Source organism: Serratia plymuthica, assembly GCF_018336935.1.
GTDB classification, from domain to species: Bacteria; Pseudomonadota; Gammaproteobacteria; order Enterobacterales; family Enterobacteriaceae; genus Serratia; species Serratia plymuthica_B.
This window is the reverse complement of record NZ_CP068771.1, coordinates 4,719,294-4,834,636: the sequence shown is the minus strand read 5'-3', so window position 1 is coordinate 4,834,636 and position 115,343 is coordinate 4,719,294. Positions and strand designations below refer to the sequence as shown.

Below are 115,343 nucleotides of genomic sequence, written 5' to 3'. Positions count from 1 at the left end.
TCCCTACGCTGGCATAATCCAGATCAGGTAATACGGGTAAAATCTCAGCCCCTTGGGGCACCCCGAGTCAGGAGGCCATTATTGGGGTTGCCGCCGGCGAGGTCAATTGCGCTATAGTGTCAAAAAAATAAAAAGGAGATGCCATGCAAACAAGACCCTACCGAGAAGCCGTTCCTGCGCACCCTTTATCCCGTAGAATCATTCTATTAGCCTATACGGTTCCGGATGAAAAAATATAGTACTAAATACTTTTCTGATAACTATGCAACAAAATAAAGCAAAAAAATTGCTAATAAGGCCGTCCATCGAGCGGCCTTATCGGCACTAACGTTTGTAATTACCCTTGCTCGCAATCTTGGTACATAGATGACTCTGTTAGCTATTGGCCGCCATAAACTTTATTGCCCATCTACAATACGAGCAGGAACACCTGCGACGGTTTTACCCTCAAGTACGCATTCTAGAACAACTGATCCCGCAGCTACCTTGGCATTATCCCCAATATTAATGTTACCCAATATTTTGGCGCCAGCACCAATGGTAACGTTATCACCAATTTTAGGATGACGATCCCCCTGTTCTTTTCCCGTACCACCCAATGTTATACTGTGAAATAGTGAAACATTATTTCCAATAACAGCCGTCTCACCAATAACAAGACAATGCGCGTGGTCAAACATAATACCCGAGCCAATTTTTGCCGCAGGATGGATATCAATTGATAAAACTTCAGAAATTCGACTCTGAATAAAAAGCGCTGTTTCTTTTTTTCCCTGGAAATATAACTCATGAGCTACGCGATAGCATTGCAAGGCGATAAACCCCTTAAAAAAAAGCATTATCTGCAGGTATCCGTAGCAAGCAGGATCTCTTTCTCTGAAAGCATGTAGATCAGACAGTGCCTGATTAATAATTTCGGGGTTATTATTATAAATTTCAATGACAATTAAATACCAGTCTCTAAACCGATCTTCATCCTTATTCAGTTTATCTACTACGCACCACGCAAGAGACGCATTAAAATCCGAGTGTACAAGAATAGACTTATACAAAACCTGGTTGATAAGTGGATTTTTTACAAGAGCCTGATGAGCCTCTTGCTTCAGCATATTAAACATATAGGTAGATTCACCTACTTCAAGATATTCATCATTTTTAAAAAAACGCATGTATATGCTCACCTTAAAGTAAATTAAATTGTAGCCAAACCCACGCAGGACGCCAGCTCATCAATAGCAGAAAAAAGCGTTTCTATTTCTGACAGTTCATTGTAAACACCGGCAGAAATACGAATAACTTCACCCTGTGCTTTTTCAGTTACAAAGGGTTGCGCGCAAAGATAGCCACTGCGACACATGATACCCCATGAATCACTCAGCAAACGAGTCAACTCCCCTACGGGGATACTGCTGTCAAACTTCACGGAAAATATCGCATGCCGGTCCTTTGCATCGCGCGGTCCAAGTAACGACAGGAATGGGCGTTCTGCAATAGATTTCAACATCGCCTCTGACAATGCCCTGTCATGAGCACTTCTCAGGCTTTCATCACACTGCAACAAGTAACGCACAGCGGCTCCAGTGCCTAATACAGAAGCGATAGCGGGTGTACCGGCTTCAAGATGGTATGGTGCGCGTCTATTTATCTGCTTTTTCGCATCAACCCAATCGACAGTTCCACCGCCGTATTGCAACGGTTTCAATTTTTCCAGCAAGGCATATTTCCCATATAGAAGACCTACTCCTGTTGGACCATACATTTTATGGGCGGAAAATGCCGCAAAGTCGACATCAAGCTGGTGAAAATCAATGCGCTCATGCGGCAATGACTGAGCTGCGTCCAGGACGATAACAGCGTTAGAGGACGCCCTGATTAACCCCACCATCAGCCCGACAGGATGCACAACCCCCGTGACGTTTGAACAGTGAGTTAATGCCACAACGCTTGGTTTTAGCAGCAATAACTCACGAAAATGGTCCAGATCGAGCCGCCCTTCCGCAGTAGTGCGAATAAAGCGCACATCCGCTGTTTGCCGCCAGGGAAGAATATTTGAATGGTGGGCATCCGCATTGACCAGGACAATATCTTGCTTGCTTAGCTGCAGCCCATGCGCAACGATATTCAGAGAATGCGTAGTATTTCCGGTAAAGACCAATTCATTGGCTTGCGCGCCAATATAGTTAGAAACATCCAACCTTGCATGTTCATAATCATTCGATGCTTCATCGGAAAGTCGATGCTTACCGCGATGTATATTAGCTCCATTAAAGGTATAAAAATCACTGACCGCCTTAATAACCGCGCGAGGCTTTAGAGTAGTGGCGGCATTATCTAGATAAATAATACTATTACCGTCAATCTCTTGCTGCAGGGCTGGGAAATCAGATTTACAGACCGGGGAATGGCTCATGGCTTTACCTCATGAAACTGAGAAACACAGGACTGGAATTTCCCACTACGCTCACAGGGGATATAATCTACCGATAGATATTCAATATCATCGTGGCCAATCAACGTACCGACGACATCCTTTATTCGAGCCAGGGTTAACGCATTAAACTGCTCATTAGCGATAAAGCGGAAGGTAAGTTTCCCTGCCTGGTTTTGCTCCATTTTGTAGAGGTCGATCCCCGGAGCATCGCCCACAGCAACATCCAAATCAGTCGGCGAAATACTCCTATTCCCCACCTGCAGATTCTGCGTTACTCGCCCCTCGATCACCACGCGGGGTAAGGTACTACCGCAGGTACAGGAACCTGCGACGAAGCGATAAAGATCGCCAGTAGCATAGCGAATACGCGGGATGAGTCCATCATCGATAGTTGAAATGATCAATTCTCCAGGCTGGTTCTCCTGCACGTCCTCCCCATTTGCCAGCAGCTCAACGAAATAATCCTGATTGTTAAGATGCAGACTCCCGTGGTGGCATTCAAAGCCCAGATAACCCAACTCTGACATGCCCAGCATGTTGCCCACCGGCACATCGTCACCGAAGAACTGCGTGATTTGCCGCCGCGCCACGTGGGTCAACTGCGTGTAACCGCAGATGATGTGCAATTTGTTACTGCTGCTAATAGTTCTACCCAGCTTCGTGGCCTGACGCGTCAAAAATGCCAGATGCGTGGGGTCCACCACCAGAATATCCGGATTGTAAAGCACGATTTCATCCAGTGCTTGATTGATCATCCGCAGAGGGGTTGCCAACAGATCATGCGCCACCGGCAGGACCAATGTGCCATCTGCTAACGTACGTTCCTCCATTGTACTCAAGCCAATACCGCACTCGACATCTGAACAGTTAGGCGGCGCATAACGGCACAGCTTGAGCTTTTTTCCGGGCAGCCAGAGCGAATTGAACTTCTCATTTACGCTCAGGCTGGTAGCCTGCCGACGCGCCAGATCAAAGGAGAAAATCGCGCTGTTCAACCGCTCGCCCGACGTCCCCGAACTTTGAAAACGCATGACGTGTGGTGAGTTCAGGGTGTAACCCGCCGCCAATACGCCAAACGGATAATTTTTTCGATAATGCATCTTACGCGTGACGGGCAGGCGCTTAAACGCCTGTACAGAGTCAATGGCATCGGGCACGATGCCCGATTCATCGATATGGTTACGGAAAAAACGCGCATGCTGATACGCATATTCAATCTCGCGTTTTACATCCTCAAAATTGCCTGAATCGATCATGTCATTGCCACCATAATGGAACGTGGAGTTTTGAAAGGTCGCCGCCCATGTGACATCACCTCGTTATCAACGATCAGAATGTCCCCCTTTTCCCAGTCGAAGACTAACTCCTCCTGCTGGTAGGTCGCCCGAATGGTGGCCAAATCCGCTGCTGGGATCGGAGTACCGTCACCAAACAACGTGTTACGCGGCAGATCAATTTCAGAAAACTCAAGACGTAATTCCTGCTCCGTCTCCGGAGGGAGGCTACTGACATGAAATAGATGAGCCTGGTTAAACCAGATCCCCTCACCGCTGTGTTTATCGCGTATCGTAGCCTGGCAAACCTGACGCGTACGAAGCCTTCCCTCGCTTAACCACTCAAACTGGATGCCGTTTTCCGTGCAATAGCGCTCAACTTCGCTGACTTCCTCCGTCTGGAAGACATCCTGCCAGCTCAAATCAAGCCCTAGGCCATAGTTACGCACATACATAACGCCATGCCGGTCAAAGCGTTCGATCAGATCTGCCGGTAAGCATTGGTACATTCTTTTACTGTCCGCTAAAGGGGTTTGTCCCTCTTCACCCGGTTTAACCGCGCAGTAGAAAAATAGACGCGTGGGCCAGTTCAGCGTGTAGGACATCTCGTTGTGCTGAGGAATATGCTGATCCGCCGGATATTCGGTTGAGCTGTAAATCCCCGCACTGATGCTTTTCCGTGGCGTTGACCGGTGGGTGTAGTTCAGCAACGTGCCCCGTGTCGCCTCAACCACCTGACGGAAAGCGTCGGTATCGGTTACGTTAAATCCTCGTAACAGCAGTGCGCCATGCGCGTTCAGCCATTCGGTCATCTGCTCCAGGTGTTCCAGTACCCAAGCGTGCGCAGAAACGTCTTTACGATCAGGTATGACCATTTTTCCCCGCCGTGTTTCATCCACCAACGGCACCAGTGTTACGTCTTGATGCCGTGAGACTTTCACTACCTGGCGACGACCGCCAAATCGCGCTTCGGTTAACATCATTTTGCCTCCTGCTTTTGTGCCAGCGCCGTATCGATCTGCACACTCAGTCCACTGACAGTGGCATCCATAAAGACAGAGCGCAGGTTAAAAGGGATCGTGAACTGCTGACGGATCGCAGCCACCAGCCTTGTTGCAACCAGTGAATGACCACCGATATCAAAAAAATCATCTTGCTGGCCGACTGAGGTGACCTGAAGCAACGATTCGAATATTCCGGCAACAGTTTTCTCTGTGTCACTTTTCGGAGCCACGTAATGGCTGTTATCGCCGGAATATAGCGATTCGGGATGAGGAAGGAGTGAAATATCAATTTTCCCGTTATGGTTGAGCGGGAAACGAGGCAACGCAACGACGTACGACGGCAACATAAAGTCCGGCAATTGCGCACTGAGGTAATCGCGCAGCGCCGATTGCAAACCAACCGAGCCGTCCTGCAACACCACATAAGCCACCAGATGTGCGCTGGCAGACTCACCCTGTTCAATGACGCAGCTATCCAGTACTTCTGCATGACGGCGCAGAATCGCTTCGATCTCGGCAGGCTCCACCCGAAATCCACGGATTTTCAACTGTCGATCTATGCGCCCCAAGAACTCAAGACGTCCGTTTGGCAAGCGGCGGACCTTATCTCCGGTGCGGTATACGCAGCCTTCATGCCAGGGATCCGCAATAAAACGCGCGACATCCCGCTCTTCCGCGAACACATAACCGGTGCTGACGCTTTCCCCCCCGATATATAATTCACCAACCGCGCCATCCGGCAACAAATGGCCATACGCATCAACAATGTAAGCACGCACATGGTCTAATGGCTGCCCCAACGGAACGGTAGATGCTAGTGCCGCATCCACGTCAGTTTCGACAACACCAGCAATCACCCCCACGCAGGTTTCTGTCGGGCCATAATGGTTGAAAATATTGCAACCGTGGCTGAAGGAATTGAACAAACGCCACATCCCCCAGCTCAGCATTTCCCCGCCCAGCACCAGCGTTTTTTCTGGCATCACGCGAGCGGGTTCCTGACACAGAGCAAACAGCGAGGCTAAATGCGAAGGCGTGATCTTCAGAACATCAAATTGCGTTATTTCCATAAACGCGATTTGTTCCTGGGCTTCTTCCGCTTTAGAGTGCGGAGACATGACGATGCAACCACCGCTGGTTAACGCCGGGAAAATCGTCGTGTTACCTAAATCCGTGGTCAATGGGCCGACAGAAAGATAGACCAACGGATCTTTAATGCCAATACGTGTCTGAACACCATCAATGTAACGCGCGAGCGCGCGGTGCGTTACTTTCACCCCTTTAGGGTTACCCGTGGTGCCCGAGGTGTAAAGGATGTAAGCAAGCGCATCGGGATGGATCGTCACCTCCGGCCCGCTCGACGGATACGCTGTCGCGGCTTCCAGCACTGTGGACAGAGAAAGTGTAGCCTGTTCGCCAATAACATCGATGTCACTGCCGTCATCCTGAATCAATAACACTGGCGCGGTTTGCTGGAGCAAAGTTGCAACACGCTGTTCAGGCATAATGATATCTAACGGCAGATAGGCTGCCCCCGCTTTATTAACGGCGATAATCAGTGCTAAAAGGTAATCACTGCGTTCCAGCCGTAAAGCCACCGTGGAACCGGGAACAACCCCTTTAGCGACCAGCATATTGGCAATCTGGTTGGTCAGCGCATCCAGTGAACCATAACTCCAGGCACGATCGTTAAAACGTAAAGCAGGCGCATCGGGCCTTTCCTGCACTTGCCGAGCAAAAACCTGCGTCCAGGGTTCAAAGGCAGCCAGAGCCACAGGACCAACCGTATTCTGCAAAAGCTGTTGCTGTTGAGCCGTGTTCAGCAGGGCGAAATGCCCGAGAGGTTGTTGCGCATTCGCCAACAGTGCATTGACTGATGCATTAAAGGCTTGAGAAATCGCCTGTATGCCAGCATCGGGAATAGTGCCATTGCGCACATTCAGCGTGCAGCGCAATACCTCTCCGACCTGTACCTGCAACATCAGATCGGTATCAAAATCAACGCGCGGCTGCGACTGGTTACACCAGCTCAGTTCTGCCAAGCTGATTGCCGTTGCTGCTTCATCAAAATCAAAAGCAACATTTACTTTCTTGCTAATCTGATGAAGACCACTGGAGCGTACCTGTACCAGCGGTTCATAACGTGATAAAGCGTCCTGACATTGCGTCAATAATTGTGAAAAAGCATGGGTTGGTAACGGAGCCAGATTGAGCGTGACCGGCGCGCTATAACGGCCAAGTGAATGCTGCAATTCAGCAAAAGGCCTTCCGAGCATGTTCACGCGGATGCTGACAGCATCAGGAGAGCCACAAAGTCGCCACAGCCCCGCCGTCCAGCAGGCTAGAAGCACCGCTTTTTGCCCCACCCCCAGCCGATCAGCAACCGCCATCAGGCCCGACTGTTGCTCCACGCTCAGCGACAGTAGGTGACGGTTAAAATCTGTTTTCTCTGATTTCATCTCCAACGGCAGGTTCAATGCAGTGGCATTCGCCAACTGTGTCTGCGCGTAGGTATCACCGTTATTAACGTGGTTTTTCTGATCTTCTTCCCGCTGCCACTGGGCAAAATCCACATACTGCACAACATGGTTTTCACCCACGGCCATTTGCTGGATCAACGCATGATATTCAGCCGCAACCTGCTGCATCAGCAAATTCCCGGATAGCCAATCAAAGCCGATCGCAGGCACCTCGAGCAGCAATGTGTGATAATCTCCCCGGGAGAGTAAGCTCGCATTAATCACATCATCACGATTTACAACCTCACCATTTTCTAGCGCAGCCATTTCGCTTGCAATCACTGACTGTCTTTCGGCTTCCGATAATAAATCTATATCATCGAGATGCAGTAAGGCAGTCTCACTGATTACCATCAGTGGGTTTTTACTCTGATTTTGCAGAGTTCGATAGTGGGTACGAAGGATTTCATTTTTCTCAACAATGTTATTTAGCGCATTATTAAGAACAATCTTATCAATCACACCTTTAATATCGAATCGCAAACACAGAGTACGGATCTTTTCGTTTACGCGCTCAGCACAAAATTCTTCCTGTTGGAAAGATAATGGAAATCCTTCCCATGTATTATCGGGCATTAACGTCATTTTATTTTCTCCAAAGAATTTGAGTTAGCTGACTATCTCATTCCAGACACGTATCTTATTTCCACCAAAATACTCCGCGACCACTTCCCAGAATGCGCCGTATTGGGCAGGAATATTGGTGCAAGTATGATTTTTATGCGTTGGGGCATGCGCAAGCACATCCGCTAATTTTAAGGTCAGCAGTTTTTCGAAATATTCACGAGTCACCGTAATGGCTTCGCCGCTACGGCGATCTTTTAATACGGGTACACCATCGGCTTTCAACAGGTTGCGAAAGCTTTTACTGAGCGACTCATAGCTCATCACCGAAAAATGATAAACCAGGCTTTCAACCTGAGTACCCGCGCAATTACGCACTATCTGGCGCTGGGCTTCGGGGATATCGCCGATTTCATCCGTATGCAGGCCCTGTGTGCCATAAGAGCCGTGAAAAAGACCGGCCAGGCACACGGACTCCTCACACGACATCCGGCACAATATTTCGTAAGTACGGATCAGATGATTCATCAGGGGTTCATCCAGATGAGCAACCTTGTGTACGCCAAGCGCAACAAAATCATTCTGATAACGTTCAACGAACATAGCTGTTTCCGTCATAAGATCCTCGAACAGTTTGGTTATCGATTAATGTTTTTACGATTCTTTTGGAGTTGCACAACGCGTTGCCTGGCTGACAGATTTTTATCTGTCGGCACGAGCTGAGTTGCAGCTTGTTTTTCTGAGTGTCCTTTTAACCACTGAGCTAACGAACGAATTGTGGTGTACTGAAATAAACTCATTACTGGGAAGTTAAACCCTATTTCATCCTGTAATGCCCGATGCATTCTGATAAGCCTGGCAGAGTCTCCCCCTGCATCAAAAAAGTTATCCGTAAGACTAATTTCATTTCTATTTAAAATAACTCGCCAGACGCTTTTTATTTTTTCCTCAATACCCATTCCTTTTTCCGGTACCATCGCGGTATCTTTTACATTCAACTGAGGTTCCGGTAATTTACTTTTATCAAGTTTCCCATTTACCGTTACCGGCATTTCATCGATCGTAATAAACAGAGAGGGGATCATATATTCAGGCAAGCACTGACTTAACGTTCCTTTAATCAGCGTAATATCTGGCTGAGTCATTGCCTGACCGACAATGTAGGCACAAAGCCAGTAATGATGTCGTTCACCTTTTCTTGATACGTGAGCCGCCACAATGCCTTCACATCTCAGGAGCGCCGCTTCGATTTCATCGGTTTCGATGCGATAACCATTGATTTTGACCTGGGAGTCCTGCCGCCCAAGGAACTCAATATTACCGTCGTCAAAGAACCGCGCCCGATCTCCAGTGAAATACATCCTGGCTGAAGGGGAGGCGACAAAAGGATCGCGACAGAATTTCTCCGCTGTGCGATGTACATCACCGTAGTAACCCTCGGCCAGCACATCACCACCAATATACAAGTCGCCTTCAACCCCGACCGGTACCGGCAACTGATGCGGGTCCAGAATGTAGTAGCGCGCATTCTGAATTGGCTTGCCGTAGGGAATGCTACTCAGCTCTCTTTGACTGCCGGATGCCGGGAAAAAATTGGACCAAATAACGGCTTCTGTGGCGCCCCCCAGCGAAATCAGCTCTGCTTGAGGGCATTTTTCCGTCAGCCGGGTCGGCAGCGACACCGGGATCCAGTCACCGGATACAAATGCCAGCCGGAGATGCGGGTTACCTGTTACATCCAGATAAGGGATAAGTTGATCGAGGATCACCGGCGCCGAATTCCAGAAGGTTATCGCTTCCCGGCTGACAATCTGGCTCAGCAGTTCAGGGTTACGAATTTCTTCCCGACTAGCTACGCGCAGCGTCGCACCCGCTGCCAACGTGCCTAACATGTCATAAACGGAAAGGTCGAATGCGATCGACGTGACAAACAGAAGTTTATCCGCGGGAGAAACCGCAAACGTGCGATTAACCCAGTCAATCAGGTTGACCGCCGGTCGGTGTTTCACCGCGACGGCTTTTGGTATTCCCGTGGTACCAGAGGTAAAAATAATATAGGCACGATCGTCCGCCCCAGTTGGATTGTCCGGCGGCGTATCGCGCTGCATGCGATGTGCATCAGAGTCCGCCCGGATCAACTTCAGTGGTACTTCAGCCTGAACGCTCAGCGCTTTATTATGCAAAGCCTCATCACTGATCAGGCAAGAAAAATCGGCAACAGTGGTCATAAGCCGACAGCGTTCTGCGGGTGTCGACGGGTCGATCGGCACATAGGCACATCCCGCCTTCAGCACTGCCAGTACGGCAATAACCATTGCAGCACCGCGTTCACATAAAATCCCTACATGAGACCCCACCGGCACACCAGCATCACGCAGGCTCCAGGCCAGCTGGTTCGCACTCTGATCGAGCTGCTGGTAGCTCAACACATCTTGACCCGCAATCAGGGCGATGTGGTCGGGTTGTTCGATAACACGTTGCGAGAAAAGCATGTCGATGCGCCCTTCAAACGCCACAGCCGTTTTCGTGTTGTTCCAATCCTCCACAATTTTCTGATGAGACGCCTCAGATAACAGACCGACCTGCGACAGTGGTGCTCCGCTATTTGCCGTTAGATTCGCGCAAAATCCGGCCCAGGTCTGCGACAAATTCCTCGCCATAGCATCGCTAAACCGCTGCGTATCGTATTCCAGATTCAGCACCAGCCCGGTGTTGTCGTAACGGAAAAACAGGCCGAGGTCAAAACGGCTGGTGCCAAGATCTACAGGCAAAAAGGTTGTCTGACAGCCCTCCAGTTCCAGAAGTGCCGGAGATACCAACAGCGACAGCATGACATTCACGGACGGTACGCCTTCAGCGGAACGTAACCCTTTCACCGCATTCAATACCGACTCAAAAGGCACATTTGCATGCCGCAATAGCTGAAGGGTGTTCTCTTTCGCGGCCTGTAGTAACTGTTCAAAGGTCATGGCGGCATGTGGCCGTCCGCGCGCAATAGCAGTATTAACAAAATTTCCGACCGTTCTGGTGTATTCCGCTGGACGGGTATGTACTGGCAAAGCCAGCAACACATCGTCACTTTCTGACAGTTTGCCCAGAAATGCCCAGGTAACGGCCAGCAGACCGTGGAACAATGACACCTGATGCTGCTGACACAGCTTCATCAAAGAGCGTACCGTCTCCTGCTCCACCGTGATACCCAGCAGTTTCCCAACACCGGTCGTGCTTCGTTTAGCCGGTTTGTCGAAAGGTAAGCGTAAAAACTCTGGTGGATTCGCGAGCGCCATTTGCCACCATTGCAGCGACTTTTCCTGATCCATTTTCAACGACGGAGTCAGCAAATATTGGGCGTAGTCATTATACGATCGGCAGCTCTGTATGAGGGCGTGCGGGCGGTTATAACGGAACGAGATCTCCTCCACTAGCAGCTCTATCGATCCATCAGCCGCAATGTGATGGGTTTTGATATCCACCAAATGCAAGGTGGGAGCAACAGTGATAATTTGCACACTAAAGGGGACACTGCTACTGAGTTCAAACGGCTGTCGCTGGAAAGCACTGGACAACGTTTTTGCCTGCTCCAGTGCCTGAACCAGCGGCATCTGGCTCAAATTTTTCTGCAATATGCTTATGTGATGATCGGCCAGTTGCACAGGTTGCAGGCCACGGTCGGACTCATCATATACCGTGTGCAGCATGGCATGGTGTGCCGCCGTTGCGGTCAGCGCCGCAATCAGCCGTTGGTTATCCAGCTCGCCCTGCAGCTGGAAGGTGTTTGCAATATTGTAACGCGGCGATCCTGGTAGCAACTTTTCCAAGGTCCACATTCTGCGCTGGGAAGGTGTGCAGGACAACTCTTCGCTGCTTCCTGCGTGATCGTCTACCGCGTCGGATTGATCTATCAATTTGGCTTGTTCAGCCAATGTGGACGCTGACATCAACGCTGTCAGCTCAATGCTGACCGAGAAGGTTTCACGGATGTGATACTGCAAACGGGTGAACAACAGGGAATGTCCACCCAGAGCAAAAAAGCTGTCATGCCGGCCAATCGTCGGCTGCTCTAACAAATGACGCCAGCACTGTGCCAGAGTTTCTTCAGTCTGCCCCACCGGATGCTGATCGTCGGTTAAGTGTGCTCTGACAGTTGCGGCTTTGCGCAGGTAAGCCCGATCAATTTTGCCGTTTGGCAATCGCGGAAGCTTGTCAAAAACCTGCCACTCCGAGGGGATCATAAACGCCGGCAAGCGTGCACTCGCCCACGCGGCGATATCGGCTTGGTTTGTACTGTCCCGCAGTTCGAGCGCACAGCGCAGAAACTTTCCGCGTGCGGGTGAATCGACCACCACCACCGAAACCTCTGCCACCGCGGGGTGCTGTCGCATTGTTGCGTCCACCTCACCAATTTCAACGCGATGACCACGAATTTTCACCTGATCGTCACGTCGCCCCAGACACAAGATCCGCCCGTCTGCAAGCTGGCGACCAAAATCACCGGTACGGTACATGCGATAGCTGTCGGGTTGCCGTTTATCCGGCATAAATACGCTCTCAAGGTCGGGACGCCCGTAATATCCGCGTGCAACACCCGGCCCGGCCACGTAGATCTCTCCAACCTCTCCGTGCGCGACCTCATCACCACTTTCATTCAGCAAATAGCAGTGACGTCCCAGCATTGCAAGGCCAATAGTAGGCTGGTCATCACTTGCTAAAACCTCGCTTACGGTGGAGTAGGTCGTATCTTCCGAAGGTCCATATAAGTTGAAAATCTGCGCATCGGGGCACTGTGCGCGTAATACCCACACTAAGCTTGCAGGCAGCGGTTCACCGGCTAGGTTAATCACCGAAAGCTGCTGCGGTAAATGCCCCAACTTCGCCACTTCATTGAGCACAGAAGGCACGGTATTCAACAGCGTCAGCTCGTCGCGCCACTTCCAGTCAAGCAGCGATAAGCCATTTTCCAGGATGTGAATCATTCCCCCCGCGCTCAGCGGCACAAAGATTTCAAACACCGAGAGATCAAAGGTGATCGAAGTAGTAAATGCGACACTTGCCAACTGTGATGATGAATAAAAATGGTGCGCCCAGTAAAGGAGTGACAGTGCATTGCCATGCTCAATCATCACTCCCTTTGGTACCCCCGTTGAACCCGAAGTAAAGATAAAGTAAGCCAGTGAGTTCGACTGCGCAGGGTCGTTATTCAGAACATAGTCCAGATCGGCCAGCACAATATCTTCAATGCAAATGGCCGTGATATCATCAGGCAATGTCTCCGCCAGCAATCGCGTGGTAATGACACACTGAACCTGACCTATCGTGATTAACTGCTCAATGCGCTGCTGCGGGTAACGTGGGTCGAGCGGTAAATAGGCACAGCCGACGGCCATGATGCCGATCAATGCAGCGGGTAAATTGCGATCGCGGGGTAAATACACTCCGACCGCCGTTTCCGGCATCAGTTCATGACGGCGCAAAGAGGAGGCGATAGCACAGGCTTGCATCCGTAACTCGGAGTAGGTCACCACACCGTCATCATCGCGAAGAGCAATTGCCGCTGGCGTGCGTATTGCCTGGTGAAAAAACGCATTGTGTAAGCTGTATCCATAATCCGACGGACAGAAATGCCCGGCAACGCTTTGAGGGTTATTCATCACAGTTCCTTCACTCGACGACGATTATTAGAGAAACTCCATGACGGGAGAGCGTCAGTAGGGTGCTGCTGGTGTTTCAGTCGCGCTTTTTCAGTGTCCAACCACTGCATTAGCTGACAGAGGGGCGTTTCCGCGTTAGTTACAATCCGAGCTACTAAACCGACGAAACAATCACACAGCATCCCGGGCTCTTCCTGAGCCAAAAGGCCGTTACGATAGTCAAGCCCACCCTCTACTACTCCCACACCATTACTGACGAGTGACAGCTTGATGTCATGGACGTCCAGTAGGAATTCAGCATCCAACAGGCGAGACGCGATCCCATCAATATCCCACTGAGGAACCGGTACATCGTGCAAAACAAACCAGGAACGATAAATAGGTGACGATTCCGCATCGGAACGACGCGGACGGAGAATACTGACCACCTGATCAAAGGGGATGTCCTGATTGATGTAAGCATCGAGGCAGGTAAGACGTACTTGCTGCGCCAACTGAGTAAAGGACTGCTCACGATCAAGATGAGTGCGGATCGCCAGGCTGTTCACCATGAAACCAATAACATTGGTCAATGCCGGATCCGCGCGGTGGCCCGCAGGCGTACCGACAATAATGTCATCCTGATGGCACCACCACCCCAGAACCAGCTGCCAAACCGACATGTACCCCATGAAAGGCGTAATACTCAGCGCAGAACACAGTTCAGTGAATGCCGCGGCAACCGGTGTTGTGATATGGAAGACATGGCGCTGTCCCCCCGTCGCCGGCTCACCCGTAGCGATCGGTAATGCCAGAACAGGTAGCTCACCACCCAGTTGCTTCAACCAATATTCACGCTGTGCGGCAAACGCATCGGCCGCAATCTGGCTTTGTTCCCAGCAGCAAACGTCAAAAAAATTGAGCGCGTCAGCCGGCAGGTGCAGCGGTTGGCCATTGAGCAAGGCGCGATAACGTTGACTCACCTCTTTGATCATAATGGCAGTAGACCAGCCATCCCAAATGATATGGTGTGCAACCACAATCAACACATGTTCACACGGAGAAAAACGCAGCAGGTGTAATTTGAACAACTCGCCCGCATTAGCATTAAGCGGGGTGTTCGCTTCGCGCTGAATATGCTGCCCGATAAAGTAATGGCGCTTGTTTTCTGCAACGTCGCTACAGTCGCTCACGCGGATAAGTGGTTGAGCGTCCGGGCGTAACACCATATACGGCTCAGCGACATCATCAGAGATCGCGCTGGTCAACACCGGATGCTGCTGAACAAACCCGGTCAGCGCCAGGGTGAACAACTCCACATCCACTCTCCCCTCCAAGGCAAAAGGCTCCACCAAGTTATAGGTGGTATTACCTGGATAGCATTGATCGTGGAACCATAAGCGCAGCTGCGCTGAAGACAGCGGATAGCTATCACGACGCTCTGCCTTTTGCACACCGGATTGACTTGTCTCATCGGAGCAAGCTGCAGGCTGATACTCTTCAACTACCTGGCTGATAGCGCGCACGTTCGCGCGTTCGAACGCGGCCCGTAGTGGGAACAGTGGGCACATCTTATGCCGGATGTGTGTAACCAACTCAGTCAATCGGCGAGAATCCATGCCTAACGTAAACAGATCCTGCTCAACACTGAACGTCGTGCATTGCATGATGGCTTGCACCAGCCCCGCCACCTGCGCTTCAGTCTCATTTTTCGCTGCAATCTGCTGTGGTGCCAAGTCAAGCAGAACAGGGGAAGGTAGCTGCTTAACATCGACTTTTCCATTTGCGGTTAATGCAAAACCCGGAACAACCGTGATCAATTTCGGCACCATGTATTCGGGCAGTCTTTCGGCCAGATGCTGCCGCAGCCGTGCAACGCCACTCGGGCAATCTTTATTCAGGGTGACCCAGGCCACCAACAGCTTCGCTCCTTGGTGCTGATGAGCACCGACGATGCAGCCTGTCACGCCATCGCATTTCAGCGCAATCGACTCAATCTCACCCGTCTCGACCCTGAAACCATTTATTTTGAGCTGATTATCCAGTCTGCCCAGAAATTCGATGCTGCCATCAGCCATCCAGCGCCCCATATCCCCGGTACGGTAGAGTTTCTCTCCGGTATGAGGGTGGCTGATAAAGCGTTTCGCCGTTTCTGCCGGATTGCCAAGATAGCCCAGCGAAAGGCCGTCACCACCAATGTACAACTCTCCTGCAACGCCTATTGGACGGATGCGCATTTGCTGGTCAAGGACATAGAACGTCTGGTTAGCCAGCGCTTTGCCGTACGGAATACTGACCCGCTGACGATCCTCACGCACAATGGGGTGGAAGATTGACCAAATCGACGCTTCCGTCGCACCGCCAAGGCTGATTTGCAATGCCTCTGGCAGCGTTTTTTCAATACGCGCAGGCAATGAAACCGGTATCCAGTCGCCACTCATCATGATCAGTCGCACAGAGGGTAGTGTTTTCCGATGAGATTCAAGCGCTGACACCAGCAGCTCCATCAGTGCAGGAACGCTATTCCATAGCGTGACTTGATACCACTCAATGCGGCTGATCCAATGCTCCGGATCTTTACTCAACCGGGCATCCGGTATAACCACAGCACCACCGACGCTGAGAGGTCCAAAAATGTCGTATACCGACAGGTCAAAAGTCGCTGAGGAAAGGGCTAATACCCGGTCATTACAATTTAGCTGATAACGGCTGTTGATATCTGACACCGTGTTATGCGCAGCGGCATGGCTGATCATCACTCCCTTCGGGGTTCCGGTGGTCCCGGAGGTAAAGATGATATAGGCCAATGCATCCGGTGACATCGCCACCTCCGCACAGGTCGCCGTGTGATGGTATAAGGCATCAGGCAACACAATCCGCTGCAGCCCGCCAGGCCATTCGGTGGCCTCTGCACACTCCTCGGTAACCACGGCAATATGGATATCCGCCATGTTAAGTAAGGTATGCAGGCGTTCTTTTGGAAGCGAGGGATCTAACGGCACATAAGCGCAGCCCGCGCGCAAGATTGCAAGGATGCCTGCAACCTGTTGCCAGCTCTTCTCCGCCACAATCGCCACCGCCGATGACGGAAGGGCGCCCGCGCGCTGGATCTGTTCCGCCACTGCGGAGGTGAATCGAGCCAGTTCACCATAGCTGATGGTGCGATTCCCAATGAGTGCGGGCGCTTCTGGCGTCATGTCTGCCCAGCTCAGGAAAGCCTGATGCAATAAAGCAGGAACGACCTCGCATGCGGTCTGGTTCGATGCAGCCACCACGCCTCGGTTAAAGCGCTCTGCCCATTGCTCACGCCAACTATTGTCTTGCCAGAACGCCGGGCGGTGCGCCATTTTCAGCAACAGCGTACGGTAATCAGCGAACATATTTACCAACATTGCGGGATCAAAAATACCGTCTAATACATCCCAGTTAATCAGCAGATCACCGCCTGCTTCGTACACCTGACAATCCAGCCAGACATGTGGCGTCTGTGAGATGCCGTCGATCAGCTTGCCAAGACGGCTAATGATCGGTTTATCCTGTGCAGAAGGGAAAATCAAGCTGGTAAAGACATAGGGCATCAGCACCCGCTGCTCGCGCTGTTCTGAAATGTCCCGCAGCACTTTAATTCCGTTATATTGCAGCGCTGCCAGATCATCCCACAGCCTTTTTTGCATTGAGCGCGCGCGGTCAATGAATGTTGATTCTTCACGTAGATCGGCTTCAAACAGCAGTACCGAAGTAAAGTCTCCCATCACGTTATAAATACCGGGATCAACCTCTAGCCGGTTAAATGCCGGAAGATTCAGGCAAAAGTGCGGCGATTCAGCCCAGACGGCCAGCACTTCCGAATAGGCAGTGAGCAACAGGGTTGATGCCGTAACGCCATGGCAACTGGCACTCTTTTTGATCTGCAGCCATACATCAGCTGGCAGGCGTGTTTCTCTGCGAACAAAACGATGCTGCTCTAACGCATCGGGATCGGCAATTAAGGGTAAAGCCGGGGCGGAAGGAAACCCCGCTATCCGCGACTGCCAGTAAGCTTTTGCCGTGGCAAATGCACCACTGGCTTCCAAACGCTGTTCAGCCAGAACGTAATCACGAAATTCAACATCACAACGCTCTGGCTGGTAGCTGACATCCTGATAGCAGGCTTCCAGTTCACTCCAGAACAACGTGATACTCCACGCATCCAGAATCAATAAGTCGAAGCTGATATGCAGGCGCGATGTGCTATCCGGCATATGCGAGACTGATAAATCAAACAGTGGCCATTGACGATAATCCATCACCTGATGGGATTTACCCTCACGCCACGCACTGAGGAAATCCGTGGCCTCCTGGTGGGATAAGCTGCTGTAATCGTTGATAGTAATACGGTATGGCGGTACTTCAGGCAGCGTCCGCTGCATGCCATTATCATCGAACACCGTGCGCAGCATACTGTGCCGCTTGAGCATTGCGTTTAGCGCCATCTCCAGGCGCTCTGCATCGAGTTGATAGCATTCGAACTCCTCGTAAGCATGAGCAGCCATGCATCTTTCCGGGTTCCCTGTATTGCGGGCAATCCAGTAGGCGTACTGAATGTCCGTCAGCGGAAACGGCTCGAACGCGTCTTGCGGGGCCTTTAGCAAGGCGGTCGCTATTGCGGCAGCTTCATTATCTTCAACCAACGCTGATGTACCATCAACGTTCTCAGGAATGCTTTGGTCTACCTCGCTAACGAAGGCGTCGAATATAGGGAAATCTAAAATCATGCCCGGCGGGAAGGCACAGCCATACGCTTTAGCGCGGCTGGCGATCTGGATACTCAAAATCGAGTCCCCCCCGAGTAAGAAGAAATTATCGGTAGGATCCAGCGTTTCGATACCCAACGCATCGCACCACAGCTGCTGTAACCGCTCTGCTCTTGTTGCGGGTTCCACACGAGAGCCGGGTATACTGTTCCCATCACTCACGGTTTCGCTTTGATCCTCCAGTGGAGTCGCTTCAACCCAATGGCGCATGCGATCAAACTGATACCCTGGTAATGAAAGTAGCTGACCGTCGGTGGTCAGAACGTCTGAAAATTCCTCACAGCCGCAACACCACAGCCCTGCCTTCAGACTCAACAGGGTTTCATCCGGGTTCCGCATTACCCACGCGGCAGGCAGAACAGAAATGACATTGACTCCCTCCCGCTGCTCAGCACGCGTGATTTCCTTTATTGCGCCGTTAAGAGATGTACCAGGTCCACATTCAATAAAGTGATAAGAGGGATTGAGAAGGAGTGTCCTTATCCCATCAGCAAAACGTACGGTTTCCCGTAGATGCTGCACCCAGTATTCAGGATCCGCGGCCTGTGCCGCCGTAATCCACGTACCGGTTAAGTTAGAGATGAAGGCCTGTTGAGGCGCAGCTAACGTGATATCTGCCAGTACGTCGCGATAAGCCTCCAGACATGGCTCCATCATCGATGAGTGAAACGCATGCGAGGTTTCCAGCATACGGCAACTGATATCGTCATTTTCGAGCTGCTGACGCAGTTTTGCGACCGATTCCTGCGGCCCGGAGACTACACAGAGTGACGGCCGATTAATTGCGGCCAGCGAGATATCTGCTGGCAGGCACGGGATCAGCTGCTGTTCATCCAGCGACACTGCCATCATATCGCCCGGCTCCATTGCCTGCATCAGACGCCCGCGGGCCGCAACCAGCCTGACAACTTCAGGCAACGACATAACGCCGGACAGCGTCGCGCAAATATACTCGCCAATACTGTGACCAATAAAGGTCTCGGGCTGAACGCCCATCGCCATGAGCTGCTTTGCCATCGCATAGGCGACAGAGAACAACGCCGGTTGTGCGATGGCAGTCTGTTCCAGCAGTTCAGTCCCATTATCACCAAAGACCACAGTCCGCAGATCGAACTGAAGATGATCGTTAAACAACTCAGCGAGCTGGTCGAACATTTCAGCAAATACGCTGCCAGGCTGATAAAAATTACGCCCCATACCAGCAAAATGCGTCCCCTGACCGGGGAACATCAATACCCAACTGACAGGCTTCTCACTGCATATCGCCATCTGTTTCGTACGCTGCGGATCGTCCCCCAATCGTTTGCTGGCTTCCTCCAGCGTCTGTGCCATAACCACTTGCCGGTAGGGGAAGTCCTGATAGCGACGCCGCAAGGTATAGGCAACATCGCGCAGGGGCAGATCAGGATGGGATTCGAGGTAATCGGCTAATTGCCGAGATAAAGATTGCAGTGCCGTTTTGCTCTGCGCTGCTAAAGGTAAAACCAGATAATCGCCTTGATGCGTGTTTTGCCCATCGAATACTACGGGCGGTTGTTCAAGAACAACGTGCACATTGGAACCACCAATACCGAATGCGCTAACCCCCGCACGCCGCACGCCAGGTCGATACCAGGGCTGAGACACATTGACGACGCGAAAAGGCGTTTGAGAAAAATCGATACCGGGATTTGGGCGTTCAAAATGGAGTGTCGACGGAACGAAACCCTGCTGTACAATCTTGGCGGTTTTGATTAGCCCTGCAATCCCAGCCCCCGCATCCAAGTGGCCTATATTGGACTTCACCGCGCCCAACAAACAACTGTCGGCCTCAATATGCGGATAGAAAGCCTGACTAAGCGCAGCGATTTCAATAGGATCACCCATCGAGGTGCCCGTACCGTGGGTTTCTACATAACCAATCGAGTCAGGTGTCACATCAGCTGCGGCATGCGCCATGCGGATAACCTGCGCCTGCCCATCGACACTTGGTGCCGCGTATCCAACCTTTTGCGCACCATCGTTATTGGTGGCCGATCCACGGATAATCGCGTAAATCCTGTCTCCATCAGTCATTGCATCTTCCAGGCGTTTCAGCAAGACCACTCCCCCACCATTGCCTCTCACCGTGCCTGAGGCCCGATCGCTAAAAGGCCGGCAATGGCCATCACGCGAGAGAATGCTGCCTTCCTGATGGATATAGCCTTGCGAGAGTGGAAACTCCAGCGAAAACCCACCGGCCAAAGCCATATCACACTCTCCCGCCAGAAGGCTTTGCGCTGCCTGATGTACTGCCAGCAAAGACCCTGAACAGGCTGACTGAACCACCACGCTAGGCCCTTTCAGATTGAGTTTGTAGGAGATACGGCTAGCCGCGTAGTCTTTGTCATTGCCAATCAGCAACTGCATCTGGCCGGTCTGAGACTTGATTTGTCGATTCGCTAACACTTGCTGGGTCAGATAGTTGGCAGGACCGCAGGCAACATAGACCCCGACCAGGCAAGGCGAGTCATAACCGGCGTACCCGCCATCTTCGAGTGCATGCCAGGCACACTCTAATAACAAGCGTTGTTGTGGATCGGTAATATCAGCTTCACGCGCTGATATTGAAAAAAACTTCGCATCGAAGGCATCTACATCATCGATCAAAAATGCGGAAGGAATGAAGTTATCTTCATTTTCAAAGCATATATTTTCGTTTTTTTCGAACCATGTGACAGACTCTTTTGAATTACATAAATTCTCCCAGAACTCATTAATATCTTTCGCACCCGGGAACTTTCCCGCCATTCCAATTATTGCTATTTCGGTGCCAGCATAAAACGTGGCTGCTGCCGAATTTAATTCAGACATGTTCACTTGCCTCATTAATCAGAATGTTCAGAGATAATTAGCGCGCATAACCTTCGCAACATCACTTAACCAAACATCCCGATCATTATCCATCAGGAAATGGCCAGTATTATGCTCAGTCACATCAATAGATGTATGACTCATCGTCACCCAAGAATCAATATAATGTCGGGATATCACTGGATCTAAATTTCCGTAACTAATATAAATTGGCGCGTGTAGAGCTCTGGGGTGTGCTGGTTGGAAATTGTCACTAGCACATAAATCACGCCTTATTGTATCTGCAAAAATAGAGAAATATTCATCATCTGCAAATCCAGCATTACCTCTGTCACTAAGACTAGTTAAAGCATCCACTAATGCTTTATCAGACATACTTTCCCAGTCGATAATCTCTTTGCATACATAGGGTGCTCGTTGACTTGCAATAAAAACGCCATCAACAACTATGCCCTGTTTTTCGAAACGATTAGCCAGTTCGTATGCCAACAGTGCACCATAACTCACGCCGCACACATAAAGTTTTTCAGCTGAAACTGGACTGATCCTCGCATAAATATCATCAATAACAGATTCGACGCTGTTCATTGCCCGTTCAGGAAAACGCTCTTCCCGGCCCGCAATAACCGGGGCATAAACATTGGCGTATTTCCCAACCTCACTCCCCCAGCGATGGTAGCGCCCTGTTCCACCTCCAGCATGCGGAAAGCAGATTAGGTTATGCCGATTTTCAGGCGAGTAATGGCACTCACGAATAAACTGAGTTTTCATAATTATCACCTATTTACTTATGAAATAAAGACTCTGGCTTTGACCCTTTCAGTGCCAGTATGAAGGCAATCACCGCAAGACATGCTACCGACCCCATCAAGATATGCGGCGATCCATCATTCACTTCTGCAGCAAACTGCGTCGCAATACTGGCCAAAATCATGCTAATAAACATGCAAAGTCCGGCTGCTGTGCCCGCTAATTCACGGTTAGCGCCAATTGCGCTGGTCTGCGCAACAGGTGCCGTTACACCGAAAAAGAAGCAAAATAGCATCGCAGGAATAACAAGCACATAAAGTGAAAGAGGCGAAATCAGTGTGAGAACCAAACCCGAAAAGCTAAATATAGCGCCAAGTAGACTGCCCCATTTCAGGCGCTGCACCAGCAGAACAGAGTCTGGCAAACGGCCCGACAGAAGATTGCCAGCGATGACGCTGAGCGAGCAAATCAACAGCACAATACTGGATTCCGCTGCAGTAAAGCCAAATGTTGTCGTCAACACAATGGGTGAGGTAGCCAGTATTATCATAAATGCAGACTGGGACAGTCCAAACTGGAATACATTTCCTGAGAAAACATGATTGCTAATTAATTGTTTATAGGCTTGCAGTAAGCTGAATCTAGCATTATTTTCGGTGGTATTTTTGACAGCAGGTACCATAAGCACTACGCAAACCAGTGCGACACAGGCAAATAAACCGATAAAGGTAAAATTAGATCGCCATCCGTAGTTATCCGTCAACACCCCCCCCAATGGCACTCCAATTAGAGGGGCTGTCATCATGGCAGCAACTAGACGTGACATTATTTTAGCTGCTTTCTCTCCTTGATATAAACGCATAATCATTGCACGTGCTGCAACGACACCTGCAGCCCCACCCGCTGGTTGAATAACTCTGCCTAATATAACCATTTCGATATTATGCGAAAAATACCCAATAATGCTCCCAACAATCAGCACAAACATGCCAATAATCAGTAGTTTTTTATTTTCAAATCTGTCAGCCATTCTTCCGTAAAAGAGCGAAAAAAATGCAAAACTCAACATTGATAGCGAAATTGTCAGATTTGCCACTCCTGGCGTGGACGATAAATCTTTAATAATATTAGGTACAGAAGGCAAAAAAATCTGAAATGAAGCCGGCCCTAAAGCAGAAAGTAATACCAGCGTAAAAATAGCAGTTCGTTCTTTGTATCTGCTCGTTTGATCCTTCACCATTCCAGGTTCAACCTTAGAATTATCACTCATGAACGCTCCCTATGTTGCTATTACAGCCGTCATGTAAATAAGATTCAGCCAATCTTCAGTTTTTGTAAGTTTGATTAGTAAATCTGTATTGATAGACCTTGTCAATCACATGGCATTAACTTTCCACCCACCTTTTTAACTTACAAAAAGTAACAAACGGCACGGAACCCATAAAAAATGCGGCCTGCGAAGGAAACGGTTGCAGTTTCTTGCTTAAAAATAAGAAAGAATAAATAACTTACAACAAATAAAAATAAAAAATATAAAACAAATTAAATTAAAAAATACAGAATTTAACACCAAATAAATTAATAAAAACAGCAATTTAATCCGTACTATTTTTTCCAATTAAAGCTATGCCGCAACAATCTTATTCAAATTAAATGATTAAAAACGCATAAGTTGCATTTTATATTTGATGGAAAATGTTAGATTTAGCTCTAACTCCGCCAAACACATATCTTTAATTGACTATACTTATCAACAATAAAAATACAACCAACTATAAGAAAAACAATTAACAGCACAAACAACTAATCAGGTAATTGGAGTACAAGTTTAGTAATACCGAATAATCTGTAAAAGTGTCGATTAAATGGACTAGGATAATTCACATTTTCTAATGATTTTGAGTAGAGAGTATTTGACATTAGGAATATCAATGATTTGACCAATTTCACGTTAACGCCATAAGTTTTCGGTCAGGTAATTCTGTTGGATTATTTTTTACTAGCTTGAGAGGGGAATAACTATTTATCGGAATTGAGACGCAGAACATTTAGGAATTTGATAGCCTGAGTAGATAACTGAACGTAACGCTCTCCCCCAGTATTGGTTTCTCGCAGATGGATGGCACCACCAATATCATCCCAAGCCATGCTGCAGACCCCACCTGTTCGACAGCCAGTCCAGATCATCAACTGCAGCACATGTTTGATCGTTGGCCTATAAGCAAGACTTGGTAACTATTATAAAAATTGCGCCAATTCCTTCCCAAGGAGAATTCTCATTTCACACTTACTGCTCGATCTGGCGGAGGTTAAATGTCACCTGTAACGCAGAGTTTGACCCATGGAATCTGTGTACCCAGCCTCAGGCTCCAGAATTGCTCATCGAATGGCTTAAAATCGCTCTGGGTATGCAGAATAGTACATGATATCTGAAACAGCCATTTCTATCGAGGAGAGCATAATCCAGATCAGGTAATACGGGTACAATCTCAGCCCCTTGGGGCATCCCGAGTCAAGGAGGCCATTATTGGGGTTGCCGCCGGCGAGGTCAATTGCGCTATAGTGTCAAAAAAATAAAAAGGAGCTGCCATGCAAACAAGACCCTACCGAGAAGCCGATCGTCCGTTCCTGCGCACCCTTTATCTGGCTGCGCGCAAGGCGGCGTTCACGTGGCGCGATACCGAAGATTACCGGCTGGAGGATTTCGACCGCTCGACGCTGGGCGAGGATATCTGGGTGGCGGAAGATCAGGGAAAACTGCTGGGGTTCGTGTCGATTTATCGCCAGGATAACTTTATTCACAACCTGTATGTCGATCCTCACTTGCCGCCACGCGGCGTCGGCACGGCCCTGCTGCACGCGGCGGAGCGAACCTTTACCGCGACAGGTTCGTTGAAATGCCTGGTGAAAAACGAGAAGGCGCTGGCGTTTTACCATAAGCATGGCTGGCAAAAGATAACCACCGGCAACGACGGCGGAGAAGAATACTACCTGCTGCACTCGCCTAAAAAATAGCGTCATCCGCTGTAAGCCAAACAAGAAAAGGCCTGACATCGTCAGGCCTCTAAAACGGCTCAGGCTACAAACCTCAGGTTACCCTTGCAAAACGATATCCTGCATCGCCGGGATAGTTGCTGTGCGACGCACTGATTTCCCTACGGTTATTGTTCTACCGCCGCGCCTGAGGCCGGCATGCCACGCAGCGTCAGCCACCAGAACAGCAAGGCGACCAGGCTAACGCCAGCCCCCAGCCCACACACGCCGGGCCAACCCGCCACGGCGTATACGTGGGTGCCGGCAAAGGCGCCCAGCCCGCTGCCCACCGCGTAAAACAGCATATAACAACCCACCAACCGGCTGTGGGCCTGCGGGTGCGCGCTAAAAATCATGCTCTGGTTCAGCACGTGAATCGCCTGCCCGGCCAGATCGAGCAGCACGATACCGGCCACCAGCCACGCCAGACCGTGCCCCAGCATGCCAAGCGGCAACCAGGCCAGCACCAGCAACAGCAGGCAGACACCGCTCGCCACTTGCCCTAACCCACGATCCGCCAGATGCCCGGCGCGCACCGCCGCCAGAGCGCCAACCGCCCCGACCAAACCGAAGGCGCCAATCACCGAATGTGAAAAATTGAACGGCGCCTGGCTGAGCGGCAGCACCAGCGCGCTCCAGAAGATGCTGAACGCGCCAAACATCAGCAGTGCCAGCATGCCGCGAATTTGCAGCGTGCGATCGCGCAGCAATAAAGCCAGCATTGAGTGCAGCAAGGCCGGATAACTGAGCGTCGACGGCGGCGTGCGCAGCGTTGGCAACAGGCGCGACAACACCGGCAGCAGGATCAACGTCACCGCAGCCGAGAAAAAATAGACCGCCCGCCAGCCGCCGATATCCGCCAGTGAGCCGGACAGCGTGCGTGCCAACAACAGGCCCAGCACCACCCCGCCTTGCGCTGCGCCCACCACCCGCCCGCGCTCATGCGGCGCCGCCAGCGTGGCGGCAAAGGCGATCAATCCCTGAGTCATGGCGGTGCCAAGCAACCCCACCAGCAGCATGCCCGCCAGCAATAGCGCGCTGCTGTTCGCCCACCCCACCACGCACAGCGCGGCCATCAACAACAGTTGCTGCACCGCCAGCAGCCGGTGGCGATTAATCAAATCCCCCAGCGGCACCACCAGCAACAGAGCCAGCGCGCAACCAAGCTGGGTGGCGGTGATCACTATCCCCACCGACGCCAGGCTGATATTGAAATCATGAGCGATCGCATCCAGCAGCGGCTGAGCGTAATACACGTTAGCCACGCTAAAAGCGCTGGCCCCGGCCAGCAGCAGCACCAGCGAAACCGGCAGCCGGCTGAGCGCGCGGCTTTGCGGCGTACAGATCGGATCCAGCGTTTTGTCACTCATCGTTCGCCCTTAAAGTAGTTTCATTATTAAACCCAATGAACTTTACGCGTAGAGGTTTTATAATGCAACCAGATATCATGAATGGAACTGAGCCATGAAACGCAAAAGCCTGGAAGATGCACAGTGTCCGGTGGCACGTACGCTGGATGTGATCGGCGATTGGTGGTCGCTGCTGATCGTGCGCGACGCCTTTGACGGCGTACGCCGTTTCAGCGAGTTTCAAAAAGGGTTGGGGATGGCGAAGAACATTCTCTCCACCCGCCTGCGCACGCTGGTGGCGCACGGCATTTTGGAAATAGCGCCCGCTTCGGACGGCAGCGCCTATCAGGAATATATTCTTACCGACAAGGGCCGCGCGCTGTTCCCGGTGATCGTCGGCCTGCGCCAATGGGGGGAAGATCATCTGTTTGCGCAGGGCGAGGCGCACTCGCATCTGGTGGAAAGCGACAGCGGCCAACCTATCCCGCGCATGACGCCGACCGGCCACGACGGGCAGACTCTTACGCCGCTGAATACCAGAGTGGTGAAGGTGGAATAGCATCGGCGTCGCAATGGCTCCCACAGTCGGGAAAACCTATCGCGGAGGGTCATAATTGAACCTTGTACGCCTGAAATCAGAGTACCGGCATGCATAAAAGACCATAAAGGGTCAGATATGACACTTTATGGTTTCCGGCAGAACAACGTGAAGCCGTGCTCAATTACGTGGCAAGGAGAATAACCTTGCTTAAAACGACGTGAACGCGCCCCGACCTTGCAACGCCCCCTGCGTAAGGTATAGTCCGCGTTTTACGGGGAAACCATGCTGACTCAATCATCCATTCGCCTCAACAAATACATTAGCGACAGCGGCATCTGTTCCCGTCGCCATGCCGATCGTCACATCAAACTGGGCAACGTTTTTATCAACGACAGGCTGGCCGCCGTGGGCGCACAGGTATTTTCAGGGGACAGAGTGAGAGTTAACGATCGGCAGATCGCGCCGCGGGATGCGGAAGATCTGGTGCTTATCGCGCTCAATAAGCCGGTTGGTATCCTCACCAGCATGGGCAAGCACGAGCGGGATAACATCGGCGATTTCGTTAACCACGACAAACGCACCTTCCCTGTCGGCCGCCTGGATAAAAACTCTCAGGGGCTGATCTTTCTGACCAATCAGGGTGAACTGGTCAACAAGATCCTTCGCGCCGGCAATAATCACGAAAAAGAATACATAGTCACCGTCAACAAGCCGCTGACCGATGCGTTTATTCAGGGTATGGGCGCGGGTGTGCCGATATTGGGTAAAGTGACCCATCCATGCCAGGTGGAGAAAGAAGCCTCGCAGGTATTTCGCATCACGCTGGTTCAGGGGCTTAACCGCCAGATTCGCCGCATGTGCAAATACTTCGGTTATGAGGTCACCAAACTCGAGCGCGTGCGCATCATGAACGTCGAGCTCACCGGGCTGGCGCTGGGCGAGTGGCGGGATTTCACCGATGACGAGCGGATCGAATTATTTAAGCTGATAGAACACTCGTCGTCCGAAGAGCCTTGCCTTGCGGCACAATAGCGCCGAAGTCGAGATGTCGCCAGGCAACCCCCCGTTGCCCAGCGACCTCTCGATACCACAGAAACCTAACTCCTCAGCACATCAGAATGACCATTTGATGTTGGCATTGACCGCATTGACCTGAGTATCAGAACCGTATTGCCCCTGATAACCGACGGCCAGCGTGGTGGATCGCGACAGCTTCACGCTCACCCCGACATCGGCCACCATCAGGTTGTCATCAACCGCCTGCCCCTGGGTGACAAAAGCGTCACTGCCGGCAAATGCCATGCGCGATGACGTGTTTTTATCGCCGTAGGCATGCTGCCAACCTAGCGAGCCGTAAAGACTGACGTCTTTCGGCAGCTCTTTGGTACCGCGTACGCCCAATGTCGAATAGAAGGTATTCATCGTTTCATTGCGGACGCTCAGCGCGGCGGCGCCGCCCTTTTCCTGGAAGTTATCGGTGTGCAGACGGATGTAGCTCAGATTGATAAATGGCTCGACGTTCGCTTCCGGCTGACCAAAACGGTAGCTCGCTTCGGTGAACGCCAGCAGCGAGTCAGCGTCATAGTCCGCCTTGAGCCGATCGGAAAAATTACCGAAATCAACGTTGCGCTCATTCTCAAGCCGATGCCAGGTGTAACCCAGCGCACCGCGCAAGGAGAAGGCATCCTGCTGCCCTGCGGCATACAGACCCAGGTGGTAATTGTCGCTGTCGGACTTGGAGCGGCGGCTATCGATATCGTAATCGCCGCGGCTATAGCCAAAATATCCCCCAACGCGAACACTGTGGTCGGTGAGCTTACGATCGGCACCGATCAGGAAACCGCTGGTGTTGCCCTCCAGTTTCCCCACGTTGTCGTTACCGCTGTTTCTTGTCCAGGAGCCGAAGGTCTGCCCCCATACGCCGTTATTTTCAGCTTGGCCAGGCTGAACCAGCGTCATCGCCAGCGGTGGCACGGGCAACGCATCATTATCGAACGCGCGCAGCATGCGTTGATTCAGAACATTGAACAGCTGCGTGCTGCCGGCGATCAGGTTTGACTGAATGGAGGGATAGACTTCACCGGACAGTTGATTGAATGCGTCGCGGGCTTCCGGCGCGTTCAACAACAGCAAGGAATTGTATAAGGCCAATGAAGGGCCGCTCTGCGCCAACGTCGAAAGGGCGCCGGCGGTATTCCACTGGTTGCCGGTTTGCGCCACCGTTTGGAAAATACCGGGCTTGTTGCCGCCTTCGCCTGGGTTGCCACCCTCGCCCGGGTTGCCGCCTTCGCCTGGGTTACCGCCCTCGCCTGGGTTGCCGCCCTCACCCGGATTACCGCCCTCGCCTGGATTACCGCCCTCACCTGGATTACCGCCCTCGCCTGGGTTACCGCCCTCGCCTGGGTTACCGCCCTCGCCCGGATTGCCGCCTTTTTGCGCAATCGTCAGATCCACGGCATTCGCACCCTGATTGAGCGCCACGTCCAAAAATGCCGATTTTGAGATAGCCTCGGCGAACCGGCCGTCAATCCCGCCCTCCGAAGTTAAAATGCGATAGCTTTGTCCTGTCTGATAGCTGGTTTGCGGATCCAGCGCGGTAACCTGCACTTTGGCCTGCTCGCTGATGGTGGTTTTACCCGCCACGACCAGTTTGTCGCTGCTGCCGTCGCCGGCGATATCGACGTCGTAGAAAGATTCACCGAGGAAATTCAGATAGCGCTTCAGCGTGAGCGTGCCGATGTTGCCGTCGCCGGGGGAAATATGGCCGCCAGACTGGATCTCGGTCTGGCCCAAGGTGCCGTTGCCGCCCAGCGTACCGCCGGATTTGATCGACGCGGCGCTGCTGTAACCCAGGCCATTGCTGACGTCAGAACCGGCCGTGGCGTTGAGGATCAAGGTACCGCCGTTCTCGGCGCTCAGCGTCTGCACGTCGAAAGGGCTGTCTTCTGGCTGCGTATTGATATCGCCGGCGATGATGATTTTGCCGCCCCGCGCGGTCACATTCGCCTTGAGCTGGGTCAAATCGCCGCTCAGGGTCGTGCGCCCGGCGGTATTGATAACCTCGCCTTCCCCCATCATCTTGTTGCGGAAGTCGTAGTTGTCGGAAGTATGGTTAAAGTACACATAGCTGCCGAACAAGCCGCCCCGCAGGTTGACCGCCGTCTGGGCATCGATAGTGCCCGCGCCACCCGCCGCGCCTAGCGTGGGTTCGGTCAATCCGGTGCCGGTATCCATATTGCCGCGGCTGCCGATGATCAGCGCGCCTCTGTTCGAGCCGGAGCCGGTATCGCCCAACCGCAATTCGTTTGCGCCGGCGGAAAATTCGCCGCCGTCAACGACCGACAGCACGCCGTTGCCGTAATCCCCCACGCTGACATGGCTCCCGCTGGTGAAGCGCGAGCCATTGCCGGCTATATACAGCTCGGCAGTTTTCCTCGCGCCTGAGACGCCCGCCACCTCGATGCTGCCGACATTGACCGCACCGCCGTTCAACACATCAAGATCGCCGTAAAGCGTGAGCGCGCGGCCGACATGCCACTGCGAATTCGCCCCCGTAACCGTAGCTTTCGGGCTTAGCTTATCGGGCTCGCCGGGCCCGGAACCGTTGCCGATGCGCGCATCGAACGTGGTGTTCAGCACCGCGCCGTCTTCAATCGACAGCGTGGATCGGGCCCCCAGATCGGTGCCGACGCTGAGAAAATTGCTGACGACTCTGGAACCGGCGCCCGTAGCGACAAGATGGCTGTCGTAGCCGCGGTTGGCGCCGACCACGATCTCTTTCGCGCTGGCCAGCGCCCCTTCTTCAACCCGCAACGTACCCAGGCCCAGATTTAAACCGCCGCGCAGAACATATTGATCGTTGACGGCGCTCAATACGGCATTAGGCCCCCTGACCGTCACCAGGCTTTCATAAATCAGACCGTCATGACGAGTGCCGATATTGATGTTATAGGCGTTGACTTCACCGTTATCGATCAACAGGTTCCCGCCTTGATTACGACCGACGTAAACATTGCCCGCGTAACTCAACGGTTGCGTAATACGGGAGTCGCCATCAAAAATAGCGTCATCGGCGCGCGCCATATCGGCGGGCCCGATCAATATCAACGGCGCGGAAAAAAGTGCGAGGTAAATTTTGGAAAGCGGCTTTCTTACCGCTAAGTGATGCGATGTTTGATCTTTCATGTTATCTCTCCGGCTCAATTATCTTGATGCCATCAACGTTATTATTTATATGAAAAACTCAATGCGTTAGAGAATGCGCGGCGCGTTATTTGCGAGCACAGAGGGCGAGCACAGAAGGATTGTCATCGAGACGCCAGCTTATTGCCCCCCAGCGCTAATGCCCCGATGCCAAAATTAGTGGGATTGCGGATTTCTCCTGATTGCCAACTCCGGCTCGCGCCTGAGGCGAATTATTTATGCGTGACGACAGGAGTACAGCTCGGTGCGCTCAGCGAGGGCGCCGAACCTAAAATACCCGGCATCATCAGCGAGGAACAATCGAAGATACGGCCTTTCTCGGTGGTGGCGCGATAAGAAAGTTTTTGCCCGCCCAGGGCATCGGGCTGAGCGCCATTGACATTGGTCACAGTTATTTCATCCGATGATCCCAGGCCCAGCATTTTAGCCGTTTCCGCCTGCAACAAGGGTATTGCCTGATCGGTTTTCAACGTTGAACAGCCGGCTACCAGTAAAGTAACGGCTAAAGCGATAAGTGGTTTTTTCATAAATTATCCTTTGTAACCAAACAGATCCAATCGCTGAATGGTTTTATGTTTTACCTTATCCAAATCCCCGAATAATATATTTCCCTTTCTTAAGTTAAAAAACCCTCCTAAAGTAGGGAGGGTTGATAATAAAAAGTCATCGGAGCCAATCTGGTACGTTTACACGAAAGGAGATATCTTTGGAGCAGGATTATGCACTGGTTGTCGATGACCATCCGCTGGTGGCAAGCGGCATCGCCAATTACCTGAATACGCATTGTCGTTTTAAACATGCCTATGTGGTAACCAACGAAGCTGATTGTTATCGCCATATTCTGGAAAATGGCGCTCCGCGCTTAATGGTCATCGATTTTTGGTTGTCCGAGGGTACGGCGTTGAAGTTACTCAAAGAGCTAAAAAACCAGTATTCGAAGATTCGTTTTCTGGTGGTCAGCGGCGATGAGAACAATGAAATATGGCAAAAAGTGCGCGATGCCGGCGGGCAGGGTTTCGTACTTAAAAATAAACCGCCTGAATTATTCGCCGAAGCCGTTTCCGCTCTGATGGAAAATAAACAATGGTTCCCTCTAGAGCACGAAGAATGTGTAACCAACGCTCACGGCCACCTGCAAAAATTCAATTTAACTCCGCGACAAACAGACGTATTAATCATGATGATGCGCGGTTTCCCCAATAAGAGAATAGCTTCGCAGTTGTCTATTTCCGAACCCACGGTTAAAGAGCACATTAGCAACATTCTCAAGAAAATAGGCGTAAACAGCCGGGTGGAGGCCATCACCCTGCTGCATGGCAGGCAGGATCATTCGCAATGAAATTACTTCAATCATTACAAAATGATGAGATCTCCCCACACGCACAAATCCGCCTGCTGGACAATACCTTCATGCGGCTGGTCTTCAGCTTTACCGCCGTGCCCTTTGTCGGTATTCCTTTCGCCATTTGGCTCTATTTATTGGGGAAGGAACTCACGCCAATTATTGTCTGGATACTGATATATTTTCTCTGCGCATTGGCCATCAGATTATGGCATCGTCGCTATCGCCGTGATACCCAGGAAAATAATGCCGGCACAGTGATTGGCCGTTGGTTGCCGCGCATAAATAACGTCGCCTTCGTGCATGGTTTGGGGATTTCATCCTTATATTTAATCACCCCGGAAAAAAACAGCTTCGATTTTTTCCTGTTATTAAACATCAGTATCGCAGCCATCGTCGCAGCCAATGCAACCCATCTGACGCCGGTCATCAGCACCTTTACACGCTTTTTCTTCGCCTCTTGGGGCGTGCTTAATCTTGGCATTATCTGGCGATTAGACGACGTCATGCCGATCGTGTTGATGCTCAATTTGCTTTATGGCTTCGCCATTTACCGGCACGCATTAACCTCGCATGCCTTCTTTATTCAGCAAGCGCTGCTCGAAGAGAAAAGCTCGCGCCTTGCGGAACAATTTCGGCAGGCCAAAGAAGAGGCGGAACAAGCCTTGCTGGATAAAAATCAATTTTTGACTACCGCCAGCCATGATTTGCGCCAGCCGGTACACGCGATGGGCTTTCTGATCGAGGCCATAATCCATAAGAATCGCGACGCCACGCTGATCCCTCAGCTGTTGGATCTGCAACAAAGCGTGCGGTCCGTGCATCTGATGTTCAACTCCTTGCTCGACCTCAGCAAAATCGAGTCCGGCAACGTCAGTACGGCGACCACCCATGTGGACATTGGAAAGCTGCTGGATTCCGTGATTACGCTGTTTCGCGAAGAAGCCAACAGCCGGGCACTATCATTGCGCACATGGCGGCCCAAACGGCGAATTTGCGTGATGGGCGATCAATTGCTCATCAGGCAATCGCTGATCAACCTGATACAAAATGCGCTGCGCTATACGCAAGAAGGCGGCGTATTGATAGCGATCCGCCCACGGGGCGAGGAATGCCTGATCGAAGTGTGGGACACCGGCGTCGGTATCGCCGACGAAGAGAAAGGTAAAATCTTTTCCCCCTATTATCGGCCCGAACTGGCGTGGAAAATCGACAGCGCCGGCCATGGATTGGGGCTGGCGGTGGTGGCGCGCTGTGCCAAACTGATGAAGGTGAAATACGGCATGCGCTCCATCGAAGGCAAAGGATCGCGTTTCTGGATGCGCTTTGCCCTGTATGCCGGCGAAGAGCACCCGCCGGAAAGCGTTAATGCCTACGCCGCCGCCGCTGCCCCAACCCGCTATGAGTCACTGCGCGGCGCCTGCCTGGTGGTGGACGATGACCCGCTGGTGACCTCCGCCTGGTCGAGCCTGATGAGTACCTGGGGCATCACCGTGCGCTGTGCGGCTTCAGCAGAGGAAGCTTTTGCGATTATCGACGAAGGCTTCACGCCTTTCGCCGTGCTGTGCGATCAACGGCTCCGCTCCGGCGAGAGCGGCTTCGATATCTTGAAAGCGCTGTTTGAGCGCCTGCCGGACACCAGCGGCGCCATGGTCAGCGGGGAATTCAACTCGCCGGTTCTGCAAGAGGCCGAGCAGGAAGGTTATCTGGTATTGAGAAAACCGCTGGAGCCGGCGAAATTGCATGCGCTGTTGAGCCAGTGGGCGGGATGTTAGCGATCTGTCTGGAGTGACAGGGCTTCCGGCCCTGTCGCCAAAATGCCTTAAACGCCAGGCTCGCGCAGCAGGCCCTCGAGGTTGCGCTCCCCCTCTTTAGTCTGGGCGCCGGCCTTAAGCCCACCGCGAATCAGTTGCTCCGCTGCCGGGCGGGCAAACAAACCCGCCCAGGCTGCGTGCTCGCGCTGAAAGCCCGCCCGCAGGTCCGGCGCGGGCATCGCCTGCTTGGCCGCCGCGATAACCCCCGCAGGCAATGCCGCGATGTTGCGCGCCAGCCGATCGACGAACCCATCAAGCTCGGCGGCGGGCAATGCGCGATTAATCCAGCCGTAGCGCTCTGCGGTCGCCGCGTCGATAAGATCGGCGCCAAGGACCACTTCAAGCGCACGGCCGCGCGTCATGCGGCTTGTCAGATATTGGGTCGCGCCGCCGCCGGGCGTAATCCCCATCAGGGCTTCGCACTGGGCAAGCCCCGCCCGCCCTTCCGCGGCGAAGGCCATGTCGGCCGCCGCAACGAATTCTGCGCCGCCGCCGCGCGCCAGCCCGGCCAACTTAACGAGGGTGACCTGCGGTTGGCTGCGCATCAGTTCGCCAAAGGCCTGGAACGGATTAAGCCCCTCCGGCGCGTTGCGCGCCAGTTTATCGAAGGCGTGCGGCTCATCGATCAGCGTCATATCAACATGCGCAATGAAGAACTCGGGATCCGCGCTCTGGAAAACCAGCACGCGCGTGTCCGGATCGTCGCGCACGGCATGCAGTAAACGGCTAATTTCCGACATCAAAGCCACATCAAGCACGTTTACCGGCGGGTTATCGATAGCGATCGTCAATACGCCGTGCGCATGCGACAGCCTGAGCTTGCTGAAATCTGTATCTGTCATGTCAATGTCCTGTTTGCCTGGGGATAGCGGTGCTGGATTTTCGCGCCGTTTGTCGAATGGTATACTTTGCATACCTGGCGTCAATTACGCACCTTAAGCATCCCAGGGATGCTGGAGAATACCTATGGACAAGACTGACCCGATATACCGCGCAGACTGCCCGAGCCGTATCGTTCTCGATCAGATCGCCGACAAATGGTCAATGATGGTGCTGGAGGTACTGCGTGAGCCGCAGCGCTTTAACGCCATCAAGCGGCGCCTGGATGGCGTCACCCAACGCGTACTGACCCAAACGCTGCGCAAGCTGGAACGCAACGGCATGGTGAAACGCAAGGTGTTGGATGGGCGGGTGCTTGGCGTCGAGTATTCGCTGACACCGCTTGGCGAATCCTTGCAGGGGCCGTTCTCGATACTGTTCAACTGGACGCTGGGGAATATAGCGACGATTCAGGACTGCCAGCGCAGGTATGATGAGCAGAGTAACCAGATTGAAAGTTGAGGCCGGCTATTGATAAGGCATACCCTGCGATCCCTTGAAGGCAAAAATCGTATTTGGGAATGGCCCATTTTATATCTTCGGCGCCCCGTGCCGGGCGCTTTCCTTGTCGCCGCGGCCGAGCGCCGTGCCCCTACCGGTTGGAAATACCCTGTTCATCAGTCGAATTTGACCAGGTCCTTAAAGATCAGCCGACCCCATTCGTCTCCGCGTGCCTGTACCAGCAGGCCACCTTCAGAAAGCCCGCCAAGCTTGATCGGCGCAAAACCGAGATTTTCCGCGAGACCGCCAATCTCCGCAGCGGCGTCTTCGTCGTCGCTCGCCAGGAACACGACTCTCCTGCCACCCTGTACGGCCGGATCTTGGTCAAGAACGGCGGCGACCAAATGGTTGAAGCCCTTGACCAGTCTTGCACCAGAGAAGGCCTGCGCGACGAACCTGGAAGAAGGCTGTCCGCCCAGTCTCTCTGGGGAAACGCCGTAGGCATTGGTCACATCGACAATGGTCCTCCCTTGCCAGCTGGGAAGCACTTTCGCAACATCCGGGTGCGACTCGAAACGGACAGCCAGGAAAATAATGTCCGCCTTGACGGCGTCCGCCAATGTCGTGGGGATGACTTCGGCGCCGATCGCGGCCGCTTCGGACGCAAAGCTTTTCGGGTCACGCGTGGTGGCCACTGATACTTCAATGCCCTTGCGGACAAACGCCTTGGCAAGAGCCTGGCCGAGTTTGCCAAAACCGATAATTGCGTAGCTCATATATTTTCCTTGGGTTGACCGAGCCCAAACCGGCTCCGGATATCGAATGGAGCGACCGGCAGGGCACGGTGTATCAGAGTTGTGCGAGGCCGCCGTCGACGGCGACTTCGCTGGCGGTCATGAAGCTACTGTCCGATGACGCGAGAAAGGCGGCCACGGCCCCAATCTCCGCCGGTTCGGCCATGCGCAGGAGCGGAGTCATCGCGGCGAAGAGCTGCTGGCCCTCTTCGCCTAGCGCCTCCTTCGCGAGTTCGGTTGCGGTCGCGCCGGGCGACAGCACGTTTACCCGGATGCCGGTTCCCTTCAGGTCCTCCGCCCAAGTCCGTGCAAGATTGCGCACTGCCGCCTTGCTTGCGCTGTAAGCGCTCATTGCCGGGGCGCCCGTGGTGCCGGCGCTCGATCCGGTCAGGATGATCGAACCGCCCTGTCCCATCAGCGGCAGCGCCTTTTGGACCGTGAAGATCGTACCTTTCACATTGGTGTCGAAGGTTTCATCAATGTGCTCGGCGGTGATCTTGCCAAGCGGAAGCTGGCTTCCCGCCCCAGCATTAGCGAAGACGATGTCGAGGGTTCCGCGCTCGGCCTTCACCGCCGCATAGAGACGGTCGAGGTCGGCCTCATCCGAGACCGACCCCTTCACCGCACGGGCATTGGGCCCGAGGTTGGCGACAGCGGCGTCGAGCGCTTCCTGTCGGCGGCCGAAGATGAATACGAAGGCACCCTCCTCGATGAAACGCTTTGCTGCGGCGCGGCCGATGCCGGTAGCGCCCCCCGTGATGACTGCAACCTTACCTTCAAGCTTTCCCATGACTTTCTCCTTCGTTATGTCGGACAGCATGTCTGCCCCATGGCAGAAATGTGCGGTGTCTTGCCATTCACTGATTCAGGAATCCTGACTTGCGTTATTCGGATCAGTGATCCGAATATATGGATCACTGATCCGATTGTCAAGCTAGTGGGAACCGGCGGGCCTCGGTTCCCATTTCTGCAAGGGTGCTGTATCTTATGGACCACTGATCCATTTGAAAGTGGTAACCCATGCGAGCCGACGCCAGAAAAAATTACAATCACCTACTTGCAGTCGCGCGCGACGTCGTCGCCGAGCATGGTGCCGATGCGTCCATGCGGGATATCGCCCGCCGGGCCGAGGTCGGGTTGGCCACGTTGCTTCGCCATTTCCCGACGCGGGAAACCTTGTTCGAAGCGTTGTTGCGCATGAATCTGGAGGCACTGACTCAGAAGGCCGTCGAACTCGAAAAGTCGAGCCCACCTGACGAAGCGCTCGTGTCCTGGTTTCGCGAAGGGGTAGCATTCACTCATAGCTACAGCGGGGTTGTCGCCTTGATGGCAAGCGCCCACGCGGACCCGGAGTCCGCGCTTTACGCCACATGCGCAGCGGTGCACTCGGCGGGTGCGCGCTTATTGCTTCGTGCCCAGTCCGAGGGAACGGCGCGCGCCGATATGGATGGGACCGACCTGTTCGCCCTGATGTCGGCGCTCGCCTGGCTCGACGGCCAACCCGGATTCGCGCCGCGGGCCGATCATCTCTTTAGCATGATCACGAACGCCATTCTGACAAATCGGCCAGGCAACGCTGCCAATAAGGCGACGTAACAGAGTTGGTACGTTGCGCAAGATGGCACCCGCAGGCTACATAAGTATTCGTCCCGTTGACTGGAGCCCCCCTCCCTCCGAAAGCCCGCCAAGCGTTACCCGATACAAAAACAAAAAACCCGCAATTACGCGGGTTTAGTTATTTTTGGTGCCTGTCAGTGCCCGCCATTGCCAGCCGCAGGATCATGAGTGTCATACAGGCTCTGCCGACCCATCCCCATCGCACCGATCAACATGCTCGCTGAATCCTCTGTATCGCAATGTATCTGCTCCTGAACAGATTACACCCTGATGCAATAAGCCTGCTTTATGCAAACAAACCCTATACATAGCCGTGTTCTCCTATAAGCGTTGTCTTGCCATCCCTTTAAAGGAGATACCGCCATGCTACGTAAATTACTGCTGATCCCTCTGCTTATTTTTACCTCTGCAACCTGCGCTTGGTCGGAAGGCCTGACCGGGCGCAGTGCTGCCGACGTTGTCGGCCTCGCGGCCGTCGCCCCGCTCGAACACCCCCAACCGCCGGCAAAGCTGATTGTCGACGCGCCGCTGGCCGGCCCGCTGCGCAAGGGAGCCGTTTTTATTCAATACCGGGCGGAGAACCTGCGCATCGAACCGGTTTTCGGGCCTGAAGCGCTCAAGGTTACACCGCGTATCGGCCATATTCACGTCGTCCTGGATGACAATCCTTGGCACTGGGCGGATGCCAGCGGCGAGCCGGTGATTCTGGTTGGGCTGCCCGCAGGCAAACATAAAGTGACGATCATCCTTGCCGACCCTAGGCACCAACCTCTCGACAGCAAAACCGTGGAATTTACCGTGCCGCCCCATGCGGCCGCTCCGCATGCCATGCATTAAGCGACGCGCAGACATTAACGCTCAGGTGAAATATGAAAAAGTTACCTAACGATTTACCCGATGAATCACGCCGCCGTTTACTGATTGCGTCGGCCGCAGGCATAGCAGCGATGGGCCTGCTCGATAACGCGATGGCCGCGCCGAACACAGCGGCAAACATCGCCGATGACGGCAAAATTCATCCGTTTACCATCGCCATTGCGGACAGCGAACTGATCGACCTTAAGTTCCGCCTGTCGCGCACCCGCTGGCCGGATAAGGAAACCGTCGGCGACGATTCACAGGGATTGCAGCGGCAAAAACTTCGCCCCCTGGTGGAGTATTGGACAAACGGCTACAACTGGCGCAACGTGGAAAGCCGGCTGAATAGCCTGCCACAGTACCTGACTCGCATCGACGGCCTGGCCGTGCATTTCATCCACGTGCGTTCGCGCCACCGCAACGCCATGCCGCTGATGTTGACTCACGGCTGGCCGGGGTCAGTGCTGGAATTTCTGAAGGCCATTGGGCCTCTGACCGACCCTACGGCACATGGCGGCAATGCCGAAGACGCATTCGACGTGGTCATTCCCTCCATTCCCGGTTACGGCTTTTCGGAACGCCCCAAGGATACCGGCTGGCAACCGGCGCGCGTTGCCCGGATGTGGGACCGGTTGATGAAGCGCCTCGGCTATGCGGGCTACGTTTCGCAGGGCGGCGATCACGGTTCGGTCATTTCCAACGTGATGGGCCGCCAGGCGCCGGCTGGGTTGCTCGGTATCCATCTGACCATGCCCGCCACTGTCCCGGATGCGCTTATCCCTGCGATTAATGCGGGGCTGCCTTCCCCGCTGGCGTTGGCCCCTGAGGAGCAGCGCGCGTTCGATAAGCTGAGTCGCTTCTTCACCCGCAACGCGGCATATGGCGCGATGATGGTGACGCGTCCCCAAACGATTGGCTATGCGCTGAATGATTCACCGGTCGGGCTGGCGGCCTGGTCTTACGACAAGATTGCCCAATGGACAGACAGCCACGGCGAGCCGGAACGCGTACTGACGCGCGACGAAATTCTTGACGACCTCTCTCTGTATTGGCTGACCAATACTTCCGCTTCGGCGGCGCGTTTCTATTGGGAAAATAACAACAATAACTTCAGTTCCGCCGCGCAACAAACGCGGGAGGTCAAGGTTCCCGTGGCGATTTCCGTGTTCCCGGGAGAGATCTACCAGGCCCCGAAAAGCTGGTCAGAAAAGGCGTTTCCGACCTTGTTCTATTATCAGATTGCGCCGCGCGGCGGACATTTTGCCGCTTGGGAGCAGCCCGACATCTTCGCCACCGAACTGCGCAATGCCTTCCGGCCGCTGCGCGACAAACTCCGATCTCGCTCGAATTGATTAAGGAACAAAAAATGAAATATTTTATTGGAAAATCAATGCTGGCAGCGCTGGTTCTGACCACGGCCGGCAACGCTGCGGCAACCACGTCGACGGTGGATAATTATGCGGCGGCGTTTAAAGATATTCATCACATTAACGCCGGCGTGCTGAATGTCGGCTACGTCGACATTGGCCCACGCGAGGGCGAGGCGATCATCCTGCTGCACGGCTGGCCTTACGATATCAACAGTTATGCCGGCGTGGCTCCGCAATTGGCGGCAAAAGGCTATCGCGTCATCGTGCCTTACCTGCGCGGTTACGGCAGCACGCGATTTATTTCGGCCAGTACGCCGCGCAATGGCCAGCCTTCGGCGATGGCCGAAGACACGGTGGCGCTGATGAACGCATTGGGCATCAAGCAGGCCGTCTTCGCCGGTTTTGACTGGGGAGCACGCACGGCAGATATTGTGGCGGCGCTATGGCCGGAGCGGGTGAAATCGCTGGTGTCGGTCAGCGGCTATTTGATTGGCAGCCAGGAAATCGGCAAGAAACCGCTACCGCCGCAGGCTGAGCTACAGTGGTGGTATCAGTTCTATTTCGCCACCGAGCGCGGCCGCGAAGGTTATGCGAAAAATACCCATGACTTTGCAAAACTGATCTGGCAGCAGGCATCGCCAGGCTGGAAATTCAGTGACGCGACGTTCGAGCAAAGTGCCAAAGCGCTGGATAATCCCGATCACGTCGCGATCACCGTCAGCAATTATCGTTGGCGGCTGGGGTTGGAAAAGGGTGAACACAGATATGATGCTTATGAGAAAAAATTAGCTGCGCTGCCGGTAATAAGTACACCGACAATCACGATTGAAGGTGATGACAACGGCGCGCCGCACCCCGCTCCGGAAGCTTATCGGGCGAAATTCAGCGGTAAGTACGAGCACCGCACCTTTACCGGCAACATCGGACATAATCCGCCGGAAGAAGCGCCGAACGATTTTGTCAAAGCCGTGGTGGATGCCGCAGGAATGTAGGCGCGGAGGTAAAACAAAGTCTATTTTCATAGACCGGGCTGTCGCAGCCGGTCTTTTTGGGTTTGGATGACGACCCCTTCGCACATTGCCAATCAGGAGTTTCATTTGGAGCATATTGATAACATTCTCGTCGTGGATGACGACCGCGATATCCGCGAACTCGTCACCGACTACCTGATTAAGTCGGGTTATCGCGCTACCGGTGCGGCCAACGGCCGTGAAATGCGGGCCGTACTCGCGAACAGCCACATTGATCTGGTGGTGCTGGATATCATGATGCCGGGCGATGACGGCCTCACGTTGTGCCGCCAGTTGCGTAACGACACGCAACGCAATTTGCCGGTACTGATGCTCACGGCGCGCAGCGAAGATACCGATCGTATTCTCGGGCTGGAGATGGGGGCAGACGACTATCTGGTGAAGCCCTTTGTCGCCCGCGAATTGCTGGCACGGATCAAGGCGATCCTGCGCCGCACCCGCGCCCTGCCGCCTAACCTGCAAGTCACTGACGTGGGAAGAATTATTGCCTTCGGCGACTGGCAGCTGGATACTTCCGGACGCCATCTTCTGGACAACGAAGGCACCATAGTGGCCCTGAGCGGTGCCGAGTACCGGTTGCTGCGCGTGTTTCTCGATCATCCGCAGCGGGTATTGTCGCGCGATCAGTTGCTCAACCTGACGCAGGGCCGCGATGCCGAACTGTTCGAACGCTCCATCGATCTGCTGGTCAGCCGGCTGCGCCAGCGATTGCGCGAAGACGCACGCGAACCCGCCTACATCAAAACGGTGCGCAGCGAAGGTTATGTGCTCGCCGCACCGGTGATCATTAAAGAGGTTAATCCATGAGGCTGTGGCCGCGCTCCTTGCTGTCACGTCTGCTGCTGATCGTGCTGCTTGGCCTATTGCTGGCGAATGGCATGACGCTGGTCAGCCTGATGATCGAGCGGATGAGCAGTGCAAAAAGCGTGATGCTGGGTAACCTGGAGTACGACGTGGCGACCAGTGTCGCGATCCTCGATCGTCTGCCGGCCGCCGAGCGGGCACAGTGGCTACCGAAGCTGGCTCGCGGCAACTATCGTTATGCGCTTTCAGCAGGGCTGCCAGGCCCTTATCCCACCAGTTGGCGCTCGCAAGGCGCGGTACGCTCATTGCAGGAAACCCTTGGCGGCCGATATCAAATGAGCATCAGCGCCATTCCCGGCCCGCGCGAGCACATTCAGGTACACCTCACGCTGCACGACGGCACGCCCTTAACGCTCGATCTCTGGCCGCGCATGCCGGCCATCGCACGCTGGTTGCCGGCGGTGCTGTTCGGCCAGCTGCTGTTGCTGCTGGGCTGCGCCTGGCTGGCCGTGCGCCAGGTGGTGCGGCCGTTTATCCGCTTTACCCAGGCCGTAGACGCATTGAAACCGACCTCGAGCGCCACGCACACCCTGCCAGAAAGCGGGCCGGTGGAAGTCCGGCAGGCGGCACGGGCCTTTAATGCCATGCAGACGCGCATTCAGGATCATCTGAAAGAGAGAGCGCAGATCCTCGCCGCCATCTCACACGATCTGCAAACGCCGATCACCCGCATGAAACTGCGGGTGGAGATGTCGGAACAGCCGGAGTTGCGCGACAAGCTGCTGAGCGATCTGGACGAAATGAGCCGGCTGGTGCGTGAGGGAATTGCCTTTGCGCGTTCGGCGGACGTGCTGGAGGAAAAACGCCAGATCGTTAGCCTGAACGCTTTTCTCGACAGCATGGCCTGCGATTATCAGGACATCGGTAAAGCGGTCACCTTCTTGCCTTGCAGCGGCGACGATCGCTTTGCGGTGCGGCCGCAGGCGCTGCGGCGCATCATGACCAACCTGATCGACAATGCATTGAAATTTGGCAGCCATGCCGAAGTCACGCTTTCGACGCCGCAGCAGGGCCAGGTTGAACTCCACGTTCGCGACAATGGGCCGGGGATCCCGGAAAGCGAACTTCAGGCGGTATTGGCGCCTTTTTACCGCGTGGAAAACTCGCGCAATCGCCACACCGGCGGCACCGGGCTTGGGCTGGCCATTGCCTCTCAACTGGCCAGCCAGATGGCTGGCACCTTGACATTGAGCAATCTGCCGCAGGGTGGCCTTGATGCTCGCGTCACCCTGCGTGACGAAACATTGTAGCCTTTTGTATCTCAGCCGCCCCGGTATAAGGATTCTGACAAATCCGGGCGGTTTTGGACACTTCGTGAACACACGCGATGGGTTTAATGTCTCCACTGCCAAATAACGCAGTCATTAATCCACTCAATGCCGTTTACGAGGTTAATTATGAAAAAATTTATGCTTGCCGCTGCTCTGTTCGCCCTCTCCACCGCAGGTAGCGCCTATGCGGAAAACGTCAACAGCGTGGTGCTGGTGCACGGCGCATTTGCCGACGGCAGCAGTTGGAACCGGGTCATTGAAAAACTGCAGTCGCGCAACATTGACGTGATTGCCGTCCAACTGCCGCTTACCTCGCTCCGGGACGATGTTGCGGCCACGCGCCGCGCCATTGCCCGTGCGCACGGCGACGTGGTGCTCGTCGGCCACTCCTGGGGCGGAACGGTGATCAGCGAAGCGGGCAACGATGCGCGCGTCAAGGCGTTGGTGTATGTGGCGGCGTTCGCGCCCGCCGACGGACAATCTACCGCCGAACTGGCCGACAGTTTTCCCGCCCCGCCGGGCAGCGCGGGCATTGCCAAAACCGCGAGCGGTTTCCTCTATCTGCCGCCGGCCGCAGTCGCCAAGGATTTTGCTCAGGACCTGCCGCCCACTGAGCAGCATATTCTGACCGCGACCCAGGGACCGATACGCGCCGCCGCTTTCGGCGACAAGGTGACCCACGCAGCGTGGAAGAAGAAACCCAGCTGGTTTGTGGTCAGCGCCGATGACCGCATGATTAACCCCGACCTCGAACGCGCGATGGCGAAGACCATTCATGCCAGAGTCACGACCCTGTCCGCCAGCCATGTCTCTATGCTGAGCCGGCCCGATACCGTCACACAGGTTATCGCTCAGGCCGTCGATAAGATTGACGCTCATTAACCCCATACGGATGAATATTATGTCGCTGATCATTGCTTTGTTGGCGGGCATGCTAACGCTGCTCAGCCCCTGTACCTTGCCGGTCATTCCGTTCGTCTTCGCCAGCGTACGCGGCAAAAAAGGCCAATTGCCAGCCTTGCTCGCCGGGATGGTCATGATGTTTACTGCCGTGGCGCTGCTGGTTTCGGTCGCCAGCCATTGGGTGGCAAGCATCACCGCCGTCGGCCGCTGGGCCGCGCTGGCCTTCCTCGCGCTCACCGCCCTGACCCTGCTTTCCACACGGGCGGCGCAGTTTATCAGCGCACCGCTGGTCTCGCTGGGTAATCGCGTCAATGACTCCAGCCGCCGTCACCGCGGGCTTATCGCGGCGCTGCTGGCCGGTATGGCAATCGGCTTATTGTGGTCACCCTGCGCGGGCCCGGTGCTCGGGGCACTTCTTAGCCTGGCGGCAGTAGGTAAGGAGCCGGTTTCTGTCGGCCTGCTGATTGCCGCCTACGGCAGCGGCTGCGCATTGATGCTGGCGTTGCTGTGGGCGGCGGGACACGGATTGATGACGCGTTTGCGCCCAGGGATGGCAATCATGTCGCGCCTTCGCCAGATCGCCGGGGCGTTGATGCTGGCATCGGTCGTGCTGATTGCCTCCGGCGCCCAGAACATCCTGCAAAGCGCACCGGCATTCGCCCAAAATCTGGAACAACGTCTCAGCCGGCACCTTTCGGTACAACAGCCCCGGGTACAACTCCAGCCGGTGGTTGAACCGGAAATCACCCACACGCTGCCTTCGCTGGCGGGCGGCACCCACTGGTTTAACGGCGGCCCGGTGAACAACGCCTCGTTAAAAGGCAAGGTGGTGCTGGTGGATTTCTGGACCTACGACTGCATCAACTGCCAGCACACGCTGCCGCATGTGCGCGATTGGGCAAACAAATACCGGGCGGACGGATTGGTGGTGTTGGGGGTGCATACGCCTGAATACCCTTGGGAGCACGACCCCGATGCGGTGGCGAAGGCCATCGCCAAATGGCAGCTTCCCTACCCCGTTGTGGCCGACAACAATTACGCCATCTGGAACAATTTCGGTAACAGGTACTGGCCGGCGCACTACATTTTTGACGCAACCGGAAAGCTGCGGTACACCGCTTTTGGCGAAGGTGACTACGCGAAACAAGAGCAGGTTATTCAGCAGCTGTTGAAGGAAACACGGGCCTGAATGCAGGGAAGGACAAAAAAGCCCGCATGATGCGGGCCAGGTATTTTATGCAGCCAGAAGCCATCTTGAACAAAAAACACTGGGTGGACCTGTTCTGATGCCCACTTTTGCCACCAAACTGCCAGTAACGGTGTTCTTTGGCGGCGTTGAGTGAGGAACGAACGCGCCCTGTTTAAACGGTGGCCTTATAAAAAATAAAACTCTGCCAAGAGAAATGCGTTATTGATATGCTATCGGTACAGACAAATCTGGAGATAATTATGGATAAGAGCACAATAGTCACACTGCTGAAGTACAAGCGTTGGATGGACTCCGAAACTCTAAAAACAATTAAAATTATCAACGAATCCACTTATGCAGAAAAGCGTCACCTGATGCTAAGACTGATGAATCATATTCATGTAGTAGACATGATTTTCAGAGCCAATATTTCTGGTCAGAAGCACGGTTACACGGCTCTAAATACCCCAGAAACACCGTCTGTAGATGAACTTGAAGTTAAAATGACCGACGGTACGGACTGGTATATCCAGTATGTTAATTCAATAAATTCAGCTGATCTCGGAGAAACCATTAAGTTCAATTTTGTCGATGGAGGTAACGGAGAGATGACAGCCGTGGATATGCTGAATCACATGCTTTTTCATGGAACCTACCATCGAGGAGCCGTTGGCTGGTTAATTTCAGAATGTGGAGGTATTCCTCCGAAAGATGTGCTGACAGTCTTCCTAAGGGATCATAATCACTGACGGTAAGCGCTCTTCTACTCATACAACCAGCGGCTTCGACAACCGCTATGAGCGAGGAGCGGGCGTTAACGCCGCGCTTTGAGGAAAATTTGTCCGACAGCAGCACTATGTTAAATGCTTGATATCAGTAGCTTGAGATCAAACCCATTAAACTTATGATTTGGCCAGTGCTCAACAATCAATGTGATTGTTTTATCCTCAACTCTCTCAGAATGTGAATTACAACCTAAAATAGCACTTTTCATCTCTTCAGATAAAGGCAAGCTTAAGCTTGACATACTCAAAGCTTCTGCAACAGCCTCTAACTTTTCACATGCCTGATGGGTTCTGGAAGAATCATTCACGTTCACTTTAAGCTTCAGTACTTTTGCAACGTCTTCAGAGCCTTCAACATAATAAGCGATATTGTCCGGGATAATACCATCGCTAAATTCTCCCATAGGGGATGATGCAAGCCATTCTTCTTCGAAAGATCTATTGTAAAATCCAGTACTCAACCCTTCATTTACGAGAAATTCTTTAGCTTTATAAGGGCTCCAACCTTGCCCTTTTGGCACTTCCTTTGGGTTTCTCTCAGAATATCTCGCTTTCAATATATACTTAAAGGTATCAATTAGATCCGAGTATGATTCTATGTTTTTTTTGGCGACTTGAAATGACCATCGCTCTAGCAAGCTGAGCCGAACATTAAACAATATAAATGCAAAGAGTACAGCCGCATATCTATGGAACCGACTCTTTATTGAAAGCCTAAGGCGAACAAATACCTGCTCATATGTTGAATAAACCAACATAAAGAAAACGAATGGTAAGTAAAAAAGAGTCAATAATGGAGGAATAAAGAAGTCATATGCAGTTTTTTCTTTCCCAAACTCACCGAAATTAGTCATTAACATGTACAAAGTGTAAACAATTAAGACTACCCCAAATGAAGTAAGGCAATATTCTAGAATGGTCTTAACCTGATGATGTTTTTTGTCGGTTTCAGCAATAGCTAGCATAGCTCCCAATAATGCTAAAACAGGGAATAGCAGAATCTCGACCCAAAGGGAGAAAGTATATACGCCAACGACAAATTGAAGAATCGCTAGTAGTTTCAAGTTATCTAAAACTAAGCGCTTAAAAAAAAGCTTATCTTTTTTAATTTCATCAAGCTTAAATAGAGACATAAAACCAACAGAAACGCACCAAAAAACAGTATTTTTTAGCTGTTCAAAATTCCATAGTTCTAATGCAGAAAGCCAGTAAATGACAATTGCCATGTAAGCAACCATCAAACAAAGCACACGCATTATTTGTCTAACAAATAAAGCCGCTAGGACGCCTTTGAAGGCATTTCTAACTGCTGCCATTTTTGATGAAGAAAAAATGTAAACCGAAATTGCTAGAAGCCATAACGCAATTGCAATCTCTCTATTATTTAGAATATCCACGAGCTTCCTTGGGTATTTGACGCCTAATTTAAGGACCGGAGCTGCGTAACAGCAAAGGCAAAGTCCACTTGTGGGCGACTACAATTACTGACTATGAGTTGGGAACTCCAGCCATCATCACTATCTTCCCAGTGGTTGTTGTACCCAGTAGCTCATGGTGAGTTTTGCATAATCTAACATATCCATTCGCATCAAAACTACACTTTGAACTGCTCCCGTAGATTGACACAGAGCACAATGTTAATAACTTCCGCTTCTGGCACATAGCTGACATCCAAACCCAATTTTTCACGGGCAACAAGAATGCCAGTTCAGATATGAGGCAGCACAATCAAAGGTAAGCACTCACAAAAACTTTAGCAGCTAAAACTTTCTTCTATCGCAACAAGCGATGCCAAAACTTACTCATCATTACCAGACACAAAAACAAAAAAAAACGCAATTACGCGAGTTTAGTTATTGGGACATCAATCTACCCGGCCAAAGACGCCCCACTCCACCGAACGGGGCGCGTCTTCCCTGTTAATCCCTGTCAGCTGGCCGGATTGCGTGCCATGACGATCCACGCCGCGCCACCGATCATCACCGACCGCTCGCCGGGGAGGCCCGCGAAGGCGGCACGAACCGCGGCCGAAGCGTGGGCGCGGATGTCGTCGGGCTGATCAGCGAGCGCACGCGACAGCGGGCCGACCTCGAGCGTCATTTTCACCGCGTCGTCGATCGCCGCGCCCCGCGTCCCGCCCTTGCCGAACGGGACGGAAGCATCGAAGGGCGCGATAGCGATATCGGTAAAGCCGGCTGCCGTCAGGATGCGCTCCACCCGCCCAGGGTCGCCGAACGAGAATGGGCCGGGCGCTTCGGGATCGGGCAGCGCGGTCAGCGGGACGATGCCCTTGAGCGCTCCCATCGGCAGGCGCACCCAATCGTTCTCGGCAACGCTGCGCCAGCAAACGAAAGCGACCCGCCCGCCCGGCCGCAGCACGCGTCGCAAGTGGGCGAACGCCCCTGTCGGATCGTCGAAGAACATCACCCCGAAACGCGAGAACAGGATGTCGAACGCGCCCTCGGGCAGTTCAGCGCTACTGGCGTCGGCCACCTGGAACCGGGCCGGCGTATCCTGCGGCGCAAGCGCGCGCGCTCGGTCGATCAGCGGTTCGGATATGTCCACGCCCAGCACTTGGCCCCCCGCACCAACGCAGGCGGCCAGTGCCAAACTTGACGCGCCCGCGCCGCAGCCGACGTCCAGCACGCGCTCGCCCTTCGCAGGCGCGGCGGCTTCGATCGCGGCCTGGCCGAACACCGCCACCATGGCGTCGAGCCGGGCCTGGTTGGCAACCCAACGCTCCCCGCTTTGGCCATTCCAGTCGGCGACCTGATAAGCATTTTGCTCTGTCATGAGATCTCCTGGTTCTGATTCGCTCTTAACAGAAGGGAATCTGCGCTTTCAAAGCAGCATCGACTGCTGAGCGGAAATACCCGCCGTCGCGCCCTGCGATATTGCCGTGGTGACCGAGGCCATCGCTGGGTTGGCAAGATCACCGGCGGCGTAGATGCCGGGCGTGCTGGTTTCGCGGCGCTCGTCGACCTTGATGGCAATGCCGAGCGGGGTGTCGACCGTGGCGAGTCCCAGTGATTCATGCAGGCTTGCAGACGGCTTGTTGCGCGGATGCGCGAACAAGATATCGACTGCGACACTGGATTCGGTACCGAGCTTGACGGTGGCATTCTGGCCCTCGCCACGAGCGATTTCCGTGATCCGGCCATCAACGACAGGTATGTTGCGACGCGCCAGATCGGCGCGGATTTCGGGCGCAATGTCGCGGCCATCGGCGAAGACCGTCAACGTGTCGGTCCAATCGTGGTACAGCCGGACATAGTTGTGCGACTGCGGGCCGGACCAGACGAGGCCCCAATGCTTGCCGGCGACTTCAAAGCCGTCGCAGTAGGGGCACGGCACAATGGACGTGCCCCAGCTTTCGGCAAATCCCGGGACGTCAGGCATCTGATCAACGACGCCATAGCTCAGGATCAGGCGACGTGCCCTTAGGCATTCGTTATCGTCCGTGACGACGCAGAAATCGTCGATGGCGCCAGACAGGCTCTCCGCCCGGGCATTGACCAGCCTGATTGTGGGATAGCGCGTCAGCTGCTGCCGCGCCTCGGCCAGGATGTCCAGCGGTGGCTTGTGATCGTGGCCAAGCAGGCCATGTGAGTGGCCGGCGAAGCGGTTGCGCTGCCGGCCGGTATCGAGAACGATGACGTTGCGGCGAGCGCGGCCGAGTTGCAGGGCGGCGGCGAGGCCGGCAAAGCTGCCGCCGATGATGATGACGTCATTCATGATGATGGGCTCCGGGTTTGTCGATGGTTGATGCTGACTTAGCGGTCGAATTTTCGTGGGCGAGGCCGGCGGAGGAAAGCGCGGCCAATTTCAATAGGGATCGTCGTTTCATAGAACCTCGTTTATCCGCGTTTGATTGAAGCCCGGGAAGGAGCACGTGTCACGCCCTGGAACCCGATGAGGGCGCAGACAGCTACCGACACGCTTGCACAATTAAGATACTATGAGGTATCCTATATTTTAATTTAAGATACTGTCAAGTACCGGAATAAACGTGAACGAAAAAAAACAGGGGCGACGCGGCCGCCCCACCAACGAAGCACTTGGCCAAACGATAGTCGACGCCGCAAACGAACTCTTTGTGGAACTGGGTTTTCAAGCGACGACAATGGACAAGGTCGCCCAGCGGGCGAAGATATCCAAGCTGAGCATCTATCGGCATTTCGAGAACAAGGAGGCGCTGTTCAGCGCTGCCATCGCGGCCGGCTGCCATCAGTTGTTTGCGCCACAGACCCTTCTTGAAGGCGTCCAGGGTTCGGTCGAAGATCAACTGATGGCGGTGGGATCATCCCTGCTTCGCACGCTGTTGAGATCTGACGTCCGCAGTGTCGAAGCTATGGTCATGGCCGACAAGACGACTCAAAATTCGTTAAGCAAGCTGCATTACGAAGCCGGCCCCGCCCATGTCATCGCCCAAATCGAGGCCCTGTTGCGCCAGTTGCACGCGAAGGCGCTTCTGAACGTGCCCGATCCTCTCGGGTCTGCCCGCCTGTTTGCCGCACTTTTCAAAGGATCCGATCTCCTGATGATCGTGCGCTTCGATCCGGCGAGAGCAGAGGACGACAACGAAATCGAATCCTATTGCCGGTCGGCCGTCGCCATGTTCATGGCCGCGCACGGTGGCAACGACCACTCGGGCGGATAAGCATTTGATCCGGGGCGCTCATGGGAATGGGGAATGTGATGCCGTTGAGGCACAAGCAGTTAAGGGCCTAAGCCTTCTGATAGTTGGGGGACTGTACCCCTTTTCAACCGCTGCCAGGAAACTTCACACAATGGTACAGAAAGGGGGGACAATCAGGCGCCGACAACACCGTGCTTGCGGGTAACAGTGGCGAGGCCGATGGTGATGAGTCAGCCATACCAACACCATAGTGGAGACTGGCAAACAGTTACTGCTGATACTGCTGACATCTGGGCTGCCGAGCGTTCTCGATACCATGTCGGCATTCCTTATCCGGAACATGGTATCGATGCAGCTCTCTTACATAGGTGCGATGTACGCCATGAAAGACGTAGTAACCATCACCATCAACTTTTATTTTTTACAATAAAATCAAATAATTGAGAGAAACCTTATTCCCACTCCATTATTAATAGACATATAAATTATATATTTATCAGTAAATTATTAAGGAAGATACAAACAATACCATGATTGATGCCATGCTTAGAACTAAAGGCCCGGAGGTGCTCCCTTTTGCCGTTCAACAATGATTCACCGAAACCACAGAGAGAGGTTGTAAGCATGGCCGGGCCTGGACCGAAGGCGCCGTTCCCCCGCGACTGGTTGAACGGCAGGTCTGGCAAGTCGCGGACGCTCGATAACCCTAGTGCGCAAAGATCCTCAGCCTGGCGTTCGCGCGGCCGCACGTCGTCGACAGGCCGTCGATGTACATGAGAAGTTGCCGCGTCCGGTTGGTCAAAGTGTTCGCCAACGCACGTTTGCGCGCAGTCTCAATGTTTAGCAACCGGCCTGCGACGAGCCAGACCTCCTTGGCAATACGGCGATCACGCAACGCCGCGCGTACCGTATCAGCAACGTCAGCGGGAGCGACCCCTCCAGTGTTGCGGAAGATGCGGATACTTCCCGACGCTGGCGCTGGGATAGTGGTCTTGTTCGCGGTGTATGCGCGCTGCCACCGATCGTTCTCGATTTGGGGCGACGAGGTCAGGAAGAACCCTAGCGATGCAGCCACCTGGCGTCCAACCTCCTGGATGGCCGTCACGGAGGCGCTTTCGTCACCGTCGTCCTTCCCCAGAGCTTTTGCGTGAAGCAGCACCACCTTGCTGTCTGAGACCAGAATGAAGTCGGCCATCTCCTGGCCGTCGTCGTCAAGGAGGATAAGAGGGAACTCCCGCAGCGCCTTGGCGTAGTCGTCGGGTGCCGGGCCGGTTAGGCCGATGTATTTGGCAGTCAGTCCGAAAATTGACTCCTTTTGCCACTTGCTGACGTTGCCGTTCGCCCATGCTGCTTCTCCTTTCTCCACGAACGTGTCTCTCAGCGCCGGTACGGCAACAGCAACATCGAGTGCCGGGACACGTCTGTCCGACACGATCTCCCGCGCCTTGGCCCATTTGCCATGCATGTAAACCTTATCGGCCTCGTCGGTGAGGACGCGAAACGCCTGCTCGGCGTTGATTCTCTCGGTTAACGTCATGACCATACCCGAAGCCGAGAAGCCTTGCTGGAAAATGGCGTTGAGTTCGTCGCTTGAGATTGCGTAGCGGCCGGACTTGGGGTTGTAAGTGATCGAGCAGCCCAGCTTGCTGCCATCACTCATCGTAACCTGGAATTGGCCGTCGTCGATGTCGGCGCAGAGGTCGATCAAGGACGGCGCCTTCGGCGTCGACGGCTGACCCTCACGGTCGGCGATGAACGCTCCAAAGTCGTCAAGCGGCTGCAGATCGAGCAGTATATTCCGGGGGTTCTTCGCCTTTTCTGGGTCCGGTGTTGTGAGCTGCGCGAAACGATCGAACACTCGGTTGCCCGCCGTCGCGGCGGTGAGCTCGCGGTCGATATCGGTGGCCCACCTCACGTACTCATCGACGCCAACGCGGCGGACACTCGCGTCAGTGACCTTGGAACGGCTAAGGCCTAAGTAGCGTGCGGTGCCTCCAACGTATCCCGCGACGTTGGTAGGAAGGAGCACCGCATCCAGCAAGTCCGTAAACGTATCCTCGAAAGATGCGGTGCTGGTCGTCGTCGCCCGGATCGCGCGGTCCGCCATTTCGAGCGATGTGGCAGCCAGCTTGGTGATGCGGACCTTACGGTCGTTGCTGCTCGGACCGAAGAGCCGGACGAGGATCTGCCTGTCCAGACGCGTGACGCCGATCTTGTTGGCATCGAACGGCACACCGTCGGTGTCGAACACGAACAGTCGGTCGTTGATCCGCACCATTAGCGTGACCCCAAACTGCCATTCTGTAACAAAATGGCGACTGAGGTAGGGGCTTTCGTCGACGGAGAAGAAGGTCCAGCCCCAGACTCCTTCCGGCAAATCGTCCACGGGGTGGACCACGAAGCGATTGCGGGCGACGATGCCCTCGCGGGTCTCAGTTTCCGCAAGAGTCGCGTCGAAGTCCGGACCGATGGCGAAAATCGCTGCGCGGCGGGGGACCAGAAGATCATCACGGTGCAACGGACCCGTTACAGGAAGTCTCTGGCGGAAGCTCCCATCAACATACTGTTGATCCGGCATCGCCGGGACGATCCTCTCGGGCAGATAAGCCTCGCCGGGAATGATGCTGGCAAGATTCTCCTCCCCTGCGTCTTCGAAGGCCAGGTATTGTGCCCAGCTGGTCTTGAGCCTTGCGAGCTGCTCGGCGTTGCGTGCAACCACCGTCGCCGTCTGGATTTGCTGGCGCTTCGCATCGGTCGAGCGCAACACCCGACCGATCTGTTGCACGAGCTGGCGGTCGTTCGTGAAACCATCCAAAATAGCGACAGCGACGAACATCGGATCGTCGATGCCTTCAAGCAATTTTGTTTGGTGCAGCCAGAAGGTCGCTTCTCCGGCCTTGTTCTGCGCCTCCCTTACCGTGACGAAGCGAAGCGGATGCAATTTACGGTTATCACCCTTGCCCACTTGGTCATGGATCAGCACCGCGTCTGTCTGTTTGCTCCCCGCAAGGAGGGGCTGCAACGTCGCGAGCGCGCTCCATGATGCGGCCCGCACGATGATTTTTGAACCGGCCGGGCGGTCCTTAGTAAGCAAGGGTGCGAGTTCGAGCAGCTGGTCAGCAAAGGTCTTGATGGCCGATGCGTCGCCGTCGGCTAACGCCTGGTCGATATCCTCGTTAAAGCAGTTGATGGCCGTCGCGCTACCGTTCTGCGAGTCTAGCGTGGCGAAGCACACGTCCCTCACGATTTTGGCGTCGGCCGCCTTCAGAAACGAGAAGTTGTAGGCGAACGAGCCGCGTACGGTGAAAAGTTTATAGTCGTTGCGGAAGGGGGTAGCGCTAAGCAGGATAGTTGGCAGCGCAAGTTCTCTGACGCTCCGGCTCCACGACGGTGCCGGCTCGTAGTGCCCCTCGTCCACGACGACGAGATCGAACGTGCCCAACAGATCAAGGATGCGGTCCAGCCGTGTGAGTTCCGCCAACTTTGCTTCATTTAGCGGAACGCCAGCAGCCTGACGCCTCAACTTGTCTCGCTCTGTCCGGATCTTGTCGAGAGCTTGGAGGGTGCCTACAAGAACGGTTCGGTCGCTAGCTTCCACCATGTTGCAAATCTGTTCGGTTCGAGCCCTGTTCGGCAGCAGAATTTCGATCGCCGCAGGTTCGACGCCAGAGTCCGACCAGACCTTGTTGCCCGGCTCTGCGCATCCCATGTTCGCCCAAAACCTGCGCCGGATATCGGCGTGCATTTGCTGAACAAGGCCTTCCCTTGGCGTTAGTACCAGCGCACGTCGAACCTTGGGGAGGCATCGAGTCAGCACGGCGATGACCCCCGATTTCCCGCTCCCCGTCGGCATCTTGACAAGGGCGCCTTCGGGTTCACCCGTTTGTTGCGAAACGCGGACGTAGGCGGCACCGAGAGCTATTGCCTCCTTCTGGTTCTGCCAGAGTGATAGGCCGTTCGGAGTACCGGTCCACACAGGCAGGGCTTCAAGGACCTTAATGTCCGCAGCATAGGCGCCACCATCGAACTTAGAGGCCTCAGGCACGTCGAAGGTCGTGTTCCGACCATGGTAGGCAAGGTTCAATCTCACTCTGTTCACTCCAATATAGCTCCCGCTGTCAGAAAATGAATAATGCATGCTGTGCGCTCTTATCCAAACACTTTTCGCATTATCTAAGAGCAGATCTTGCTATCATCTGCTTAACAGTGACGACGACATAAAGCTGACCGGCGGCTTCCATCAGATGTGATTATTGCGGTGTTTAAACCAACGTCGGTTTGCACTTTTTGGGTCTGACGAATAACAGTAGTAGCACACTGAATTTGGTCACCTACTTAGAAGCGATATCATTGTCTCATAGTCAAAAACAGGTGACATAATAAGCAGACGTAACAGACGCAATTTTAGCAGCGAATTTATCCTCCAAGCTGCTAAAATTGATCTCGGTCAGTATTCACCGTTGCCGTCGCTGCTATAGCTATAGGTGTCGGAATATCCACGATAAGAAGATCGAGAAATAAAATCCTCCATAGATTCACCAATGACATTTGAACAGATTAAAATACGCCAGCTGAAGAACAGACTTCGATACAATGAAAAGATTATATTAGAAAGCAACCATAATCTTGATGCCAGATACACTAGACAGTTATCATTTGTTGAGAAACTCAGTGTTCACCTCGACAATTCACTCATTACAACTCTTTTCAGGCGGCAAAATTCAATATGTCACAGCATACTATCTTCGGCATCTTACACCATTAGAACAGATATTTTTAAGTAATGTACCTATTTTAGATGTGGTTTTATGTGATCGAGGTCATCTACCTGTTCGCGTACCTGACTAAAAAACATGATGGCTCTATGATATCATCCCTTCACTCAAAAACTTCATGATTCTGTGGTGAAAGTAGCCAGTATGAGCGACGAGGAAGCAAGCAAATACCCCCATAGCGCCATATCCACTTGGAGTGGATTTGTCTACCAAGGCAAGGTAGCGCTTTATCATTGTCTTAAGCTAATTAATCAAGGAGATAGTGATTTCCAGCTACAGCTTGACAGTACAGATGATTTCGCGATTTACAAAGATAATAATTTAATAAGCGCACATCAGGTTAAAGCAAAAATTGGTGATTACCGCAGTAATTATAAGGAAGCCTTAGAAAAATCGGCAACAATAAAACTTGATAGAATCGCAGGGATAAAAAGATATTTTCATATATCTCAACCGATTAACGATCATAGTGATTACATTGATGCTAATCACGAACGAGTTGAATTCTATCAATACGGTGAAAATCGCCACTGTGAACTAGATAAGATAGAAGATCTAACCAAAGATATTATTAAAGAAATCTATACCCGCCAGGCAATCGTTTATGATGAGAGCCTTATAGATGCAAATTATTGTCTACTATCAGATAAAATCAGCTCTCACGCGCTAGCTATTCACACAAAAATACAAAATGATGGTGACGCTCAGCGTAAAGCAGCTTATGAATACAGAGTATCTGCCGCAAGTATGCTTGCAGACATTACGGACGCTAGTCCATATGAAAGAAAGGACTATTACGCGATCGAGTTAAAGACGCGCCTCTATAGTCACCTAGAAGAAAGGCTCGCAGAATCACTCTCGGAGATGTCGGACGCGGCCTACGAAAGAGCCAGGCGTATCTATACGCTTATAAGAAAATCTGAGGGCGGCGATTTCAAGACACTCTGCCAACTTATGAAACCCTCAGAGAAGTTTTCACGCATTCAGAACTCAGATATACGCCGATATACGGATCTCGTACACACCTTTAAAGTCGATCCAATTTTAAAACGACTACCACATTATTTAGACAGCAACAATAAATTTTACGCACCAACGGCATTATATTTGCTGGAACCAACAGATAAAAAATACTGTACTTCTGATATTATCGCAGAAATAAAAAACAACGACGATCTAGGCAGGCTTTTATTCGAATTCAATAATCTTATTGCAGCCAAGGCTAATGAGAGTTTCACAATTGATACTAATTATACTAATTGCTCCGATATAACTTGCATCGATGATCAAGATCGCATCGATAGCAACATTACTAAAAGTTTATGCATTAGTATTTTAACAAAAGAAGACGCAGAGGCCCGACTTAAATGATTATTAACCTCATACATCAAGCCCTAGATGCACACAATTTCCTCAAAGTACATGAGAATGATACAACAAGCTTCTATGTTCGAGAGAATGGTACAGCGATACGATTTGCAGTCTTGCACAGGTTAGATAATCTAATGAAGCCAGGTGATCTTAATGCAACCATCAACCAGTCCGCACCTGTGGCATTTATATCTGATCCAGCATTTAAAAAGAATTGCGATTTAATATGTATCCATCATCTCGATAAGTTGGCCGAATTCAAAAACTATGAAGAACAGATTTTTGAAATCGAAGAAGATCCGCACTTCTACAAAAAATATGTTCTTTACTATAGCGACACAGAAGTTGAAGCCATAAAAGAATTAAATTTCACCAACCTAAATGAATTAATTTCAGATAAAAAGCACTTCGATGCCTACAAAAAAGAACCTACATCAGCAACTAAATATAGCGCAGTTGCCAAAATATTCATTAAGTTGCCTTTTTTGGAACTTAATATTAATAAAGTGGAACTAGTTCCACTTCGTTTGCAAATTGAGGAAGCTGTGGCTGAAGCCGACCTTACTAAGACGTATAAGACGATACAAAAACACGGCCAATTAAATGCAGAAGATTTGATCAAGGAACTGATTAGCGATGAACTGGCAAATATCCAAAATTGAGATTTCAAGTTTTAAAGCTTTCAAAAAAATCCATCTGGATTTCGGGGGAGCATCACTTTTGACCCTGGATGGACCCAATGGATTTGGCAAAACTAGCATATTCGATGCTATTGAGCTATTGTTAACTGGCAGAATAAAACGAATCTGCCATCTATTTTCAACCTTAATGATAGGAAAACGAACGAATTATGAAGATAATCTTCTTTGGAATAATCGCTCAGGCAATAATGACCTTGCAATCAAAATCGAGTTTATTAATGGTTCGAGGAGGCTTACTCTAGCAAGACATACTCCCGCCTCAAACTTTAACGAGAAGTCAAATAATAGAGCGGACCAATTTACCCACTTTACTCTTTACGAGCTCCCAGAGTTCACCTCAAACAGCTATGTAGCAGAAAATATCCGCGACGAAAACTTCATTGAGACACTCTTCGGAAAAAACTTCAAAGAGAACTTTTCATTTTTAAATTATTTGGAGCAGGGCCAAAATCAGCTCCTGCATACGCGAGTAGACAAACGTAAAGAGGCATTGAACAATCTCTTTAATATTAGTGACATAAAGGCAGAGACTGATAACTGCAAAACTATCGCCTTGCGGCTTACAAAGTTCATCGGCGATCCTAAGCGTGCTGCAGATTTATCAAGGTTAGAAATAGAGGCCAGTTCACTTAAGAAAATGATTCAAGCTGATTTGGGATCAATTGGATACAAAAAAATCTCCACCTCAGTGCTGCAACCAGGGTGGGACAAAGAGAATCCCTTCCCCACCTACTCTACAGAAATCCAAAGAGAATACATTGAAAATATCCACAGTCTTCAAAGGCTGGCTCTGCTAAAGAGTGCAATACAGATAAGAGATAAAAATGAATCGATTGAAAATTTTATTGAACTTAACAAGGATTCAATAAAAAGCTTAGCACGTTTTGGCAATGATTTAAACAAGCTGGATGGACTTGAAGCCATTAAAAAAGAATTGAATGAACTGCTCAAACGTGAAGGAATTATAAAACGTGGTGCAACAGTCATTAATGCCGATGAGGCCAGGAGTCTTAGTGGATGGGCCCAAGGGCGTTTGGAATGGTTTATTGAGCAAATAGTTATCCGTGACTCACTTCAAGAAAAGAGCAACTCTAATACCAACGCTGCAACCGAGTTGAATCGTTTAAAAGCAGAACTAGTTACTGAGCATACTAAACTCTTTCCTGACGCTCAGGATTGTCCGCTGTGTGGTGCAGACTGGCAATCCCATGACACTATGCTGCAAAAGATTGAATACCGATCAAAGCAAATCAATGACGCATTAAACGCTGATGGCCAGACTCTGTTAACTCTTATAGGAATAATGGCTACAGAGCTGGCCATAATTGATGCTCAACTTAAGAGTCTGAAAGCGCAGCTATCCGTGAACTACAACAGCGTCTTACACAACGCACTGCTCCGCGATAAAGCTCGGTTGCCTACTATTAACCAACTCGTCTCCAACTTTCAAACTTTAGGTGTAGAACTAAACTATTCGTTCTCCGAAAATGAGGAGGAGGTGGACACGAGAATTCAGTCTCTTACAGCTTTCATCAGAAGCCAGAAAACAGCTGAGACAGAACCTTTGCCCCAAGATTGGAGAAAGGTCATCATGGCTGTCTTTAAAGAGCTGCAGGACTTCTATATTGTTGAACCTCAGTTGTTGAAAGACAAAGAACTGTATATCTCAGCTAAAGCAAACGAGGCACAAAGCAAAAGGCTCAGACAATGCCTTAATGAGCTAGAGATCATTAAGAATGAAACTAAAGCAGCACAGATAGCTAAAGAAAAAGTCAATAACCTAAAGGCTACTCTTGAGAAAACAGAACGCAACTACTCAGAACAAACAATTGCTGAAATTGAACTGATTTTCCATATATATAGCGGACGGCTTATCCAAAACTATCAGCGTGGTTTAGGTCTGTTCATTGAAAGCAAGGATGGCAAAGAACTCAGGTTCCTTACAGCCGAAAAATCCGAGTATGATGCGATTCTATCAATGAGCTCCGGCCAAGTATCTGCGCTCAGTCTAGGTTTTTTTCTTTCCCTGAATCGGGTTTACTCAAACGTACCACTGATTCTGATCGATGACCCGTCCCAGTCGCTTGATGAGGTGAATATCGCCTCTTTGACTGACCTTCTTCGCTGTGAGTTCAGCAATCGCCAGTTGATCGTTTCCTCGCACGAGAGTGATATCTCCGCTTATATGCGCTACCGGTTCGCCAAGGCCGGTCTGAACACCCGCTCATTGAACATGCAACGCTTGGCTAAGGAAGCTTTAGTCGCCGCGGATTGAGTCATCGCGACAGGGGGCATATGGATCGTGCCCTACCCTAGAGACTAATCGATACATTTTTTAAAAAAAGCAGCTTCGTCACTAAAATGCTTGAAGATTATTTGCAGACCAGCGGTTTTGTCTCGATCTAGGTGGCGTTCAGAAAAAACACTAGAAAAAGTAAAATCTGCTTCTGAAAAGTTGAGGTTTAAGGTAATTGCGACTCGATACCTTACATCATTTCTCTTGATTGTATTGCATTTCCTGCAGGTTGCTCCAAAAATCCACATCGGTACCAAATATGGTAGCAAGAACGCGAGCCTCATCATCCGTAACACGACGCAAACCGCAGATAATATCGTCAACATCCTGTTTGCAAATACCCATAGCTTCCGCCAGTTCATCATGAGACATGTTCAGCGGTTTTAAAAATTCCTCTACCAGCATCTCTCCCACTGTCACAGGCCCGTCAGTATCTGCTTTTGTGTAGTATGCAAGAATCTCTGAACGCCCCTGCTCATACGTCAGCTCACCTGAAATAATACGTGCCTTAATGGACTCGTACAGTGGCGTACCACTGGGGTCCCTTCCTTCAAGTCTCAGGGAAGCCTCTGCTTTACGAAAGCCCTCATTGCGTAACCGTGAATCGGAAGTCTTGGACATAGTTTTTCCTTTGAGTTGCAGAAGTAAAGTTCGCTCAGTGGAAGCGTCAGCTCGCGCTCCCCCGTAAACTGATGCGCTTGATTCAAGAATTATTATTGCCGGATAAGCTATCTCCGGCAAAATCATCATGGTCGAGGTTATCCCGACGAGTAGCTGTTTGTTTACGTATCTGAGTCGCCAACTCCCCTCCAATTGTCCGTTGGACACGAGAAGCATCGCTACTTCGCTTCATTGTCTGGTATTCAGCAGTTCCGTTAGCCATACTGCTTCCCATATGGCTTGCCATGCGGCCAGCTCGTGAGAATGAAGCAAACCCCTGACTTCCTCCTCTGGCGCTACCTGAACAGCTCCCAGCAGACGAACCACCGGAATCGCCTGAGGGTTGGCCGCCAGAAGTATCTACGGAACCGGTATCTTCCCCGCCGCCAAATCCGCCACCGGAACCGCCTCCACCGCCTGAACCAGATTCTTCGGCCATGGCAGCTTGCGCAGACTCGAACGCTGCCTTTAATGCAGAGGCTCCACCGCTGGCTTGAGCTGATGCCCCCATTGCCATTGCTCCAGCACCGCTGATGGCAGTAGTGGCTGCGCCGGTAATCATACCCGCCCCAAATCCACCAATCCCTTGTAAAGAAGCCCCTCCTACAACACCTGATAACAACAGTGGTAGCTTATTCGTTAATACTAACAGGATAATTGACGCCAGAAGCAAAACGATAAGACTATTAAGATCAGGAACATCATCTTTAATAAGAGAAAAATATTGATCTATAAATGATTGTCCAACCCCAATAATTAATGTCATCGTGAATAATTGAATGCCAATCGATAAAACAGTTCGTAAGTAATTAATTGCTATATCAGAGGTCCATTTCGAACCACCAAACCCAAGTAATATAACTCCGGCATAGCATAACACCCATGCAGAAACCAACATGATTAGCATATTTATCGCTATAAGGGACATCACTACCAAAACGATTATCGCGACTGTTATCATAATGGTGGATATCATTGGCGACCAAATTGATGCGGCTGAACTGACCTTTGTTAATATCGCAAACGCCATATCAACTATGCTTGATGGAGAAATACCAGTACTTATTCCTAACGCGTTTGCTGCAAGTTGTCTCATTGAATTAATTATGGATTGCGATATGGATGGGCCGTTGATTAAAAGATAATAAAAAAAACCAACGACGGCAAAAAAGCGAACTATTTCAGCAAGTACGCCTGTCAACCCTTCCCCTTGCATCGCCATCATACCAAATGTCCAAACCATACTTATTAATACCAGCCCCCAGAAGAGCCAATTTGCATAGTCAGCAATTACTGTTGTCCATGTACTGGCTACTTGTTGAAACTTATCTAATAAAATATCAAGTAGCCCGCTACTATCTAATTGACCAGCATAGGCATTTATAGAAAAGAAAAGGATGATACCTAAAAAGGTGAGCTTACTTACTATTTTCATGATTACCATTCTCGTTTAGGGCTTGGATTGTTATTACTACGCAATGCACACTTATCGGATCTATGTGCATCAAATTTATTATCTGGCGTCGATGAGCAAACGTTATCGTTTTTTTCGCAAGAACATATAATCATTGAAATGATTAGAATAAAAACCATCATAATTGTATTTTTCATTCAGTTGTTCCTCACCAAATTCGCTTCGGGCTTGGTGTGTTCTGTCCAGCTAATACTTTCTCATCAGCAGCTATTTGTTGGGCTTCTTTATCGGCCTGAGCCTGTGCCAGTGTTGCCGCAGCGTTTTGTTGAGCTACCAGAAGCGAGCGGATTTGCAGTAACTGGTTTGTCTGTGCACTGGCAAGCTGGGTAGCGGCCTGAATAGCTTCCATTTGCCCTTGTGAGCCGGTTGCCTGAGTTTGCAAATCTGCAAGGTTATCAGCATCGCTCTGCAGGGTGTTCTGCTGTTCGTCAATTACCTTAAATAGCGCGTCATTGGCCTTTTTACGTGCCCCTGAACTGTTCTGTTCAGCTTCACGCAATGCGCTAATTTCAGACGAGGTACATTCAACATTGCTGTTAAAGCAAGGTGATGACCTGTAGTAGTTAACATCCTGATATCGTTTCAGGTACGCATCGAGACTCCCGGCCTGATTCTTGTAGTAATTAAGGGTATCCTGCACCTGCAACAATTTATTAATTGTTGAATTTGCCTGGTCCCAGATATAGGCCGCAGGTGCTACGGTGTTCTGCAGCATGTTTTCATACTGCTGCAGCTGCGTCTGGTACTGCTGGATTTGTTTAGCCACAGCCTGAACGTTGTTAACTGCGCTGATTGTGGTCTGAACCACATTAGTGCCATCAATAACGGGAATTCCGGCCTTCACCGGTAATGCCATGACGGACGCCACGAAAGGAACTATTAAACCTTTTTTAGCGGCTAAAATCCCTCTTTGTAATGAAACCACTTGGAAAATTAAATCCATTTGCTCACCTATTTTTCATCAGTTCAGTAATATTTAACACACTGTCTGTTAACAGACGCAGGTATATAGGAAACCACACATTTATTTATCCAAGATTTTATCCATAATGTTCCTTAGTTCTTGGCGAGTTGATTCTATTTTCGCAAGCAAGGTTCTTATCAGTGTGGGTGAAAAATCAACTGTTCGAGGATCATTTGCGAGCCATAATTTAAGTAATCCGCCAAGTCTTCCAAGATCAGCATTTACTCGGCTAAGTTCATTAACCTGTTTTATATCTACGATAGAATCAACCTGATAACCCATTGCAACTCTACGAACAAAACAGGCAACACTTAATCCAGATGCTTCTGCATTTTCTTGGATGAGAATTTTTTCTTCGGGTAAACAATAAACTTTTATTGGCGTACTATTTTTTCTAGTCTGAGTAACTTTCATATAGCTCTCCATACAGGCGGTAGCCTGGCAGCCTCGCAGAGCAGGACGCCCTTGAGCCGCGATGCGGCGAATAGGGAGTGGTAAAGTTGGAACACCGTAGCGGTGGGCCTACTTTACATGTCCTGCCCTCCTGTTGCCGTAGTATATCTGTGCACATCAATGTGTATTTCAGTGTACAGGATGTGTTTTCTTAGCGTATTAATATAGGATTACTCGGGTAAAGATCTGCAGCAAATGTGTTTCTTGCAAGGAAACTATATTTCTCCCTTTTGAAAATGACCTTTAGTAGTTATAAATGGGCGTCCACCAACTGTATTTATGTTTCGATATATTGTAAGAAATCTTTTATTTTCTCATGCACTTTTTTACTTACATTGTCAAAGCATGTGCATTGCAGATTTTAGCGGCTAAAATCTTCCTCCCTATGCCTAAAGCTAGGGGCGTACCTCATATGTCATAAAACCTACCTCAAGTGTCAATATACCAAACGAGTAAGTAATCTCTTCTTCTGGCGTACAACAATCGGCCTTTGGCCGATTCTAGATTTGAAAGCGCCTGCTCAGGCAGGTGATTTCAAAGACTGTAGTTCCTGAACGATCCTGTAAATACTGCTGAATAGTAAAAAATCGGGCCGCTGTAGCACGCTACCGGGCCGCTATAACACGCTATCGGGCCGTTGTGACACAATATCGGGCCGTTGTGACACGTTTTATCCTAGAACCGTTCAAATCAATTCCAATTTCCAGCAATTGCACGGAATCTTCTTTCAATCTCCGACGATAGTTACGTAAAGTCATATTACTCGTTCCTTCACCGCACACTGCTAATATCAACGTATCCATATACCACCCTCCTAAAGGATTATTCCTATGGGTTAAGACATGACGAGCGACTGCCTGGCTAATACCATGTTGTAGCCGAGCTATGGGGCCAGGATGATAATAAAATGGCAAATCTTTTTTGAGTAACATCGCTAATGCAACACCCAGACGGACACGCCATAAACGGCGTTCTCCCCCAGTCAAAGGATCTGGACGCGTCATAGGTGATGGCACTACATGATCGATCAGTCCCCCTATTATACAGTCGCCGCTTTTCTCCAGCTCTGGCGTTATAATTTCAACTGTTGCGACGCGCAGATCTAAAAGCAATTTCTGTATACGACCATAACTGTATTGTGCATCGGATAGCGTTCGGCGTACTTTCGCTGGATCTACTAATAATTCGATTCCACCATCAGAAATTTCACGACGTTGCTCGGCAACATATAATATTGTCTCTACGATATCGGCATGACGCTGTCCGAGCCGTCCGGTAACACGACAACGACCAAAACTAGTCTCCATCCATTGTCCCTTCACCTCCTTAGGACGCTGGCTTGGCTGGTACAGAATTACTCGGGCTTGCCAAGCTGTACTTGTGGGTGCCACTTTATTACCAGTTGTCATTGTCAGCACCACTCCAGGTAGATGTTCTTTCTTTAGTAAGCTTTTTATTATTCTTCGAGCTGAGCGCCGTTATTTTTAATACTCCCCCCTCATGTCTCTGTAACCAACGATCTGGCGCACGTTCTCCATAATTTACTTTATTTATTCCAAATCTAACAAATTGACCTCGAACATCATCAGAAATACCATACGTCTTCGCTTCCAAGGCGGTCATGCCCGCCAGATAAGATTGCCACCGTATATTATCAACCAGGACGCTACTACCCCTGCTTGCCTGCTGTATATCACCAACCCCCATCGTGGCAGCGCCTTTGTTTGAATGGTGTAGAAATATAATCGAACATCCAGTATCAGCAGCAATACCTTCTAGCTTTCCAATGACTTTGGACATTGCTGCGCTATTATTCTCATCCTCCTGGTGGAAACGGCGAAGAGTATCCAAAATTATTAAACGTCTACCTTTTGAAACTTCATTGATCAAGTTGCTCCAATCCGGCAAGAAAATATTTGGACACTTCCCTACCAAAGGTTCGACCAGTAGCTTATCAGCTACAATCTGCTGCTGACGTGCTGTTAGATATTTTCCCAAAGCATATAAACGATGGTGAACGATGGTTTCAGAGTCCTCCACAGGTAAATATGCCACCAACCCAGTCGGATATTCACCAAAGTTTAAAAGATCTACACCACAAGTAATCTGCACAGCCAATTGTAATGCCAGCATTGACTTTCCAGCACCTCCCGGAGAAACAATCGCTCCGATAGTACCAATAGCCAAATTAGGCAAGACGTAATCAATTGGTTGTGGCTTAGCTTCAAATGCTTCCATTATGTTCAATGACATTGCTGTTACCTACCTAAAACAACACCGGGTCTGGCCGCTTTAAACATTGCTGATTTACGATCCGCAATCCACTGTTCTACTTCGGATAACTGCCATGCAACATTTCGGCTAGTAAGTGCTATACGGCGAGGAAACTCGCCTCGCTGTTCAAGGTTATAAATAGTGCGGGCTGACAATGGGATCATTTCCAGAAGTGTTTTTCTGTTAATGAGCGTGCTATGTGCCTTTGTTTGCATCTGCCTTCCTCCTGTTTCCAATCAGGCCTATACAATGCCAAGCATTACCACTTGCTAAAACCTATTCATTGGCTAAAATGGTTGACATGAAAATTACTATCTGGGAAGGCTGTGACCTCACAGTTGCAGCTGCAATTAAATTATTTGTAGAGCGTAGTTATCCGTACTCCATATTTTCACGGAGGTATCCAATACTGCGTCTCATACAGGAAGTTATTGATCCAGCAGTAGCTGCTTATGTAAATTCCCTGCCACCAAGTCATAAAGACTACATTTCTGGAGTAAATCTAGGATTTAGTGATGTACTTAAAAAAGTGGGCTTAAACGTCGTAGTACAGGCACAAAGACTTCTTTTGCGTAATTTCGTTCTGACTTTAGATCAACAAACTTCTCTTGATAAATGCTTTACCGCTACGATTGAGTCTCTTATTGAATTAGTCAGTGAGTGCGCATCCAAGCGGCCGAAGAAATCCTCTCCTGCAAAAGGAGTAACTATAAATTCACAGCGTAAGCTCGGTTATTGCGAGTTCTGCGGTAATCTAACCGAATTTTCCAAGTTGATCAGTGAGATATCAGAATTTGTTGCTAACGATAATGAGTTCCCCGTTCATGAAAAACAGGTCCTTAGTCATCGATATTGTTCTGACCATAGGCCCAAACTCACCAATGGTCTATGGAATCCCAAATACAGACAAGGAAAGCGGTCTCTCGAACAGTTCAATAAAGAATTAATAAGGCTTAGACGGCAATGCGCTAAACCGCATAAAGCTAACGCAAACACAGGGGATATATTGATTGATACCTATTTTCATGAGTGGATGCAGGGTCAAACTTTAACCCCAGCAGATCTAGATAAACTTAGGAATATTGCCAGACGAATGGTTGACTCCAAATTCACTGATACTAAGAAAAAAATAATCATATTAAAACACCAAGGTTTTAACCAGTTTGAAACCGCACAGGTTTTAGAAAAAAATCACTACACAACTATGACAAAGCAGGCTGTGTCCAAGGCCTTAGCGTCTGTGAGGAAAGAATTTTATATTTAAAATAGTATATCCACGAGCTATTATGGTGGCAGTTTAAGTCTTAATACCATCCACTTTATTGAATTATAACCAGCCACTTACGAGTGGTTTTTCGCGATTACTCTGCTTCAAATTGATGATTTTGAAAATACAGTATTATAGTTTATTGTTTGTAGCGCAGCTGTAAGCGTTATGCAAAACGGATCACAGTGATACTACCTCACCAGTAAATCACTGAAGCCGATCTGTAATGACATAGAACGAATTGGTTTTATGGTTATGCAATGGCTCATCCCCTCACTTGTCCCTGACCATAAAAAGCATTCGCTTTCCTGAAAGCAAGTCTAAGCCAAGGGGCGTTTACAGTTGTCTTCTCTTGGCTCATTAGGTACTGGCTTAATTATTAGAATCATGTCGGTGGCATTTAAGTCCAAATATGCCCAAACTTTTAGCAGCTAAAATTCGTCTTCTCATGTAGGGTCAAGAAGCTTATGACTTAACCTATTGATTATGTGAATTACCTTGTGAGTATTACTCGTAGGATGGAATCTTCCAAAACTCTGACAATTCACTCTGAATGCATGGTAACAAAGAACAGTTTAAACCATGGTCTGTTCAGCGTTAAATTTCTCAAGATAGACTTCCATTTCGCGAGTCCACCTAGGGGTAGGTACCGAGGTGATCATTAGCCAAGGAAACCACCATACAAGCATGAAGAGTAACATAAGCGGTGCGATCATTTCGGCCGAAGAATGAGAAACTATATACATAATGAATAATATTAGTAGAACTGTGTTTACAATCTGACCTACCAGAAAAAGACGCCAGCGAAAACAATGCCATTTCCTGTTGAACACAATCCGTCCATCCCGTTCTTCGAGCCAGTTACGCCACGGCTTGAGATAACCAGCCCGCAACCCATAACGATCACACATTATTACAGCCAAATCCTGCAGCCGATAATTATACAAGCCTGTGAGCCGATAAAGGCTGCGCTGACGAAGCTCACGCTTTGCCAGACGGACCGAATTTTTATTCAAATATGGCTGTGTCAGCATTTGCTCTAGCCGGCGCTTCCTAAGATTGAGTAGTCCACGAAATACACTTCCAGATTCAGCATTAATTACTCTGTGACGAACTACACCGAGTGCAATATAGATACACAGCAATAGCCAGCCGGTCTTAGGGTATTGATTCATCCATTGTATAATTACAGACAACTCAGGCACTTTTATTTTTCCTTTTTATGCAATCCAGATAAAACCAGTAAAGATTCAGTAAATTTTAGCGGCTAAAATTGCTCTCCTGGCGTAGATAAAAGAAGTATATCCACTTAAATTACTGATTATTAACTACTTACTAGTCCATTCATCAATCATATTCGCCCAATCTTGTAGCATCTCGGCCCTCTGCTCACGATATTCAGCCTTGTTATAAACAGCTCGTACCCCCTTTTGTTCATGGGCAAGGCACTTCTCAATCCAGTCAGTATTGTACCCGGCCTCATGTAGCAAGGTGCTGGCAGTACGCCGTAAGTCATGGGGACCAAACTTAGGTAACAACTCCCCTTCTTTCTGAGCCAGACGATACGTCAGTGTCAAAACCCGGTTTAAAGTAGCGCTACTCATTGGCGCATCGGAATCGTACCGCGAAGGAAGGATAAAATCAGAGCTACCGGCAAAGGTTTTGAGAGCAATCATAATATCCATTGCCTGTCTGGAAAGAAAAACCAAATGTGGATTACGTCGTTTCATCCTCTCCTTTGGTATCGTCCATAATGCCTCACTAAAATTGATCTCGTTCCAGGTTGCGTTAGTAAGCTCACTTTTACGTACCATCGTTAACAGCAAAAGTTTAACCGCTGCTCTGATTGATGGCGTCGTTCCTACCCGTTCCATGTACCGATACATCAGACCAATTTCAACTGGCGTCAATGCCCTGTCACGAGGCTCAAATTTCGCTATGCTTGCAGGCCGTACCAGATCAGCGGGATTCTCAACCTTCTGACCGCGCTCAATAGCCCAGCGATAGACTTGCAATACAATCTCTCTGGCGTGCACAGCTGTCGCCGGTGCCCCTCTCTCGACAATGTTATCGGTTAATGCGCGTAAGTCTTCATGTGTAATCTCGGTCAATTTCTGCTGCGCAAATTTTGACTTCAACTCCCTTTGATATACCGAACGCCGCATATCACGCGTCGATTCAGCCATTTGATAACCGCGTAACCATTTCTCAGCCCATGCACCAAAAGTCTCCGCATCTTTGATACGAGCTTTATCTCTAGCTTTTTCCCTCGCAGGCGATCTTCCACTGGCAACCATTTTTTTAGCTTCATTGAGCCGTTCACGCGCTTCTGCAAGCGTGATCCCTCCAACACCATAGCGGCCAAAAGTAACGGTCTCCTGTCTTCCGTTTATTGAATAGTTATAACGAAATGAAATAGTTCCAGCCGGAGTGACCGCAACATACAGACCATCACGGTCATTAACTTTATAGAGTTTCTCCTTCGGCTTAAGGTGACGCAGCCTGGTGTCAGTCAACATGTTTTATTGTTTTCCTTTATCAAAAATACCATGTTGTAAAAAATTCAGAAAAGTTGTTTAACTATCTGTTTTTAATTGAGTTATAAAAAATAAATACCATAACTCAACCGAAATTTATCACATGGTACTTTTTCAAACCTGAATTCGAAACCAGAGAGTACCATCAAAAATTCCATTGAAAAAACCGTGCTTCCCGTTGCTAACAGCTGCCAGAAAGTGCCAGATACAAAAACAAAAAAGCCCGCAGTTACGCGGGCTTAGAGGTACTTTACTGCTTTTACGTGCAGGCTGTTGCCAGACGCGAAATCATTCCCACTCAATCGTAGCCGGTGGCTTGCCGCTGATGTCGTAAACTACGCGGGAAATGCCGTCCACTTCGTTGATGATGCGGTTGGAGACGCGGCCGAGGAAATCGTACGGCAGGTGCGCCCAATGCGCGGTCATAAAGTCGATGGTTTCCACTGCGCGCAGTGAAACAACCCAGTCGTATTTACGGCCGTCGCCCATCACGCCGACCGAACGCACCGGCAGGAATACGGTGAACGCCTGGCTGACCTTGTTGTACAGGTCGGCTTTATGCAGCTCTTCGATGAAGATGGCGTCGGCACGGCGCAGCAAGTCGCAGTACTCTTTCTTCACTTCGCCCAGCACGCGCACGCCCAGACCTGGCCCCGGGAACGGGTGGCGGTAGAGCATGTCGTACGGCAGGCCCAACTCCAGACCGATTTTGCGCACTTCGTCTTTGAACAGCTCTTTCAGCGGCTCGACCAGGCCCAGCTTCATCTCTTTCGGCAGGCCGCCCACGTTGTGGTGCGACTTGATCACGTGCGCTTTGCCGGTGGCGGAAGCGGCGGATTCGATCACGTCCGGATAGATGGTGCCTTGCGCCAGCCATTTCACTGCGTCTTGCTTGCAGGCTTCTTCGTCGAACACTTCAACGAAGACGCGGCCGATGATCTTGCGCTTGGCTTCAGGTTCGTCAACGCCGGCCAGCGCGCTCAGGAAGCGGTTTTCCGCCGCGACGTGCACGATGTTCAGGCCGAAGTGGTCGCCGAACATTTCCAGCACCTGGTCGGCTTCGTTCAGGCGCAGCAGGCCGTTGTCGACGAACACGCAGGTCAGGCGTTTGCCGATGGCGCGGTGCAGCAGCATGGCGGTAACGGAAGAATCCACGCCGCCGGACAGGCCGAGGATCACGTGATCTTCGCCCACTTGCTCGCGGATACGCTCAACCGCATCTTCAATGATGGTCGCAGGCGTCCACAGGGCTTCACACTGGCAGATATCCAGCACGAAACGCTCCAGCATGCGCTGGCCCTGACGGGTGTGGGTCACTTCCGGGTGGAACTGCACGCCGTAGAAGCGTTTTTCTTCGTTGGCCATAATGGCGAACGGGCAGGTATCGGTGCTGGCGACGGTCACGAAGTCCGAAGGAATGGCGGTCACTTTGTCGCCGTGGCTCATCCACACGTCCAGCAGCGGTTTGCCGGCAGAACTGAGGGCGTCTTCGATGCCGCGAACCAGCGCGCTGTCGGTGGTCACTTCCACCTGCGCATAGCCGAACTCGCGCTCGTTGGAACCCTGCACATGGCCGCCCAGCTGCATCGCCATGGTCTGCATGCCGTAGCATACGCCCAGTACCGGTACACCTGCGGTGAACACGTACTCTGGCGCACGCGGGCTGTTATGTTCGGTGGTGCTCTCCGGGCCGCCGGAAAGGATGATGCCGCTTGGATTGAATTCGCGGATTTGCTCTTCGCTAACGTCCCAGGCCCACAGCTCACAGTAAACGCCGATTTCGCGCACGCGGCGTGCTACCAGTTGGGTGTATTGCGAACCAAAATCCAGAATAAGGATGCGATGCTTATGGATATTATTTGTCATGTGAGGCGAATTCCAGCAACAGAGAAAAAGAGCGAAAAATAAGGTTTCGGGGCGAGGAGCCAAGCCCCCCACCCCGGCCTCTCCCGCAGGAGAGGGTCAAGCATTAACCCATGCGGTAGTTCGGTGACTCTTTGGTGATGGTCACGTCATGCACGTGGCTTTCCTGAATGCCGGCGCCGCTGATGCGCACAAATTCAGCCTTGGTGCGCAGCTCGTCGATGGTGGCGCAACCGGTCAGGCCCATGCAAGAGCGCAGACCGCCCATTTGCTGGTGCACGATCGCTTTCAGCATGCCTTTGTAAGCCACGCGGCCTTCGATACCTTCCGGCACCAGTTTGTCGGCGGCGTTATCGGTCTGGAAGTAACGGTCGGAAGAGCCTTTGGACATGGCGCCCAGCGAGCCCATACCACGGTAGGACTTGAACGAACGGCCCTGGTACAGCTCGATTTCGCCCGGCGATTCTTCGGTGCCCGCCAGCATGGAGCCGACCATCACGCAAGATGCGCCGGCCGCGATGGCTTTGGCGATGTCGCCGGAGAAGCGGATGCCGCCGTCGGCGATAACCGGAATGCCGGTGCCTTCCAGCGCTTCAACCGCGTCGGCGATAGCGGTGATCTGCGGTACGCCCACGCCGGTCACGATGCGGGTGGTACAGATGGAGCCAGGGCCGATACCCACTTTCACCGCGCTCACGCCGGCGTCTGCCAGCGCTTTGGCGCCGGAGGCCGTGGCGACGTTGCCGCCAACGATCTGCAGATCCGGGTATTTGGCGCGGGTTTCGCGAATGCGCTGCAATACGCCTTCGGAATGGCCGTGGGAGGAGTCGATCAGGAGTACGTCAACGCCTGCAGCGACCAACGCGTCAACGCGCTCTTCGTTGCCGGCACCGGCGCCAACCGCAGCGCCAACGCGCAGGCGGCCATGCTCGTCCTTACAGGCGTTTGGCTTGCGCTCCGCCTTCTGGAAGTCTTTTACGGTGATCATGCCCAGCAGATGGAAGTTGTCGTCCACCACCAGCGCTTTCTCAACGCGTTTTTCATGCATTCTTTGCAGCACGACTTCACGCGCTTCACCCTCTTTCACCGTGACCAGGCGCTCTTTCGGCGTCATCACGGCGGTAACAGGCTGGTTCAGATCGGTCACGAAGCGCACGTCACGGCCGGTGATGATACCGACCAGTTCGTTCTCTTCGGTCACTACCGGGTAGCCGGCAAAGCCGTTACGCGCGGTCAGTTCTTTCACTTCTTTCAGCGTGGTGGAGGGGGTTACGGATTGCGGGTCGGTCACTACGCCGCTTTCATGTTTTTTCACGCGGCGGACTTCTTCAGCCTGACGCTCGATAGACATGTTTTTGTGAATGAAGCCCAGGCCGCCTTCCTGCGCCAGCGCAATGGCCAGGCCAGCTTCGGTTACGGTATCCATGGCTGCGGACAGCATAGGGATATTCAGGTGGATAGTTTTGGTCAATTGGGTGCCGAGCTCAGCGGTATTAGGCAGAACCGTAGAGTGAGCTGGAACCAGGAGAACGTCGTCAAACGTTAGTGCTTCTTTCGCGATACGTAGCATGGGCAATATCTCACCAGAGTGGGCTGTGAAAAAGATAAAATATTGCCGCGGCATTATACAGAGCGTAATCGGTTGCCTCCAGCACTTTCTCACAAAAACTCTTGATTACCTTTTTCAGCCCTGTAGTATCGACCAATTAAGTGGTTGTTTTGGAATTTGATCTGGGTCACATGTCGCTACCTGTCTCGCCGTCTATTTTTACCGTAAGCCGCCTGAATCAGACGGTTCGACAGCTGCTGGAAATGGAAATGGGCCAGATTTGGCTCTCCGCCGAGATCTCCAACTTCTCTCAACCCGCTTCCGGCCACTGGTATTTCACGCTGAAAGACGACCGCGCGCAGGTGCGTTGTGCGATGTTCCGCAACAGCAACCGCCGCACCACCTTCCGCCCGCAAAACGGCCAGCAAGTGTTGGTTCGCGCCAGCATCACGCTGTATGAACCGCGCGGCGACTATCAGCTGATTGCCGAAAGCATGCAACCCGCCGGCGACGGCCTGCTGCAACAGCAATTCGATCAACTGAAACAGCGCCTGAGCGCCGAAGGCCTGTTCGACCAACAGTTCAAGCAACCGCTGCCCAGCCCGGCCAAACGCGTCGGGGTGATCACCTCCGCCAGCGGCGCGGCGCTGCACGATGTGTTGCAGGTGCTGCAACGGCGCGATCCTTCGCTGCCCATCGTTATCTACCCGACCTCGGTGCAGGGCGCGGAAGCGCCATTGCAGATCGTACGCGCCATCGAAACGGCCAACCGCCGCGACGAATGCGACGTGCTGATCGTCGGCCGTGGCGGCGGCTCGCTGGAAGACCTGTGGAGTTTTAACGACGAACGCGTAGCGCGGGCGATATTCGCCAGCCGCATTCCGATCGTCAGCGCCGTCGGCCATGAAACCGACGTCACCATTGCCGACTTTGTCGCGGATCTGCGGGCGCCAACCCCTTCCGCCGCCGCCGAACTGGTCAGCCGCAATCAGCTGGAGCTGCTGCGTCAGTTGCAATCCCAGCAGCAGCGGATGGAAATGGCGATGGATTACTATCTGGCCCAGCGTCAGCAGCAGTTCACCCGCATCAACCACCGTTTGCAACAGCAGCATCCGCATCTGCGCCTGGCGCGCCAGCAAACGCTGTTGTTCAAGCTGCAACGCCGGTTGGAAGACGGCATGCAAAATCAGCTGCGCCTGTCTTCACGCCGCAGCGATCGGGTGCAACAGCGTTTGGCGCAGGTGCAGCCGCAGGCGCGCATTCACCGCTACCAGCAACGCGTGCAGCAACAGGAATACCGTTTGCAGCAGGCGCTGGAGCGCCGGCTCAACGCTTACCGCCAGCGTTTCGGGGTGGCCTGCAGCCAGCTCGAAGCGGTCAGCCCGCTGGCGACGCTGGCGCGCGGCTACAGCGTGACGCAAACCCCGCGCGGCGAATTGCTGAAAACCACCAAACAGGCGCAGGTCGGCGAACTGCTGAAAACCCGCCTGCAGGATGGCTGGGTGGAAAGCGAAGTGAAAACCGTCATCGTCGCCAAGAAGCCGCGCAAGAAGCGCGCGGCCCCATAAACGCCCTATTCCAACGTAAAACTCTCGCCCGGCTCACCGTTGATCCACAGTTCCCGCGTTTCTCCGGCAGGCAGGCTGACCGTCAGCGTCCGCCAGGCCGGTTTGAACTGCCCTTCGGTGGTGACGTTCAGCATGACGCGCCGATTATCGCTGTGCATCTCCCAGCGCAGCCACAGCGCGTTGCCCTGCTGCCAGCCATAACTTTCCCCGTCGTCTTCGAACAACAGCCCAGAAGCGCTGCCACAGCCTTTAAACGGGTACAGTTGCAACTCGCGCCGATCGTCGGCGGCAACGTCGACGTGCGCCAGGCGAGATGACAGCGGCAACGCCGCCCCGGCGCGCACCAACAGCGGCAGACGCTCCAGCGGTGCATCCAGCACCACCGTCTGGCCACCGCTGAACCACTGGCCGCTGTGGAAGCAGTACCAGCCTTCGCCGTTATCCGGCAGATAGACCGAACGCGCACGCTGCCCCTGCTCCACCACGCTGGCCACCAGCAAATCGCGGCCGATCATAAAATCATCGGTTTCGTTCAGCGTGCGTTCATCATGCTCGTGATCGAGGAAGGTCGGGCGCAACATCGGCTCGTCGTCGGCGCTGGCCTGCCACAGCAGGGTGTAGAAATAGGGCATCAGGCGATAGCGCAGGTTGATCGCCTCGCGGACGGCCGGCGTGGCGGCCGGATACATCCACGGCTCGTTAACCGTCGCGTCGTCGTTCCAGGAGTGAATGGTGAAACGCGGGTGCATCACGCCGTTTTGCACCCAGCGCACCAGCAGTTCGGCGTCCGGTTTGTCGCCGGAAAAACCGCCGACGTCGTGCCCCAGGTTATACAACCCGGACAGGCTCATGCCCAACCCCATGCGGATGTTGTAGCGCAGGGTTTGCCAGTTGGTGCGGTTGTCGCCGCTCCAGGTCTGCACGTAGCGCTGCATGCCGGCACAGCCGGAACGGGAGATCAGGTACGGCCGCAGGTCGGGCGCGAAGCGCTGCTGGGCTTCCATCGAAGCGCGCATCATCAGCAACGGCATTACCGGGCGGATATGCTTGATGGCGATCGGCCGGCCAAAACCCTGGCAGCGCGCTTCTGCGTCCCACACTTCGTATTCGTTGTTGTCGTTCCAGGTCGAATCTATGCCCATCTCCAGCAGTTGCTGAGTGACGCCCTGCTGCCACCAACGCACCGTCGCCGGGTTGGTGAAATCGAGGTGCGAACCTTCGTCGTCCCAAAAGCTGGAGCGCTCCGGCTGGTCGCTTTCCGAATCGCGGATAAACAGCCCCTGCTCCGCCGCCTGCCGGTACTGCGGATGATCCTGCAACAGGCAGGGTTTGATGTTGGCCGCCAGCTTCAGCCCGGCGGCGTGGAACGCCTGGCTCAGCAACTTCGGCTGCGGCACCTTGTCGTAATTCCAGTTGAACACGTAGCGCTTGTTGCCGATCGAGGTGTAACCCGAAGACAGCTGGAACGAGTCGCAAGGAATATCGTGCTGCTTGCACAATGCGATGAACTGTTGCAACTGCTGCTGGGCGTCCGGCGCGTCGGTGTAATGCATGGTCGAACCGCTGTACCCGAGGCTCCATTTCGGCCCGAAGTGGGTCTTGCCGGTGAGGCGCACAAAGGCTTTGGTCACGTCCAGCACCTGCGGCCCCAGGAACAGGTAATAATCGAGATCCCCCGCCTCGGCCTGATAACGGCGGTAGGCCAAATGGTAATTGTCGATCTCGTTGCCCAAATCCAGCCAGCAGCTGCTCAGGTTGTCGTAAAACAGCCCAAAACTGGCCTCTGCACCGCGGGTGATGGTGAAGGGCACATGCTTGTACAGCGGATCGGTGCTGGCGGCGTTGTAGCCCATCGCATCCAGATTGCGCATTTCGAAGCGGCGGCCGCTGCGCTCCAGATCGCCGGCCTTCTCGCCCAGGCCATAATAGCGTTCGCCGGCAAAGCGGCGCTGGTAGTGCGCCACGCCGTCACCCTGCGGATTGAGCAGGTAGGCGCTGGTTGGCCGGTCGGCCGCCAGCGGCCGCCATTCACCGGCGGCATTGCGGTGTTCCCACTCCAGCCACAGCGGCTGGTGCACGGTAACGCGCAGCGCGGCGCCGGTCACCACCAATCGATCCTCATGCTGTTGCAGTTGATAACCCGGCAGGCTAAAACCGGCGACGCTCAGGCGATCGCGCCCTTCCCAGGGCACGTCGGCCTGCGGCGCAATGCTCCAGGTGCGGTCCAGCGCCAGCTCGCCGTTGCGTTTGATCAGCACGCGGAACAGGTTGTCTTCCAGCACGTACAGGCAGAACAGGTGGCGCTCGTCGACCAGCAATTCAACGCGGTCGGCATACTCGCCTGCCAGCGTCCATTTTTTTAACGTTTTCATAGGCATCCAACTTAACTATTCAGTGTTTTTTTACCGCCGCGCTCGGCGATCAAGGCAATCAGGAACAGGGCGCCGATCAGATCGAAGAAGCCCATGGCGATAAACAGCGGGTTGAAGCCGACGGTGTCGGAAACCGCACCGATCAGCAGCGTAAACAGGAAACTGGCGATCCAGGCACTGGAGCCGCGCATGCCGTTGACCGTCGCCATCTGGTTTTTATCGAACGACTCCACCACCAGCGCGCTGAGCATGCAGGAGATCACCTGGTGGCCGAAACCGCCGATCGAGATCAACGCGATCGCCACATAGGGATCTTTGGTCACCGCGACAAACGCCAGCGAAACCATCATGAAGGCGCCGGTGACCGAGCTGGCGACCACCGAGTTGACGCGGCTGCAGCCGAACCATTTGCGGTACAGGGTGGTGAGATAACCGCTGGCGACGCTGCCGATATCCGCCGCCAAAAACGGCAGCCAGGCAAACATGGCGATGTGCTTTAAATCCATGCCGCGTTCGGTAGCCAGGTACAGCGGCACCCAGAAGCTGAACACCGCCCAGGCCGGTTCGGCGAGAAAGGCCGGAATGGCGATGCCGTAGAACTTTTTGTTTTTACACAAGATTGCCAATGATTTTAAAAACGGCAGCCTCGGCAATACCGGCTCGTTATCTTCGCGGATCAGATCCAACTCTTTTTGGCTCAGATTGGGGTGTTTTGACGGCTCGTGGTAGAACAGCCACCACAGTACCACCCAGACCAACGCCAACGCGCCGGAGAACAAGAAGGCACCCTGCCAGCCAAAAGAGACGTGGGCAATGACGATGATTGGCGGGGCCAGCATGGCGCCGATAGAAAAACCGACGCCCGCCCAGCCGGCAGCAACCGGCCGTTCCTTTTTCGGGAACCAGTCGGAAATCGCCTTGGCGTTGCCCGGCGTGGCCGCCGCTTCCGCCCCGCCCATGAAGAAGCGCAGGATCGCCAACTGAACCCAGCTCCCCGCCCCGGCGTGCAGCATGCACACCACCGCCCAGATGCTGGCGCAGATCAAAAAGCCCATCTTCAGGCCGATAACATCGATCAGCCAGCCGCAGATCGGCTGAAATACCGTATAGGCCAGCTGGAATGACGCCACCACCCAGGAATATTGCTCGGTGGTCATGTTCAGGCTGGTTTTCAGCTCCGGCGCCAGGATACCCAGCGAGTTACGGGTAATGTAGTTGACCGTAACGCCGAGCAGAAACAGCGCCAGCATCCACCAACGCAGCGATTTAAACTTGCGGCGGCCGCTGTGCGCGACCGTCTGATTAATTTCAACACTCATCTGTCTTCTCTCCACGGCGGCTGCCCGGTGAAACAGCGCGCTTTTTGGTAGGGCACGTTTTGGTATCGAAGGTATGGGTTGCGAAAATTTGCGATAACGATCACGAAAAATCACACGCATCGCTGACAACCACATGATTTATTTTCATTTTATTTATAATTCAGCCGGTGAATTGGACTGATAAGTCTATAAAATTGGTGTACCAATGCAGACTAGCCAGCCGGGAGCGTGAGCGAAACGTGGTTTTTTGCAAAAATTTTCATAGGCAGCCTAAAAGCTCGCCATAATGGCGACCCAAGCCAAACAGTACGCTGAAAAAACGTGGTGAAAATATTTTCACCGGCAAATTTGAAGGAGATCACAGAATGAACGGAAAGCTGAAAATACAGGAAATTGCCCGCCAAACCGGGCTGTCGATCAGCACCGTTTCACGCGTACTCGCGGGCAAAGCCAACACCAGCGCCGAGGCGCGCCACAAGGTATTGGCCTGCGCCCAGCAGAACGGCATCTTGCAAGGCCTGTCCAACGGCCGGCTGATGCTGAACAACGTCATGGTGTTTGCCCCGCAGCGCGCCTTCGACGTGCGCACCGACATCTTTTATCACAAGGTGATCCAGGGAATCACCGCCGCGCTGGCGGAACATGAGGTGCGCATCCGCTATTGCGGGCTTGAAGAGCAGCACAGCGACGGCGCGCTGTTCCTGGAAAAAATGAGCGATCCGCAGACCGAGGCGGCGCTGATTATCGGCATCGACGACGAGCACATTCACCAGTTGGCCGCCGAGCTGCACAAACCCTGCGTGTTGATCAACTGTACCGATCGCCAGATGCGGCTGGACAGCGTCTCCCCCGATCATCAGCTGATCGGCGAGTTCTCCGCCAATTATCTGATCCAACAGGGCCACAGCCATATTCTGAACCTGCAATGCCTGCGCCGACACACCATGGAGCTGCGGCTGGCGGGCATCAGGCAGGCCTATGCGCAGCACAACATCGCCTTTGACGAAGGCCGCCATCTGGTTACTACCTCCGGCTTTGGCAGCGAAGAAGCCGAGCAGGCGCTGACCACCTTTATCGATCAGGTCAGCCAGCGTTCGCAGTTGCCGACGGCTATTCTCGCCGGGGGCGACTATATGGCAGTCGGCGCGGTCAAGGCATTGAACAAACTGGGGCTGAACGTACCGGCAGATATCTCGGTCATGAGCACCGACGGTTTTAACCTGGCGGAAATTCATGATGTGCCGCTCACCTCGGTGCATGTGCCGCGAGACGAACTGGGCCATGAGGCGATCCAACTGTTGCAGCGCCGGATGCTGCGCGCCGATGCGCCGCCATGCAACCTGCTGCTGCACGGGAAACTGGCGGTACGCGCCTCGGTCAAGCGCATCAGCCCGCACAAGACCAGCCCGGCGGTCAGCACCCACGATCATCGTCTTTACGATGTCTGAACTACACTTGGTGGTGGGATATTCATTTGTCGAGGTAATTTTTTGCCTAAGGAGAACCACCATGCCAACCCGTTCAGTCATCCCCCCTTATATGCTGCGCAGGATTATTGAACACGGCAGCGTACCGCAACGCGACTGCGCATTGCACACCCTGAACCACGTCCAAAGCCTGCTCGGCAACAAGCCGCTGCGTGCGCCCGGCGCGAAAACCGCTGGCAGCGGCAAAGTCATCCGCGATATCTACGACGCTCAAAACGGCACCCAGCTTCCCGGCAAGCAAGTGCGCAACGAGGGCCAGGCCAGCAACCATGACGTGGCGGTGGACGAAGCCTATGACTATCTCGGCGTGACCTACGATTTCTTCTGGCAGGCGTTTGAGCGCAATTCGCTGGACAACAAAGGCCTGCCGTTGACCGGCAGCGTCCACTACGGCCATGAGTATCAGAATGCCTTCTGGAATGGTCAGCAAATGGTATTCGGCGACGGTGACGGCGAGATCTTCAACCGTTTTACCATCGCTATCGATGTCGTCGGCCACGAACTGGCGCACGGCGTAACCGAAAGCGAAGCCGGGTTGATTTACTTCCAACAGGCCGGCGCGCTCAATGAGTCTATGTCCGACGTATTCGGTTCGTTGGTCAAACAGTTCCACCTTCGGCAAACCGCCGATAAGGCCGACTGGCTGATTGGCGCGGGCCTGCTGGCCAAGGGCATCAACGGCAAGGGCCTGCGCTCGATGTCTGCGCCCGGCACCGCCTACGACGATCCGCTGCTGGGTAAAGATCCGCAACCGGCCGACATGAAGGATTACATTCAGACCAAAGAGGACAACGGCGGCGTGCACCTCAACTCCGGCATCCCCAACCGTGCCTTCTATCTGGCGGCCACCGCGCTCGGCGGCTTCGCCTGGGAGAAAGCCGGCTACGTCTGGTATGACACGCTGTGCGACAAAGCGCTGCCGCAGGATGCCGACTTCGCCACTTTCGCCCGCACCACGGTAAAACATGCGCAGCAGCGTTTTGACCGCGCCGTGGCGGACAAAGTGCAGCAAGCCTGGCATCAGGTGGGGGTGGCATAATGAAACCCTTGCCGTCGCTCAATCAGGACACGGTCATTGAGCTGGCGCGTGAAGGCGGTTTCGCCTTTATTCCCAAACTGGCGGGCCAGCGGCGCATTGCGCTGGCCGATATTACGCCGGAGCAGCGCCAACGCCTGAGCCAGTTGTTGAATCAAACGCTGCCCTACGCGCAGGAAGAGGGAAAACCGGGTTCCCCCGGCTGCGGCGACCAACGCTACTTCCGCGTTCAAATCAGCTATTACAGCCAGAATCTGTGCAGCGAAATCGTATTGCTGATCCCGGAAACCAACGCACCGCAGGCGCTGGTGGACTTATGGAAAACCGGTCATGTGGATGAGTGAAGGCTTACAACGGCTGATAATCAAATAGCACGCGCTTTTTGGATACCAGCCCGTGGCCGTTCTGGCACAGATAATCCACTGCGCCGCAGGCCTTCAGCGCCTGCAGCGGCTGCCCGCAGTCCGGGCAGTTGGCCAACTGCCGATAATCGCGTTCACAGGGGGCGCAATGGTAGTGACCATTCACCCACTCCATCGTTTGATCGCATTGCGGACAGTGTGCTTCCATACTGACTCCCAGGTTAAATCGCGCCCCATGAGCGCAAGAAGTATATCCCCAGCGCGGTGGTAAAAAACGAACCGACGGTGGTGATGGCAATAATATTCGCCGCCAGCGTGGCGTTGCCGCCCATGGCGCGCGTCATGACATAGCTGCCCGAGGCGGTCGGCGTGGCGGAAAACAGGAAGATAATCCCCAGCGCCGCGCCGTGAAAGCCCCACAGCCAGCCGCCCAGCGTCATCATTACCGGTACCAGAAACAGCTTGGCTGAAGAAGACAGCGCGGCAACGTTGGATGAACGGAACATGGCGCGCAGATCCAGGCTTGCGCCGGTGCACAGCAGCGCCAGCGGCAGCGACAGCCCGGAGATATAGCTGCCGGTCTGCCGGATCACCTGCGGGATTTCCAGGCCGGTTTGCGCAAACAGCAACCCGCACACCAGGCCGATAATCAGCGGATTGGTGACAATGCTGCGCAACAGCGACAAACGGCCAATCTTCTTGCCGTGCCCGCCCTGCAGACTGCGCGTCAGGGTAATCACCGACAGCACGTTAAACAGGATCACCGTGACCGTCAGGTACAGCGAACCCAATGCCACACCTTCGTCGCCATAGGCCGTCATGGCATACGCCAGGCCGACAATGGCGGTATTGGCGCGGAACCCGCCCTGCACGAACACGCCCCGTTCACGCGGTTCCTTAACCAACCAGACCGCCGCCACTTCCAGCAACAAAAAGGTGGCGAGGGTGCCGATCGCGCCGTAGAGAACCAACGGCAGGTTGCCCAACAGTTGCGGATGATTGGTGGCGATACTGAAGAACAGCAGGCAAGGCAGCGCCAGATTGAACACCAACCGCGTGGCGCCATCGATAAAACGATCGTCCATCAGCCGCCAGTGGCGCAGCAGTATGCCCAACAGCATCATTAACAGATTAGGTACGGTGACGCTGAACGCAAAACTCCAGGTTTCCCAAGACATGGTGTTCCTTCAACTGGCGGTGACAATATGCAGATAATAGAACGACTTCAGGCCAATAAAAAAGAGCGCGGTATGGCTACCGCGCTCTTATTGAAGATTATTTGCTTTTCTTCAGGTGGCTCATCAGGCGTTTACGCTTGCGCATCTGGTTCGGCGTCAGCAGGTTGCGCTTGCCGGCGAACGGGTTGTCACCCTCTTTGAACTGGATGCGGATTGGCGTACCCATTACCTTCAGTGAACGACGGAAGTAGTTCATCAGATAACGTTTGTAAGAGTCGGCCAGATCGCTCACCTGGTTGCCGTGGATCACCACGATCGGTGGGTTATAACCCCCGGCGTGCGCATATTTCAGCTTCACGCGGCGGCCACGCACCAACGGCGGCTGGTGGTCTTCGGCAGCCATCTGCATGATTTTGGTCAGCATGGAGGTGTTCACGCGACGGGTCGCGCACTCGTAGGCTTCCTGCACGGATTCGAACAGGTTGCCGACGCCGCTGCCGTGCAGCGCAGAGATGAAGTGCACGCGAGCGAAATCGACAAAGCCCAGGCGCAGATCCAGCATCTCTTTCACATGTTCGCGATCTTCCTCGCTCATGCCGTCCCACTTGTTGACCGCAATCACCAGTGAGCGCCCACTATTGAGGATAAAGCCGAGCAGCGAGAGATCCTGATCGGAAATGCCTTCGCGCGCGTCAACCACCAACAACACGACGTTGGCGTCTTCGATCGCCTGCAGGGTTTTGATTACCGAGAATTTTTCTACGGTTTCCGTTACCTTGCCGCGTTTGCGCACCCCGGCGGTATCGATCAGCACGTATTCGCGCTCGTCGCGTACCATCGGGATATAGATGCTGTCGCGGGTAGTGCCCGGCATGTCGTACACCACCACACGCTCCTCGCCGAGGATACGGTTAGTCAGTGTGGACTTACCCACGTTAGGACGGCCAACAATCGCCAGCTTGATCGGCAAATCTTGCGGATTGAAGTCGTCTTCCGGCTCTTCTTCGTCTTCCGGGATTTCGTCTTCCTGCTCAGCCCAGTAAGCGGCGTTGGCCTCTTCGTCGGTCAGCTCGACTTCTTCGGGTTTTTCACCGACAAAAGGCACCAGCACGTGTTCGATCAGCTGCGCCACGCCACGGCCGTGCGAAGCGGCGATCGCATACACGTCACCCAGGCCCAGCGAGTAGAAATCGGCGGTGGCCATGTCCGGATCCATGCCGTCGGTTTTGTTGGCGACCAGGAAGGTGGCCTTCTGACGGTTGCGCAGATGCTGGGCAATGCCCTGATCGGCCGGCATCAGGCCAGCACGCGCGTCGACCATGAACAGCACGATGTCCGCTTCTTCAATCGCCAACAGCGATTGGCCGGCCATGCGCGTTTCAACGCCGTCTTCGGTACCGTCAATGCCCCCGGTATCGACGATAATAAATTCATTACCCTCAACTTCGGCACGACCATACTTGCGGTCTCGCGTTAGCCCGGGGAAATCCGCCACCAGCGCATCGCGCGTATGTGTTAAACGGTTAAACAAGGTGGATTTACCCACATTCGGGCGCCCAACCAGCGCGACGACAGGTATCATTGTGAAGCCTCATTACTTAATAATCAATGCGTTACTACACCATGGATAGACACCGGAAGTGCAGCTTATAAAATACGAAACGGCCCCTGAACACTCAGGAGCCGTTTTCCCCTTCATCTTTCGCGCCGCAGTGGCGTTGACTTCGTACCCTCACCCCAGTCACTTAGCTCACTAAGCTTCTGGGGATTTGTGCACTTGTCGCCTGACTGCACCCGAAATCTTTTGGGTACTGAAAAGGTTGCGACGTTCGGCGTTAGCGGGTGAAAGCGTAAACTTTTCCGCCTTTGGCCTGGATAACCAGCTTATCGCCAGCCACCATCGGCGCAGACAGGAAGCCGGAGCTATCCACTTCCTGCTGGGCAACGAAACGGCCGTCCGTGGTGTTAATCCAGTGCAGGTACCCTTCGGAATCGCCAGTCACCAGATAACCATTATACATCACCGGCGGGGTCAGGTTGCGGTGCAGCAGATCGCTCTGCGTCCACACTGTTACGCCGCCTTCGGTGCTCAACGCTACCACGCGATCGTTCTGATCGATCAGGTAGATGCGGCCCGCGTCCACGATGAAGTCGTTCACGGAACCCAGTTCACGCTTCCACATGATCTGGCCGGAACGCAGATCCAGCGCCGTCAGGTTGCCATTGTAACCTAATGCGTAGACAACGCCTTCAACAATCACCGGCGTCGTGTCCACATCGTTCAGGCGATCGATCTCGGTCGCGCCGCTCGGCTGGGAAATACGCTGTTGCCAGATCAACTGGCCCTGCTGCATCAGCACTGCGCTGACGCGGCCGTTATCACCGCCGACAATCGCCGCGCCAAAGGCAACGGCCGGTGCGGATTCACCGCGCAGTGACAGCGATGGCATGTCCAGGTTAACCGTCCACTTCACCGCGCCATCGGATTCGTTCAGCGCCTGCAGCAGGCCGTTGGAGGTATGGATCAGCACCATGCCGTCGCTGATTACCGGGCGAGAAATCGCTTCGCCGGCTACCTTGGTCTGCCACGCCACTTTACCGTCTGCGGTATTCAACGCGTAAACCACTGCTTTTTCACTGCCGACGTAAACCTTGTCGCCCGCAACCGCCAGGCCGCCCGACAGCAGTGCCGGCAGGTTGCTGGAGAAGAAGCCGGTTTTCTCGGAGAGATCGACCTTCCACTTTTCGTCACCGTTGTCGGCATCCATCGCTTTCACGATGCCGTGACGGTCGGCAGCATAAATGGTGCTGTCCTGGAAAGCGGGACGCAGGTGAGAATAAAACTCACCGACACCGTCGCCTACCGAGGTGCTCCACGCCTTGCTCGGCGTGAATTGATTTTCAACTTTTGGCAGCGGCGACATGGTAACCACGTCTTCTTCACTGTTAAACAGCGAGCAACCACTCAACAAGGCAACGGAAACCAGTCCGACCAAGAGTGTTTTACGCAATTGCATGGGAATTCCCCTTAGCTGGACAAGTTATTCAATTTCATGCGCAGCAAAACCTGCAGCGCCTGAGAAGCGTTGGACTCAATGCCTTTGCTGTAAGCCTCACGCGCACCTTTGGTGTCGCCTTTGGCCAGCAACGCGTCGCCGCGTACATCTTGCGCCATCGCCGCCCAACCTTCGCCTTTCACGCCATCCAGCGTTTTCAGCGCTTCATCCAGCTTTTTCTCCTGCAACTGGACACGCGCCAGACGCAGGTTAATCATCGCCAGCATATTATCGTCTTTGGTCTGGCCCTGAGCCAACACCAACTGCTGCTCTGCCTTGGCAAAGTCATTCTGCTCAACAAAGTGCTTCGCCAGCTCCAGCGAGGCCAATACGCCATAGCTATTGCTGTTGGCCTTGGCAAACGCCTCCGCAGCGGACACGTCGTCCGGCTTACCGGCCGCCAGACGATCGCTGGCTTCCTGATAGGATTGGGACGCAGCCATCATGTTGGAGTTTTGGTGGTTCTGCCAGAAACGCCAGCCGACCAGGGCACCAATTCCGAGCACCACACCCACCGCCAGCGCTTTGCCGTTTTCGGCAAAGAACCGACGCACGGCGTCGACTTGTTCGTTTTCAGTGGTATAGACTTCCACGGTGTCCTTCTCCTTAACCTAACATCGTTGCCAGACGCACTGCGACTTCGCTTTGCGCCAGCGTTTCTTGTTCACCACTGCGCAGGTCCTTAACCACCACCTGTTGTGCCGCGACTTCGTTCTCACCGAGGATCAAAGCGACGCGCGCGCCCCATTTGTCCGCACGGGTGATCTGTTTCTTAAAGTTGCCGCCGCCGTAGTTGGTCATTAATTTCAACTGTGGCGCCGCATCGCGCACGTCTTCCGCCAACTGCATCGCCGCGCTTTGGGCGCCGGCGCCGGAGGAGATAACATACACGTCAATGGTCGCCGGGGCTTTGAAATCCGGATTAACCGCCTGAACCAGCAATACCAGACGCTCCAGACCCATCGCAAAACCGACCGCCGGCGTCGCACGCCCGCCCAGTTGCTCGACCAGGCCGTCGTAACGGCCGCCGGCGCACACCGTGCCCTGAGCGCCCAGACTGGTGGTCACCCATTCGAATACCGTACGGTTGTAGTAGTCCAGACCGCGCACCAGGCGTTCATTGATGGTATATGGGATACCTGCCTGAGCCAAAAGTTCACACAGGCCGTCGAAGTGGGCTTTGGATTCTTCATCCAGATACTCGGACAGGCGCGGCGCGTCGTTCAGCAAGGTCTGAACTTCCGGATTTTTGGAATCCAATACGCGCAGCGGGTTGCTGTACATGCGGCGCTTGCAATCTTCGTCCAGCTTTTCTTTATGCTGTTCCAGGAACGCCACCAGGGCATCGCGGTAGTTGGCGCGCGCGTCCAGAGAACCGATTGAATTCAGCTCCAGATTCACGTGCTCGGCAATGCCCAGCGCTTTCCACCAGCGGGCGGTCAGCAGGATCAGTTCGGCGTCGATGTCCGGGCCTTGCAGGCCGAACACTTCCACACCCAGCTGATTGAACTGACGATAGCGGCCTTTCTGCGGGCGCTCATAGCGGAACATCGGGCCGATGTACCACAGACGCTGTTCCTGATTGTACAGCAGACCATGTTCGATGCCGGCGCGAACGCAGCCAGCCGTCCCTTCCGGACGCAGCGTCAGGCTTTCGCCGTTGCGATCCTCGAAGGTATACATCTCTTTTTCCACGACGTCGGTCACTTCGCCGATCGCGCGTTTGAATAACGGGGTCTGCTCTACAATCGGCAACCGGATTTCGCTGTAACCGTAGCTGCCCAGCACCTGCTTCAGTGTGCCTTCAATACGCTGCCATAATGCCGTATCTTCCGGCAGGTAGTCGTTCATGCCGCGGATGGCTTGAATGTTCTTTGCCACGTGATTTCTCTGTCCGTTGTCTATAAAAATGAACCCGATTATAGGGACTTTGCCGCCCCGTATTCAACGCGGGTGCCGCTTTTTGCCTCCCGGGTTCATAAACAAGCGGGCTAATCAGCCCGCCATGTAGCGATAACGCTTATTTTTCCAGCAGACTGACCGAGATGCGATTGCTTTCATCCATCATCGACGCCTTGGCGCGAATCTTCGCCTCCAGTTGGTCAATCATCTGCTCATTGTCAAACCGCTCTTTCTGACGCACGCCGTCTTCGTAAAAACCGCTCTTGTTATGGCCACCGGTCACGCCCAGCGTGGAAACCAGCGCTTCACCCGGACCGTTGACCACACAACCGATAATCGAAACGTCCATCGGCGTGATGATGTCTTCCAGGCGTTGTTCAAGCGCGTTCACCGTGCCGATAACGTCAAACTCCTGGCGCGAACAGGTTGGGCAGGCGATGAAATTAATGCCGCGCGCGCGAATGCGCAGCGATTTCAGAATATCGAAACCGACTTTCACTTCTTCCACCGGATCGGCCGCCAGCGAAATTCGCAGGGTGTCGCCGATGCCTTCCGACAGCAGCAGCCCCAGGCCAATCGCCGACTTCACTGAACCGCTGCGCATGCCGCCGGCTTCGGTGATGCCCAAATGCAGCGGTTGATCGATACGCGCGGCCAACAGGCGATAAGATTGCACCGCCAGGAATACGTCGGAGGCTTTGACGCTGACCTTGAACTGATCGAAATTGAGGCGATCGAGGATATCTACATGACGCATCGCCGATTCGAGCAGCGCTTCCGGCGTAGGTTCGCCGTATTTTTCCTGAATGTCTTTTTCCAGCGAGCCGCCGTTCACCCCAATACGAATAGGGATGTTTTTATCGCGCGCGCAGTCCACGACTGAGCGGATGCGCGACTCGTTGCCGATATTGCCCGGATTGATACGCAGGCAGTCCACGCCGTATTCGGCAACCTGCAACGCAATGCGGTAATCGAAGTGGATATCGGCGACCAGCGGCACGTTGACCTGCTGCTTGATCAGCTTGAACGCCTCGGCGGCGTCCATGGTGGGAACCGAAACGCGGACAATATCTACGCCCACGCGCTCCAGCGCTTTGATCTGATTAACCGTTGCTTCAACATCGGTGGTACGGGTGTTGGTCATCGACTGCACGGCAATCGGCGCGCCATCACCTATAGGCACCTTGCCGACGTAAATTCGCGTTGATTTTCGACGGTTGATGGGCGCTTGGTTATGCATTACTTACTCTCCATTGTTGCTCTGGCTTCACGACAATCGCCGCGCAATCACTGCGCGGCAATGGTCAGACGAGCAACACGGTTTGATTTAACAAACCGGCTTAAATCCACCGGCTTACCTTGATATTGAATCTGTACTGCGGCCGGTGCGCCAATAGTCAGTTTATATGGCGCGGTACCTGCCAGGTTCAGCTTGCCGCCGCTCTTTTGGGTGCCGCTGAACAACGTCTTGCCGCTGGCGTCGCTTACCTGCAGCCAACAGTCAGAGGAGAAGTTCATCACCAACGCATTGGCATCGCCGGCAGATGCAGCCAGGCCCGCTTCGCCGGTCGGCAACGGCGCTTGCGCCGTCGGAGCCGCAGGCGTGGTCTCTGGGAGCGGAGCTTGGCTCGGCGAAACCACCGCAGGTTGCTGTGCGGTTTCATTGCCGGTTGCGGCCGGAGCCGGTGCTGCCTGTTGCGCAGGCGCAACGCCGGTATCTACCGGCGTTGAACCATTGTCAACCAAAGGTGCGTTGTTGTCGGCATTGCTGTCGGTCAACGGCACTGATTGGCCTTCATTGTTTTGTGAAAGCTGGGCGGAAGATTGATCGGCCATGGTGGCAATCTCTTCTTGCTGCGCCTTGTGGTTTTGCCACCACCAGGCGCCGGTCAGACCGACTACCACGAAAACAATCAACCAGGTGAAGCTCATCAGCCAGCCGTCGCGTTTTTTGCGGCGTTTGCCTAACGAGAAACTCTGCATTGGCGCAACTTTCGCCACCTTCAGCGGAGCCTGCTTGGCCAACATCGGCAGCAGTTCATCTTCCGGCAAATGCACCAGCTTGGCGTAGGAACGGATATAACCACGCACGAAAGTCGAAGCAAGGTCTGCGGAGAGATTGTCTTCTTCTATGTCGCGCACGGTAGACATTTTGAGGCACAGGCGTTCTGCAACGGCCTGTTGACTCAGCCCGAGTTGTTCGCGGGCTTGACGCAGACGTTGGCCTGTCGTCATGGATACGGTTTTATCTTGGGAGGCTTCAGTATTCATTAGCTAAGAACTGCTGGTACTGTTTGGATTGTGGAAAACTTCGCGCCAGCTGCTTGCCATAACGTTGAACGCTATCCTGGCGGCCTGCTAACGCGGCGAAACGAATCTGTAACCATAAGCTGTCGGCGCTAGCCGGCAGAACATGTTGATAACTATCCAATAAAAGTTGCGACTGAGCGCGCTTCCCTTCTCCAAATTGCTTTTCTGCCTCCACCAACAGTGGAGTGCCTTTGTCCGGATCGACCTTCAGGGCGCGCGTTAACAAGGTGCGTGCTTCATCGTTCTGTCCGGCCTTGAGAAAACAGTAACCTGCGTTTTCCAGGCTGTCGGCAACCTGACCATAATCCGGTGCCAGAGCCGCGGCGCTAAACTGCTGTTGTGCCGGTACATATTGCCCTAAACTGCAGAGAAACGCACCGTAATTATTCAGCACGGTGCCATTGTTAGGCGCAAGTTTGAGCGCCTGCTGATAACGTTGTTCAGCCGCGCCATTCTCGCCAGTCCGCTGCTCGTAAAGCGCCATGCCCAATTGGGTACGGTAATCCTGCGGGGCGGCGTCCGCCGCTTTTTCCAGATTCTGCCGCGCGGCGTTCAAATCGCCCTGCTTCAGATATTCCAGCCCCAGTTGCAAACGCGTCTGGCCCGCTTCAGGCGGCGCGTCTTTTTCCGGTGACGAACCGGAACAGCCGGCCAGTAAACCGGCCGCCAGCAACATACCCCACAGATTCAGCTTCATGCCCGCATTCATTTCCTTATCTGATGCCATCTTGACGTCTATTCACATAACAGACTGTTAGATAACAAAAAAATCATGCTATAGGATTCAGACCGCACGCACGTTGATAGGTTCCCCGGCCATTTTCTTTTTCAGGGTACGCTTGGTACGGTCGATCACTTCACCTGCCAGTTGCCCGCAAGCGGCATCGATATCATCACCACGGGTTTTACGAACAATAGTCGTAAAGCCGTATTCCATCAACACTTTGGAAAAACGATCCACGCGGCTGTTGGAACTGCGGCCGTAAGGCGCGCCGGGGAACGGGTTCCATGGGATCAGGTTGATCTTGCATGGCGTGTCTTTCAGGACCTCCGCCAACTGGTGCGCATCGTCGGTGCTGTCGTTGATATGATCCAGCATCACGTACTCGACCGTAACCCGACCCTGATTGGCGTTGGATTTCTCCAGGTAGCGGCGTACCGCAGCCAGGAAGGTTTCGATATTGTATTTGCGGTTGATAGGAACGATTTCATCGCGGATCTTGTCGTTTGGCGCATGCAGCGAGATCGCCAGCGCAACGTCAATCATATCGCCCAATTTGTCCAGCGCCGGCACGACGCCGGAAGTAGACAGGGTCACGCGGCGTTTGGACAAGCCAAAGCCGAAATCGTCCAGCATGATTTCCATCGCAGGTACTACGTTGTTCAGGTTGAGCAGCGGCTCGCCCATGCCCATCATCACCACGTTGGTGATCGGGCGTTCGCCGGTGACTTTCAGTGCGCCGATGATTTTCGCCGCACGCCACACCTGGCCAATGATTTCCGACACGCGCAGGTTACGGTTAAAGCCCTGCTGAGCGGTCGAACAGAATTTGCACTCCAGCGCACAACCCACCTGGGATGACACGCACAGGGTCGCGCGATCGCCGTCCGGAATAAACACGGTTTCGACCTGCTGATCGCCTACCGTGATCGCCCATTTAATGGTGCCATCGGCTGAACGCTGTTCTTCTGCCACTTCCGGCGCGCGAATTTCGGCGACGCTCTGCAGTTTGTTGCGCAGCACCTTGTTAATATCGGTCATCTGCTCAAAATCGTCGCAGCAATAGTGGTATATCCACTTCATGACCTGATCGGCGCGGAAAGGTTTTTCGCCCATTTTGGCGAAGAATTCACGCATTTGCTGACGGTTCAAATCCAGCAGGTTAATTTTGGCCGCAGCCGGGGTTTCCGCATTAACGGATTGAGTAGTCAGCGAATTATTTTCAGACACGATGTGCTCGGACGTGATGGGTTCTAACATGATGATCTCTGGCCTCGTTGTTACACGTTATGGCGCTAAAGAATGGAAAGTAAGTGTGCGTTTATACCCGTTATCCTTCAAATCGCAGCTGTGTTGCCTGCCTTTACTCCCCCTAATCACTTACTACAGTAAGCTCATAGGGATTCGTTCAGTTGCCGCCTTCCTGCAACTCGAATGATTTTGGGTCTGCATCGCACTAAAAACGCGCCCCTGACAAGACGACTCATCAGGGGCGCGGCATTGTACAAATTTTAGTAGCGGGTTGCCACGACTGAAAGACATTCAGGGCATTTTTATTGTTTCAGCCAGTGAATGCTCATCAAGCCCCTGCGACCCACAGCACAGAATACCCTATGGATTTCAAGTCGTAGCCAACAACGCTGCGGCTTGAAAGACGACGGGGATTAACGTGCGCAGATTTCGCTTTCGTTGAAGAAGTAAGCGATTTCGCGTTGGGCAGATTCTACTGCGTCGGAACCGTGTACGGCGTTGGCAGTGAAGCTGTCCGCGTAGTCGGCACGCAGGGTACCGGCCAGTGCGTTGTCCGGGTTGGTTGCGCCCATGATGTCACGGTTGCGCTGTACTGCGTTTTCAGCTTCCAGAACCTGAACCACGATTGGGCCGGAGGTCATGAACTCAACCAAACCGTCAAAGAATGGGCGGCCTTTGTGCTCAGCGTAGAAGCCTTCGGCTTGTTCGCGAGTCAGACGCAGCATTTTGGATGCGATGATTTTGAAACCGGCACGCTCGAAACGAGCATAGATTGCGCCGATGTCGTTATTAGCTACAGCGTTTGGTTTGATGATGGAAAAGGTACGTTCTACGGTCATGATGGCCTCTGTATGGCTTCCAAAACTGACCGGTCTGCAGTTAAACGCGTGCCGGCCTTCTTAAGTGGCGCAGATTATATGTGCGCTGTTAACGCTTGCCTACGGGAAAATCAACATTTCATTAAAAATTATTATCTTCATTCCTCACTTTGTACCCTGCAGGCCGAAGGTGAAAAATCGGCTTAGTCGAGGCTAAATCCGCGTAGCGCCACCTGGCCACTCCCATCCAGCAGGCTGAGCTGATAGCGGCCCGGCTGCGTCAGCGTCTGCAACAGCGACTCCCCTTCCCCCACCAACTGGCCGTTCAGGAACCACCAGCGCTGCCCACTCCCTCCCTGGGCGCTGATCCGCAAATCAAGCGCATTTTTACCCGGCAGGCGACGCAGTATCACGCCGTCGCGTACGCCCAGTATCAGCAGCGGCGGTGCCTCTTGTTGTTGCAAGGGCGGGCACAGAGGATCGACGGCCGGCAAACGCTGGGCGCGACGTTCCGCCGGCGGCAACCATGGCTCCAGCGGCGTTGGCCACAGCGCCAAACGATGCGCCACCGCCCCCGGGCAATCCGCCGCCACACGCAGCCCGCGAGCATTCAGCCACACCAGGGGTTGGCTGCCCAACGCGCTTTCCTGTCCCGGCGCAGACAGCGTCGGCGGCAGGGTTCCGTCGAGGATCCAGCTCAGACGCCGCTGGCGACAGTTACTGTCCCCGGCGGCAAGCGGCTGCCCGCCTGGCCAGCAGATCTCCGCGCGGCTGACGCTCGCCGGGCGCGGATCGGTCGGGATCCCTTGCCCGCGCTGGCGCAAAGAGGCCAGCAGCAAATTATTGACCTGATTCAACAGCGGTACCGCCGTGGCGAAACCGAACTGCCCGGCCACCGGCGTGCCGTCCGGTCGCCCAACCCATATCCCCAGCGTATAACGGGCGTTAACGCTCACCGCCCAGGCGTCGCGGTAGCCGTAACTGGTGCCGGTTTTCCACGCCAGCGGCACGCTGGCAGGCAGCATGTCATCCGGTAATGGGCGCGCCTCTCCCGCCAATATGCGCCGCACAATCCAGGCTGCGCCTGGCGACAGCAACTGGCGATCGTAAAGCCCTTGCCGAGGCGTAAATCGCAGCGGCGCCACTTTGCCTTGCCGGGCCAATGCGCTGAACCCGGCGACCAACTGATCCAACCGCGCGCCGGCTCCGCCCAGAATCAACGCCAGGCTCGGTTCGGCATGGGCCGGCAACCGCAGTTCCACACCCACGTTGCGTAAATTGGCGGCAAAGCGTTTTGGCCCGTAAGCCTCCAGCAGTTGCACTGCCGGCAGATTAAGCGAGCGCGCCAGCGCCTCGCTGGCGCTGACCGGACCGTGAAAACCGGTATCAAAATTGCCGGGCCGGTAATCGCCGAAGCGACGCGGTACATCCTGCAACAGCGATTCAGCGTGGATTAACCCATCGTCCAACGCCAGTCCATACAAAAAGGGTTTGAGCGTCGAGCCCGGCGAACGCCAGGCGGCCACCATATCAACATGACCAAAACGGCCGTTGTCATTGAAATCCAACGAGCCCAGGTAGGCGCGCACCTTCATGTTGGTGTGATCGACCACCAGCACGCCAACCGAGGTCTTTTCCGGCAATTGGCTCTTCCAGCCTCGCGCCAGATCTTCAAGCCGCCGCTGTAACGTGGCGTCCAGCGTGGTCGTTACGACCTGGCTGCGGTTACCCTGAGTCATGCGCCGCGCCAGCAACGGCGCTAACTGAGGTACCTGACGCGGTGCCAGCCACAACGCTTCCTGGCGAATTTCATTCACCTGCTGCGCTGGCCAAACGCGGTAATACGCCAGCCGCTCCAGCACTTTGTCCCGTGCGGCCTGCGCCCGTTCCGGATAGCGATCCGGCCGCAAACGGCTGGGCGCTTGCGGCAATACCGCCAGCAACGCAGCTTCTCCACGCGTGAGTGCCGAAGGCGGTTTGCCCAGATAGGTCCAGCTTGCCGCGCCAATCCCCTGCAAGGTGCCGCCATAGGGCGCCCGATTAAGGTAGATTTCGAGGATTTGATCCTTCGATAAATGCCATTCCAGCTGCGCGGTACGCCACACCTGCCGTAATTTGCCGCCCAGCGTGCGCGGATGGGGATCGATAAGGCGCGCTACCTGCATCGACAGCGTGCTGCCGCCGGAAACGATCTGCCCATTGCGCAGGTCCTGCCAGGCGGCACGAGCCAGCGCCAGCGGGTTGATGCCGGGATGCCGGTAAAACCAACGGTCCTCATAGGTCAGCAACGCTTGCAGATAATAGGGCGACACCTGCTGCAAAGTCACCGGATAACGCCACACGCCGTCGCTGTCGGCATAGCGCCACAGCGGCGTGCCGTCTTCCGCCACCACCACGCGGGCCATCTCGGCATCTTTCAGCGGCAACGGCCACAGCCGGTCCGCCAGCCACAGCAAAGCGGGCGGCAGGAGAATCGCCAGCAGCCAAATTAACCCGCGGCGGCGCAAATGAGCGAGGAAGAGAGTCATAAGAAAAACATCGCTCCCTTGCCCCGCCGCCGGTTAAACCACCGGGGCGGGACAGGGCAGGTCATCGGGCAATCTCAAGTCGCGGCGGCGTAGTGCCCAACGCGCGCCAGGCGGGCACATACATCGACTCGACCTGCGGCGCCGGCACCAGATAGGCCCCCGGCGTCACCGCACGCGCCAGATACAGCAGCGTGGTATGACGGTAGCCGTCGATATTCACCGCCGCCACGTAGCGATCGTCGCGGAACTCCTGGTGTTTGATATCGGCCTGCTGCATGTCCTGCAACAACTCAGTCACGCTACTGGCGCTTTCGCCCAGGCTGGCGCTGCTGTCCCCCAGATTCTGATTTTCCAGCTCCAGACCGGCCGGCAGCAGATCCACCACCAGCGCGTCCGGCACCGCGTTATCGGCCCAGACATCCAGATGCACCAGAATCAGCTGTCCGCTTTTCAACCGGGTCAGATCCACAGGTTTGCCGTCCAATCCCAGGAACTCACGACGAATGTTCAGCACGTTGCTTTGCGGCTGCGGCGCCTGCTCCGGGTACCCCACCAGATCGACGCGGCTGTACAGCGTACCGCTGCCGGTATTGGTGAGTTGCAGCCCCGCGACCGCCTGCTCGGCGGACAGGTTTTGCGTCAGCGCCTGGCTGCCGGACAGCGCCTTGCCCTGCGCCGTTTGCGCCTGCCACGGCGTTTCAGCACTGCCGATCAGGTTACGTGCAGCCAGGAACAGCGCATTGCTCTCCTGCGTGGACAGATAACGCTCGCCGTTAAGCCGCTCAGACAGCGACAGCAAGCGCTGGTCGCGCACCGCCGGCAGCAGATTATTTTCGGTCAGCAACGCCAGGATCATCGCATCGTCACGCAGCGGGCTGCCGTAATCTTCCAGCCAGTAATCTTTGGCGCTGCGCTGTGTCGCCAGCCCCTGTTCGATCGCCTGGTTGGCGCGCGGCATATCCCCCATCAGCTTCAGCGCGACGCCAAGCTGCACCAGCGGCAAGCCTGAGCGGGCATCGGCACGGCGTTCATACAGCTGCCGCAACGCGCCAAGCGGTGCCTGCTGTTGACGCGCCAGCACCAACCCGGCATAGGCCTGCACCGCAAAACGGGTGTGATCAGGGAACGGGGTAGAGGTGACATCGATCTGGCTGCGGTCCTGTAAATAGCGCTGCAGGCGGTTATTGGCCGCGGTCAATGCATCGGCCGGTACGCTGTAATTCTGCTCGCTGGCGCGGAACAGGAAGTCTGTGGCATAGGCGGTCAGCCAGAACTCTTCCTGACTGTCGCGGTTCCACAGGCCAAAACCGCCGTTAAAGCGTTGCATGCTGAGCAAGTGTTCAATGCCGGCATCGATGCTGCTGCGGCGGCTTTCATCACTGCCGGTTTTGATGCCCAATGCGCTCAATTGCGCCCGGTTGGTATACAGCGACGGATAAAGCCCGCTGGTCGTTTGTTCCAGGCAACCGTACGGATAGGCGTAAAGCTCGCTGATATAACGCGCCAGATTAATCGGCGGCCGGCTGGTCAACAGCCATTGCCCCTCCAGGGTTGTCGGCGCCAGGCCGGTGGCGGCATCTGCCGGCAGGCTCCAGCTTTCACCGGCGCGGATCACGCTGGCGAACTGGCGGGTTTGCGCCGGGTAAGCCGGGCGCACGCCAATCTTCCAGGTATGCTGATAATCTTTCAGCGTTTCACCCGGCAGCGTCAGGCCACTGACCCTCAGCGCCACCTCCCCCTGGCCAAAGCCCGCCAGCGCCTGCACCGGTATCTGCAGCGTAGTGCGTTCGCCGTTTGCCAGGCTGAGCTGTTGTTCGCCCGCGCCTTGCAGCGCCACCAATCCGCTGGCGGCCAATTTCACCGTCAACGTCTGCGGCTGGCCGGACAGGTTGCTGACGTCCAATGCCAATTGGGTGCTGTCGCCCCCGGCCAGAAAACGCGGCGTCGCCAGCTCTGCCACCACCGGCGCGGCGACCAGGGTTTTGGCCTCCGCCTTGCCGAAGTCTTCGTCGCTCCACGCTTGCGCCATCAGCCGCAGTTCGCCGTTAAAATCCGGAATGGCGATCTGGATCTCGCCCTCGCCCCTGGCGTCCAGTTTAACCGGCTGCGCCTGTTGGGCCACAATGGTCACCGTGGTGATAGGTTTTTTACCGCCGCGCGACAGCGCATCTTCGTCGTCGCCGTCACCGCCATAACGCAGGTTGGCCAGGCGCCCTTTCCCCTCAATCAACTGCCCGTAGACATCGTATTGATCGGCGCTGTAACGCTTGCGGCCAAAGAATGCCTGATACGGATCCGGCGTCGCGTAGTCGGTTATATTGAGAATGCCGCTGTCCACAGCGGAGAGCAGTACGTTGATTTGCTGCGGCGTTTTGCCTTCGCTATGGGCCGCCTTGACCTTCACCGTCAGCGTCTGATTCGGCCGCATACGCTGCGGCGCATCCAGCGTGAGCGCCAGTTTGCGCCCTTCATCCACCAGCGGCAGATGCAACAGGCCCACCGCCCGCTTCGGCGTCGACTGCTGCTGTTTGTCGCCAGGGCGGATCACCAGCGCGCTGAGATACAGATCGTGGCGCTTCCAGTCCTGGTTAATCGGCACCTCGACATCGGCACCGCCGGCCGGCACCTCCAGCTCCTGCCACCACAGCGGGCCGTCGCTGGATTCCACCAGCAGATAGCCCTTGCCGGCGGCCGGCGCTTCAATATGCAGTTTTACTTTTTCGCCCGGCTTATAGGCCGGCTTGTCCAGCTTCAGCTTCACCTGGTCCGGCCGCACCGCGCCGCTGCCGTTGGTGTTGTCTTGCCAGCTGTAACCTGCCCAGAATCGCAGGCTGGTGATCAGGTTGCTCTGCGGATCTACCACTTCAATGCGATACGCGCCCCACTCCACCGGGAAACTCACCTTGGCGCTGCCGTTGGCGGCAATATCCAGGGTCTGTTCCGCCAGCGGCAGATCTTTCTTGTCATACAGCGACTGCCAGCCTTCCCCTTCCGACCATTGCCAGTAATAGTCGCGGCGCTCACGCACCAGCCGCGCCTTCAGCCCGCTGGCCGCCAGCTTCTCCCCGGCGGCATTGGCGTAAACGATATCAAAGCCGGCCTGGGTGTTTTCGTCCACCACCGGTTGAGCCTGATAGCTGTCGCTGCGGTAGTCATAAATCTGTTGTTTGTTGAACAGCGGCCGAATGCCGGGCAGCGCATCGGCAGGCCAGATCGCCTGTTCGGCGCGACGCGTTACCGGGCGGCCGCCGGATTCCAGCAGGCTGGCCTGCAGGATCGCTTTCAGCGGGGATTTCACCTCGGCCCAACTGCTGTCTACCGCCACCTGCGCCTTGCCCGCATTGTCCAGCGCCTGATCGAACTCGTCCATATTGCGCGACAGGCTTTCTTCCGTCACCGAGCCAAATTCATAGCCCGGCAGGCTGCTGACCGCCTCACGCTGGGGCCGCAGGAACACCTGTCCTTGCAGGCGATTGCCGGAAGCCGGCGCACCGTACAGATAGCGGCCAGTGACGTCAAACACCAGTTGCGCGTCGGGTTGCAGCGGGGTTTTCTGTGCGGTGATGTCGAGCGCCATGCGCTCCGGCAGGAAATCCTCGACCTTGAAGCCGTAAAGCCGCGGCTGGTTATCCCCCAGGTTAAAGCGCAGCGACCAGTTGCCGGTCGGCCCGCCCTCGGGGATTTGATACTGGTATTGATACAGACCGTCCTGCGGCTGCCAGACAAAGCTACGCGCCACCTGATCGTCCGGCTTGACGATATCCACCTTCACCGGTTGAGCCGGCAGCGGCTTGCCGTCGGCATCGCGCAGCAAACCGTTGACGATCAGCGTTTCGCCCGGCCGGTACAGGTCACGCGGGCCAAAAGCGAAGAACTGCTTGCTGTAGCCTTCCGGCCCGGCGATATCAAACTCGGCCAGATCCAGCGCCGGCGTCGAGAGATCTATCATGCTGGTCTGGCCCTGTTGGGTAGCCAGCAACAGGCGCGCCTTGCTGCTTTTCGCCAGTTGAGCGTGCCCTTGTTTATCGGTCGTGCCCTGGGCCAGGGTTTGGCCTTTCTCATCCAGCAGGCGCAGCTCAACCGCGCTTAGCGCCGCGCCGCCTTCCAGCCCCTGGGTAAAGACGTCCAGACGATCGTGGTAACTGTGCAGCGAAACGCCGATATCGCTGAGAGTGAACAAGGTCGCCGGGTTGGTGTAACCGTAATGACCGGCTTGCTGCATCACCGCCAAATAAACGCCGGGCTGCTGCAACGCCTCGATGCCGTTGAGCGGCAGCAGCAGGCGTTCGCGGGTATTGCGTTGCGGGTTGAGATCGAAACGGCCGCTGTAGACCAGGTCGGCCATTTTCAACAGCTCTTCCGACTCCCAGCTGGACAGCGCGTTGCGATATTCCCAGTTGGCCAGGAACGCCGGTAAGGCAGCGGCCTTCACCCGGAAGAAGTTAACGTCCACGTTGTCGACGTTCAGCGCCATCACCGGTAACCCCTGCGCCAGCTTGGTCGGCAGCAGCGAGCCTTTGCCGGCAAAGCCGACGCTGGGTTTGATATCGCGGGTAGCGAGAGTTTGTTGCTGTTGTTGGCCCAGTTCGGCGCCGTTGACCGCTTTCAGGCCGCCTTCAAGGGTCAGCACCAGCTTGCGGTTGGGTTGCAGATGACGCAACCGCAGCTCCATCAGGTTATCCGACAGCTCCCAGGCACCGTCGATTTTACCGCTAACGCTGTCGACCAGGTGCACCCGCGCGGCGAAATCCTGATTCGGATCCAGCGGCAGAGAAAACGTCAGCACCATAGCGCTGGCGCCGTCGAGTTGCAGTTCGGAAGCATCCAGCAGCGTCAGCGACTTGCCTGCGTCGCGTTTCGCCAGCCCCGCCAGTGCGGCGGCATCCGGCCGTTTCGCCTGGGCAGCGCTGTTCGTCGATCCATCGGCTTGCGCCGCGGTTGTTTTTTGGCCGCCATCATCGCAGGCAGCCAGCAGCAGCAAGCCCCCCGCCAATGCGATCCCCTGACAAAGTTTCTTGCCTGATGCGAATGCCCCTGAACGGTATGGTTTCATCGTTTAACTCCCTGGCAGCCTTTGCGCGATTCGTCGGCGCAATATCCGAATATGGATGAATAATAGCAGCGCTGCTCCCCAGGCCGTGAAACATTTCAATCTGTGTCGAACGTAATGACGTAGCCCCATGTAAAGAACTGTTACGCCGATCACACTGCGTCACCTTACTTGTTAGCATTGGGGTTATTTGTTTTTAAAACAATAGGATATCGGTAGAGCAGATGCGTGCGGCCGGCCAGGATATAGTGTTGAGCGCTACCGGCGGGCTGCGCGCCGCACGGTAGCAAGAGAAGGGTTACTGCGTTTTGTCTGTAGAAGGAATGATGTTACGCAACCAGCTGCCCCAACGGCGCTGATAGAAAGGCTGAGTATGGGTGATCAGATAATGGCTGACCCCACGATCTTTTTCCGACACCAGACAAAAATCTACCGGCTCGTCGTTGGGCGCCGTTTCGCTGGCCACGCTGCCGGCTTCGTTGATCAAGGCTTCGATATCCCCTTGATCGCCATCCACTTCCAGCCCCACCAGCAGGTTAGGCTTTTCATCCACCGCCTGATCATGCATCAGCGCCAAAAACGCGCGGCGTACCGGTTTGCGCTGGCTGAACAGCGTGGTCAACGCATCCACCATCGCCGACGGATATTCTTCCGGCTGGCCCAGCAGGATCTGGGTATCCTTGTCGATATAGCGTTCCGCAGGCTTGGCTACGCCGCCGGTAGCCAGCAGCATCGCGACTTCCTCGGGATAGAACTCTTTGCCGTACTCGGCTTTCGGGTTAAGGAACAGATCCGCGCCTTCGGTAATCTCAAACAATACCCGCGCTGGCATGGCGATAAACGGCTGTTCATCTTCGACGGCTTTCTGCAACGCTTCCAGCGAGGAGAAGAACGGAATGATGCTGCCGCCGTCCTGTTTTTCCCAGTGCTGGATATTCACCGGAGTATCGGCATTCAGCGTAATGTCGCCGTCCTGCTGCACCTGATCGCTGTCGCCGAGAATCAATACCGTAGCATCGAGCAACTCGCGGAAAAATGCCGGGCGATGGGCCGGCTCCGTCACCGCCAGCTTCAGCAGACGTTCAAGTTCGTTCTCGCCCGGGGCGGCATCGTGATGATGGGAACTCATGGCAAACTCCAGCAATTAAATAACGGGGCCCAGCATGCTGGGCCCCGAGGATAAACGACATTCTATACCCTATAGCTTTCATTTTGCAGCTAGGCGCCCAGTTCGCTCATCCCCAGGCGCTTACTTTAGTAAGTAACTGGGGTGCGCGAGTGCAGGTAACAACGCTGAAACTTGAAAGATGACGGGTATAACGCCCGCTGCAGCGGGCTTTCAATTATTTGGCTTTGCTCAGCAGCAGATTGGCCAGAGTCCGCACGCCCAGACCGGTCGCGCCGGCGGACCACTGATCTACCGCGCCTTTACGGTAGGTCGCGGAACAGTCGATGTGCAACCAGCCTTGCCGATAGTTTTTCACGAAATGCGACAGGAAGGCGGCCGCGGTGCTGGCGCCGGCGGTGTAAGCCGGACCGGCCACGTTGTTCAGCTCGGCAAAATTGGACGGTAACTGGCTGCGGTGGAACTCGGCCAGCGGCAGGCGCCAGAAAGGTTCTTGCTCCGCCGCCGCGCTGGTCAGCAATTCCTGCGCCAACGCATCGTCAAAGCTGAACAGCGCATGGTAATCGTTGCCTACCGCCGTTTTCGCCGCGCCGGTCAGCGTAGCGCAGTCGATAATCAACTCAGGGTTTTGCTCGCAAGCGTCAATCAGGCCGTCGGCCAGCACCAAACGCCCTTCCGCATCGGTATTCATTACCTCGACGGTTTTGCCGTTGCGGTAGCGAATGATGTCGCCCAGTTTGAAGGCGTTACCGCTGACCATGTTGTCGGCACAGCACAGGAACAGCTTCACGCGCTGTTTCAGGCCGCGAGCGGCAGCCAGCGCCAGTGCGCCGGTAATGGTGGCTGCGCCACCCATGTCGGACTTCATCGAGTCCATAAAAGCGCTTTGCTTCAGGCTGTAGCCGCCAGTGTCAAAAGTAATGCCTTTCCCCACCAGACAAGCGAATACCGGCGCGTCCGGATTGCCTGTCGGGTTGAAATCCAACGCCAGCAGCACGGGAGAGCGGTCGGAACCGCGGCCCACGGTGTGAAGACCGGCGTAGTTCTGCTCGCGCAGATCTTCACCCTTGGTGATGCGGTAACTGACGGCATCACAGCCGACATCACACAACAGATCGACGGCGCGGGTTGCCAGTTGCTCCGGCCCCAGATCTTCTGCCGGCATGTTGATGGTATCGCGCACCCAGTCAACAATCTTCAGGCGCTGTTCCAGTTCTTTACGGTCGGCTTCCGGCAGTTCTGCCCACTCAACGCTGCGTTTGCCTTTCGGCCCACGGAACCCTTGCCAGAATGCCCAGCTGTTTTCCAGATCCCAGCCCTCACCGGCCAGTTTGACGTTTTTGATGCCCTGGCCGTCGATTTTACGTGCGGCGCGCTGAACGCTGCCCAGCTTGTCGTTGCCGGTCAGGTGAATGGTCATCCCTTCAGCGTTGGTGCTCAGCAACGCTTTCTCGCCCCAGCGAGCGTCGGCAGGTTGGTGCGACAGCGTTACCAGCATAATTTCAGTTGTCATAGCCTTCTCACTCCGGATGTTCCCTTTATTATTTCATTAGGGCTTTATTGCATACCCTCTGGATTTCAAATTGCAGCCAGGCGCCCTGCGATCTCATCCCCGGGAGCTTACTCAGGTAAGTGACTGGGGTGCGATCGTGCAGGTAACAACGCTGCGGTTTGAAAGACGACGGGTATGTCGGATACAAAATAAACGGGCCGCCCATGGCAGCCCGTTACGCTATTTACTCCGCTTCATCTAACCAGACCAGCAGAATCGCTTCCAGTATTTTTTCGTTGGAAGCCTGAGGATCGTCGTCGAACTCTTCGAGATCGCAAATCCACTGATGCATGTCGGTAAAACGTACGGTTTTCGGATCGGTATCCGGGTATTGGTCGTACAGGGCTTCGCCGATTTCACGGCTGTCGGTCCACTTCAGTGCCATTTCTACTGTCTCCTCACCCTTCACGCGCATGGTTGACGGTATAACGCGGCATTTCTACCACCAGGTCTTCATCGGCGACCAGCGCCTGACAGCTCAGGCGGCTTTCCGGCTCGAGGCCCCAGGCCTTGTCCAGCATGTCGTCTTCCAGCTCGCTGCTCTCTTCAAGCGAATCAAAGCCTTCGCGCACGATACAGTGGCAAGTGGTGCAGGCGCAGGATTTCTCGCAGGCGTGCTCGATTTCAATCCCGTTGCGCAGGGCAACGTTAAGGATTGATTCCCCTTGTTCGGCTTCCAATACTGCCCCCTCCGGGCATAAATCTTGATGGGGCAGGAAAACTATTTTAGGCATGATTAAACCTCATCCACAGAATGGCCAGCCAGCGCGCGGCGAATGGAAGCGTCCATACGGCGTGCGGCAAAATCTTGCGTTTGTGCATCTAATGTTTTGATTGCGGCTTCAATGGCGGCAGGATCGGTGCCCTGCGTCGCCTGTTGCAGGCCTTCCACCGCAGCGCTAATCGCCGTGCTTTCCGCTTCGCTCAACAAGGCGGCATCGCTGGCCAGGGCGCCCTGCAGGCTTTCCAGCACCCGCGATGCCTCTACCCGCTGTTCAGCCAGCATGCGCGCGCCAACGTCGCTGTGCGCATTGGCCATCGAGTCTTTGATCATGTCGGCGATTTCGCCGTCGGACAGGCCATAAGACGGCTTCACCTGGATCGAGGCCTCAACGCCGGTGGATTTCTCCATCGCCGTGACGCTCAGCAGGCCGTCCGCATCCACCTGGAAGGTGACGCGGATATGCGCGCCGCCGGCAGGCATTGGCGGTAAACCGCGCAACGAGAAGCGCGCCAGCGAACGGCAATCCTGCACCAGCTCACGCTCACCCTGCAACACGTGGATCATCATCGCGTTCTGGCCGTCTTTAAAGGTGGTGAATTCCTGCGCGCGCGCCACCGGAATGGTGGTGTTGCGCGGGATCACTTTCTCGACCAGACCGCCCATGGTTTCCAGACCGAGCGACAGCGGGATCACGTCCAGCAACAGCATGTCGCTGTCCGGCTTGTTGCCCACCAGGATATCGGCCTGGATCGCAGCACCGATGGCGACCACTTTATCCGGGTCGATCGACGTCAGCGGCGTACGGCCAAAGAACGTACCTACCTGCTCACGCACCAGCGGTACGCGAGTGGAGCCCCCCACCATCACCACTTCCAGCACCTCTTCCGCGCTGACACCGGCGTCTTTCAACGCGCGGCGGCAGGCCATCAAAGTGCGTTTAACCAGGGGAGCTATCAGTGAATCGAACTGCGCGCGGGTCACTTCGCCTTGCCAGTTGGCCACGTCGACGCTGACGCTGTCGGCATCGCTCAGCGCAATTTTGGCGGCGATGGCCGCATCCAATAACTGGCGCTGGACGCCGTGATCGCTGCGATCGGACACGCCGGCCTGCTCGCGCAACCAGTCGGCCAGCAGGTGGTCAAAGTCATCACCGCCCAGCGCAGAATCCCCGCCGGTGGCCAGCACTTCAAACACCCCACGGCTCAGGCGCAGAATGGAAATATCGAAGGTTCCGCCGCCCAGATCATAAACCGCAATGGTGCCTTCCTGACCGGAGTCCAGGCCATAGGCAATCGCCGCAGCGGTCGGTTCGTTCAGCAAGCGCAGCACATGCAGGCCGGCCAGACGCGCAGCGTCTTTGGTGCCCTGGCGCTGTGCATCGTCAAAATAAGCGGGAACGGTGATCACGACACCGTCCAGGTCCCCTTCCAGCGCCGTTTGCGCGCGAGCGGAAAGTGCCCTGAGGATGTCGGCGGAAACGCCTACCGGATTAACCAGACCGGCGGCGGTGGCGATCATCGGCAGGCCGTTATCGCTGGGCTGGAATTGGTACGGCAGGTTCGGGTAACGCTGCTGAACGTCGGCCAGCGAACGGCCCATCATGCGTTTGATCGAGCTGATGGTATTGGCCGGATCCTGCGCCGCCTGCCGGCGTGCTTCCCAACCTACGCGCAACCCGTCAACCTGATAGTGCACCACCGAGGGCAGTAAATCGCGCCCCTGTGCGTCGGCCAGCGTTTCCGCCTGCCCACTGCGTACCGTGGCGACCAGAGAATTGGTGGTGCCTAAATCAATACCGGCAGCCAGACGGCGCTGGTGCGGCGCGGCGCTGAGACCGGGTTCACTAATTTGTAATAAGGCCATATTGAAGCTTCCCATATCCTTCATACTTGAAGCCGCATCTTTGTTGGCTGCATTTATTCGCACCAGTCACATAGTGACTATGCTTCCGGGGACTCACAAATTTGCCGCCTTGATGCAACGCCAATTATTTTGGGTATAAATGAAAAGAATTACTCAAAACCCAGCAGTTTTTCTTCGAGTTGTTCAACCTGTTGCTGGAGTTTGTCCAAAAAGCGCAGCTTACGCACGGTGTCGGCGGCGGCAGACCACTGCTGGCTATCCAACTGCTGCACCATCAGCGCGCTGCGCTGTTTGACCGTCTCGTTCACCCGCGCGCCAAAATCGGCCAGCAGGCTTTCCGCATCCGCTTTGCGTTCAATGGCGTCGAGCTCTTCACGCAGTTCCAGCTGTTCCATCAGGAACGCGGTATCGCGCAAAGTGTGCTGTTCGTTGCCCAAATCAAAACCGTGCAAAGATAGCATATACTCCGCGCGTTTTAATGGGTGCTTCAGCGTCTGGTAGGCTTCATTGATGGTCGCCGCCTGCTGCAGCGCCATCAGGCGCTCGCGCTCTGGCTGGAGGGCATTGCGATCGGGATGGAATTGGCGCTGCAGATCCTGATAGCGAGATGCAATCAGGCCGCCGTCCACGGAATAGCGAACTGGCAGCCCGAATAAAGTAAAATAATCCATAGCGTGCTCTGGGCGTTATCGGATGGGGTTCCCCCGCACGCTGCGGGGGAGCACGATGAGCTGTCAGACGTTGAAACTTTCGCCGCAGCCACACTCGCTCGAGACATTGGGGTTGTTGAACTTGAAGCCTTCGTTCAAGCCTTCCTTGACGAAATCAAGCTCGGTGCCGTCAAGGTAGACCAGGCTCTTGCCGTCGATGATCACCTTGACGCCTTTGTTTTCAAAAACGATGTCGTCATCGTTCATTTCGTCAACAAATTCCAGCACGTACGCCATCCCGGAGCAGCCGGAGGTTCTTACCCCCAGACGCAGGCCCAAGCCTTTGCCACGGTTATTCATAAAAGCCTGAACACGCTGCGCAGCGCTGTCGCTCATGGTAATTGACATCACAACCTCACACTCAAAATCCCCAACCTCTTGCAAAACCGGTGTTGGGGAGCAAACCGGTGTAGGGGGCGAATATATTCGCCCCGATCAACGCGGGCGCAGCATGCGGCGCCCCTACACAAAAACTACTTGGCGCTGTGCTTGCTCTTGTAGTCGGCAATCGCTGCTTTAATGGCGTCTTCAGCCAGAATAGAGCAGTGAATTTTAACCGGCGGCAATTCCAGTTCTTCGGCGATCTGAGTGTTTTTGATCGCTTCGGCCTGATCAAGAGACTTGCCTTTCATCCATTCGGTCACCAGCGAACTGGAGGCGATGGCGGAACCGCAGCCGTAAGTCTTGAAGCGAGCGTCTTCAATGATGCCTTCATTGTTGACTTTGATCTGCAGCTTCATCACGTCGCCACAGGCCGGTGCACCCACCATGCCGCTACCGACGGTAGGATCTTCGTTGTCAAACGAGCCCACGTTACGTGGGTTTTCATAATGATCTATTACTTTTTCGCTGTAAGCCATGACCTTGCTCCTGAATCCTGAGAATTAATGATGTGCCCATTCGATGCTGTTGATATCCACGCCCTGTTTGAACATGTCCCACAGCGGAGACAGGTCGCGCAGGCGGCCGATGGATTTACGCACCAGTTGAATGGTGTAATCGATCTCTTCTTCCGTGGTGAAACGCCCCAGAGAGAAACGGATCGAGCTATGCGCCAACTCGTCGGTCATTCCCAACGCGCGCAGCACGTAGGAGGGTTCAAGGCTAGCGGAGGTACAGGCGGAACCTGAAGAGACGGCCAGGTCTTTCAGCGCCATGATCAGCGATTCGCCCTCAACATAGTTGAAGCTGACGTTGAGGATATTCGGAACGCCATGTTCCAAATCGCCGTTCAGATACACTTCTTCCATATCTTTCACGCCGTTCCACAAACGGTCGCGCAGCGTACGCAGGCGCGCCATTTCCGTCGGCATCTCTTCTTTGGCGATGCGGTAGGCTTCGCCCATGCCGGCGATCTGGTGCACTGGCAGGGTGCCGGAACGCATACCGCGCTCGTGACCGCCGCCGTGAACCTGAGCTTCGATGCGAATACGCGGTTTACGACGCACGTACAGCGCGCCAATGCCTTTCGGGCCATAGATTTTGTGGCCGGAGAAGGACATCAGATCGACCTTCAGCTTGCTCAGATCGATAGGCAGTTTGCCCACGCTCTGGGTAGCGTCAACGTGGTAAATGATACCGCGCGCACGGCACATTTCGCCGATGGCTTCGATATCCTGCACCACGCCGATTTCATTGTTCACGTGCATGATCGATACCAGAATGGTGTCTTCACGCATGGCGGCTTCGAGATCCTGCAGGCTGATGATGCCGTTGCTCTGCGGCGCCAGGTAGGTTACTTCAAACCCTTCACGCTCGAGCTGACGGCAGGTGTCCAGCACGGCTTTGTGTTCGGTTTTGCTGGTGATGATGTGCTTGCCTTTCTTTTGATAGAAATTGGCCGCACCTTTAATCGCCAGGTTGTCGGATTCGGTCGCTCCGGAAGTGAACACGATTTCACGCGGGTCCGCGCCAACCAGTTCAGCAATTTGGTTACGGGCGATATCTACCGCTTCTTCCGCCTGCCACCCAAAGCGGTGGGAACGGGAAGCCGGGTTACCGAAAGTCCCGTCCAGGGTCAAAAACTGCATCATTTTCTCGGCAACGCGCGGATCAACCGGCGTCGTTGCTGAGTAATCGAGATAAATCGGTAATTTCATTGCTCTTGTGCTCCGTACATCACTTCCAAAAACTAAAAAGATATCGCCAGCTGCTTATGCGCGCAGATTAACGTTGATAGTTTCTTGCGGACGACCGTTGGCCGTGCGACGGGTATCGTTGTTCTGACGGTCCGCCACCACCAGCACTTCCTGGTTGTTCACCAGTTCTGCCAGCGTAATGTTGTTCAGGAACCCGCTGATGCGCTCGCTCAGATCGCGCCACAGGGTATGCGTCAGACAGCGATCGCCGCCCTGACAGCCTTCTTTACCCTGGCAACGGGTTGCATCTACCGATTCATCGACGGCAGTGATAACCGCGCCAACGGCGATTTCACTTGCGTCTTTCCCCAGCAGATAACCACCGCCCGGCCCACGCACGCTGGCAACCAGGCCATTTTTACGCAGACGGGAGAATAATTGTTCCAGATAAGAGAGCGAAATCCCTTGGCGCTCAGAAATATCCGCCAGAGGAACGGGCCCTTCCTGGGAGTGCAATGCCACGTCAAGCATAGCGGTTACGGCATAACGGCCTTTGGATGTCAGTCTCATAGCTAAATGGTTACCTGTTGGTGAAACATGGCCGAAATTCTGACATTCCCGAGTAAATCAGTCAACTATTTAACCTAGTAATTTACTCAAGTATTAGCACATTTTGACCTTAGCCAGATCAAAAGCATATAAAATACATGTTATAACCATTGGATAACTAATACTATTATTACCGACCGTTACGCCACATCAAATTAATTACCTTGATGTTTATCCTGTTTCTCTATCGACGTCAGCATGCCGCGCAGGATACTCAGCTCTTGAGCTTCCGGGCGCGCTCGGGTGAATAAACGGCGCAATCTGCTCATTACCTGCCCCGGATGCGCCGGGCGGATAAAGCCGCTGCGCTGCAGCGTTTGTTCCAGATGTTGATAGAAACGTTCGAGATCGTCCACCAGCGGATACGGCGTCTCTTCCAACGGCGGCACGCCCACCTGTTGACGATCGAGATAAGCCACGCGCACTTCATAAGCCAGGATCTGCACCGCCATCGCCAGGTTCAACGAGCTGTAATCCGGGTTGGCGGGAATGGCGACGTGATAATGGCACTTTTGCAGCTCATCGTTGGTCAGGCCAACGCGTTCGCGACCGAACACCAGAGCAACCGGCGCATGTTCGCCTTCGTGCACGGCGCGTACGCCGCATTCGCGCGGTTCCAGCATCGGCCACGGCAAAGTGCGCGAACGCGCGCTGGTGCCGACCACCAGGCTACAGCCGGCGATAGCGTCATCAAGGGTATCAACGATAGTGGCGTTGCCGATTACGTCGCTGGCGCCTGCGGCCAGGGCTATCGCCTGCGAATCGGGTTTTATCAGCGGATTAACCAGATAAAGGTTGGTTAACCCCATGGTTTTCATGGCTCTTGCGGTCGAGCCCATGTTACCGGTATGGGAGGTTTCTACCAGAATAATGCGGATATTGTGCAGCATACAAACTCTGAGCGTAGCGGAAAATCACAGCATCTTAACACAACCGGACACCCAAAATCATTCGAGTTGCATCAAGGCGGCAACGCAGCGAGGCCCCGGGAGCTTACTCAGGTAAATGACCGGGTGAACAAGGCGGCCAACAAAGATGCAGTTTGAAGGATGAAGGGAATTAGGCATTTTGCCGAACAGCTGCTATACTCCGCGCCGTTTCCTGTTCTTTAACATCCTAGTTGGAAGATACCCATGCATCCGATGCTGACTATCGCCGTGCGCGCTGCGCGCAAGGCCGGTAACCTGATTGCCAAAAACTACGAAACCCCGGACGCTGTAGAAGCGAGCCAGAAAGGGACCAATGACTTTGTCACTAACGTCGATCGCGATGCAGAGCATCTGATCATCGACGTGATCCGCAAGTCTTATCCGCAACACACTATTGTTACCGAAGAACGCGGTGAGCTGGTCGGCGAAGATCAGGATGTACAATGGGTGATCGATCCACTGGATGGCACCTCAAACTTCATCAAACGTTTCCCACACTTCTCAGTTTCCATCGCCGTACGCATCAAAGGCCGTACCGAAGTGGCTGTGGTTTACGATCCAATGCGCAACGAACTGTTTACCGCTACCCGTGGCCAGGGCGCACAGCTTAACGGCTACCGTCTGCGCGGCACCAATGCCAAAGATCTGGATGGCACCATCCTGGCCACCGGCTTCCCGTTCAAGGTTAAACAGCACGCAACCCCTTACATCAACGTGGTTGGCAAACTGTTTACCCAGTGCGCAGACTTCCGTCGCACCGGTTCCGCCGCGCTGGACCTGGCCTATGTGGCCGCCGGCCGCGTCGACGGTTTCTTCGAAATTGGCCTGAAGCCGTGGGACTTTGCTGCCGGCGAACTGCTGGTGCGCGAATCTGGCGGCCTGGTGACCGACTTTATTGGCGGCCATAACCACTTCAGCTCCGGCAACGTGGTTGCAGGCAACCCGCGCGTAGTGAAAGCCATGCTTTCTACCATGCGTGAAGAACTGAGCGAAGCGCTGAAGCGTTAATTCAGGCTATTGCGCTGGCCGCATGGCGCCTGAAGCTGTTTTGAATATTGAAGCGCTGCAATTTATTGCAGCGCTTTTTTTATGCCCGTCAGCGGGAGAAAGGCCGGATGCCGCCACCGAATTCCGGCTGGGCACTGGCATACAGCAGCAATCCGGCGAACAGCAGAATCAGGCCGCCGGCCAACGCCAGTGCTCCCCAGGCTACGGCGCTCCAGGCTGCCGGCGCGCGCGAACGGCTGAGCCTCACCGCCAAGCGGCGGCTGTAATGCACCAGCAAGGCCAACAATGAAATGGTCAGCGACGTGCCAAGCGCCATCGCCAGCGCCGAAATAACGCCCCAGGTGAATACGCCAATCACTTTGGAAAACAGCAGCACCAGTATCGCCCCGGAGCAGGGGCGCATCCCCATCGCCAGCACGATAGCGGTTTGCGTACGCCAGTCGCTGCCCGCCTGCAGCTCGCTGTCGCTCGGCAAATGACGGTGCCCGCAGCCACAGTGTTCGCTGTGGACATGATTTGGCGGCAGCGGTTGCAGGCTGTGGATGCGCAGCGCCGGTGATGGACGCAGCGCTTTCACCGCGTAGTACAGGCGTTTCAGCGCCCGCCAGCTCAGCAGCGCGCCGAGCAGCATGACCAGAATAAAACTGCCCTTCTCCAGCCAAAAACTGCTTTGGTGCAGTTGGCGAGAGGATAACTGCAACACCACCAGCATCAGGGTCACCAACGCGATAGCCACCAGCCCTTGAACCAGCGAAGCGGCGAAGGTCAGTTTCAGGCTGCTTTTCAGCCGCGCCGGGTGGGTGGCCAGATAGGTGGCGATCACCACCTTGCCGTGCCCGGGGCCAAGCGCATGCAGCACGCCATAGCTCAGACTGAACAGCGTCAACGCCAGCCCGGCCTGCCGGGGGGCGGCTTTTACCTGCTGCAACAGACCGGCCAGTTGCTGGTGCAGCCCCTTCTGCCACACCACGCTTTGCATCAGCAGCTGCGGCCAATAATGCCACGCCACCTGTGCGGCCAACGCCAGCAACAGAGCAAACACCAACAACGGCCACAGGCTGAAGGCCCAGTGCCGCTTACGCGCGGTGTTCTGGCTGAGGTTTATTGACATTGCAAAGTAACCCGCTGCGCGAACTGTTGCCCCAGCGCCATATCTTCGCTGGGGGCATCGTTCTTATCGAGGGACAATGCGTAAGCCTGCAAGGAGGAATCCGGCTTCGGCGTCTTCAGGCTGAACTTGCACTGTGCGGCCATTTCCGGCGGCAGATGCAGCGCCGTTGGGTCTTTGTAAGTCATATCGACAAAATAGGTGGGATCGTAGGTGGATATTTCAAACGGCTTGCCTGCCAGCGGCTGCGGCTCGGCCAGCGGCAGCACAAATTCCAGCACCGCCTGGTGCCCCTGGCGTGACAAATGGTATTCAGTCGGCAGATTCAGGTATTTCACCGGCTTGCCGCCACGATACACATCGGTGAAATAGTGCTGGCCGAGCACGTTGGCCATGACTTCCGCCGCCAGCTTTTTCCACACTTCCGAGTCGCTTTTCGCGTTCTGCGCATCGTACAGCAGGTCCGCCGAGGTGATTTCATCCATTACCCAGACCATTTTCAAGCCGACCAACTTTTGCTCTTTCGCCACGAAAGTGGTGTTCATATCAATAAAGCTGTGCGGGTGAGCGACAGCGCCGACGCTGAATGACGCTAAAAAACCGGCCACAATAAAACGTAAGGTCATCATCAAATAATACTCATTATTGTTATAAAGTAACATTAACCAACCTTCAACCGCCACCAATCGGCACAATAATTGTGACGAAAGTTGTAAGCCGAAATAAAACCGGGCGCCGCAGCCACGCCGCTGCACAGCCTTTTGCTATGCTTATTCATAATTTAAACGTTACCTGCCAGAAGGTGATATGAGCCTGGACACTGCTCCTGTGCCTGAGCTCTCCGGTCAACAACGGCGCTGTCATCTGTTACTGATGCTGTATGCGCCGGTGCCCGCTGTACAACTGGAGACCATCAGCCAAATCAACGGCGTCGACCACCCCACTGCCCGGCAAGATATAGCCGAGGTTGCCAGTGAAATCCAGCGTTTCCACCATCTGGAGATCGTCGGCAATTGCGACGAAGGTTACCGGCTCAAGGGAAGTGCGCTCAACCAACGCCTCTGCCTGCTTCACTGGCTGCGCAGAGCCCTGCGCTGCAGCCCGGAATTTATCGACCAACATTTTGCCCCCTGGCTGCACCAGGCGCTGGCGGTAAACGCCGATCCCTCGCCGCAGTTGGAAAGTTACATCGGCAGCTGTGAACCGCTGCTCAACCGCCCCCTCGATCAACGCGATCATCAATTTCTGCAGTATTATCTGTGTTACTGCGCCAGGGAAACCCAGCGCCAACGGCACCCGCTATTCACCGCCACCCAGCGCGCCTGGCTGCACCAGAAACCTGAGCATCAGGCGGCCAGCTTGCTGCATCAATCGCTGAATCAGCTTTTCGCCCTGCAGCCCGAGGCCAGCGAAAGCGATTTTCTGGTGCTGATGTTCACCATGCTGAAAAACCACAGCTACCACAGCAACGACTCAGAGGAAGATCTGCGGTTAATGAGATCGATTGAAAACATGGTCGAGCGCTTCCAGCAGATTTCCGGCATGACCTTCAGCAGTAAAGAAAATTTGATCAGCCAGCTGTTCGCCCATCTGGCGCCTGCGATCGAGCGCTGCCGTTTTGACATCGGCATTGACAACATGTTGCTCGAGGAAGCGTTACGCATGTACCCGCGCCTGATGCGCACCACTCAGGAAGCGCTGGCGCCGCTTGAACAGGAATATGAAATTCGTTTTTCCAGCGAGGAAGCGGGGTTGGTCGCCATCAGTTTCGGCGCTTGGCTGATGCAGGGTAACGCGCTGCAGGAAAAACAGGTGCTGTTACTGACGCTGGACAACCCGCAATTGGAAGAAGAAGTGGAACATCAGATCCGCGAATTAACGCTGCTGCCGCTGAATATCAAGTATCTGCCGCTGCGCGATTACCTGCGCTCCGGCGCGCCGCAGGGGGTCACGCTGGTGATCAGCCCTTATGCGGCGGTGCACAGTGAACCGCAGCCGCCGCTGATTTATACCGAATTACCGTTGGAACGCCAGCAGCGCAAAGCCATCCGCGCGCTGCTGGAAGCCTCTTAACGGCTGTCGCTGACCGCAATGGCCGGCGGGCGAATAAACAACGCCGGCAACGCCACCGCCGCCATCACCCAGAATACCCCGCCCTGCAGATGTTCAAACAGGAAGCCGGCAATCACCGTCATTATCGCAATACCGCCGCCCATCGCCAGCGCCGAGTAAATCGCCTGCAGCCGGATCACCTCCGGCCCTTTGCGCGCAGCGATGAAACGCATCGCCGCCAGATGGCAAACGGTAAAGGTGCCGCAATGCAGGATCTGGATCACCAACAGCCAGCCCAGCTCGGTGCTGGAGGCCATCAGGCTCCAGCGCAGCACCCCGCAGCAGGCGGAAAGCAGCAGCAGATTGCGCGCATTCCAGCGGCGGAACAGGAAATTGCTGCTGGCGAAAATAATGACTTCCGCCACCACGCCCAGTGACCACAGATAACCTATCGTCGAAGCCGAGTAGCCGGCCTCCTGCCAGTAGATAGAGCCAAAACTGTAATAGCCGGCATGCGCGCCCTGCAGCAAAGTGACGCACAACAGGAAACGCCAGACCGGCCCTTCCTTGAGCATTTCACGCAGTGAGCGCTCTGGCCCGCTTTGAGTACGCGTCTCCCCCTGCGGCATCACGCTCGGTTTCAGCATCATGCCCAGCAGCATCGCCAACACGCTGAGGATCAAGCTGTAAAGAATGGCGTTGTGGCCCCAAACCGACACCATTTGCCCGGTTAGCGCCGAGCCGATCACAAACGCCAGCGAGCCCCATAGCCTGACACGCCCGTAATCCATGGCGATCTGTTTTTGCCAGGTGGCGGCCAGCGCGTCGGTCAAAGGCACCAACGGCGAGAAGAACAGGTTGAAGCCGGCAATCACCAGCATCAGCCAACCCCAGCCGTTACCGAAGCAGAACCCGATGGCAAAGGCCAGCGTTAGCAACGCCAGCAGGCGCAATGCCGTCACCAGATGGGAAGGATCTTTAACCCGGGGAGCAATCAGCAAACTGCCGAGGAAACGCGCGACCAGACCGGCCCCCAGCAGAATGCCGATGGTTTCGGGCGCTATGCCCTCGCCTTTTAGCCAAACGCCCCAAAACGGCAAGAAGATGCCATATGAAAAGAAATAAGTGAAATAACTGAGAGCGAGCCAACGCGTTGATTGCAGAACCATGATCCCTCCGGTGTGTTGGCGATACTTTGACAGAGCTCACACCCGCGAGCAATGCCCATTCAGGTTCACGGGGATAGAGTGCAAAGCAGTTCACAGTTTTCCGGCAACGGGCATAAAAAAACCCGCCGAAGCGGGTTTTTAAAGAGAAAGCAGAATTATGCGTAGACCGGCAGGCGGGCGCAGATATCCAGTACTTTCTTCTTGGTGCGTTCGATGGTGGCTTCATCGTTGATGTTGTCCAGCACGTCGCAGATCCAACCGGCCAACTCAGTCACTTCAGCAACTTTGAAGCCGCGGCGGGTCACAGCCGGCGTACCGATACGTATGCCAGAGGTAACGAACGGGCTTTTCGGATCGTTCGGCACGCTGTTTTTGTTCACGGTGATGTTGGCGCGGCCCAGGGCAGCGTCGGCTTCTTTACCGGTCAGGTTTTTGTCAACCAGGTCCAGCAGGAACAGGTGGTTATGAGTACCGCCGGAAACCACTTTGTAGCCGCGCTCCAGGAACACCTTCACCATCGCTTTGGCGTTGTCGGCGACTTGCTGCTGGTAAACCT

General features: G+C 54.1%; 87 protein-coding genes and 1 riboswitch (2 of these 88 cut by a window edge). Of the genes, 26 read left to right on the top strand and 61 right to left on the bottom strand.

Translation table 11 applies throughout. The features are described 5' to 3' along the window. Positions 1–75: riboswitch (TPP riboswitch) on the bottom strand (it extends 17 nt beyond the left edge of the window). Between the two features lie 323 nt (positions 76–398). From cysE to JK621_RS22390, 10 genes are read right to left on the bottom strand one after another with little or no spacing between them, the layout of a single operon-like run. After that, on the bottom strand, positions 399–1,169 hold the full coding sequence (cysE, locus tag JK621_RS22435) for a serine O-acetyltransferase (RefSeq protein ID WP_249337111.1): 771 nt from the start codon (positions 1,167–1,169) through the stop codon (positions 399–401). A 23-nt stretch (positions 1,170–1,192) separates the two neighbouring features. Further along, complete coding sequence (locus JK621_RS22430) at positions 1,193–2,410, bottom strand: aminotransferase class V-fold PLP-dependent enzyme (protein WP_212557707.1); 1,218 nt, start codon at positions 2,408–2,410, stop codon at positions 1,193–1,195. After that, complete coding sequence (locus JK621_RS22425) at positions 2,407–3,687, bottom strand: phenylacetate--CoA ligase family protein (protein ID WP_212557706.1); 1,281 nt, start codon at positions 3,685–3,687, stop codon at positions 2,407–2,409. The genes JK621_RS22430 and JK621_RS22425 overlap by 4 nt, the downstream gene beginning before the upstream one ends. Then, complete coding sequence (locus tag JK621_RS22420; RefSeq protein WP_249337110.1) at positions 3,684–4,688, bottom strand: TauD/TfdA family dioxygenase; 1,005 nt, start codon at positions 4,686–4,688, stop codon at positions 3,684–3,686. Before JK621_RS22420 ends, JK621_RS22425 begins: the two co-directional genes overlap by 4 nt. Continuing rightward, entirely contained in the window at positions 4,685–7,813 is a 3,129-nt protein-coding gene (locus tag JK621_RS22415; RefSeq protein ID WP_212557705.1) for an amino acid adenylation domain-containing protein, read from the bottom strand. Before JK621_RS22415 ends, JK621_RS22420 begins: the two co-directional genes overlap by 4 nt. A 24-nt stretch (positions 7,814–7,837) precedes the next feature. Beyond that, a complete protein-coding gene (locus JK621_RS22410; protein WP_249337109.1) occupies positions 7,838–8,395 on the bottom strand; it encodes a DUF6817 domain-containing protein in 558 nt (185 codons plus the stop codon). Positions 8,396–8,430: 35 nt separating this feature from the next. Further along, positions 8,431–13,440 (bottom strand): non-ribosomal peptide synthetase, encoded by a 5,010-nt coding sequence (locus JK621_RS22405; protein ID WP_212557703.1) that lies wholly within the window; start codon positions 13,438–13,440, stop codon positions 8,431–8,433. Continuing rightward, the gene (locus JK621_RS22400) at positions 13,440–21,044 is read right to left on the bottom strand and encodes a non-ribosomal peptide synthetase/type I polyketide synthase (protein ID WP_212557702.1); all 7,605 of its coding nucleotides are present in this window, start codon (positions 21,042–21,044) and stop codon (positions 13,440–13,442) included. Before JK621_RS22400 ends, JK621_RS22405 begins: the two co-directional genes overlap by 1 nt. Before the next feature lie 27 nt (positions 21,045–21,071). Further along, positions 21,072–21,815: a thioesterase II family protein gene (locus JK621_RS22395; protein ID WP_212557701.1), complete on the bottom strand. Its 744-nt coding sequence runs from the start codon at positions 21,813–21,815 to the stop codon at positions 21,072–21,074. A 13-nt stretch (positions 21,816–21,828) separates the two neighbouring features. Beyond that, entirely contained in the window at positions 21,829–23,064 is a 1,236-nt protein-coding gene (locus JK621_RS22390; RefSeq protein ID WP_212557700.1) for an MFS transporter, read from the bottom strand. A gap of 1,319 nt (positions 23,065–24,383) precedes the next feature. Between JK621_RS22390 and JK621_RS22385 the strand changes: the two genes are divergently transcribed. Further along, positions 24,384–24,809 (top strand): GNAT family N-acetyltransferase, encoded by a 426-nt coding sequence (locus JK621_RS22385; protein ID WP_062868268.1) that lies wholly within the window; start codon positions 24,384–24,386, stop codon positions 24,807–24,809. A gap of 146 nt (positions 24,810–24,955) precedes the next feature. Here JK621_RS22385 and JK621_RS22380 read toward each other — a convergent pair whose 3' ends face one another. Then, positions 24,956–26,197 carry an MFS transporter gene (locus JK621_RS22380; RefSeq protein WP_212557699.1) on the bottom strand — a complete coding sequence of 414 codons (1,242 nt, stop codon included), beginning with the start codon at positions 26,195–26,197 and terminating at the stop codon, positions 24,956–24,958. 94 nt (positions 26,198–26,291) lie between these two features. Here JK621_RS22380 and JK621_RS22375 point away from each other — a divergent pair, with 94 nt between their 5' ends. Together JK621_RS22375 and rluF are read left to right on the top strand one after the other, a co-directional pair. Beyond that, positions 26,292–26,735: a winged helix-turn-helix transcriptional regulator gene (locus JK621_RS22375; protein WP_212557698.1), complete on the top strand. Its 444-nt coding sequence runs from the start codon at positions 26,292–26,294 to the stop codon at positions 26,733–26,735. A gap of 264 nt (positions 26,736–26,999) precedes the next feature. Further along, positions 27,000–27,749 carry a 23S rRNA pseudouridine(2604) synthase RluF gene (gene rluF, locus JK621_RS22370; RefSeq protein WP_212557697.1) on the top strand — a complete coding sequence of 250 codons (750 nt, stop codon included), beginning with the start codon at positions 27,000–27,002 and terminating at the stop codon, positions 27,747–27,749. 81 nt (positions 27,750–27,830) lie between these two features. Here the strand turns inward: rluF and JK621_RS22365 are convergent, their stop codons facing one another. Continuing rightward, entirely contained in the window at positions 27,831–30,902 is a 3,072-nt protein-coding gene (locus JK621_RS22365) for an autotransporter outer membrane beta-barrel domain-containing protein (protein ID WP_212557696.1), read from the bottom strand. A 230-nt stretch (positions 30,903–31,132) separates the two neighbouring features. Beyond that, a complete protein-coding gene (locus JK621_RS22360; RefSeq protein ID WP_212557695.1) occupies positions 31,133–31,447 on the bottom strand; it encodes a hypothetical protein in 315 nt (104 codons plus the stop codon). Positions 31,448–31,626: 179 nt separating this feature from the next. Here JK621_RS22360 and JK621_RS22355 point away from each other — a divergent pair, with 179 nt between their 5' ends. Then, on the top strand, positions 31,627–32,259 hold the full coding sequence (locus tag JK621_RS22355) for a response regulator transcription factor (protein ID WP_212557694.1): 633 nt from the start codon (positions 31,627–31,629) through the stop codon (positions 32,257–32,259). Beyond that, complete coding sequence (locus tag JK621_RS22350) at positions 32,256–34,037, top strand: hybrid sensor histidine kinase/response regulator (protein WP_212557693.1); 1,782 nt, start codon at positions 32,256–32,258, stop codon at positions 34,035–34,037. The genes JK621_RS22355 and JK621_RS22350 overlap by 4 nt, the downstream gene beginning before the upstream one ends. Before the next feature lie 47 nt (positions 34,038–34,084). Here JK621_RS22350 and JK621_RS22345 read toward each other — a convergent pair whose 3' ends face one another. Continuing rightward, the gene (locus JK621_RS22345) at positions 34,085–34,918 is read right to left on the bottom strand and encodes an enoyl-CoA hydratase/isomerase family protein (protein WP_212557692.1); all 834 of its coding nucleotides are present in this window, start codon (positions 34,916–34,918) and stop codon (positions 34,085–34,087) included. Positions 34,919–35,042: 124 nt separating this feature from the next. Here JK621_RS22345 and JK621_RS22340 point away from each other — a divergent pair, with 124 nt between their 5' ends. Next, the gene (locus JK621_RS22340; RefSeq protein ID WP_212557691.1) at positions 35,043–35,417 is read left to right on the top strand and encodes a winged helix-turn-helix transcriptional regulator; all 375 of its coding nucleotides are present in this window, start codon (positions 35,043–35,045) and stop codon (positions 35,415–35,417) included. A gap of 155 nt (positions 35,418–35,572) precedes the next feature. Here the strand turns inward: JK621_RS22340 and JK621_RS22335 are convergent, their stop codons facing one another. Beyond that, positions 35,573–36,172, bottom strand: a complete 600-nt coding sequence (locus JK621_RS22335; RefSeq protein ID WP_212557690.1) for an NADPH-dependent F420 reductase — start codon at positions 36,170–36,172, stop codon at positions 35,573–35,575. A 73-nt stretch (positions 36,173–36,245) separates the two neighbouring features. Continuing rightward, the gene (locus JK621_RS22330) at positions 36,246–36,980 is read right to left on the bottom strand and encodes an SDR family NAD(P)-dependent oxidoreductase (protein ID WP_212557689.1); all 735 of its coding nucleotides are present in this window, start codon (positions 36,978–36,980) and stop codon (positions 36,246–36,248) included. Between the two features lie 230 nt (positions 36,981–37,210). Between JK621_RS22330 and JK621_RS22325 the strand changes: the two genes are divergently transcribed. The 9 genes from JK621_RS22325 to JK621_RS22285 all read left to right on the top strand — a co-directional run bounded on the left by JK621_RS22325 (position 37,211) and on the right by JK621_RS22285 (position 46,042). Next, positions 37,211–37,786, top strand: coding sequence for a TetR/AcrR family transcriptional regulator (locus JK621_RS22325; protein WP_212557688.1), 576 nt, complete (start codon positions 37,211–37,213; stop codon positions 37,784–37,786). Between the two features lie 384 nt (positions 37,787–38,170). Further along, positions 38,171–38,644, top strand: a complete 474-nt coding sequence (locus JK621_RS22320; protein WP_212557687.1) for a DUF6130 family protein — start codon at positions 38,171–38,173, stop codon at positions 38,642–38,644. 32 nt (positions 38,645–38,676) lie between these two features. Continuing rightward, positions 38,677–40,017: an epoxide hydrolase family protein gene (locus JK621_RS22315; protein WP_212557686.1), complete on the top strand. Its 1,341-nt coding sequence runs from the start codon at positions 38,677–38,679 to the stop codon at positions 40,015–40,017. Between the two features lie 14 nt (positions 40,018–40,031). Further along, a complete protein-coding gene (locus tag JK621_RS22310; protein ID WP_212557685.1) occupies positions 40,032–41,027 on the top strand; it encodes an alpha/beta fold hydrolase in 996 nt (331 codons plus the stop codon). 105 nt (positions 41,028–41,132) lie between these two features. Then, the gene (locus tag JK621_RS22305) at positions 41,133–41,873 is read left to right on the top strand and encodes a response regulator (protein WP_212557684.1); all 741 of its coding nucleotides are present in this window, start codon (positions 41,133–41,135) and stop codon (positions 41,871–41,873) included. Continuing rightward, positions 41,870–43,180 carry an ATP-binding protein gene (locus JK621_RS22300; protein ID WP_212557683.1) on the top strand — a complete coding sequence of 437 codons (1,311 nt, stop codon included), beginning with the start codon at positions 41,870–41,872 and terminating at the stop codon, positions 43,178–43,180. The genes JK621_RS22305 and JK621_RS22300 overlap by 4 nt, the downstream gene beginning before the upstream one ends. A 147-nt stretch (positions 43,181–43,327) precedes the next feature. Further along, positions 43,328–44,083 (top strand): alpha/beta fold hydrolase, encoded by a 756-nt coding sequence (locus JK621_RS22295; protein ID WP_212557682.1) that lies wholly within the window; start codon positions 43,328–43,330, stop codon positions 44,081–44,083. A 19-nt stretch (positions 44,084–44,102) separates the two neighbouring features. Next, the gene (locus JK621_RS22290) at positions 44,103–45,293 is read left to right on the top strand and encodes a cytochrome c biogenesis protein DipZ (protein WP_212557681.1); all 1,191 of its coding nucleotides are present in this window, start codon (positions 44,103–44,105) and stop codon (positions 45,291–45,293) included. Positions 45,294–45,553: 260 nt separating this feature from the next. Further along, positions 45,554–46,042: a DinB family protein gene (locus tag JK621_RS22285; protein WP_212557680.1), complete on the top strand. Its 489-nt coding sequence runs from the start codon at positions 45,554–45,556 to the stop codon at positions 46,040–46,042. A gap of 110 nt (positions 46,043–46,152) precedes the next feature. On the opposite strand, the gene JK621_RS22280 is transcribed toward JK621_RS22285, so the two are convergent. From JK621_RS22280 to JK621_RS22270, 3 genes are all read right to left on the bottom strand, one after another. Next, positions 46,153–47,475, bottom strand: coding sequence for a hypothetical protein (locus JK621_RS22280; RefSeq protein WP_212557679.1), 1,323 nt, complete (start codon positions 47,473–47,475; stop codon positions 46,153–46,155). A 532-nt stretch (positions 47,476–48,007) separates the two neighbouring features. Then, a complete protein-coding gene (locus JK621_RS22275; protein WP_212557678.1) occupies positions 48,008–48,871 on the bottom strand; it encodes a class I SAM-dependent methyltransferase in 864 nt (287 codons plus the stop codon). Positions 48,872–48,919: 48 nt separating this feature from the next. Further along, positions 48,920–49,813 carry an NAD(P)/FAD-dependent oxidoreductase gene (locus JK621_RS22270; RefSeq protein ID WP_212557677.1) on the bottom strand — a complete coding sequence of 298 codons (894 nt, stop codon included), beginning with the start codon at positions 49,811–49,813 and terminating at the stop codon, positions 48,920–48,922. 274 nt (positions 49,814–50,087) lie between these two features. Here JK621_RS22270 and JK621_RS22265 point away from each other — a divergent pair, with 274 nt between their 5' ends. Next, the gene (locus tag JK621_RS22265) at positions 50,088–50,738 is read left to right on the top strand and encodes a TetR/AcrR family transcriptional regulator (protein ID WP_212557676.1); all 651 of its coding nucleotides are present in this window, start codon (positions 50,088–50,090) and stop codon (positions 50,736–50,738) included. A 685-nt stretch (positions 50,739–51,423) separates the two neighbouring features. Here the strand turns inward: JK621_RS22265 and JK621_RS22260 are convergent. Further along, positions 51,424–54,801, bottom strand: coding sequence for a DEAD/DEAH box helicase (locus tag JK621_RS22260; protein ID WP_212557675.1), 3,378 nt, complete (start codon positions 54,799–54,801; stop codon positions 51,424–51,426). A gap of 835 nt (positions 54,802–55,636) precedes the next feature. Between JK621_RS22260 and JK621_RS22255 the strand changes: the two genes are divergently transcribed. The 3 genes from JK621_RS22255 to JK621_RS22245 are packed head-to-tail and all read left to right on the top strand — an operon-like array spanning position 55,637 to position 59,839. Further along, positions 55,637–56,863: an ABC-three component system protein gene (locus tag JK621_RS22255; protein WP_089633370.1), complete on the top strand. Its 1,227-nt coding sequence runs from the start codon at positions 55,637–55,639 to the stop codon at positions 56,861–56,863. After that, positions 56,860–57,525, top strand: coding sequence for an ABC-three component system middle component 1 (locus tag JK621_RS22250; RefSeq protein ID WP_129258716.1), 666 nt, complete (start codon positions 56,860–56,862; stop codon positions 57,523–57,525). Before JK621_RS22255 ends, JK621_RS22250 begins: the two co-directional genes overlap by 4 nt. Beyond that, on the top strand, positions 57,500–59,839 hold the full coding sequence (locus JK621_RS22245; RefSeq protein WP_129258715.1) for an AAA family ATPase: 2,340 nt from the start codon (positions 57,500–57,502) through the stop codon (positions 59,837–59,839). Before JK621_RS22250 ends, JK621_RS22245 begins: the two co-directional genes overlap by 26 nt. Before the next feature lie 216 nt (positions 59,840–60,055). Here JK621_RS22245 and JK621_RS22240 read toward each other — a convergent pair whose 3' ends face one another. The 7 genes from JK621_RS22240 to JK621_RS22210 form a co-directional block, all read right to left on the bottom strand. Beyond that, entirely contained in the window at positions 60,056–60,481 is a 426-nt protein-coding gene (locus JK621_RS22240; RefSeq protein WP_129258713.1) for a HigA family addiction module antitoxin, read from the bottom strand. Positions 60,482–60,563: 82 nt separating this feature from the next. Next, a complete protein-coding gene (gene trbL, locus JK621_RS22235) occupies positions 60,564–61,955 on the bottom strand; it encodes a P-type conjugative transfer protein TrbL (protein WP_179151217.1) in 1,392 nt (463 codons plus the stop codon). 187 nt (positions 61,956–62,142) lie between these two features. Continuing rightward, the gene (gene trbJ / locus JK621_RS22230; protein WP_129258709.1) at positions 62,143–62,937 is read right to left on the bottom strand and encodes a P-type conjugative transfer protein TrbJ; all 795 of its coding nucleotides are present in this window, start codon (positions 62,935–62,937) and stop codon (positions 62,143–62,145) included. Between the two features lie 81 nt (positions 62,938–63,018). After that, complete coding sequence (gene traJ, locus JK621_RS22225) at positions 63,019–63,372, bottom strand: conjugal transfer transcriptional regulator TraJ (RefSeq protein ID WP_001588179.1); 354 nt, start codon at positions 63,370–63,372, stop codon at positions 63,019–63,021. A 665-nt stretch (positions 63,373–64,037) separates the two neighbouring features. After that, positions 64,038–64,820 (bottom strand): hypothetical protein, encoded by a 783-nt coding sequence (locus JK621_RS22220; protein WP_050868168.1) that lies wholly within the window; start codon positions 64,818–64,820, stop codon positions 64,038–64,040. Then, the gene (locus JK621_RS22215; RefSeq protein WP_431520349.1) at positions 64,807–65,649 is read right to left on the bottom strand and encodes a helicase RepA family protein; all 843 of its coding nucleotides are present in this window, start codon (positions 65,647–65,649) and stop codon (positions 64,807–64,809) included. Before JK621_RS22215 ends, JK621_RS22220 begins: the two co-directional genes overlap by 14 nt. 20 nt (positions 65,650–65,669) lie before the next feature. Then, complete coding sequence (locus tag JK621_RS22210) at positions 65,670–65,900, bottom strand: helix-turn-helix transcriptional regulator (RefSeq protein WP_023308174.1); 231 nt, start codon at positions 65,898–65,900, stop codon at positions 65,670–65,672. Between the two features lie 77 nt (positions 65,901–65,977). On the opposite strand from JK621_RS22210, the gene JK621_RS22205 reads away from it, so the two are divergent. After that, on the top strand, positions 65,978–66,949 hold the full coding sequence (locus JK621_RS22205) for a hypothetical protein (protein ID WP_023308175.1): 972 nt from the start codon (positions 65,978–65,980) through the stop codon (positions 66,947–66,949). Positions 66,950–67,527: 578 nt separating this feature from the next. On the opposite strand, the gene JK621_RS22200 is transcribed toward JK621_RS22205, so the two are convergent. From JK621_RS22200 to guaB, 4 genes are all read right to left on the bottom strand, one after another. Continuing rightward, on the bottom strand, positions 67,528–68,157 hold the full coding sequence (locus tag JK621_RS22200; RefSeq protein WP_129258707.1) for a hypothetical protein: 630 nt from the start codon (positions 68,155–68,157) through the stop codon (positions 67,528–67,530). A 123-nt stretch (positions 68,158–68,280) separates the two neighbouring features. Then, on the bottom strand, positions 68,281–69,471 hold the full coding sequence (locus JK621_RS22195; RefSeq protein WP_089633363.1) for a tyrosine-type recombinase/integrase: 1,191 nt from the start codon (positions 69,469–69,471) through the stop codon (positions 68,281–68,283). A 306-nt stretch (positions 69,472–69,777) separates the two neighbouring features. Continuing rightward, the gene (guaA, locus tag JK621_RS22190; protein WP_212557674.1) at positions 69,778–71,355 is read right to left on the bottom strand and encodes a glutamine-hydrolyzing GMP synthase; all 1,578 of its coding nucleotides are present in this window, start codon (positions 71,353–71,355) and stop codon (positions 69,778–69,780) included. Positions 71,356–71,458: 103 nt separating this feature from the next. Further along, the gene (gene guaB, locus JK621_RS22185; RefSeq protein WP_212557673.1) at positions 71,459–72,922 is read right to left on the bottom strand and encodes an IMP dehydrogenase; all 1,464 of its coding nucleotides are present in this window, start codon (positions 72,920–72,922) and stop codon (positions 71,459–71,461) included. Between the two features lie 170 nt (positions 72,923–73,092). Here guaB and xseA point away from each other — a divergent pair, with 170 nt between their 5' ends. After that, positions 73,093–74,469, top strand: coding sequence for an exodeoxyribonuclease VII large subunit (gene xseA / locus JK621_RS22180; RefSeq protein WP_212557672.1), 1,377 nt, complete (start codon positions 73,093–73,095; stop codon positions 74,467–74,469). A 5-nt stretch (positions 74,470–74,474) separates the two neighbouring features. Here xseA and JK621_RS22175 read toward each other — a convergent pair whose 3' ends face one another. Both JK621_RS22175 and JK621_RS22170 read right to left on the bottom strand, forming a co-directional pair. Beyond that, positions 74,475–76,841 (bottom strand): glycoside hydrolase family 31 protein, encoded by a 2,367-nt coding sequence (locus JK621_RS22175; RefSeq protein ID WP_212557671.1) that lies wholly within the window; start codon positions 76,839–76,841, stop codon positions 74,475–74,477. Between the two features lie 11 nt (positions 76,842–76,852). Further along, entirely contained in the window at positions 76,853–78,160 is a 1,308-nt protein-coding gene (locus tag JK621_RS22170) for an MFS transporter (RefSeq protein WP_212557670.1), read from the bottom strand. Positions 78,161–78,525: 365 nt separating this feature from the next. On the opposite strand from JK621_RS22170, the gene JK621_RS22165 reads away from it, so the two are divergent. The 3 genes from JK621_RS22165 (at position 78,526) to JK621_RS22155 (ending at position 81,027) form a co-directional block, all read left to right on the top strand. After that, positions 78,526–79,608: a LacI family DNA-binding transcriptional regulator gene (locus JK621_RS22165; RefSeq protein WP_212557669.1), complete on the top strand. Its 1,083-nt coding sequence runs from the start codon at positions 78,526–78,528 to the stop codon at positions 79,606–79,608. A gap of 61 nt (positions 79,609–79,669) precedes the next feature. Then, positions 79,670–80,686: a M4 family metallopeptidase gene (locus JK621_RS22160; RefSeq protein ID WP_212557668.1), complete on the top strand. Its 1,017-nt coding sequence runs from the start codon at positions 79,670–79,672 to the stop codon at positions 80,684–80,686. Then, positions 80,686–81,027 (top strand): protealysin inhibitor emfourin, encoded by a 342-nt coding sequence (locus tag JK621_RS22155; protein WP_212557667.1) that lies wholly within the window; start codon positions 80,686–80,688, stop codon positions 81,025–81,027. The genes JK621_RS22160 and JK621_RS22155 overlap by 1 nt, the downstream gene beginning before the upstream one ends. A gap of 4 nt (positions 81,028–81,031) precedes the next feature. On the opposite strand, the gene JK621_RS22150 is transcribed toward JK621_RS22155, so the two are convergent. The 24 genes from JK621_RS22150 to trmJ form a co-directional block, all read right to left on the bottom strand. Next, positions 81,032–81,253: a zinc ribbon domain-containing protein gene (locus tag JK621_RS22150; RefSeq protein WP_212557666.1), complete on the bottom strand. Its 222-nt coding sequence runs from the start codon at positions 81,251–81,253 to the stop codon at positions 81,032–81,034. A 13-nt stretch (positions 81,254–81,266) separates the two neighbouring features. Next, the gene (locus JK621_RS22145; RefSeq protein WP_212557665.1) at positions 81,267–82,223 is read right to left on the bottom strand and encodes an AEC family transporter; all 957 of its coding nucleotides are present in this window, start codon (positions 82,221–82,223) and stop codon (positions 81,267–81,269) included. 97 nt (positions 82,224–82,320) lie between these two features. Then, positions 82,321–83,805 (bottom strand): ribosome biogenesis GTPase Der, encoded by a 1,485-nt coding sequence (gene der, locus JK621_RS22140; protein ID WP_212557664.1) that lies wholly within the window; start codon positions 83,803–83,805, stop codon positions 82,321–82,323. Between the two features lie 253 nt (positions 83,806–84,058). After that, a complete protein-coding gene (gene bamB / locus JK621_RS22135) occupies positions 84,059–85,240 on the bottom strand; it encodes an outer membrane protein assembly factor BamB (protein WP_212557663.1) in 1,182 nt (393 codons plus the stop codon). Positions 85,241–85,251: 11 nt separating this feature from the next. After that, positions 85,252–85,872: a YfgM family protein gene (locus tag JK621_RS22130; RefSeq protein ID WP_212557662.1), complete on the bottom strand. Its 621-nt coding sequence runs from the start codon at positions 85,870–85,872 to the stop codon at positions 85,252–85,254. Positions 85,873–85,885: 13 nt separating this feature from the next. Further along, positions 85,886–87,160: a histidine--tRNA ligase gene (gene hisS / locus JK621_RS22125; protein ID WP_212557661.1), complete on the bottom strand. Its 1,275-nt coding sequence runs from the start codon at positions 87,158–87,160 to the stop codon at positions 85,886–85,888. A 139-nt stretch (positions 87,161–87,299) separates the two neighbouring features. Beyond that, complete coding sequence (ispG, locus tag JK621_RS22120) at positions 87,300–88,421, bottom strand: flavodoxin-dependent (E)-4-hydroxy-3-methylbut-2-enyl-diphosphate synthase (protein WP_212557660.1); 1,122 nt, start codon at positions 88,419–88,421, stop codon at positions 87,300–87,302. Between the two features lie 47 nt (positions 88,422–88,468). Continuing rightward, entirely contained in the window at positions 88,469–89,452 is a 984-nt protein-coding gene (gene rodZ / locus JK621_RS22115; protein ID WP_212557659.1) for a cytoskeleton protein RodZ, read from the bottom strand. Continuing rightward, a complete protein-coding gene (gene pilW, locus JK621_RS22110) occupies positions 89,442–90,188 on the bottom strand; it encodes a type IV pilus biogenesis/stability protein PilW (RefSeq protein WP_212557658.1) in 747 nt (248 codons plus the stop codon). Before pilW ends, rodZ begins: the two co-directional genes overlap by 11 nt. 87 nt (positions 90,189–90,275) lie before the next feature. Then, positions 90,276–91,472: a bifunctional tRNA (adenosine(37)-C2)-methyltransferase TrmG/ribosomal RNA large subunit methyltransferase RlmN gene (locus JK621_RS22105; protein ID WP_004952075.1), complete on the bottom strand. Its 1,197-nt coding sequence runs from the start codon at positions 91,470–91,472 to the stop codon at positions 90,276–90,278. Between the two features lie 404 nt (positions 91,473–91,876). After that, a complete protein-coding gene (gene ndk / locus JK621_RS22100) occupies positions 91,877–92,302 on the bottom strand; it encodes a nucleoside-diphosphate kinase (RefSeq protein WP_202671266.1) in 426 nt (141 codons plus the stop codon). 182 nt (positions 92,303–92,484) lie between these two features. Beyond that, positions 92,485–94,809 (bottom strand): peptidoglycan glycosyltransferase PbpC, encoded by a 2,325-nt coding sequence (gene pbpC, locus JK621_RS22095; protein WP_212557657.1) that lies wholly within the window; start codon positions 94,807–94,809, stop codon positions 92,485–92,487. A gap of 61 nt (positions 94,810–94,870) precedes the next feature. Then, on the bottom strand, positions 94,871–99,862 hold the full coding sequence (locus tag JK621_RS22090) for an alpha-2-macroglobulin family protein (protein ID WP_212557656.1): 4,992 nt from the start codon (positions 99,860–99,862) through the stop codon (positions 94,871–94,873). Between the two features lie 295 nt (positions 99,863–100,157). After that, positions 100,158–100,988, bottom strand: coding sequence for an enhanced serine sensitivity protein SseB (gene sseB / locus JK621_RS22085; protein WP_212557655.1), 831 nt, complete (start codon positions 100,986–100,988; stop codon positions 100,158–100,160). A gap of 214 nt (positions 100,989–101,202) precedes the next feature. Beyond that, positions 101,203–102,498 (bottom strand): aminopeptidase PepB, encoded by a 1,296-nt coding sequence (gene pepB / locus JK621_RS22080; protein WP_212557654.1) that lies wholly within the window; start codon positions 102,496–102,498, stop codon positions 101,203–101,205. A gap of 223 nt (positions 102,499–102,721) precedes the next feature. Beyond that, a complete protein-coding gene (gene iscX / locus JK621_RS22075) occupies positions 102,722–102,922 on the bottom strand; it encodes a Fe-S cluster assembly protein IscX (protein WP_212557653.1) in 201 nt (66 codons plus the stop codon). A gap of 13 nt (positions 102,923–102,935) precedes the next feature. Further along, positions 102,936–103,271 carry an ISC system 2Fe-2S type ferredoxin gene (fdx, locus tag JK621_RS22070; protein WP_006318184.1) on the bottom strand — a complete coding sequence of 112 codons (336 nt, stop codon included), beginning with the start codon at positions 103,269–103,271 and terminating at the stop codon, positions 102,936–102,938. Positions 103,272–103,273: 2 nt separating this feature from the next. After that, the gene (gene hscA, locus JK621_RS22065) at positions 103,274–105,124 is read right to left on the bottom strand and encodes a Fe-S protein assembly chaperone HscA (RefSeq protein WP_212557652.1); all 1,851 of its coding nucleotides are present in this window, start codon (positions 105,122–105,124) and stop codon (positions 103,274–103,276) included. A gap of 149 nt (positions 105,125–105,273) precedes the next feature. Beyond that, positions 105,274–105,795: a co-chaperone HscB gene (gene hscB, locus JK621_RS22060; protein WP_212557651.1), complete on the bottom strand. Its 522-nt coding sequence runs from the start codon at positions 105,793–105,795 to the stop codon at positions 105,274–105,276. 63 nt (positions 105,796–105,858) lie between these two features. Then, positions 105,859–106,182 (bottom strand): iron-sulfur cluster assembly protein IscA, encoded by a 324-nt coding sequence (iscA, locus tag JK621_RS22055; RefSeq protein ID WP_004952089.1) that lies wholly within the window; start codon positions 106,180–106,182, stop codon positions 105,859–105,861. A gap of 125 nt (positions 106,183–106,307) precedes the next feature. Then, positions 106,308–106,694, bottom strand: a complete 387-nt coding sequence (gene iscU / locus JK621_RS22050; protein WP_004952090.1) for a Fe-S cluster assembly scaffold IscU — start codon at positions 106,692–106,694, stop codon at positions 106,308–106,310. A 24-nt stretch (positions 106,695–106,718) separates the two neighbouring features. Continuing rightward, a complete protein-coding gene (locus JK621_RS22045; RefSeq protein WP_212557650.1) occupies positions 106,719–107,933 on the bottom strand; it encodes an IscS subfamily cysteine desulfurase in 1,215 nt (404 codons plus the stop codon). Positions 107,934–107,987: 54 nt separating this feature from the next. Continuing rightward, positions 107,988–108,482 carry a Fe-S cluster assembly transcriptional regulator IscR gene (iscR, locus tag JK621_RS22040; protein WP_006318200.1) on the bottom strand — a complete coding sequence of 165 codons (495 nt, stop codon included), beginning with the start codon at positions 108,480–108,482 and terminating at the stop codon, positions 107,988–107,990. A gap of 194 nt (positions 108,483–108,676) precedes the next feature. Beyond that, complete coding sequence (gene trmJ / locus JK621_RS22035; RefSeq protein ID WP_212557649.1) at positions 108,677–109,411, bottom strand: tRNA (cytosine(32)/uridine(32)-2'-O)-methyltransferase TrmJ; 735 nt, start codon at positions 109,409–109,411, stop codon at positions 108,677–108,679. A 243-nt stretch (positions 109,412–109,654) separates the two neighbouring features. Here trmJ and suhB point away from each other — a divergent pair, with 243 nt between their 5' ends. After that, entirely contained in the window at positions 109,655–110,458 is an 804-nt protein-coding gene (suhB, locus tag JK621_RS22030; RefSeq protein ID WP_212557648.1) for an inositol-1-monophosphatase, read from the top strand. An 88-nt stretch (positions 110,459–110,546) separates the two neighbouring features. Here suhB and JK621_RS22025 read toward each other — a convergent pair whose 3' ends face one another. Together JK621_RS22025 and JK621_RS22020 are read right to left on the bottom strand one after the other, a co-directional pair. Beyond that, positions 110,547–111,569 (bottom strand): nickel/cobalt transporter, encoded by a 1,023-nt coding sequence (locus JK621_RS22025; protein ID WP_212557647.1) that lies wholly within the window; start codon positions 111,567–111,569, stop codon positions 110,547–110,549. Next, on the bottom strand, positions 111,560–112,195 hold the full coding sequence (locus JK621_RS22020; RefSeq protein ID WP_249337108.1) for a DUF1007 family protein: 636 nt from the start codon (positions 112,193–112,195) through the stop codon (positions 111,560–111,562). The genes JK621_RS22025 and JK621_RS22020 overlap by 10 nt, the downstream gene beginning before the upstream one ends. Positions 112,196–112,373: 178 nt before the next feature. Between JK621_RS22020 and csiE the strand changes: the two genes are divergently transcribed. Further along, complete coding sequence (gene csiE, locus JK621_RS22015; RefSeq protein ID WP_212557645.1) at positions 112,374–113,639, top strand: stationary phase inducible protein CsiE; 1,266 nt, start codon at positions 112,374–112,376, stop codon at positions 113,637–113,639. Here csiE and JK621_RS22010 read toward each other — a convergent pair. After that, on the bottom strand, positions 113,636–114,787 hold the full coding sequence (locus JK621_RS22010; RefSeq protein ID WP_212557644.1) for a 3-phenylpropionate MFS transporter: 1,152 nt from the start codon (positions 114,785–114,787) through the stop codon (positions 113,636–113,638). The genes csiE and JK621_RS22010 overlap by 4 nt on opposite strands. A gap of 155 nt (positions 114,788–114,942) precedes the next feature. Continuing rightward, on the bottom strand, positions 114,943–115,343 hold the final stretch of the coding sequence (gene glyA, locus JK621_RS22005) for a serine hydroxymethyltransferase (RefSeq protein ID WP_212557643.1). The gene runs 853 nt beyond the window's last position; only the last 401 of its 1,254 coding nucleotides appear in the window; its start codon lies off the right edge, out of view; the stop codon is at positions 114,943–114,945.

Excerpts from the sequence above, each read along its gene's own strand:
- iscR (WP_006318200.1), bottom strand. The coding sequence starts at position 108,482 with ATGAGACTGACATCCAAAGGCCGTTATGCCGTAACCGCTATGCTTGAC.
- JK621_RS22365 (WP_212557696.1), bottom strand. The coding sequence starts at position 30,902 with ATGAAAGATCAAACATCGCATCACTTAGCGGTAAGAAAGCCGCTTTCC.
- pilW (WP_212557658.1), bottom strand. The coding sequence starts at position 90,188 with ATGAAGCTGAATCTGTGGGGTATGTTGCTGGCGGCCGGTTTACTGGCC.
- JK621_RS22385 (WP_062868268.1), top strand. The coding sequence starts at position 24,384 with ATGCAAACAAGACCCTACCGAGAAGCCGATCGTCCGTTCCTGCGCACC.
- JK621_RS22175 (WP_212557671.1), bottom strand. The coding sequence starts at position 76,841 with ATGAAAACGTTAAAAAAATGGACGCTGGCAGGCGAGTATGCCGACCGC.
- rluF (WP_212557697.1), top strand. The coding sequence starts at position 27,000 with ATGCTGACTCAATCATCCATTCGCCTCAACAAATACATTAGCGACAGC.
- JK621_RS22380 (WP_212557699.1), bottom strand. The coding sequence starts at position 26,197 with ATGAGTGACAAAACGCTGGATCCGATCTGTACGCCGCAAAGCCGCGCG.
- JK621_RS22250 (WP_129258716.1), top strand. The coding sequence starts at position 56,860 with ATGATTATTAACCTCATACATCAAGCCCTAGATGCACACAATTTCCTC.
- JK621_RS22295 (WP_212557682.1), top strand. The coding sequence starts at position 43,328 with ATGAAAAAATTTATGCTTGCCGCTGCTCTGTTCGCCCTCTCCACCGCA.
- fdx (WP_006318184.1), bottom strand. The coding sequence starts at position 103,271 with ATGCCTAAAATAGTTTTCCTGCCCCATCAAGATTTATGCCCGGAGGGG.
- JK621_RS22020 (WP_249337108.1), bottom strand. The coding sequence starts at position 112,195 with ATGATGACCTTACGTTTTATTGTGGCCGGTTTTTTAGCGTCATTCAGC.
- JK621_RS22345 (WP_212557692.1), bottom strand. The coding sequence starts at position 34,918 with ATGACAGATACAGATTTCAGCAAGCTCAGGCTGTCGCATGCGCACGGC.
- JK621_RS22285 (WP_212557680.1), top strand. The coding sequence starts at position 45,554 with ATGGATAAGAGCACAATAGTCACACTGCTGAAGTACAAGCGTTGGATG.
- JK621_RS22360 (WP_212557695.1), bottom strand. The coding sequence starts at position 31,447 with ATGAAAAAACCACTTATCGCTTTAGCCGTTACTTTACTGGTAGCCGGC.
- JK621_RS22275 (WP_212557678.1), bottom strand. The coding sequence starts at position 48,871 with ATGACAGAGCAAAATGCTTATCAGGTCGCCGACTGGAATGGCCAAAGC.
- JK621_RS22155 (WP_212557667.1), top strand. The coding sequence starts at position 80,686 with ATGAAACCCTTGCCGTCGCTCAATCAGGACACGGTCATTGAGCTGGCG.
- JK621_RS22405 (WP_212557703.1), bottom strand. The coding sequence starts at position 13,440 with ATGAATAACCCTCAAAGCGTTGCCGGGCATTTCTGTCCGTCGGATTAT.
- JK621_RS22245 (WP_129258715.1), top strand. The coding sequence starts at position 57,500 with ATGAACTGGCAAATATCCAAAATTGAGATTTCAAGTTTTAAAGCTTTC.
- JK621_RS22045 (WP_212557650.1), bottom strand. The coding sequence starts at position 107,933 with ATGAAATTACCGATTTATCTCGATTACTCAGCAACGACGCCGGTTGAT.
- JK621_RS22415 (WP_212557705.1), bottom strand. The coding sequence starts at position 7,813 with ATGACGTTAATGCCCGATAATACATGGGAAGGATTTCCATTATCTTTC.
- JK621_RS22210 (WP_023308174.1), bottom strand. The coding sequence starts at position 65,900 with ATGCAAACAAAGGCACATAGCACGCTCATTAACAGAAAAACACTTCTG.
- JK621_RS22090 (WP_212557656.1), bottom strand. The coding sequence starts at position 99,862 with ATGAAACCATACCGTTCAGGGGCATTCGCATCAGGCAAGAAACTTTGT.
- JK621_RS22105 (WP_004952075.1), bottom strand. The coding sequence starts at position 91,472 with ATGTTAGAACCCATCACGTCCGAGCACATCGTGTCTGAAAATAATTCG.
- der (WP_212557664.1), bottom strand. The coding sequence starts at position 83,805 with ATGATACCTGTCGTCGCGCTGGTTGGGCGCCCGAATGTGGGTAAATCC.
- csiE (WP_212557645.1), top strand. The coding sequence starts at position 112,374 with ATGAGCCTGGACACTGCTCCTGTGCCTGAGCTCTCCGGTCAACAACGG.
- iscA (WP_004952089.1), bottom strand. The coding sequence starts at position 106,182 with ATGTCAATTACCATGAGCGACAGCGCTGCGCAGCGTGTTCAGGCTTTT.
- JK621_RS22335 (WP_212557690.1), bottom strand. The coding sequence starts at position 36,172 with ATGAGCTACGCAATTATCGGTTTTGGCAAACTCGGCCAGGCTCTTGCC.
- JK621_RS22430 (WP_212557707.1), bottom strand. The coding sequence starts at position 2,410 with ATGAGCCATTCCCCGGTCTGTAAATCTGATTTCCCAGCCCTGCAGCAA.
- JK621_RS22195 (WP_089633363.1), bottom strand. The coding sequence starts at position 69,471 with ATGTTGACTGACACCAGGCTGCGTCACCTTAAGCCGAAGGAGAAACTC.
- JK621_RS22420 (WP_249337110.1), bottom strand. The coding sequence starts at position 4,688 with ATGATGTTAACCGAAGCGCGATTTGGCGGTCGTCGCCAGGTAGTGAAA.
- guaB (WP_212557673.1), bottom strand. The coding sequence starts at position 72,922 with ATGCTACGTATCGCGAAAGAAGCACTAACGTTTGACGACGTTCTCCTG.
- JK621_RS22300 (WP_212557683.1), top strand. The coding sequence starts at position 41,870 with ATGAGGCTGTGGCCGCGCTCCTTGCTGTCACGTCTGCTGCTGATCGTG.
- JK621_RS22325 (WP_212557688.1), top strand. The coding sequence starts at position 37,211 with ATGCGAGCCGACGCCAGAAAAAATTACAATCACCTACTTGCAGTCGCG.
- JK621_RS22165 (WP_212557669.1), top strand. The coding sequence starts at position 78,526 with ATGAACGGAAAGCTGAAAATACAGGAAATTGCCCGCCAAACCGGGCTG.
- JK621_RS22375 (WP_212557698.1), top strand. The coding sequence starts at position 26,292 with ATGAAACGCAAAAGCCTGGAAGATGCACAGTGTCCGGTGGCACGTACG.
- JK621_RS22270 (WP_212557677.1), bottom strand. The coding sequence starts at position 49,813 with ATGAATGACGTCATCATCATCGGCGGCAGCTTTGCCGGCCTCGCCGCC.
- JK621_RS22395 (WP_212557701.1), bottom strand. The coding sequence starts at position 21,815 with ATGAAAACTCAGTTTATTCGTGAGTGCCATTACTCGCCTGAAAATCGG.
- JK621_RS22145 (WP_212557665.1), bottom strand. The coding sequence starts at position 82,223 with ATGTCTTGGGAAACCTGGAGTTTTGCGTTCAGCGTCACCGTACCTAAT.
- JK621_RS22255 (WP_089633370.1), top strand. The coding sequence starts at position 55,637 with ATGAGCGACGAGGAAGCAAGCAAATACCCCCATAGCGCCATATCCACT.
- JK621_RS22390 (WP_212557700.1), bottom strand. The coding sequence starts at position 23,064 with ATGAGTGATAATTCTAAGGTTGAACCTGGAATGGTGAAGGATCAAACG.
- iscU (WP_004952090.1), bottom strand. The coding sequence starts at position 106,694 with ATGGCTTACAGCGAAAAAGTAATAGATCATTATGAAAACCCACGTAAC.
- JK621_RS22315 (WP_212557686.1), top strand. The coding sequence starts at position 38,677 with ATGAAAAAGTTACCTAACGATTTACCCGATGAATCACGCCGCCGTTTA.
- JK621_RS22205 (WP_023308175.1), top strand. The coding sequence starts at position 65,978 with ATGGTTGACATGAAAATTACTATCTGGGAAGGCTGTGACCTCACAGTT.
- JK621_RS22310 (WP_212557685.1), top strand. The coding sequence starts at position 40,032 with ATGAAATATTTTATTGGAAAATCAATGCTGGCAGCGCTGGTTCTGACC.
- guaA (WP_212557674.1), bottom strand. The coding sequence starts at position 71,355 with ATGACAAATAATATCCATAAGCATCGCATCCTTATTCTGGATTTTGGT.
- JK621_RS22350 (WP_212557693.1), top strand. The coding sequence starts at position 32,256 with ATGAAATTACTTCAATCATTACAAAATGATGAGATCTCCCCACACGCA.
- cysE (WP_249337111.1), bottom strand. The coding sequence starts at position 1,169 with ATGCGTTTTTTTAAAAATGATGAATATCTTGAAGTAGGTGAATCTACC.
- JK621_RS22425 (WP_212557706.1), bottom strand. The coding sequence starts at position 3,687 with ATGATCGATTCAGGCAATTTTGAGGATGTAAAACGCGAGATTGAATAT.
- hscB (WP_212557651.1), bottom strand. The coding sequence starts at position 105,795 with ATGGATTATTTTACTTTATTCGGGCTGCCAGTTCGCTATTCCGTGGAC.
- suhB (WP_212557648.1), top strand. The coding sequence starts at position 109,655 with ATGCATCCGATGCTGACTATCGCCGTGCGCGCTGCGCGCAAGGCCGGT.
- JK621_RS22290 (WP_212557681.1), top strand. The coding sequence starts at position 44,103 with ATGTCGCTGATCATTGCTTTGTTGGCGGGCATGCTAACGCTGCTCAGC.
- sseB (WP_212557655.1), bottom strand. The coding sequence starts at position 100,988 with ATGAGTTCCCATCATCACGATGCCGCCCCGGGCGAGAACGAACTTGAA.
- JK621_RS22150 (WP_212557666.1), bottom strand. The coding sequence starts at position 81,253 with ATGGAAGCACACTGTCCGCAATGCGATCAAACGATGGAGTGGGTGAAT.
- bamB (WP_212557663.1), bottom strand. The coding sequence starts at position 85,240 with ATGCAATTGCGTAAAACACTCTTGGTCGGACTGGTTTCCGTTGCCTTG.
- iscX (WP_212557653.1), bottom strand. The coding sequence starts at position 102,922 with ATGGCACTGAAGTGGACCGACAGCCGTGAAATCGGCGAAGCCCTGTAC.
- trbL (WP_179151217.1), bottom strand. The coding sequence starts at position 61,955 with ATGAAAATAGTAAGTAAGCTCACCTTTTTAGGTATCATCCTTTTCTTT.
- ispG (WP_212557660.1), bottom strand. The coding sequence starts at position 88,421 with ATGCATAACCAAGCGCCCATCAACCGTCGAAAATCAACGCGAATTTAC.
- hscA (WP_212557652.1), bottom strand. The coding sequence starts at position 105,124 with ATGGCCTTATTACAAATTAGTGAACCCGGTCTCAGCGCCGCGCCGCAC.
- traJ (WP_001588179.1), bottom strand. The coding sequence starts at position 63,372 with ATGAAAGTTACTCAGACTAGAAAAAATAGTACGCCAATAAAAGTTTAT.
- JK621_RS22410 (WP_249337109.1), bottom strand. The coding sequence starts at position 8,395 with ATGTTCGTTGAACGTTATCAGAATGATTTTGTTGCGCTTGGCGTACAC.
- rodZ (WP_212557659.1), bottom strand. The coding sequence starts at position 89,452 with ATGAATACTGAAGCCTCCCAAGATAAAACCGTATCCATGACGACAGGC.
- ndk (WP_202671266.1), bottom strand. The coding sequence starts at position 92,302 with ATGACCGTAGAACGTACCTTTTCCATCATCAAACCAAACGCTGTAGCT.
- JK621_RS22220 (WP_050868168.1), bottom strand. The coding sequence starts at position 64,820 with ATGACAACTGGTAATAAAGTGGCACCCACAAGTACAGCTTGGCAAGCC.
- pbpC (WP_212557657.1), bottom strand. The coding sequence starts at position 94,809 with ATGACTCTCTTCCTCGCTCATTTGCGCCGCCGCGGGTTAATTTGGCTG.
- JK621_RS22215 (WP_431520349.1), bottom strand. The coding sequence starts at position 65,649 with ATGGAAGCATTTGAAGCTAAGCCACAACCAATTGATTACGTCTTGCCT.
- JK621_RS22320 (WP_212557687.1), top strand. The coding sequence starts at position 38,171 with ATGCTACGTAAATTACTGCTGATCCCTCTGCTTATTTTTACCTCTGCA.
- JK621_RS22160 (WP_212557668.1), top strand. The coding sequence starts at position 79,670 with ATGCCAACCCGTTCAGTCATCCCCCCTTATATGCTGCGCAGGATTATT.
- JK621_RS22170 (WP_212557670.1), bottom strand. The coding sequence starts at position 78,160 with ATGAGTGTTGAAATTAATCAGACGGTCGCGCACAGCGGCCGCCGCAAG.
- JK621_RS22340 (WP_212557691.1), top strand. The coding sequence starts at position 35,043 with ATGGACAAGACTGACCCGATATACCGCGCAGACTGCCCGAGCCGTATC.
- xseA (WP_212557672.1), top strand. The coding sequence starts at position 73,093 with ATGTCGCTACCTGTCTCGCCGTCTATTTTTACCGTAAGCCGCCTGAAT.
- JK621_RS22025 (WP_212557647.1), bottom strand. The coding sequence starts at position 111,569 with ATGTCAATAAACCTCAGCCAGAACACCGCGCGTAAGCGGCACTGGGCC.
- trmJ (WP_212557649.1), bottom strand. The coding sequence starts at position 109,411 with ATGCTGCACAATATCCGCATTATTCTGGTAGAAACCTCCCATACCGGT.
- JK621_RS22010 (WP_212557644.1), bottom strand. The coding sequence starts at position 114,787 with ATGGTTCTGCAATCAACGCGTTGGCTCGCTCTCAGTTATTTCACTTAT.
- trbJ (WP_129258709.1), bottom strand. The coding sequence starts at position 62,937 with ATGGATTTAATTTTCCAAGTGGTTTCATTACAAAGAGGGATTTTAGCC.
- JK621_RS22240 (WP_129258713.1), bottom strand. The coding sequence starts at position 60,481 with ATGTCCAAGACTTCCGATTCACGGTTACGCAATGAGGGCTTTCGTAAA.
- JK621_RS22400 (WP_212557702.1), bottom strand. The coding sequence starts at position 21,044 with ATGTCTGAATTAAATTCGGCAGCAGCCACGTTTTATGCTGGCACCGAA.
- pepB (WP_212557654.1), bottom strand. The coding sequence starts at position 102,498 with ATGACAACTGAAATTATGCTGGTAACGCTGTCGCACCAACCTGCCGAC.
- JK621_RS22330 (WP_212557689.1), bottom strand. The coding sequence starts at position 36,980 with ATGGGAAAGCTTGAAGGTAAGGTTGCAGTCATCACGGGGGGCGCTACC.